An 86937-nucleotide genomic window follows, 5' to 3' on the forward strand; every position below is an offset into this window, starting at 1 on the left:
GTACCGGGGTCAGCTCCGGTGGTTCGACAAGCTCCCCGACGTCCAGCCCGGTCGTGACCGCGTCCGCCCCCGGCAGCGTCGCCGCGCCCTCGGCCCACACGGCCAGCACCGCGTCGACGATGCCCTGGTATCCGGTGCAGCGGCAGACGTTGCCGCTCAGCCGGTCCCGCACGGCCTCCTCGTCCAGGCTCTCGTTCCGGCCGGCGACCAGGAGCTCGGTCGCGGCCGTCACGAACCCGGGCGTGCAGAAGCCACACTGCAACCCGTGTTCGTCGCGCAACGCCTCCTGCAGCCGGGACAGCCCCGCCGGCGGGGACAGCCCTTCGACCGTCCACACCGAACTGCCGCCGGCCTGTGCGGCCAACGTGGTGCACGAGCGGGCGGTACGCCCGTCGATGAGCACCGTGCACGACCCGCAGACCCCCTGCTCGCACCCGAGGTGTGTGCCGGTGAGCCCGAGCCGGTCCCGCAACAGGTCGGCCAGCGTGGTCCTCGGGTCCACCCGCAGCTTCGCTGGATGACCGTTGACCCGCAACGAGAACTCGACCGGCTCAGCCATCGGCCCCGGCACCTCCCCGCGCGCGGGCCGAGCGGACGGCCCGCTCGATCGCCGTACGGCGCAGCCGCCCGTACTCCCCGTCCTCGGGCGCCAGCAGCTCGGCCAGCGTCTCGGCGGTGGTCCCGGTGCCGTCCGGCGGCCGGATGCTCGCCACCCGGTAGCCGCCACCGGCCCCGAAGGTGACCGCCACGGCGGGTTCCGCACCGCCGTCCGGAAGCCGGACCGCGGCGCCGGCGACCGCGAAGTCACCGGCCCGGCGGACGATCTCGTAGAAACCGGTCCGGCCACCGCGCGGCGCGGCGACGCGCAGCCAGGTGATCATCTCGTCCGGCTCGAGCACCGTCTCATATGGACCGAGCACGAACTCCCGCGCCCGGACCTCGCGGGTGCCGGCGGCACGGGACTCCACCAGTACCGTGGCGTCCAGCAGCATGGCCACGGCCATCAGCTCGCCGCTCGGGTCGGCGTGTGCCAGGCTGCCGGCCAACGTGCCGGGATGCCGGATCGCCGGGTGTCCGATGTGGCCGGCCGCCTCCGCCAGTACCGGCACGGTCCGGGCCAGCAGCGGGTGCTCGGCCAGGACGTGGTGGCGCACCAGCGCGCCGATGTACAGCTCGCCGTCGACCACGCCGAGCCGGTTGAGCTCGGCCAGCCGCCCGATGTCCACCAGCTGGCTCGGCCGGGCGATCCGCAGGTTCAGCATCGGCACCAGGCTCTGCCCGCCGGCCAGCAGGCGTGCGTCCTCGCCGGCGTCCGCGAGCCGTTCCAGCGCCTCTGCCTTGGTGCTCACCCGGAGATACGTCAGCCCGGCGGGCTTCACGGTGCCCTCCGCAGCACGGTGGGATCCAGTGGTGTGCCGTCCAGGTGGGTTCGGCCGCCCGTCGCGTCGTCCGCGGCGCTGGCGATGGCCGCGTAGCCGGGGATGATGCCGCTCTCCCCCACCCCGCGCACGCCCAGCGGGTTCATCGTGCTGGGCACCTCGACGTGCGCCAGCCGGATGCGCGGCACGTCCGTGGTGGCCGGCAGCAGGTAGTCCATCAGCGTCGTGGTGAGCGGCTGGCCGGTCGGGTCGAACTCGAACCGCTCGAACAGCGCCCCACCTATCGCCTGCGCGACACCGCCCATGACCTGTCCCTCCACAATGGACGGATGCAGGGACCGGCCGCCCTCGTCGACCCCGACGTAGCGCAGCACCCGGGCGAACCCGGTCGCGTCGTCCACCGCGACCACCGCGGCGTGCGCCCCGGCGGTCCAGGTCACCGTGTCCGGCCGCCAGGTGTGTACCCGTTCCAGCACCGGGGCGTCGCCGGCCTCCTCCTGCCGCTCCCCGGCCAGCGCCAGTGCCAGCTCCTCCCAGGTGACCTTGGTGTCGGTCTCCGGATGGAAGAACCCGAACTCGTCCAGCCGCACGTCGCCCCCTCGCCAGTGCGCGCCGCGGCGCCGACCCAGCGCCTGCTTCGCGTCCGCCACCAGCTCCCCGGCCGCCGCGGCTACCGCGGGTCCGGCGTTGGCCGCGGACCGGCTGGCGTAGGTGCCGATCCCGTCCTCGGTGACGCCGGTGTCCGCGCGAGTCACCCGCACCGCCTCCAGCGGCACCCGCAGCTCGTCCGCGGCCACCTGCGCCAGGGTGGTCTCGTGCCCCTGCCCGGCCGACGCCGCGCCGGAGGACACCTCGAACCGGCCGGACGCCAGCAGCACCACCCGGCCCACCTCGTAGGGCCCGAGGCCGGTGCCCTCGGCGAACATCGCGTAGCCGGTGCCCAGCCGCTCGCCGTCGCGGAGTTCCTTGCGGGACACCGAGTCCAGGTCGATCCGCTCCACCTCGGCCACGCACCGGTCGAGCAACGCCAGGTAGTCCCCGCCGTCGTAGACGATCGGCTGCCCGTCGTGGTAGAGCGCCCCGACCTCGTACGGCAGCTCGGCGGCGGTGATCAGGTTGCGCCGCCGGATCTCCACCCGGCTCAGCCCGAGCACCGACGCGGCCCGGTCCAGCAGCCGCTCCATGGCGAAGCACGCCTCGGGCCGGCCGGCGCCGCGGTACTGCGTGGTCGGGGTCTTGTTGGTCAGCACCGCCCGCCCGGTGACGTCGAACGCCGGGATCCGGTACGGCCCGAGGCCGTGGATGGCGCTGTTCGCGGTCACCCCGCCCAGCCAGAAGTTGTGCGCGCCGAGGTCGACCACGAAGTCGTCGGCATAGCCCAGGATCCGGCCGTCGTGGTCGAGCACCAGCCGGTTGGTGTGCCGTCGGTCCCGGGAGTGCGCGGTGGCCACCAGGTGCTCGGCCCGGTCCTCCACCCAGGCGACCCGGCGACGCAGGTAGCGGGCCAGCACGCAGCCGACCAGCTCCTCGCCGTAGATGTTGGCCTTGGTGCCGAACCCGCCGCCGACGTCGGGCACGCTGACCCGCAGGTCCGAGCGCGGCCACCCGGCGGCCCGGCACAGCGCGGTGCGCACCAGGTGCGGGATCTGGCTGGAGGTCACCAGGTGCACGGTCGCGGTATCCAGGTCGAAGTCGGCGATCACGCCGCGGGTCTCCAGCGGCACACCGGAGTGCCGGCCCATCCGGTACGACCCCTCGACCACGACCGGACCGTCGGGCACCGTGCCCTTGGCGAACCGCAGGGAAGCCGCCACGTTGCCCGCGCAGTCCGGTCGTACCGGCGGCGCGCCGTCGGCGAGCGCGTCCGCCGCCGTGAACGCCCCGGGCAGGTCGCGGTACTCGACCTCGACCCGCTCGGCGGCGTCCTCGGCCAGGTACCGGTCGGTGGCCACCACCACCGCCACCGGTTCGCCGACGTAGCGGACCCGGTCGACGGCGATCGCGTCGACCCGCAGCGGCGCGGTCCGGAACCCGGTCGCCTCGACGAACCGCGGGTTGGGCAGGTAGATCGGCTCCAGTGGCCCGGCCATCCGGGCGAACGTCGCGCCGTCCAGCACCGAGACCACGCCGGGCGAGGCGAGCGCCCCCGTCAGGTCGATGTCCACAATGGACGCGGAGGCTCGGGTGCTGCGCACGAAGGCGAACTGCAGCGCGTCGCCGACCAGGTCGGCCAGGAAGCTGCCCTCGCCGCGCAGCAGGCGTGGATCCTCCCGGCGGGCGACGCTGGTCCCGACGGTGGGGGTCACGGCGCCCACCCGTGGTCCGGAGAGTCCGGGGACCATTCGGCGCAGGCGAACCGCTCACCGGCCGCGCACGCGTCGAGGTAGCCGGCGGCCTCGGCGCAGTCGATCACGTTGGCGTAGCGCATGTCCAGGTCGAACAGCGACACCGCGTGCGGCACCGGGGTGCGGTCGAACACCGCCTCGTGTGGGACGAGCGCGGTGAGCCCGGCGCCGAACGCGTCCAGCACGGTGGCCCGCACGCAGCCGCCGGTGGCGCATCCGGTCACGATCACCGTGTCCACCTCGTGCCGGCGCAGCTCGTCGAGCAACGGGGTGCCGGACAGCGCGCTCGCCGACGCCTTGGTGACCACCAGCTCGCCGTCCCGCGGCGCGAGGTCGGCGTGGATGCCACTGACCCAGGCCGGCGCCGCGACCAGCTCCGGTGCCCGCCGGTTCTTCTGCGACCACGGGCCCCGGTCGTCGGTCATCTTCGAGTAGCAGACCGGTATGCCGACGCCGCGAGCGTGCTCGATCAGTGCCCGGATGCGTGGCAGCGCGTCCCGCGCCGCGTCGCCGCAGGCGTTGGGGAACCGGTCGAGCACGCCGGGCAGGCTGGTGTCGCCGGTGCCGTCCCCGGTGAACTCGTAGGTCACGTCGACGACGAGCAGGGCGGGCCGACGGCCCGGCTCGGCCCGACGGCCGTAGCCGGCGGCGGTGTGCAACCGCCACTCGGCCGGACCGATCACGTCGGCCCACGGTGCCCGCCGAGTCGAAGTGGTCATGGTGTCTCCAGGGTGGGTAGGGCGGCCGGTGGCGGGGTGTAGCGGCCGGGCAGCGCGGCCACGGCTCCGCCGCTCACGACGGCTCCGACGCCGACGATCTCGCCGGCCTCCAGCGCGCTCGCCACGGTCGGGTGCGACGACCCGCGCACCGGGCCGACGAGCAGCAGGTCGGCCGGCTGCCCCGCGGCCAACGCACCGCCGGGAATCCCGTGTGCCCTGGCGACGTTCTCGGTGCCGCAGCGCAGCGCGGTCGCCGCGTCGACCTGGCCGAGGCCGGCGATGGCCGCGACCACCTGCAGGGGTCCGCGTGGCATCGTGCCGTTGCCGCCCGGGGTGTCGGTGCCGACCGTGATCCGGTGCAGCTCGTCCCGCTCGCGCAGCAGCCCGACCAGGTCGCGCAGCACCCGCAGGCTCCCGCCGAGGATCAGCTCGAGGTGGCAGCCGGTCCGCTCCACGATCGTGGCCAGCGCCTGGTCATCCATCGGGATCGGGCCGCCGTTGGCGTGCGCCAGTACCCGCGGCGCCACCGCGCTGACCAACTCGGCGTCCGCCTCCAGGCTGTGGCCCTGGTAGGAGGTTCCGCCCGCGTGCATCTTGGTCACCAGGCCGAACTCGTCGGCCCACTTGGTGTAGGCGGCGACCTCGGCCTCCCACCGGCGTCCGGCGAACGGGTAGTAGATGTACTTGACGCACTTCCCGCCGGCCTGCGCCACCTGCCGGAAGTGCTCCCGGTCCAGCTCGGGCACGGCCAGCAGGGTGCCTGCGTACACCCGCGGCGGGGTGGCGATGTTGCCGAACGCCCACGCCGAGTTGGCGGCCAGCCGGGCGGCGGCCTCCGGGGTGAGGACGCTCGAGCTGAACCCGGGGAAGGTCAGCTCGCCGGCCGAGACCATGGCGGTGACCCCCGCGTTCAGGTAGGTGTCGGTCCAGCCGTGACCGGGCGGCACCACCGACACCGAGCCGGCCACCGGGTGCACGTGCCCGTCGATCAGCCCGGGAACGGCGAGCAGGCCGGCGGCGTCGAGCACGGCCACCGGCTCGCCGTCCCGCTCGAGCGAGCGCAGCGCCGGGCCGACCCCGGCCCCGATCGCCAGCACCCGGCCGTGCGCGCAGAGCAGCTCGCGGTCCGTGCGCCAGCCCCAGGCGGGTTCGGCGGCCAGCAGCCCGCCGAGGTTGCGCACGTGCAGCGCCGGGCTCACTAGTCCGCCTCCCCGCGATTCACAGTTGTGGTCAGGTTGGGCAGGAAAAGTTCTGTGTGGTCACGTACTTGTGGCTGAGTTGCGTCACGTTCCCCTGAGGTGCGGCTGACGGCCCCCTCACTTGAGGTTGACAGAAGGTGTCTCACGGGCTCACTCCCCCAGGTAGGCGACCGCGTCGAGCTCGACCTGCCCGATGCCGAGCGCGCCGGCCTGGATCGTCGTCCTGGCGGGGTACGGGCTGTCGAAGAACTCCTCGAACGCCTGGTTCATCCCGGCGTAGTCGCCGAAGTCGGTCAGGTAGACGTTCAGCTTCACCACCGAGGTTCGGTCGACCTCGCGGGTGGCGAGCACCGCCTCCATGTTCTCCAGGCACTGCCGGGTGGCCGCCACGATGTCGCCGTCGACGATCTCGCCGCCCGGCGCGCGGGCGACCATGCCGGACACGTGCAGCCAGCCGCCGGCGACCACGCCGTGCGACAGCGGCACCTTCGGCGCGGCCATGGTGTCGGCGTTGAACTTGTCCAAGGTCATCTCCTGCTGCCTTTCTGGAATCACGTTGGGGGAACTCAGTTCTCGAGCTGGGCGCGGACCGCGCGCACCAGGTCCGCGGTGCTGAGCACGCGGCGGTGCTCCTCGGCGGTCTCCTTCAGCGACTCGACCAGGCGCCCCACGTCGAGCTCGGTGGCGTCGACGCCCAGCGCCGCCAGCAGGTGCTCCACGGCGTGCCGGCCGGAGGTCTTGCCGAGCACCACGTTGGAGCCGCGGCCGACCTGCTCCGCCTCTACCGGCTGGGCGGCCAGCGGCGACTTGATGTAGCCGCTGATCGAGATGCCGGACACGTGCCGGAACGAGTTCCGGCCGATGATCGCGCGGTTGCTCTGCAGGTGCAGCCGCATCAGCTCGGCCGCCCGGATGAAGCTGTCGCCGAGCCGGTCGACGGCCAGCCCGGTCTTCACCCCGAGCAGCACCTCCAGCGCCGCGGCCACCTCCTCGGTCGCCGTGTTGCCCGCCCGCTCGCCGACCCCGGCGATGCTGGACGACACGGCCTCGGCGCCGGCCTCGACGGCGGCGAGCGCGTTCGCGGTGGCCAGGCCGAAGTCGTCGTGGAAGTGCACCTCGATCGGCAGCCCGAACTCGTCGGCGCACCACCGGACCAGGTCGCCGACCGTCTTCGGGGTGCCGACGCCGACGGTGTCGACGATCCGGACGCCGTCGATGAGCCCCTGCCGGTTCAGCTCGCCGTACACCGCCCGCAGGTCCTCCCGGTCGGTGCGCAAGGTGTCGTAGGCACTGGCGAATGTGACCAGGCCGCGGTCCTTGGCCGCGGTGTGCGCCTTGACCGCGGCGTCGATCATCTGGTCGACCGACCAGCCGAACTTCGTGCTCAGCTGGTGCGGGCTGACCGGGCTGGAGACCACCACCCCCCACAGGCCACAGTCGGCTGCCATGGCGATGTCGTCGGTCCTGGCCCGGCAGACGCCGAGGGTTTCCGGGATGACCCCGCTCTCCACCACCGCGGCGATCGCCTCGCGCTCACCGGAGGACACCGCGGGGGTGCCGATCTCGGCCCGGCGAACCCCCACGTCTCGCAGGATCTTCGCGATGGCCACCTTCTCCGGGGCGCCGAGCACGACCCCCGGCTGCTGCTCTCCCTCGCGCAACGTGCAATCGCTGATCAACACGGTTCCTCGGTCCCTTCCGCTGCCCTGGCTCGGCCTGGCCGCACGCTCACCGCACGAGCCAGGACTCGTTGAGCAGCTTGTTCAGCCGGGCCACCTGCTCGTGGACGTCCCGCCCCATCACGACCAGTCCCAGCTCGTCCACCGGCAGTCGGGCCGCGGCGTTCAGGCCGGCGAGCACCTGGTCCTCGGTACCGGCGATGGCGAAGTCGCGCAGCACCTCGACCGGCAGCTCCTCGCCGTGCTGGCTCTCGTGCGACATGTGGTGGGAGAAGTCGTAGCCCGCGCGGATCCGCTCCCGGACCGCGTCCACCTCCGGGCTGGTGTCGAACGCCAGCGGGTGGCGCAGGATCGAGGCCACCCACGGCCGCACGTCGGCCCAGGCCTGCTCCTCCTCGCCGATGGCGCACGCCACCCACAGCACGGAGTGCGACGCGGCCGGGTCCCTGCTCGCGGCGCGGCGGCCGACCGCGACCCGCTCCAACACCTGGTCCACCGCGCTGGGCACGATGCCCGGCACGATGATCGCGCCGTCGCCCAGCTCGCCGGCCAGTTCCAGGGTCCTCGGCCCGCTGCCGCTGAGCAGGATCTCCACCGGCCGGGGCGGCCGGTCCCAGGACACCTCCGGACCGTCCGGCCCGGTGTCGGCCACCGACCTGGTGAGCAGCGTCCGCATGCCGTGCACCGCCGAGCGCAGCTCGGCCAGCCGGGCCACCCGGCCGTTGAGCACGCGCAGCGCGCTGTCGCCGACCCCGATCCCGAGCCGGACCCGGCCCGGGGAGTACTCGTCGAGCGTCTGCACGGTGGACGCCGTGATGGTCCAGTGCCGGTTCACCGGGTTGGTGACCGCCGGCCCGTAGCGCAGCGTCTCGGTGGCCGCCAGGCACAGCGCGATGCTCACCCAGCACTCCCGCCAGATCAGCGGGCTGTCGCCGATCCACAGCGTGTCGACGATGCCGCCGTCCAGCTGCCGGGCGAGGTCGACCGTCGCCCTGGTGTCGTTGGTCGGGTAGTAGCCGACACTGACCAGGGGGCGGACCGGACCGCCGGCGACGCGCTCGTCCCGTTGCACCACGATGAACTCCTACCTCCAGGTCGGGTTGGTCTCGCCTACCGCCAGCGGCGTGCCATGCGCCGTTCCAGCGCCCACAAGCTGGTGGTGCCGACCAGCGACGTGACGATGAGCAGGAGCACGGCTGCCCCCATCAGCTCGTACTGGGCCAGCGTGTACTTGGCGATGATGATCTGGCCGAGGCCGCCCTTGGAGCCGATGATCTCGGCGAACACCACGCCGACCAGGCTCAGGCTGAACGCGAGCCGCAGGCCGACCGCGAGCGAGGGCAGGGCGGCCGGAATGTCGAGTTTGAGCAGTCGCTGGTACCACGGCATGGCCAGGGAACGGGCCACCCGCCCGTAGATGGCCGGCACCGTGGCCAGCGCGCCGCCGAAGTTGATGATCACGGGGAACACGCCGAAGATGAACCCCATCGTCACCTGGGAGGTCGAGCCGAGCCCGAACACCAGCATCAGCACCGGGTAGATGGCGATCTTGGGAATCCCGTTCAGCGCCAGGATGGGCGGCTCCAGGATGCGCCGGGCGAACCTGGACAGCCCGATCAGGGCGCCGAGGAGCACGCCGGCGAGGGTGGCGAGCACGAACGCGACCAGACCGTCCACCGCGGTCTTGCCGACCGCGTCGGTGAACTCCGCCGAGGAGAAGTTGTCGATCAGGGCGCGCACCGTCCCAGCCGGCTCGGGCACCACGAACAGCACCAGGGACAGCACGTACCAGACGACGCCGGCGACCACGAGGACGACCAGCGGGCCGATCGGAAACCGGCGCCGGTCGCGCCCGGCACGTCGGGCGCGCGGCGCGGTGGTCGTGGCGGTGCCGTCCGGACCGGCCTCGCTTGGCGTGGCCGCCGTCGCGGCCGAACGGTTGGTGCTCATTCGTGATGCCTCAGCCACACCGCGCTCACCGCGAGCAGCACGGTCACGACCACAAAGGACAGTGCGAGGGTGGCGGCGAGGAACAGATACATGCTCGGCACGTTGAACGTCTCGTACTGGTACCGGACGGCGTAGCCGAGCCCTTCGCTGCTGACCATGAACTCCATCCCGATCGTGCCGACGAGGCTGTAGACGGCCCCCACCCGGGCCCCGGTGAAGACCTCCGGGAGCGCGGCCGGCAGCTCGATCCGGCGGAACCGCAGCATCGTGGGCAGCTGCAGCGCCCGGCCGACCATCTTGTGGATCTCCTTCTGCTCACGGAATCCGATCCAGGTGTTGAGCGCCACCGGAACGCAGCACATCACGGTGGAGATCGCGATGATCGGCCAGGAGTTGATGCCCAGCAGCACCAGCAGGAAGGGGTAGAAGACCACCAGCGGCACCGCGTAGAAGGCCAGTAGGTACGGCTCCAGCGCGCGGCCGAGCACCGGCACCCGCCAGAACAGCACGCCGAGCCCGAAGCCGAGCAGGAAGCCGGCCACCAGGCTGGCAACCACCCGTGCCGAGGTGATCGCCAGGTGGTCCAGGAAGGTCGCCGGCGCCGGGTCGACCAGCTGTGTCTGCGCACCGATGATCTCCCCCAGCGGTGGGAAGATCCTGGTGTCCACGAGCTCGGTCTCGGTGACCAGCCACCAACCCGCGACGATGACGACCGTGAGCACCAGGAACGTGATCACCTGCGACCAGAGCGTGCGGACCAGCTCGCGCTGCATGACCCGACCTCCCTACCGCGATCCCAGGAGATGCTCGCGTTCGTCGAAGGCGCGTTGCGACTCCTTCCGCATCACCGTCCAGATCCGCGCGTTGAGGCGTTGGTACTCCTCGGTGCTCACCAGTTCGGGCCCGCGCGGGTAGTCGAACGGGACGGGCAGCCGCTCGCTGATCGTCGCCGGCCGGTAGGACATCACCCAGACCTCCTGGCTGAGCAGCACGGCCTCCTGGATGTCGTGGGTGACGAACAGGACGGTCTTGCTGGTGCTCTGCCACATCCGCAGCAGCTCGACGCCGATCATCAGCCGGGTCTGCGGGTCGAGGGCACCGAACGGCTCGTCCATCAGCAGCACCGACGGATCCAGCGCCAGGGTCCGCGCGATGGCCACTCGCTGGCGCATCCCGCCGGACAGCTCCCTCGGGTAGGCGTGCTCGAAACCGGTCAGCCCGACCAGGTCGATCATCTCCTTGGCCCGGCTGAGCTGCTTGGCCTTGGGCAGGCCCTCGACCTCCAGGCCCAGCCGGACGTTGTCGACCACGGTGCGCCACGGCAGCGTCGAGTCCTCCTGGAACACCACGCCGATCGACCGGCGCGGGCCGCGGACCAGCTCGCCGTCCACGGACGCCGTGCCGGTCGACGGCTTGACCAGGCCGGCGACGATGTTGAGCAGCGTCGACTTGCCGCAGCCGGACGGGCCCACGATGGACACGAACCGGCCCTGACCGACCGAGGCGTCGATCGTCTCCAACGCGTGCGTGCTTCCCCCGCCACGCAGGTCGAAGGTCTTCGACACCCCGTCGATCAGCAGGTGCGCATCCGCGGAACTGGGGTTCCCCACTGCGGCGCCTCCGTTCGGTGGGACGGTGCGGTCGGGTCGGCGGTCGGGTGGACGATCGGCCACGTCGAGATCACAGGTCCGCCGTCGCGTCCTCGGGCAGGTACTGCTGGTCGAAGATCGCCGACCAGTCGATCGGCTCGGAGACCTGGCCGGACAGGTTCATCAGCTCCGAGACGGTGTCCAGCGCCTCCGGCACCGTCTTGTAGGAGTAGAGCTCCGCGGCCGGGATGGCGGCGTCGGCGATGCTCTTCTCGATGATCGCCGCGTCGATGTCCATGATCTCGCCGAGTTCGGGCGCCACCGCCGCGGGGTTGCTGGCGATCTCGTCGAACACCGTCGACATCGCGCGGAAGAACGCCCGCACGGCGTCCGGGTTCTCATCCGCCCACTCCTGGCTCACCACGACCATGTCGGCCGGGAACCAGGGCAGCACCTCCGGCGCGTCGATGACCACCTTGGCGTTCTCGCTCTGCACCTTCTCGGTGACGAACGGCTCCATGGCCCATCCGGCGACGACCTGGCCACTCTTGCTGGCCGCCCAGTTCTCGCCCATCCCGCCGGCCGGCACGACCTCGCCGAACTTGACGCCCTGCTTCTCCTCGATCCCCGCCAGCAGCAGGTTCACCGTGGCACCCGGCACCGAGCCACCGACCTTCTTGCCGCTGAGCTCGGACACCTCGTTCGGGCCGATCCAGTAGAAGCCGTTCCTGGGTGCCCACAGGCTGACGATCTTCACCCGCGGGTCGCTCTGCGCCGCGAGTACCGACGCGGCCGGCGAGCCGATGGCGATCTCCGCGTCACCGGTACTCAGCGCGCGGAGGGTGTTGCCGCCGCCGGACGCGGACGCGAACTCGACGTCGAGCCCTTCGGCCTCGAACTCGCCGCGGTCGGCGGCGACCTTCAGCGCGGCCATGAACGGCAGCGTGTCGATGAGCGTGGCGGTCAGGCGGACCTTCGTCAGACCGCCCTCCGTGCCACCGCCGGCGTCGTCCTCCGAACCGCACGCCGCGACGCCCAGCAGGAGCGAGAACGCCGCAACCAGTGCGCCCACCCGTACCCAGCGGCGCATGCCGTTGATCCGTCGCATACATCCTCCTCACTGTATTTCGGGTAATGTATACGAGATCCATTCGGTGTCAACAGATGCCCCGGATCCGTGACGTGTCCTGGCGGATCGCGGCCGGCTCGCCGTGCTCAGACAGTGCTCGACCAGCTGCGGCGCGCTACCAGCACGGCGGCCGACCTCACGCTGACCTCAGGTTGACGTCATTGTGTGCCGGATCTACCCAGGTCGGCGAGAGGTCTGTGCGGAGACGATGTCGATCACCGCGGCAGATTGACGATGTTGCTGAACGGGGTCAGCCGTTACGATACCGTGAACAATGTATACATAATTCATTCCTCGACGTGCTCGCGACCGGCTCACGGCCATGCCACCGCAGGGTGAGATCATCGACAACGACCCGCCACCCGACCGGTGGCCGGCAGACAGGGGGAAGCGACCGTGGTGTTCAAACGACCGCCGACGGCACAGGAAGCGGTTCTGCAGGAGTTACGCCGGTCGATCCTGGAAGGCGAGCTCAAGCCCGGCACCCAGATCGTGCAGGACGCCTTCGCGGAGCGACTCGGGCTCAGCCGCGTTCCGGTGCGTGAGGCGCTGAAGATCCTCGAGGGCGAGGGGCAGGTCCGCTACTCGCCGCATCGCGGCTACTTCGTGACCGAGCTGGACCTCAACGAGCTGCTGGAGATCTACCGGATCCGCGAGCTGCTGGAGACCGAGGTGGTGTGTGCGGCCGCCCCCCGGCTGACCGACGAGGACGTCGACCGCCTCACCGCCGCCATCGACGACATGGCGGCGGCCAACGAGGTGGCCAACATCGTCGCGCTCACCAATGCCAACCGTCAGTTCCACTTCTCCCTGTTCGAGGCGTCGGGCCTGCACCGCTTCGTGCGGATGATCCGGCAGCTGTGGGACTCCTCCGACCCCTACCGGTCGCTGTACTTCGCCGACCCGACACACCGCGTGGTGGTCGACGTCGAGCACCGCGGGATCCGTGACGCCGCACAGGAGCGCGACGCGCCGACCCTGGTACGCCTGCTCAACGAGCACCGCGGTCACGCCGTCGAGGGCCTGAAACAAGTCCTGAACCGGTAGTGGATCAGGTTCGGGAGATCGTGGGGCTGGTCGGCGACGCCCCGAGGCCATAGGCAGCTACCTCCACGGATCCGCCGTGCTCGGCGGCCTCCGGCCGGCCAGCGACGTGGACGTCCTCGTCGTCTCCCGGCGGCGCATGGTGGATCGGGAGCGACGGGCACTCCTCGACGGACTGCTCACGATCTCCGGCTTCGCGAACGGGGCCCGCCCGGTCGAGCTCACCGTCGTCGTCCAGTCCGACGTCCGCCCGTGGCGGTACCCGCCGACCGCCGACTTCCGGTATGGCGAATGGCTGCGCGACGAGCTCGAGACCGGTGGAGCCCCGCGGCCGGAACCGATGCCGGATCTGGCCCTGCTGATCACGCTGGTGCTGGCGGGCGGCCATACACTCGCCGGCCCGCCACCGGAGCGGGTCCTCGACCCCGTCCCACACGCGGACGTGCTACGGGCGAGCGTCGCGGGAATTCCAGACCTGCTCGACGACCTGGACGGCGACACCCGCAACGTCGTGCTGACCCTCGCCCGCGTCTGGACCACCCTCGCCACCGGCGAGATCAGACCGAAGGACGCCGCCGCCGACTGGGCCCTCGCCCGGCTCCCGCCGGAGCACCGCCCCGTCCTCACACATGCCAAGGAGCTGTATCTCGCCTACCGGTACTCCGAGGAGAGCTGGACCGACGAGCTGAGGGCACGGGTACGCCCGCAGGTGGACCACGTGCTCGCCGAGATCGACCGGCCGCCACGCCGCTGAGCAACCGATCGTCCTTTGTGGACATCAGCGCTCGGCTACATGATCCGGTGCGGGGCTTCGCTGAGAATCGACACGTACGGCCGCTGGTGGTCGAGGGTGGGTTGGGCGTAGGGATCGTCCTCCGGGGAGAAGTACCCCACGATCTTGTCGGCGCCCAGTTCGACGGCGATACCGGCGCCCGCCGCGGTCAGGAGCTTGACCTGTGGCGGACCGGGCACCTTGAGCCCCCACTGGATCGCCTTGGTCGTGGCGATGGGTTTCGCCACGTCGACCGTGGTCTGTGCCCACGACTGGTCGCCCTTGATCGCGGCGTGGATCTCGCTGGTGATCGTCAGTGCCCTTTCGATGTGCGGCACCGATCGGGCGAGCCGGCTGCTGTTGGTGAGGACGTCCTCGTGCATACGCAGGTTGGCTTCCACGATGTCCCGTTGGGCCGACACGAGCTCGCCGCCGTACTTGGAATACCAGTCGTCGACGCTGATCTCGCCGTCCTCCGGCACTATCGCGCGCAGGAGTTCGGCATGTGCCTCGTCCTCCCGCTTGCGTGCCTCGGCGACGATCTCGCCGCACGCGTTGAACGAGTCCACCTTCTGGTTGTACTCGTCGACCGCGTCGTTGAAGGCGTCGATCTCGGCGCGGGACGCGTCGTACGAGTCGGACGCGTCCTGCCCCGACATCGTGCCCGACATCGCCGCGGGCGAGTCACCCGGAGACTCCGGCGGCAGGATGAACGGACCGTCCACCTCCAGGCCATCCTGCGTAGCCTTGTCCCGCGCCTCCTGCATGAGCTCGTTCACCGCGTCCAACTCGCCCGCGAAGTCTCGCAACGCGTTCGCGTACGTCTCACACGTGTAGGCCAGGTCCTCACACGCGTTGTGCGGGGGACGCAGCTCGTCGGCGAAACGGTCACTCGCCGGCCCGGTCCAGCTCTCCGCATCCGCGTACAACGCGTCTCTGCTGTAGTCGGCCGCATACGTGGCGTTGTTGGTATAGGTGTCCAACCAGTCCGCCGTCCACTGGCAGGACTGCGAGTCACCACTCACCCTGGTGTCGAGCACCGGGCCGGCGGGCACCGGGCCATCGGACACCGGTGCACCACCACCCGGCACGTCATGGTCGTACATGTCCGTTCACTCCTCCGTCGGACTGCCGCGCTCGGGTCAGTACGGACCCATCTTTTGCCCGGACGGCCTGCCTTGGTCGGTGAAGACCGGTGGAGGCGGCGGCTTGGACTCCAGCAGGTCGGCGTAGTGCTCGGGCGCCGGCGCAAGCCCCTCCAGCCGGACGCGGCCCGCGTTGGTGTTCTCGATCTCGTCGTACGTGCCGCGCGCGGCGTCGACACTGGCCGAGATGTCCGTGAATGCCTGGCGGATGGCGCCACCGGCCACCAACACCCGCTGCAACGCGGCCCCCACCACCTCTGAGGACATGCCGGCATCCGGCGTGGCAAGCGAGTCGTCACGCACCGAGCCGCCCAGGTGCAGTGCCGCCTGGTTCACCTGCCATGCGATGTGTCGCAACCGGTCCGGCTGGTAGCTGTACCCGTCTGCCGGGTCAGAGCCTCGAGAGTCCACCGGCTCCTCCATGAGGTCCTCCTGCTCGTTCGTCTCGGGTCACCGGAAACGGTTGTCGCGGGTCCAGTCCACCCGCGGTGTCTGATGCCGCAGTTCCTCGGCCAGTTCCAGGTCCCACGCGACGCTGCCGGCTCCGGCGTCGTCGGCGACCTGCGCGATGTCCTCGAGCAGGATCTCCACCGCGGCCTGATGCGGCCCGCAGCCCGCCCGCAGCGCCTCGATCGAGGAATACACCAGCAGCACCCGTCCGCCCGAGGAATCGGTCCGCAGCTCGACCTCGACCCGCCGGTCGCGGGGGTTCGCCGACCGGGCGGGCACCCACACCGTGTCCGGCGCGTCCGCGACCCGCTCCCGTCGCGGCAGCGGTTCCCACTCCCGCGGGTCCACATCCGGATACCTCGCTCCGTCCGGATGCCACACATCCAACGCGACCAGCAACGGCACCTCCGCCGTGGCGTCCACGTCGATCAGGTCCGCCATCGTGAGCCGAACCCACGGTTGACCCGCGCCGCACGACTCGACCAGGTTCTGGATGCTGCTGTACACCCACAGCACCGCCTCGCCACGTGGTGTCTGGCTCCATTCCAGCCCACCTCGCGGTAGCGACAGCCCGTACAACCGCTCGATGCCACTGTGCGCCAGCCGGTCGACCTGATGCAACGCGGCGCGGCTCAACGACCGCAACCGCCCGGTCTCCTCCATGACACTGTCCCGCATCGCGTCCTACAGGTACTTCAGGCAGGTCGACTTGTAGCGGTGGGTTTGGCCCGAACACTCCGTGACATAAACCCAGCCGTCGGAGCACCTCTTGTTGCGGTACTCGGGATCGACACGGTCCTTTCGCCACACCCAGGCGTTCTTGCCCAGGCATCGCCTCGCGCGCGTGTAGTCGATGAACCGGCATCCCGCGCTGGTGGAGTCCCGGCGGTGATATCCGGTGCTGCCGCAGTATCCAATGCTGACATGCTGTCCTGCCCCGTTCGCGTTGCAGTTCTTCGCCCAGGACGGGTATTGGGGATAGGCGTCGCACGATCGCCAGGTCGGCGGTGCGGCGGCGGCCTTTCTTCCGGTCGGCAGCAGGTCGAGTGAGGCGATCCCGACGACCATGCCGGCGCCGAGCATGCTCCGGAGCACCCCGCGCCGGGAGAAGTGCGTTCGCTTGATGGTCTTCCTGACGCCGCTGCGAGCCGGGTCGGGTGGCGGAGTGGTCGCGTCGGGAATGCTCCGTGGGTCGAGTGCCATGTCTCCTCCTCGTGGTTATCGCTCGGTCCACGACAGGGTGGTGAGTCGATCGAGGAATTCCAGGCGCGGGCCCTCGGTCGATTTCTGCTTACCCTCGCCGCTGAGCACCGTCACGGTGGTGGTGTTGGCGAGAATGAACACCGGCAGGTCATCGTCGATCTGCCGCCAGATCTCCCCGGCGGAAGCCTTGGCGCCGGCCCAGGTCGGCACGAGCTCGAACGCCGCCGCCGCGTTCTTGACATCGAGGTAGCCGACACCGGGAACGCGTTTGATCACTTCGATGGTCTCCACCTCCTCGACGTCCGGTGTCTGGCTTTCGACGACCAGCCCCGCCGCCGAGTCGGTGAACGTGATCCCGTCGAAGTAGCGCAGCGCGTGCGCCGTCGGCGTCCGCGGATCGGACAACCAGATCGCCGCTTCGTGGAACGGGCCCCGCCACAGTGCCAACGCCTGCTGGTCGCCGCGCGCGAGAAGAAGCTGCCCGCCCCGGCTGTCCAGCCGGTCGGTCACGGTGCCGTGCAGCACCTCGGCGATGACGTAGTCGTAGTTGCCGGCGAACTCGATGTCGAAGCCCCGCACCTGATGGCCCGTCGGTAGCAGGCGGGCCGGATCGCGTGCGGTGAGCCGGACCTGCGCCGACCACGGGTCGTCAAGGTCGTAGCCGTCCGCGGCGAGCGTGATGAGGCCGCCGTCCGGGGTTTGGAACCTGGATGTCGTGCCGTACATGGACCTCTCCCTCTGCTGACGGTCTCAAAAGGAATGAATGGTGAGGACGCCCAGCGTGACTCCGGCGGCCGCCGTCAGGCCGAGTCGTACCGTCCGGTCGAACGTGACGAGCTGCGCGTCCCAGCCGTCGTGATCGCGGTGCGCGTGGCGCGACAACGTCATCCAGGCGCGGCCCGCACCGAAGCCCAGTCCCGCCAGCAGACCCTCCGGCAACCCGGCGATCAGCATCAGCGCGATGGCGAGTGTGTGGGGCAGGCCGCTGGTCATGAACGTCCGCAGGCCGGTGCCCATCTCGAATCCGAACTGCAGGGCACCGAACCGCGCGCCCTCCTCGACCACCGACAGCGGTACCTGCCGGGCGTTCTGCGGCAGCCGCAGGCGGAGCAGGCCGAGCTCGTTCGACGCCACCAGTGCGAAGGCCACGGCCACCAACACCGCCGGCGCGACGCCGGGCAGGATCGGCCGCAGGAGAAGCGATCCGAGCGTCACCGCACACAGCGCGCTGGTCAGCCCGCCGGCGAGCAGGCCGCCGGAGAACCACCACCGTGCACCACTTCGCCAGACCGACGAAGTCAGCATCGCTGAGTTGTAGCTTCAAACGGAACCGGAGATCGCGTAGCCGGCCGACACCGCCGTGACGACCCACGCGACGAGCACCGGCGGCGTCGAGGTCAGCGCGAGACAGCCGACGAGCAGGGCCGCACCGCCCAGGACGGCCACCGGCGTCAGCGGATGCGTGAGGGTGCGCCGGGTTCTCGACACGGGATCCACCCACATCGTTCGCCCGCCTACCGGCTCGCCGTGCCGGTCGTGACCAGGTTCGTGACCAGCGCGCGGACGGCGGCCTCGGACCCGGCCGGCTCGGTGGCCTCGACTTCCCCGTCCGGTCCGACCACGACGATCGCGGGCCGCCATCCGGGGTCGAGGTGGTGGTAGGCGCCGGAGTCGACCACGTATCGAACCCCATCGAGATCATCCCCCAGGTCGTTGGCCGCATAGCTCAGCACGACGAAGTCGACGTCCGCACTGTCGATGTCCGCGCTGTCGACGTCCGCACTGCCGGCCCGCGCGAGGTCGGCGAAGACCGGAGCGACCTCGGCACACGTCGGGCAGTGGCCATCGACGAGCAGCACGACCGACCGGACCTTCGCGCCCGTTGGCCGGACCGACACCGGCCCGCCGGGCGGCGGAGCCGACGACGCGTGTCCGGCGGGCGCCCGGCGCCGCAACGCCGCCCGCACATCGCGAAGTTGATGGAGAAGCCCGGCCATGGCGAACGCCAGGACTATCAGCACGATCCACGCCAGGACCACGGCGGCCGTCAGTGCGTCCATCCCGCCCCCTCGGTGTCGACGGTTCTCAAGGCGCCGGGAACCACGTAGGCCAGCGCGGCGATCGCGACCGCGCCGGACGCGAGCAATGGCAGCGGCACCGCGGCGTGCGCTCCGGGCGAGCTGGTCACCGCCGCCGCGACACCGGCGCCGGCGGCGAGAATCCCGGTCCGCATCACGGACGGCAGCGAGGCCGGACCGTCATCGCCGAAACACCCGCAGGGCACCGCCGGGCGGCGGCGGTACAGCACCACGGCGTAGGCGAGCATGGCGACGTAGAGCCCGCCCTCGACGGCGAAGACGATGCCCGGCCCGCCGTTCGGGGCGAGGCCGGCGACCACCACGGCCAGACCGACGACCAACTCCGCGGCTACCAGCAGGTGCGCCACCGGTCGCTGCCAGCGATGGGGCAGCAGCGCCTGGCTGGCCAGGATCGCCCGCAGCGGGTCGAAGCGCCGAGCATGGCCGACGCCCGCCGCCACCAACACGAGCCCACCGCCCGTCGCGATAGCCAGCGCGACCGCCGTCACCATCAACACGTGCGTACCCCCGAACGCGGCCTTCATCTCAGCTCATGAGATGGCGGCTACCGTAAGCTCATCTGAACGGTACGTCAACCGGTGCGATCGACCCGAGCCGCCGTGACGGTTGCCGCGCCACTCCGAGGGGCGTCGCGACGGTTTCCGCTCAGGCGGACTCGGGTTCGGCGAGCACGATGCCGCACTGCTCGCAGGTCACGCCTGAACCCAAGCTCGGCTCGGTGATCACGAGCGTGACGGTGCCGGCGGCGATGTAGGAGATGCGCATCTCCAGCTCGGTGTAGGGCAGCTCGGGATCGGGCACGTACTCGGACAGGTCGACCTCGGTACGGGCGCGCTCGGTGCCGGTCGCGGCGTCGTAGACCACCAGCGTGCGGTGGGTGTCCCGGTCCGCGTCCCGGCGCACCGCGTAGACCAGCTCGTCGACGACCACCGGCGAGCCGGTCGGCCACCACGTGCCGTCGGTCGGTACGCGCCACGCCAGGCGCTCGTCGGTCGTGCTCCAGCCCGCGTAGGCCAGCTCGCCGTCCTCGGTGGCGTCCGGGTTCGCCGACACCAGGACCTCGCCGTTGCCCGAGCGGTAGGTGCCCTGGTCGACTGACGAGCTGGCGATCGAGACGACCTCACCGGTCTGTGCCGAGTAGACCGTCGCGTCGCCGAGCAGCACCGCGACGGCGAACCGGTCCTCGCCCGCGGGGATCACCCGCGTGCCCTTCTCCACGCCGATCCACCGGTCCGTACCGTCCGGGCCCAGCAGCTGCGCGCCGAAGCCACCCTCCCGGCACAGCAGGCCCAGGACGAGCACGTCGCCGGCGGCCAGTGCCTCACCCCGCGTGGTGCAGCCCTGCCGCAGCGGCGCCGACCAGGCCTCGTCACCATCCTCGGCGTGGTAGGCGGTCACTCCGGAGTCCGTCAGCACCGCCACCGTGGTGCCGACCGTGACCAGCTCCGCGTACTCGTCGCCGCCCGTGTCGGCGTGCCAGCGCGCCTCCGCCGCCCGCGGGTCGAACCGGACCAGGAGCCCGTCGTCCCAGCGCACGTACACCGCGCCGCCGGCCGCCGCGACGCGGCGGGCCTCGCGCCCGTCCCGCCGGTAGGCCCAGAACTCCGCGCCGCTGCGTAGGTCGTAGGCGGTGATCCCGTCGCCGCGCTCGATGCGCAGCCCGTCCAGGATCACGGGGCTTCCCGCGCGGCTGACCACTGTGGACGGATCGGCCGGCGGCGAGTCACCCACCGCCGGTGGATAGTCCCCGGCCGGTCCGGCGACCTCCTCGTCGTAACGGTCCACTCCGAACACGACGTATCCGCCCACCGCCGCGCCGACCACCGCCACGGCGGCCAGTATCAGCAGCCGCCTCCGCGTCCACCGTCCCATGCCCCCCCTACCCCGCTCACCTGGGTGATCAGCATGCCACAAACCCGGGAACGTCACTCGAGGGTCCGATCGAGCCAGGCGTCGTCGTGGGACGGCACGACCACGTCGGCGACCCGGGCCAGCCGGGCGAGGCTTTCGTAGTACTCGTCGAGGTTGGTGTGGATGCCGGGTGGGATCCAGTCCTCACACGTGGGGCCACGCCAGGAGGAGCCGTAGGTGACCGTGTCGGAGGCGAAGGCGTAGGTCGTCGTGTCCGTGCGGACGATCGTCGCCTGGGTGCCGGGTGTGTGTCCGGGGGTCAGCAGCAGCTCGCAGTCGCGGGAGATCCGGTAGTCGCCGTCGATGATCCGGATGTTGGGGATGTCCCGGGCGTAGGAGGGCAGCAACCGCTTGAGCACGCCGACGTCGAACAGCCGCTGGTGCACGGGGTACGGCGCCGCGGCGTAGGCCAGCTCGGCGCGCTGGAGGTAGATCTCGGCGTTCGGGAACAGGTCCTGGTCCAGCCCGAGGCAGTGGTCCCAGTGCAGGTGGGTCTGCACGACGACGTCGACGTCGTCCGGCGCCACGCCGTGCTTCTCCAGCCCCCGCAACGGGTTCTGCTCCGGGCTCTGCACCAGCTCGCGGCCGTGTCGCTCGCGGACCATCTCCGGCGTTCCGGGCCCCGTGTCGATGACGATCGTCGTGTCGTCACCCTTGACCAGCCACATGATCACCTGTGCGTGGATCTTCTCGCCGAACCCGGTGAAGTACTGCTGGCCGGATCGCTCGACCTCGGTGATGTGCCCGCAGTCGATCGGGATCAGTTGAGTCGCCATACGTCCCTCCTCAGACGTGTGCCAATGGTGAGCGGACACCGATCCGGACCGCGCGGTCGTGTCCGTCCTTGATCGCCTGCGGGAGGCCGCGCGGTGCCAGGCAGTCACCGGCGAGCCGCACCAGGGTGCCGCCGCCACCGTCGGGTGAAAGGCCCGCGGGCACGGCCGAACGGCGTGGCCCGGTGATCAGGACCTGCTCGACACCGTCCAACGGGAACACCCGCCGAAGCGGTCCGCTGTGGACCTCGAGGCTCTCGCCGGTCGCCTCCAGCCGGCTACCGGTGTAGGCCGGCGCATCGGCCCGTGCCAGGGCTCGGTGCACGGCGTCCGCGCTCGGCCGGTCGAGCCCGGCGCCCACGCGGTCGGCGGCGGTGACCACGGTCAGGTCTGCGCCGCTGTCGACGAGGTAGCCGATGAGGGTCGCGGCCACGTAGTCGACCATCTCGGACTCGACCAGCACGATTCGCTTGCCTCGCAACGGTTGCGCCAGCAGCGCCGACCAGTCGTCGCGGAACGCCAAGGGGTGTGGCCACGGTTCGCCGTGCCGCTCGTGCCGGTCGGGCCACGGTGAGCGCAGCGACGCCGCCCCGGTGGCGACGACAACGGCGTCCACCGAGCCAAGCTCGGTGACGTCGTGCACCGCCGTACCGAGGCGTACGTCGACCCCCAGTCGGTCCAACCGCGTGCGGTAGTGATCGAGCAGCCGCGCCGAGCCGATCTTGTTCGGGAACGCGCCCGCGGTCGCGAACATGCCACCCAGCCGGTCCGACTTCTCGTACAGGACAACGGAATGGCCTCGTTCGGCGGCCACGCACGCGGCCTCCAATCCGGCCGGGCCGGCACCGACGACGGCGACCCGCGACGGATCCGCCGGGGGGCGCTCGACCGACTCAAGACCGGTGGCGGGGTTGACCGCGCAGCGGATCTCGGCACTGAGATGCACCCGCCGCAGGCAGTAGTTCACCGCGATGCACGGCCGGATCGTCTCCTCCTCCCCCGCGGCGACCTTGTTGGGCAACTCGGGGTCGGCGATCAGCGCGCGCAGCATCCCGACCAGGTCGGCGTGCCCATCGGCGAGCACGCGCTCCGCGGCGGCGGGGGTGTGCAGGCGGCCGACGGCCAGGACCGGGACCGGGACGTGCGGTTTGATCGCACCGGCGTACCGCGCGTACTCGCCGAAGTCGGCCGCCGCGTTGGGCACCAGCCCGGCATAGGACTCGTGAGTGCCGTTGGACACCGACAGGTAGTCCACCTCGCCGGAGGACGTGAGTGCGGCACAGATCCGCACCATGTCGGACACCCCCAGCCCGCGTGGCAGGCGTTCGTCGGCGCTGACCCGCAGGCCGACCGGCACGTCGGGGCCGACCGCGGAGCGGACCGCCTCTATCACCTCGCGGGCGAACCGCATCCGGTTCACCAGGGATCCGCCGTGGCGGTCGGTGCGGTGGTTGGTCAGCGGCGAGAGGAACTGCTCGATCAGGTACCCGTGACCGCCATGGATCTCCACGCCGTCGAAGCCCGCCGCGACGAAGTTGGCGGCACCCTGGGCGAACGCGGTGACCAACTCGTCGACCTCGCCGAGGGTCATCGCGTGTGCGACCTCCTCCGAGCCGAGACCGCGCAGCTCCGACGGTGCCCACAGTGGACGTTCGGAGTAGACGCCGTTGGTAGCCTCGGCGCCACAGTGGTACACCTGGCCGAAGATGGCCGCACCCTGCTCGTGCACGGCCTGCGCGGCCGCGCGGTAGAGCTCGATCGACTCGCCCGAGTAGGGGGTCGTCATGTCGCCGTGCGGAAAGCTGGTCGGGTGCACCGGGCTCGCCTCGGTGATCATGAGCGCGGTGCCACCGGCCGCCCGCGCCGCGAGGTACGCGATCTCCCGGGGACCGGGTGAACGCGGCATGTCCAGGCCCTTGCGATGCGCCGTCATCACCATGCGGTTGCGGACCTCCAGGCCCCGCAGCCGCACCGGGCTCAGCAGTCGAGGGTACGAGTTCTCCGGCATCCGCTACCTCTCCTACCTCGGTTGTTACACCGTGAACAGAACGATTGCACTGCCAGAACAGCGAGTCAAGTGATCGTGTCGAGCACGGCCCTCGCGTACCCCCACGGGAGCGCGACCATCGACTGTGGACCGGAACCACCGGCGACCACGAGGTGGATCCGCTCCGCGCTCGGGGTGACCGGGATGGTGTCCCATCCGGACCACTCGGGCGGCCACTGTGGTTTCGCGTTGCGGCCGAGCAGGTCCGTCCGCCGGTTGCGGGCGAGTGACCACAGGCGCCGCTGACCGTCCACACGGGACCATCCGGCCCTGCGCAGGATCTCGGCGTGCTCGGGGTTGAGCAGTACGACGAGATCGCTCGGCAGGTAGGCGTTGTTGCTCGCCGGCGTCGCGCTGACGGCGGCGATCGAGGACAGCAGGGCATCCGGGGTGGCCGACATGTGGTCGAGCACGTTGCGTGGCGCCTCGCACTTGTGCACGAGCACGACCGACGCGTCCCGATCGCCGGTCGCCGTGACGTTGAGGGGCGGCAGGGGCCCGTCCGCGCGGTCGGCGAGGCAGTAGGAGAGCTGGGCGGACGAGCCGAACGCGGTCAGCGCGCCGAGGCCGGTCACGGCGCGGCTCACGTTCCGCAGTGCGAGGTTGACCGCTCGGCCCACCGCGAGGTTGGCACGCGCGCCCGGGCCGAGGCAGCCCCTGCCCGACTCCAGGCCGGCGGCACGGGCCAGAGGTCCGCTGAACACGAGCAGGTGACCGCTCGGATGCGAGGTGATCGCGCCGAGCGACAGGTTGTACGCCGGTGCCGCCATCGCCTCCAGCGCGGCGATGACGAGCCGGGTGGCCGCCGGGGTGGCACCGGCCATCTCGGCGGCGACCACCGCGTCGCGCGCGGTGAGCGCGATCCGGCTCGGCTCGAGCGCGGGGATGAGCACGTCGTCCCCGTCCCGGTCGAGCCGGTCGAGAACGCATGCCACCGCGGCGGGACGGGCGCCGCGAAGGGGAAGCCCGTCGCCGCACCGGCTCGCCGCGGCGAACCCGTCCACGTCGTCGTGCCGGATCTCCGTGTCCCGCCACAGCGTCCGGGTCGCGGGATAGGCGTCGGCGAACTCGGCGACGAGCGTGGCGGGATCGGCGGTGAGCCCGCGCAGCACGGCCGGCAGGTGCGCGGTCATCGCGTCGGCGAGCACGGCCGGGGCGTCGAGCCGGCTTACCGGCAGGGGCACGACCGGCATGCCGGGGCACCTCGCCGCGGCGAGGCTCGCCATCAGGTCCGCGGCCTGGGTGATGCCGATCGACACGGTCGGGATGCCGGCCCGCTCGGCCGCGGCCGCGAGCGCGATGGTCGGCTGCGTGACGCCGACGTCGCACAGCAGGAGCACGGCGTCGGACACGCCTTGCCGGCGCCAGTGGTCGACGATGTCGCAGGGGTCGCCGGCGGTGGGCTCGAGCAGGTCGACGGTGTCGGTCACGATCTCGACCTCGTCGCGCGGCGCCGCGAGGCCGCCGGTCAGCGGGGCGCGCAGCGCGGTCCAGTGGGTGTACGGCGGGGACAGCTTTCCGTTGTCGAAGACCAGAACTCTCCGCCGGCCGTTCGCGCGCCGGGCCGCCGGTCGAGGTAGGGACGGCTTCGCCGGCCGCGGGTCGATCCAGCCAACCCGATCGCCGGTCACAGTACGGCGATGGGGTTGACCGGCGACCCGGTTCCGCCGACCACGACCAGGGGTGCGACGGTCAGCATGAACTCGTGCCGGCCGGCCGCGCGGCAGGCGTCGGCGAGCGGCTCGAGCAGTGCGTTGTCGACCAGCGCGACGCCGTAGGAGTGGATGGCGGCGTGCACCGACCACGGGATGTCGTAGCCGTTGGGCCCGTAGTCGAGCATGTCCCACACCAGCATCGCGACGTCCCAGTCTCGCAGCGCCCGCAGGCACGAGGCGTGCAGCCCCGGCCGCTGCTCGGTGCCGGTGGCCGGGCGGCCCATGTCCGCGGGTGCGCGCGAGCCCCATGGCGAGTGCTCGCGCTCCCACCGGTCACGGCCGCAGTAGACGACCAGGGCGTCGCCGGGCTCCACCGCGCAACCCTGCTTCTCGACGATCTCGACGAGCTCGTCGCCGCCGACCGGCTCCTCATAGGACACGTACTCGGCGCCGCGATGGCCGGGCACGTCGACCAGGACGCCCTTCGTCACGATGCCGTCGCGCCAGTGCTCGATCCCACCCCAGCGCACGCCGCTCATCTCGATCATCTCGTCCGGGTCGCGCCCGTTCCACATGCCGTCGGGGCCCCACGTGTGGCACAGGGCGTCGAGGTGGGTCATGCCGGCGCCGTGGACGGTGGCGAACAGGACGTCCGCCGCGACACCGGCACCGGCGTGCCGGCCCCTGGGCCGCCGCTCCATGAAGTGGCCGACCGGCCGGACGTTGTTCGGTGCCGGGGTCACCGGCAGCGGGCGGCTCAGCGAGATCCGCTCGCCCGACGTGACCAGCGCCGCGGCCTGGCGGACCTTGTCCGGCACCACCAGGTTGACCGCGCCGACCTGGTCGTCCGGCCCCCACCGGCCCCAGTTCCGGCGCTCGTCGATCTGCCGCATGATCTCCTCGCGGGAGGGTGTGCGCACGCCAATCTCCTTCACGGACGCGGTCAGGGCAGGTAGTCGTTGGAGACCAGGTCCTCGAACCGGGGCGGGTCGGGCAGGCTGTCGGTCTCGTTCAGCACGGGAACCAGCGAGCTGATGTTCTTCTCGCGCACCTCCGGCGTGGCCGGCAACGTGGCGAGCTCCTCGGCCCAGGCGCCGTCGAACACCGGATCGGTGAGGTCCGGCAGCTCCTCGCGGACGAGGGGCTTCGCCTCGTCGGGCCGTTCGCTGATCAGCTCCAGCGCCCGCGACACCGCGCGGACGAACTTGCGTGCCGTCTCGGCGTTCTCCTCGAGCCAGGAGCTGGAGACGACGATCGAGGTCCAGGAGACGTCCGCCAGCTCCGGGGCCTTGGCCAAGGACAGACCCGGCACGGCGAACCCGTCCGCGACGGCCTTCTGGGCGACCGACGGTCCGAAGCACAGCGCGTCCGCGCTGCCGCTGCGCACCGCGGCGAGCAGCGCGCCCTGGTCGTTGAACGGCAGGATCTGCGGCCCGCTGGGGTCGACGCCGCGCGACTTGAGGAAGTACGTCAGCATGCTCGTGGTCGTGGAGCCCGCGATCGACGACGCGATGCGCGCGTCCGCGAGCGCCTCGATCTTGTCCTCGTCCGAGGAGGACTCGGTGATTCCCTTGGCACGCGCGAAATCGGAGCCGAACACGATCGACGTCGAGGCGCCGACGCTCAGGTTGCCGATGATCTTGACCGGCCGGCCCTGGCCGGCGGCCGTGACGGCGCCGGACGTACCCGGCAGGCCGATGTCGATGTTGCCGCCGAACACGCCGTTCAGGATCGTCGGCGCGCCGCCGATGGTCTGCAGGTCGATCTCCAGGCCCTCGTCGGCGAAGAAGCCCTTCCCCTGCGCGACGTAGATCGACGAGTAGGTGAAGTTGGTCGACCCCTGCGCGACGACCAGGCGGACGGGGCCGTCGCCGGCGGCCGGTTCGGCATCGCCGCAGGCGGTCAGGCACGCGACGAGCGTGCCAAGGCACAGCAGTGCTGTCTTACGGAGCATCGGTGATCCTCGGTTCTCGGCGGTGTGGCGCTATCGGCCGCGCTTCTTCCAGCGCAGGAGGTAGTGTTCGAGCAGCACGACGAGACCGTTGAGCGCGAGCGCGACGCACATCATCACGACGATCGACGCGAACACCCCCGCGGTGTCGAACTGGCCGGACGCTCGGATGAGCAGGTACCCCAACCCTCTGTTGGAGGAGATCATCTCCGCGGTGACGGCACCCACCAGTGCGTAGGGCACCGAGATCCGCAGTCCGGCGAACACCCAGGTGAGTGCCGAGGGCAGGATCACCTTGAGGTGCAGGTGCCGGCGGCGGGCACCGAGCACGCGGATCGTGTCGAGCAGGTCGGAATCGACGTCCTTGGCGCCGGAGTAGGTGTTGTAGAAGACGAGGAAGAACACCAGCATCGCGACGAACGCGACCTTCGAGCCGAGCCCGAGCCCGAACCACAGCATGAACAGCGGCACGAGCGCGAGGCGGGGAACCGCGTAGAGCGCGCTGATGAACGGGCTGAGCAGGTTTCCCAGGTAGGTCATCGTGCCGACGACGAAACCGACGGTCCCGCCGAGGATCGCGCCGATCAGGAAGCCCAGGAGCGTCTCCTGGAGGGTGACGCCGATGTTGGGCAGCAGGACGCCCTGGTCGATCCAGTTCAGCAGCGCCCGCCACATCTGCGAGGGCTTGCTGACGTAGTACTCGTCAAGCAGGGTCCACGGTTCGGTCCTCGGGTTGCCGACGAGGAACTGCCAGAAGCACAGGATCGCCAGGAGCATCGCGGCCCGACCGGCGTGCAGCTTGATCTTGTCGTTGCGCCGCCGCCGTTTCAGGCCCGCGATCCACGCGGGATCGACCATGGTGTCCTTTGTGGCCGACCGGGTCGAAGGGGACGCCTCGCGGTGCTCGGTCATGCTCATTCGACCTGTCCCTCCGGTACGGACTCACCCGACTCGACCGGCGCGGGCTCGATCAGCGCGGCCAGCCGGTCCATGATCTCGACGGTCTCGGGTGAGGTTCGTGCCTTTGTCAGCTCACGCGGGCGATCCAGGGTGATCTGCTCGACGTGCTTGACATGCCCCGGATTCGTGCCGAACACGACGACCCGGTCGGCGAGCAGGATCGCCTCCTCGATGTCGTGCGTGACGAACAGGACGGTCTTGTGGTCGCGTTCCCACAACGCGAGCAGCTGTGCCTGCAGCGAGACGCGCAGTTGGGCGTCGAGCGCGCCGAACGGCTCGTCCATCAGCAGCGTGTTCGGGTTGTAGACGAGGCTTCGGGCGAGCGCCACCCGCTTGCGCATGCCGCCGGAGAGCTCCGCCGGGTACCGGTCCTCGAACCCGGCGAGCCCGACCCGCTCCAGCACGTCGCGCACCATCGCACGCTGGGTCGACCGGCTGTGCGAGCCGCTGATCTCCAGCGGGATGCGCACGTTCGCGGTGACCGTCCGCCACGGCAGCAGGTTGTCCTTCTGGGTCATGTAGCCGACGTCGGTGTTCACCGAGGTGACCGGCACTCCCCGATAGCGCACCTCGCCACTCGTCGGCTCCATGAGGCCCGCCACCATGTTGAGCAGGGTCGACTTGCCGCATCCGCTCGGTCCGATGATCGACACGAAGCTGCCCGGCTCGACGCTCAGGTCCACGCCGTCGACCGCGGTGAACGCCTTCAGCTCCGGGGTGACGAACACCTTGCCGATGCCGTCGAACACGATGTCGGCGCCGTGATCCGTGGATCCGCCGGCCCGGTTCGAGTGCTGCGTGAGGCTCATCGTGGCTCCGACTCCCTGACGAGCTCGGGACTGTAGACGTCGTCGAAGGTCAGGTTCGCCGGCTTGTCCAAACTGGACTCCCACAGCGCGGCGGTCCGCTCGAACGGCTCCTGTTCGGGGACCATCCCACCGGTCAGCGCGGCAGCGGTCGCGCCGTAGGACACGTCGAACAACTCGTCGCCGAGGTCCGGGAAGGACTTGCGCACCGCCGCCTTCGCCGCCTCCGGGTCGTTCTCCAGCAGGTCGTAGGCACGCCACACCGCGCGCAGGAAGCGCAGGAGCGGCTCCCGGTTGGCGTCCAGGGCCAGCCGCGACGTGAGCAGGTCGATGTAGTAGGTGTCCGAGACCGACGGTACGTCACCGCGTGGGTAGCTGACCCACAGGCTCCCCTCGCCGTCCACGACCGGAACCCTCGTCGTCGGCAGGGAGAACGCGAACCCGTCGATCTGCCCCTCGCGCATCGCGGGCACGAGCGCGTTCGGCTCGGAGATGGCCACCAGGCGCACGTCGCTCGCGGCGAGCCCGAACTCGCGGAGGGTGGCCTCCAGCTGTACGCGGGCGAAGGAGCCCTCGGGCTGGGCGCCGATCGTGAGGCCGCGCAACGCTCGTACCCGGTCCTCGACCGGCGATTCGGGAGTGATTCCCTTGGCGCGCAACCGATCCACGGCCGCCTTGCCCAGAGTGAGCTCCAGCAGCGACTTCTTGACGATCGTGGCGATGCTGGTCACGTCGCGCTCCTGCGCGACCACGCCGTACACCCCGGTGCTGCCCGTCGCGGCGACCTGCCCTTGCCCGGTGACGACCGCCTGGGCGGTCTGGGCCGACGTACCGGCGTTGGGGACACGGTTGAAGTCGACGCCCTCCTCCTCGAAGTAACCCATGTTGATCGCGATGTAGATCGGGACGTAGGCAAGGGAGTCGGTGGACTGGACATAGTCGATCGAGATCCTGCCGTCCTCGCCCTCGGCGGCGATCTCCTTCGGCGCCGCGCACCCGCCGAGTGCTGCCAGCACCAGCAGCGCACTCGCGGCGGCCGTCAGGCGACGACGTCTCATAGGTCCTCCTGGGCCGAACAGCGACTGGAGCATCGGGCACGAATTGAACTGTGGATACACAGTGGCATTCGAATCTTCGAGTGTCAAGGTTCACTGTGGACGGTATGTCGATGCGTAAGTAGCTGCAGAACAACGGGAATCGATCGCGGCACGATCGGATGTCGCGCCCGACATGATTGAACTGTGAGTGAAGTCGATCAGCAGTCGCGGCCGGCGTGCTCGCCCTCCCAGATCGCGTTGAAGACGCGGCGTGGGGCGACGCAGTCGCCCGCGGCGAGGATTCGCCGGTCGCCGCCGGCGGTGAGCGTGCGCAGCAACAAGTCGCTGGCGCGGTGTCCCGTCGACAGCACAACCGTGTCCACCGGCTCCACGGCGGACAGCTCGTCGGTGTGGATGTCCCGCAACGTCACCACGTCGCCGTCGATCGCGGCGATCTCCACGTTCGGCCTGAACGTCACTCCGGCCCGCCGCAGCCGGGTGTACACACTGGACTGGTCGCGGGTCTCGGTGAGGTCCGGGCCGATCGCCGACAGGCGGGTCACCACCTGAACCTGGTGTCCGTGGGACACGAGGTACTCGGCCGCGACCAGGGGTGCACGCCCACCGGTGTCGTCGAAGACCAGGACGCTGCGCAGCACGGGCGCCCCGCGCAGCACATCCACGACGGCGTGCACGTTCTCCTGGTCGGCGCCCTTGACGACCGGATGACTCGGCGTCCACGCGTACGGGTGCAGCGAGCTCCAACCGGTCCTGATCGGCTCCGATCCCGTCGCCACGACGACGCTGTCGTACCCGCGCAGCGACTCCTCGGTGGCCTCGACGCCGAGCCGGAGCACGGCACCGGCCTTGGCGGCCTGGTCGACCAGCCAGTCGACGATGCCCACGTACTCACGCACCCCGTGCACCTCGCGCAGCAACGCGACCTGTCCCCCGGGCTCGGCCTCCCGCTCGAAGACGGTGACCTCGTGACCTCGTTGTGCCGCGGTCACGGCCGCCCGCAGGCCCGCGGGCCCCGCGCCGACCACGGCCACTCGCCTCGGCGTGGCGACCGGCACGACGGTGCCGGCGCCGAGCTCACGCTCACGCCCGACCGCCGGGTTGTGGATGCAGGCGAGCTTGGTCCGCATGACCGAGGCGAGGCACCAGTTCGCGCCGACGCACGGCCTGATGTCCTCGCCGCGGCCGGCGGCCGCCTTGTTGGCCCACTCCGGATCGGCGATGAGCTGGCGCGCCATGCACACCATGTCGGCGGTTCCCGAGGTCAAGATGTGCTCGCCCATCTCCGGTGTGAGGATCCGGCCGACGGCGCCGACCGGCAGCTCCGGCACGGCCCGCTTGATCTCGGCGGTGGCGGCGAGCTGGTAACCCGGTGCGGTCGGGGTGGCCGCGTACATCTTCATCCGGTTCAGGTAGGTGCCCTGGGTGACGGAGAGGTAGTCCAGCTGGCCGGTGTCGGCGAAGGCCCGGGCGATCGTGACCCACTCCGCGGTGCCGAGACCGTGCTCGAGGCCCTCGTCACCGCTGATCCGCATCCCCACGACGAAGTCGGCCGGCACCACCTCCTTGATGCCGTCCATGATCCGGCGGACGATGCGGGTCCGGTTCTCGAACGAGCCGCCGTATTCGTCGTCGCGGTGGTTGGTCGCCGGGGACAGGAACTGGCCGAGCAGGTACCCGTGGGTCACGCCGTGGATCTCGACGCCGTCCAGGCCGCCGGCGACCGCGTGCTCGGCGGAGAGCACGTAGTGCTCGACCATCTCGTCGATCTCGGCGACGGTCATGGCGTGCGGCATCTCGCGGTTGAGCGCGCACGGCACCGCGGACGGCGCCCACACCGGGCGGCGGCTGATCAGCCCGTGCGTCTGCCGGCCGCGGTGCCAGAGCTGCGCGAACACCAGGGTGTCGTACTCGTGCAGCGCGTCGGCCAGACGCCGGTAGTTCGGCACGATCGCGGGGTCGTAGGCGACCACCCGCGCGCCGTCGTAGGGCTGGGTCGTGGGGTGGACCGCGAGCGCCTCGGTGGTGATGACGCCGACGCCGCCCTTCGCCCGCTCCCGGTAGTAGTCGATGTGTCGTTCGGAGAAGTTGTCGTTCTCCACCAGATGTGTGCTGTGACCGGTCATCCAGACCCGGTTCCGCGCCGTCCTGCTGCCAATCCGCTGCGGACTGAACAACGTGGGGTACGGGGAGGCGCCATCAGCCATGATCGCGTCGTCCTTTCGCCGGCGTGTACACCAGCGCGTCTACACTGACAGTGGACAGACTGACCTACGCGTGGCCACGCAGTCAATAGTCCGATGTGGGCGGATGTACTCCGAATCATTGGCAGAGAGGCATTTTTTCGCCACCGGAGTCTTGACGGTTCGGAGACGGACAGTATTCTTGCACTGAGAGTACAACGAACCGAGGAGGTCGACCCTGGACGCGAACGAGCTCGGCGAGGTGATCAGGAAGCGCCGGCAAGCGCAGAAGATGACCCTGGCGCAGCTGGCCGAGCGGGCGAACGTCTCGGTGAGCTACGTGAGCCAGGTCGAGCGCGGCGTGGCCAACCCGACCCTGTCGAGCCTCAAGGCCCTGTCCGAGGCGCTCGGCTTCACCATCGGCTCGCTGCTCGACGGCGGCTCCGCCGAACACGAGGACGACGCCGACGGGGTCGCCGTCCTGCGGGGTGGCAACCGGCGCCGGGTGGTGTACCCGGGCTCGGGCATCGCCAACGAGCTCCTCTCGCCCGATCTCCAACGGCAGATGGAGATCATCTGGGTCGAGGCACCGCCCGGCCGGGGCAGCGGCGGACATCCGCACCAGCACGAGGGGGAGGAGTGCGGCGTGGTCATCTCCGGCCGCATGCGGTTCTGGGTGGCCGAGCGCGAATGGGTCCTGGAGCCACGCGACGCCATCTACTTCCCCAGCAAGCTGCCGCACCGTTGGGAGAGCATCGGCGACGGCGACCTCGTCGCCATCTGGATCATCACGCCGCCGACGTTCTGAGCGTGCCGCACGGCGGGCCGATCACCGCGAAAGCAGGTTTCTCGATGTCGATCAACGGTGCGGACCTGGTGCGCCTGCTGGCCGCCCCGAGTTGCGTCGCCGTGGTGGGCGCGTCAGATGACTCCCGAAAGCCCGCGGCGCGCCCCATCTCCTACCTCAGGCGTCATGGCTTTCGCGGCCGGGTCGTCCCGGTCAGCTCCCGGCGGGCCGAGGTCGGTGGCGTCCCCGCGGTCCGCAGCCTCACGGAGCTGCCCCACGGTTCGGTGGACGTCGCGATGATCGTGCTGCCCGCCTCGCTCGTGCCGGCCGCCCTCGAGGACGCGGCCGCGGCCGGCGTCGCCGCCGCCGTCGTCATCAGCAGCGGGTTCGAAGTCCATACGGGAGACAACCGCCGCCGGCTCGACGAGGCCGTCGACCCGGCCCGCACGCGGGTCATCGGCCCGAACTGCGTCGGCACGCTCGCCGTGCGCACCGCCGCCTACCTCACCTTCTCCAGCGTCCTGCTGGACGCGGCGCCACAGCCCGGCCGGGTCGGCCTGGTCACCCAGAGCGGAGCGCTCGGCAACAGCCTGCTGCAGACCCTGATGCACCGCCACGTCGGCATCAGCCAGTGGATCAGTACCGGCAACGAGGCGGACGTCGGCGCGCTGGAGCTGGTGACCGGACTGCTCGGCCAGCCCGACATCGACGCGGTCGGGCTCTTCCTGGAGGGCATCACCGACCGGCGCTGGTTGCCCGCGCTGGAGAACGCGTTGCGGGACACGGGCAAGCAGCTGTTCGTGCTGAAGGCGGCCAACAGCACCGCCGGGCGGCAGGCCGCGGCCGGGCACACCGGACGGGTGGTCGGATCCGCACAGGTGGCCCGGGCCATCCTCGCCGAGATCGGCGCCTACGAGGTACCCGACCTCGGCGCCCTCGCGGACGCGTTGGCGGTCAACGACATTCGCCGCCAGCTGCCCCTGTACACCACTCCGCGGGTCTGCGTCGTGTCCGTGTCGGGCGCCGCGGCGGTCATCGCCGCGGACCGGATCAACCAGCATCCCCAGCTCCAACTGGCCACAGTGGACTCGTCGGACACGGGCCTGCTCGCCGGCCGGCTCGATCCGCGGCTGGCGCCGACGAACCCCGTCGACGTGCCGTTCCTCGACGAGACCGGCGTGTTCGTCGACACCATCGACTCCTACGCCGTGCCGGAGATCAGCGACCTCGTGGTCGCCATCGAGTCCGGCCTCGCACACGACCGTGCGATCCTCGCGAGCCGGCTCGCCGACGGTGATGCCAAGGTGCCGGTCGTGCTGACCTCACTGTCCGAGGCTGACCCCGTCGGTGAGCCGGCGGCCGCCACGCTGGCCGCGGCCGGCGTGGCCTACCTGCCGACCGTCGAGCGTGCCGTCGACGCGCTGTCGCTGCGGCCCGGCGCGGTCCCCGCCACGTCCGTGGAACCGGACGGGCACGCGCACGGCCTGGAATGGGTCGCGGCCCGCATGCCGGCGGACTTCCCGCTCGCGAGCTGGCGGCTCGTCGCCGACGAGCACGCGGCCCGGCTGGCCGGGGACGACCTCGGCTTCCCGCTCGTGATGAAGGCCGCTGGCCGCACGATCGAGCACCGCAGCGAGCTCGGCGCGGTTCGCGTCGTTCGGGATTCCGCAGCGCTGGGTGAGGCTTTCGCCGCGATCCGGGCCGTGTGCGACGCCCACGGCGACGCCGTCGTGGCCCAGCGGTGGGCGCCTGGCGGGTTCGAGCTCATGGTGTCCGCCATCCGCGACCCGGAGTTCGGGCCGGTCGCCCTGGTCCGGCCCGGCGGTGTGCTCGCCGAGCACCTCGTCGGCCAGGCCGCGCTGTGGGGTGGGTGGGATGCGCGACGCCGGCTCGCCGTGCTGCGCCACTCCACCATCGGCGAGCTCCTCGACGGCTACCGCGGCGGACCCGTGTACGACGTCGAGGCACTGAACGAGCTCGTCTCCACCGCACTGCACGCGGTCGACACCGAGCTGTCCTTTCTCGAGATCAACCCCACGATCGTCGGCGAGTCGGGCGTCGTCGTCGTGGACGCGTTGGCCCGCCCCTGACCCCGGCCCCGGCACAGAACAAGGACGCGATCGCATGACAGCACTCGACTACGCACCGGACATCACCGACGAGAACTTCGCCGAGGTGTACGCGCTGGACGGCCGGCCCCTCCGCATCGAGCCGTACAACACCGAGGCGTCGATCGATGTGCTCCGCCACTACGCCCACGGGATCGGCGACGACAACCCGTTGTTCTCCGATCCCGACCACGGGGCACGGAGTCCGTTCGGGACGAACATCGCGCCCCCGACGTTCCTCTACTCGGTCTTCGACGGGGCGATCGGCGCCGGCCTGCCCGGCGTTCAACCGATCTACGCCGGTACCGAGTGGACGTTCTACCGAAGCGTCCGGCGCGGCGAGGCGATCGTCCCGGTCGGACACTTCGGCCCGGCGCGGCGCCTGTCCGGTTCCCGGGCACGGGACATGGTCATCCAGACCGCGGACACCAGCTACCTGGTGGACGGCGTGCCGGTCGCCCGGGCCCTCGCCAGCACGTTCCGCGTACCTCGCAGGGGAGCAAAGGACGGCCTCGCCTACGAGCCTCGGGCCGAGTACCGCTACACCGCCGAGGAGATCGAGCGGATCCGCTTCGACGCGTGCCACGAGTTCCGCCGCGGTGCCACTCCGCTGGACTTCGCTTCGCTGCGCGTCGGAGCCGAGGTGCCCGCGGTGGTCAAGGGCCCCATCGACCAGATCACGATGACCGCCTACTACGCCGGCTGCATCGGCTCGCCCGGGTACAAGGCGTGCGAACTGGCGTGGAAGTACCGCGACTTCGCCGAGAACGAGCCACTCCGGCTGCCGAGCAACTACGACCCGAGCTACTTCGCCGAGACGGTCCTGCCCAGCCTCGGCCACCAGAACCCCTCCGTGGCCAAGGAGATCGGGATGCCGGGCGCCTACGACAACGGTCCTCAGCGGTGCGGCTGGTTCGCCCACGCGGTGACGAACTGGATGGGTGACTCCGCCCTGTTGCACACGCTGTCGGTCCGGCTGCGCCGGCCGGACATCTTCGGCGACACCCTGTGGATCGGGGGAACGGTGCGAGGGCTGCGCAAGGCAGGCGACTACGGCTTGGTCGACCTCGACCTGACCGCGGTCAACCAGCTCGACGACGGGGTGGCCACCGGGACGGCCACGGTCGTCGTCCGACTCGACGCGAGCCCGGAGCCGATCGCCCTGGAACCGGGCACGGTGCTCTGAGCGCCATGTGGCCTCGCATGATCACGGTCGAGTCCACCGGTCGGCCGACGGGCCCGGCGCTCACCTACCGGCGCCTCGACGGCGACCCGCGGTTCGACTACCTGACCCTCGACCCGAGCGAGGCGCGGCAGGCCGGCGATGACGCGGTGGTCCGGCGCTTCCGGCGATGCCGTGTCGTGGGTTCCCCGGCGCCGTCACCCGCTGGCCTGCTGCACGTCCTGCTGCCGGTCCCACCGGGCGCGGAGGACGAGTGGAACACCTGGTACGACACCGTCCACCTACCGGGCGTGGTCGCGATCGCCGACGGGGTGCGAGCCGGCCACCGCTTCCGCCCGGCCGACCCCGACCAGCCGTACCTCGTCATCTACGAGTTCGCCACGCTCGAGGCACTGGAGGCATGGCAGCGAGGGACCACGGTCCGGGCGAAGAAGGACGAGTACTTCCAACAGTGGGGAGTGCGCAACAACCGCCGCGCCTTCGCGCTCGTCAGCTGACGATCTGGGGATGCGGGCGTCGGTCCATGCGCGGTCGAGGATCTCGTCCACCGTTTGCTCCGGGGTCTGGTGGGACGTGTCGAGCCAGAGCCAGAGCCAGAGGCGGGGCGTGTCGTTCCGCAGGCCGTCGTCGAGCCGGCCGAGGGTCCAGTCGCCGTAGTGGTTCCTCGCTCGCGCGGCCTCCCGGGCGGCGACCGCCTCGGCCCGTGGGCCAGCACCACGACCAGCAGCGGGCGCCGGCGGATCAACCGGACCAGCTCGGTGAGGTTGCCCGCCGCCTGGATTCCGGTGATCAGGACGATGGCTTACCGCGGTGCTGAGGTCATCGGCGTGTCCCGGTCAACCGGCGGCCGGGCGCGACGCCGGGTCGTCGAGGTCCGGGTGCGGGAGCACGGCGTCGGCGGCCTGGGTCGGGGTGGTGTCCGGGTAGAGCACGCGCAGCAGGAGAATCGCCGCCGCGCCGCCGACCAGCTGGGCGAGGACGAAGGCCGGCGCCGAGGACGGGGCGATGCCGGCGAAGGTGTCGCTGAACATCCGGCCGATGGTGATCGCGGGGTTGGCGAAGCTGGTCGACGAGGTGAACCAGTAGGCGGCGCCGATGTAGGCGCCGACCGCGGCCGGGGCCCGCTCGACGCGACCGGTGCGCACGAGCGCGAAGATCACCAGGACCAGCCCGAGGGTCGCCACGACCTCGGCCAGCCCGTGTGCCACGCTCGCCCGCTGGGTGGTGCTGATGCTGACCGGATCGAGCTCGAACATCACGTTGGCCAGGACCGCGCCCGCGGCGCACCCCGCGATCTGGGCCGGCACGTAGGCCAGCACCTCTCGCCACGACATCCCGCCCAGCGCGGCGTCCACCAGCGACACCACCGGGTTGAAGTGCCCGCCGCTGACCGGGCCGAACACGAGGATGAGCGCGAAGAGGCCGACGGCGGTCGCCGCGGCGTTCTCCAGGAGTTGCAGGCCGACGTCGTCGGGCGAGAGACGTTGCGCGGCGATACCGGAGCCGATCACCAGCGCCGCCAGCAGCAGGCTGCCCAGGAACTCGGCGAACACCTTGCGGCTCGTTCCGCGCATGCGTGCTCCTTTGTGGACGAGCCGTGCGAAGGTCTGATGGGCACCGTGCTGGTCGCGGTCGGGGCTAGTCTCGGGGCTAGTCACAGTCGGGGCGGGGCGCGGTGTCGTCCCGGAACGGGCCGCCGGGCTGGAGCAGTTCGGACATGAGGTCCAGGGGCTCGGGCCGGACGCGGTACCAGCTCCAGGTTCCGCGCCGCTCGCGGGCGAGCAGGCCCGCCTGGACGAGGATCTTCAGGTGGTGCGACAGCGACGACTGGGGCATGTCGAACTCGTCGGCGAGGTCGCAGAAGCAGGCCTCGCCGGTCGGAGCCTGCCGAACCAGCGCGAGCAGCCTCACCCGGATGGGGTCGGACAGAGCCTTGAACAGGGGCGCCGCGCCGGTGATGTCGTCCGGGCGTAGCGAGCTGTCCTCGCTGGGCGGCGTGGCCAGCGCTACCACCCCGTTCCCACGCTCGTGTCCGACTGCTCCCCCGATCATGATGGCATGATGCTCAGCCAGTATGAACGTCCGGTGAACGCTCGCTCGGCGTGGCTTGAGCGGGCACGGTACGGGTCGGGTCGCCGGCGGGACCAGTGGCTGTGTCGGCGGCTGGGGGCACGGTGAACTGGTAGCCGAGACCTCGCACCACCTTGACCCACTTCGGGTTGTGCTCCTCGTCGCCGAGGCGCTTGCGCAGCCGCATGATGTGCACGGTGAGGCTGTTGCTCCGCACGCCCAGCTTGTCGCCCCAGACCGCGCGGTTGAGCTCCGCGCGGGTCAGCACCGCACCCAGCCGCTCGGCGAAGTAGCGGAGCAGGACGAACTCCTGTGGCGGGAGCGCCACGACGCGTCCGTCCAGCCAGAACTGCGGCACGGCGCCGTCGACTCGCAGCCGGCCGAGGTCGATCACCATGGGCCGCAGCTCGACCGCGTCGGGTCGCGGCGCGAACGACCGGAGCAGCCCGAGCAACTCGCGCGCCTGGTACGGGCGCCGCACGACCGCGGTGGCGCCGAGCTCGGCCGCTTGGGCGGCGAGGTCACCGGCCCCGGCTCCGGCGCCGACGATGATCGGCAGCTCGTGGTCGAGCTCGCGGATGATGGCGAGGAAGTCCGCCGCGCCGAGCCTGCCCGACGCGGGGCCGAGCAGCACGACGTCCGGGCACGTGCGGCCGACCTGCAGCAGCGCGACGGCCGGGTCCGTGCACTGCCGTACCTCGACCGGTTGCCCGACGAACGCGTCGGTGAGCTCCCGGGCGATGTCGCTGTCGTGCTCGACAAGCAGTACCGCGAGCCGGTCGGGAACCCGCGTGCTGGCCGAGACACAGGCCCGGTGTCGCGTGTGGAACTGGGTGTTGTCCGACTCCCAGCCTTCGGTGACCGACCCCGACATGGCGGGCTCAGCCGAACCGGCCGGTGATGTAGGCCTCGGTCCGCCGGTCGGAGGGGTTGGCGAAGATGTGCTCGGTGGTGTCGAACTCGACGAGCTGGCCGGTGCGGTTGCCCCGCTCGTCGGCCTCGGCGGTGAAGAACGCGGTCCGCTGGGAGATCCGGGCGGCCTGCTGCATGTTGTGGGTGACGATGATGATCGTGAACCTGGTCGCCAGGTCGTTCATCAGGTCCTCGATCTTGGCCGTGGCGATCGGGTCGAGCGCGGAGCACGGCTCGTCCATGAGGATCACCTCCGGCGAGGTGGCGATGGCGCGGGCGATGCACAGCCGCTGCTGCTGGCCGCCGGACAGGCCGTAGGCGTTCTGCCTGAGCTTGTCCTTGACCTCGTCCCACAGCGCGGCGGCGCGCAGTGCCTGCTCCACGGCGTCGTCCATGCTGCCGCGGCTCTTGCCGGCCGGCATGCCGGTTACGCGGGGGCCGTAGGCGACGTTGTCGTAGATGGACTTGGGGAACGGGTTGGGCTTCTGGAACACCATGCCGATGCGGCGGCGCAGCTCGATCACGTCGACGGCGGGGTGGTGGATGTCCGTGCCGTGGTAGGCGATGCGGCCGTGCACCGTGGCAGTCGGGATGAGGTCGTTCATCCGGTTCAGGCAACGCAGCACGGTGGACTTGCCGCAGCCGGACGGGCCGATCAGCGCGGTGATCTCCTTGCTGCCGAAGGCGAGGTTCACGCCGCTGACGGCGAGGAAGACGCCGTAGCTGACGCCGAGGTCGTTCACGGTGATCACGCCGTCCGGCTCGGTGCTGGGGACCGCGGGTGCCCGGTGATGCGCGATCTCCACGAGCAGCTGCTCACCCTGTCCGTCCACTTCGGACTTCGGGTTGTCTTCGGTCACGCGTGTGTGCTCCGCTCGGGTCATCGGGTATGTCCTCTCCAACTCACCAGCGTCGCTGGAATCTGTTGCGCAGCCAGATGGCGAGCCCGTTCATGACGAGCAGGATTATGATCAGCAGCAGAATGGCGGCGTAGGCGAGGTCGCGGAACGCGTCGCGGTCCTGCGGCACGAGGTTGTAGATCTGCACCGGCAGCACGGTGTACCGGGAGAACACGCCGTCGGGGTTGAACGTCACGAAGGTGGTGGCGCCGACCAGGATCAGGGGCGCGGCCTCGCCGATCGCGCGGGACAGCGCCAGGATCGAGCCGGTCGCGATGCCGGGTACGGCGCTTGGTAGCACCTGCCGCCAGGTGGTCTGCCACTCGGTCGCGCCTAGCGCGAGCGAGCCGTCCCGGATCTCACGCGGGACCGCGCGCAGCGCCTCGCGGGTGGCGATGATGATGACCGGGAGGATCAGCAGGGCGAGCGCGATCGCGCCGGCGAGCACGACCGAGCCCATCGACACCGGGCCGCGCACGATGAACCCGAGGGTGAGGATGCCGTAGATGACGGCCGGGACGGCGGCCAGGTTCTGGATGTTGAGCTCGATCGCGCGGTTCCACCAGCGCCGCGGATTGGCGTACTCCTCGAGGTAGATCGCCGCGGCGACGCCGAGCGGCAGCGCGATCAGCGCGGTGAACCCGACCACCCACAGCGTGCCGAACAGGGCGGACTGCACGCCGGCGGTCTCCGGGTTGATCTTCGATGGTTGCGCGCCGAGGAGGTTCCCGTCCAGCCGGGCCAGCCCGCGCTGGATGATGACGGCGAGAACGAAGAACAGGAAGGCGCACGCGATCGCCAGGCATGCCCACAGCACGGCGGCGAACACCGCCGAGGTCACGTCGACCCGCCGGCGGGAGGACAGCGCCGGCGGTGTGGCCGGCGGGGATTCCTGGACGGTCATCAGTAGGCCTGCCGATACCTGCGGACCAGCCGGATGCTGATCAGGTTGATCACGAGCGTCATCGCGAACAGCAACCCGCCGACGGCGAACAGCGAGTAGTAGACGGGGCTGCCCTGCGGGGCGTCGCCGCTGGCGATCTGGGCGATGAACCCGGTCATGGTCTGGGCGCCCTCGCGCGGGTCGAAGGTGAGCGTCGCGCGGTTTCCGGCCGCCACGGCCATGATCATCGTCTCGCCGACCGCGCGGGAGATGCCGAGCACGATCGCCGCGACGATCCCGGACAGCGCGGCCGGGAACACCACCCGCAGCGTGGTCTTCATCCGGTTGGCGCCCAGCGCGTAGGAGCCCTGCCGCAGCGACAGCGGGACCGCCGACATGGCGTCCTCGGACAGCGACGCGACAGTCGGAACGATCATGAATCCCATGACCAGCCCGGCGGAGAGCATGTTGTACAGGCCGGGGATGTCCAGCAGTGGCTTGAGGATCGGGGTGACGATGGTCAGTGCCAGGAAGCCGTACACGACGGTCGGGATCCCGGCCAGCACCTCGAGGATCGGCTTCATGAACCGCCGCACCCGACTGCCGGCGTACTCCGAGAGGTAGACCGCGGCCCCGAGCCCCAGTGGCACCGCGACGACGAGCGCGATCAGCGTGGTCATCAGCGTGCCGACCACGAGCGGCAGCACGCCCCATTCCTTGTCGTCCCAGACGAACTTACCGCCGAACGCGGCCGTCCACTCGGTACCGGTGAGGAACTCCAGCACGTCGACGTGGGTGAAGAACGTCAGCATGGGCACCAGGAGCGACACCACGATCCCGACCGTGACCGCGATCGACAGGAACGCCGCCCCGATGAGGAACGCCCTGATGATCCGCTCGCCGACGCGGGAGCCGCGCCGGGACAGGTCCACGCCGTCCCACAGGGCCGGGTGGCCCCCCGCGCTCGGAGGGCCACCCGTCGTGATCTGGCCAGGGCTCACTGACCGGCCTTGGACTTCAGGTCCTCCAGCGCGGCCTGGGCCTTGGACCTCTGGTCGTCGGTCATCGGCACGAACTTGACCGCCTCGACGATCTCGTCGTTGTTCTCCAGGTAGAACTCGGCGAACCTCTCGACCTGCGTCTTGGCCAACCCGGCGTCGGAGAGGTAGATGAACAGCGGCCGGGCGAGCGGCGTGTAGCTGCCGTCCTGCGCGGCCTCCACGGACGGCGCCACGCAGCCGGACCCGCCGTCGATCTCGACCGCCCGGAGCTTGTCGGCGTTCTCCTCGAAGTAGGAGAAGCCGAAGTAGCCGAGCGCGCCCTTCGCGTTGGCCACGCCCTGCACGATGACGTTGTCGTCCTCGGACGGCTCGTAGTCGGTGCGGCTCGCGCCCTCCTCACCGTTGATCTCGTCGGTGAAGTAGTCGAACGTGCCCGAGTCCGAGCCCGGCCCGTACAGGCTCAGCTCCTCGTCCGGGAACGACGGGTCGATCTCCTTCCAGCTCTTCACCTTGGAGTCGGGAGCCCACATCTTCTTCAACTGCTCCACGGTCAGGCAGTCGACCCAGTCGTTCTCCTTGTTCACCACCACGGTCAGCGCGTCGTTGGCCACCTGGAGCTCGCTGAACTCGACACCGGCGTCCTGGCACTGCTTCGTCTCCTCGTCCTTGATCGGACGTGAGGCGTCGGAGATGTCCGTCTCGCCCGCGCAGAACTTCTCGAACCCGCCGCCGGTACCGGACGTGCCGACGGTGACGTTCACCTCGGGGTTCTCCCCCATGAACAACTCGGCCGCGGCGGACGACAACGGCTCCACGGTGCTCGAACCGTCGATCACGACCGGCCCCGACAGCGCCTCGCCGCCGCCCCCGCCGGCGTTCTCGCCGCCCCCGTCCGATCCACCGCAGGCGGCCAAGGTCATTCCCGCTGCGACGACTACGACCACGGCACGCGCCCGCGACAGTTGACGGATGGTCACTTGGGTTGCCTCCTGCATTGGTCCCCGATCGATGTCGGGACATCCGGCTACCCCTCGATCGAGAGGCAGCTGAATCCAATAATTTCGTTCTAAACGCCAAGTGAACGACGAGTGAAGCCGCGACCTCGGATCGAAGAATCTCGGACCAGACCGGTCAGAGCGGTAGAACGGAGCGTGCCAGCAGGGCACGCGCCGCCTCGAGCCGTTCCGGCACCAGCGCGTACCAGGCCCAGGTTCCGCGCTGCTCGCGACGCACCAGCCCGCTCGCGACGAGCGCCGCCAGATGGTGGCTCGCGGTCGACAGCGCGAGCCCGGCCGCGTCGACGAGCTCGCACACGCAGGCCTCGCCCGACGGCCGCGCCTGGATCACCGCGAGCAGCCGCAGGCGGATCGGGCTGCCCAGCGCCGCGTACACGGCGGCGATTCCATCCGCGTCCACATCGGACAACCCGCTGCCACGGGGCGAGCTCCACGGCTTGCAGTCACCCACGACGTCGACGACGTCGGGTTCGCACCCGGCCAGGGTCTGCACGGCCTCAGGGTATGACATGGATTGACCAAAGTCGATGCAGCGTTGACACCGGGGATCCGACCTGGTTCGCTCTATATCGATGGATGTCGATCCACGCTCGACCAAGCACCAGGGGCACCATGACCAGCGCACCCCACCTACCGCGACGTCACGTCGCCGACCAACTCGACCGCATCGCCGACGAGCTGAGTGACACCTTCCACGGCGTGTTCGCGCCCGACACGGTGACCCGGTTCGTCTACGAGACCTACGCGCTGCTCGACGAGCACGCGACGATCAAGACGCACCTGGTCACCCTGACCGGGCGGTTCGCCAAGCAGCGGCTCACCGACCACGGCCACGTCCAGGGCCTGGCCCGGGTCACCGTTCCCCAGGTGCTGTTCATCTGCGTGCACAACGTCGGCCGGTCCCAGCTGGCCGCCGCGCTGCTGGACCATCACGCCGGCGGCAAGGTCACCGTGCGCTCCGCGGGATCCCGGCCACAGGGCGGGATCCCGGAGCCGATCACGGCCGCGCTCGCGGAGCTGGACGTCCGCCTCACCGAGGCCTACCCCAAGCCGCTGACCGACGAGGTCGTCCGCGCCGCCGACGTGGTCGTCACCATGGGATGCGGCGACGCCTGCCCGGTCTACCCCGGCAAGCGCTATCTCGACTGGCAGGTCGCCGACCCGCTGGGCAGGCCGGTCGAGCAGATCCGCCCCATCCGCGACGACCTCGACCGGCGCGTGCGCGCCCTGCTCACCGAGCTCCTCGACCGCTGACCCTGGTCTCGCCGGTCACCTCCCGTTCACGGAAATCGGGCATCATCGAACCGAGAGCCGCGCCGAGCCGAGGAGTACACGGTGGCCGACATCCCCGAGGTCCTGTTCGTCTGCGTCCACAACGCCGGGCGCTCACAGCTGGCCGCCGCCCTGCTGCAGCACTACTCGCTCGGCCGGATCGCCGTCCGCTCCGCCGGCTCGGAGCCCGCCGAGAAGGTCAACCCGGCGGCCGCCGGGGCGGCCGCCGAATGGGGCCTGGACATCACCGCCGAGATCCCCACCAAGCTGTCCACAGAGGACGTCGAGACCGCCGACGTGGTGATCACGATGGGCTGCGGCGACACCTGCCCGATCTTCCCCGGCAAGCGCTACCTCGACTGGGACCTCGACGACCCGGCCGGCAAGGGCGTGCGCGCCGTACGCCCCATCCGCGACGAGATCGACCGCCGGGTCCGCGGCCTTCTCGCCGAGCTCCTGGACACCTGAGCCCTTTCCTGCCCGGTGGCTACCGGCCGGTGCGGGTCCGGCTGCGACGCACCGCCACCGCGGCGAGGGCGGCGACGGCGCCCGCGGCGGCGCCGCCCATCGCCCAGGCCGACCACGTGTCGTCGTCCGGACCGTGCACGGCACCTGGCCGCCGGTCATCGACCGGAGCCGGAGTCCTCGAGCCCTCGCCGAACGTGCCACGCTCGCGCGCCTCTGCCGACGGGTACTGGTATCGCGGCACGCCGTGGGGTTCGCCGGTGACCGACACCTCCAGCGTCACCGGCGTTCGAACCAGTCTCGCCCCATCACGCCTCCTCCGCGCTCGCACGAGCGGCCACCGAGACGACAGTCGGCGACAACGCTGACCGAACGCTGAATCGGCGGCGCGTGCGCCCGCCGGTGGGCCCGCTGGTAGAAGTAGCCCGTGCGCGATTTCCTCACGGGTGTTCGGCTGTTCGGGCAGGGGCTCGGAATTCTGCTCCGGTCACCGCGGCTACTGCTCATCGGTGCGCTCCCCGCGGTGCTGACCACGCTGCTGCTGCTCAGCGGGATGATCGCGCTCGCCTATCACATCGACGAGCTGGCGGCGTCGATCTCGCCGTTCGCCGACGACTGGGCGCAGGGCTGGCGGACCGCGCTCCGGCTCGCGGTAGGAGTGGCCCTGTTCGCCGCGGCGCTGGTCATCGGTCTGCTCACGTTCTCGGCGCTGACCCTGGCCATCGGTGGCCCGTTCTACGAGCTCATCGCCGAGCAGGTGGAAGACCGCCTCGGCAATGCGGCCGGCGCGGTGGAGCTGCCGTGGTGGAAGCTGCTCGGAATGGGCCTGCGCGACGGTGTGGTGCTGGTGCTGCGATCGCTGGTGTTCACGATCCCGCTGCTCGTCGCGGGTTTCATTCCGGTCGTCGGGCAGACCGTGGTGCCGGTGGCCCTGGCGTTGGTGACCGCCTGGTTCCTCGCGCTGGAACTCGTCGCCGTGTCGTTCTACCGGCGTGGCATGAACCTGACACAACGACGGGAGGTGCTGCGCACCCGGCGCGGCCTCGCGCTCGGCCTGGGCCTGCCCGCGTCCCTGCTGTGCGCGGTCCCGCTCGCCGCCATAGTCGTCATGCCGGTCGCCTTCGTCGGCGGCGTGCTCGTCGCCCACGAAACCCTCGACACCGACACCGACACCGATCCGGCCACCTAGTGCCCGCTGCCGGCTCCACAGTGGATACCCGGTCCCCTCACCACGGCCGGCCCGCCAGAGGACTGGGCGGCGTGGCGCTGACGTCCGTGGAACGGCTCGCGAGCGGGCGGCCGGCGCCGGGCGGTGTGGAGCTGTCCCGGGCGGGTCTCCATCGAGGCGCACGGCGCGCACGGCCCGGCCGGTACGCCGGGCGGATCGAGCGCGCGCTCGCCCGGCGACCGGGGGTCGCGTGGGCGCGGGTGAACGCGCCGACCTCCCGCGTGGTGGTGGCGGTCGAGCACCCGGAGCCCCGCGAGGACACGCTGGTGGCGGCCGTGGCCCGGGCACGAGCGGGCGTGGTGCGAGCGCGAGGCCGGCTTGATCGGCGGGCCGGACGACGCCGGGGCCGGACCGGCCGTGGCCGAGCGGCCGAAGTCGCGCCAGAGACCGAGCCCGACCGCTACGCCCGCCGCTCCCTCGCGGTCGGCGCCGCGGTGAGCGCCGCCGCCATGCCGTTCGCCGGGCCGCGCCGCGCACTCGGCGCCGGGCTCGCCGCACTGCCCAAGGCCCCGGAGACCGGAGGGCGCGCGCCGCGCTCGCGTCGGCGCGGGCAAGGGATGGCGGCGGATCGACGCCGTGCCGTTCGAGCCGTCCCGCGGCTACCACGCGACGGTCGGGTGGTCGGGCAAGCTGGCGTACCTGAGCGTGAAGCGCGCGCCGGAGGTCGTCGTGCCCCGCTGCACGCGCCATCGCGCCGGCGGGTCGGCGCACCCCGGCGACGCCACCGCACGCACCCGACTGGAGCAGCGGATGGCCGACCTCGCGGGGTCCGGACACCGCGTGCTTGCGGTCGCCCAGCGATGAGTGTCTACAGTGGAGGGTATGCCCGGCGGTCACCGAGGAGGTGGTGGACGACCTGTGCCTGCTGGGTTTCGTGTCCCTGGCGGATCCGGTGCGAGACAGTGCCCCGCCGGCCGCCGCGAAGCTGCGGGACGCGGGCGTGCAGACCGTGATGATCACCGGCGACCACCCCGCGGCCGCGAGGGCGGTAGCCGGCCAGGTCAACGGCGACGTGGCCGGGTTCACGGTCCTCACCGGCGGTGAGATCGCCGAGCTGTCCGACGAGGAGCTCGCCGAGACGCTGCCGGACGTGGACGTGATCGCCCGGTGCCCGGCGCAGAAGGTGCGGATCATCCAGGTGTACCAACGGATCGGCAAGGTGGTGGCGATGACCGGGGACAGCGCGAACGACGCGCCGGCCATCCGCCTCGCGGACGTCGGCATCGCGCTCGGCAGGCGCGGCACGCCGGCCGCGCGGGCGGCCGCGACCTGGTGGTCACCGACGATCGGCTGGAGACGATCATCGGCGCGCTGGTCGAGGGCCGGGCGATGTGGGCGTCGGTGCGCGAGGCACTCGGCATCCTGCTGGGCGGCAACTTCGGCGAGATCGCGTTCACCGTGCTCGGCTCCGCGCTGACGGGCCGCTCGCCGCTCAACGCCCGGCAGCTGCTGCTGGTGAACCTGCCGACCGACCTGGCGTCGGCACTGGCGATCGCCCTGAGCCATCCAAGCCGTCGGCCGGTCGAGGTGCTGCTGCGGGAAAGCCCGGGGGTGTCGCTGGGCACGGCGCTGAACCGGGGACATCACTTAGCGGGCGGTCACCACGACGCTCGGCGCCTCGGCGGCGTGGACCTTCGCCCGGCTCGGCGGCCCTGCTGGCGGCGGTGATCCAGGTGCCGGGACTGAGCCGGCTCTTCGGCTGCACACCGCTGGGACCGGTCGGCTGGGGCATCGCGCTCGGCGCCGCGAGCACTGCCACCCTGCTGGGCCTGGCGGTCGGCTGACGCCCGCTCACGCGGGCCACTCGGCGCGGGCTGCGGGCGGTCCACATCGAGCATGCGCAGCCGCGCCACCACGGCACGCGCGGGGTGAGTCAGTGGATGCGGCGGCCCCGGACGAACGTGGCCCGGACTGGTGTCACGCCCGCCATGGCGGCGGCGATCACGACGTGGAGCGGACCGTCGAGCAGTGTCAGGTCGGCCGGTGCCTCAGGCGAGATGCGGCGTAGTGGTCCACCGGGATCGGCGGGGTCGGACAACAACGTGGCGAACGCCGCCGCGGCGGGGATGGTCTCGGCGGTGCCGAGCGTGGTGCCGTCGGGCAGGCGCCGGGTGGCCGCAGCCTGGACGCCGTGCCACGGATTGGCGTCACCGTAGGGTGCGTCGCTGCTGACCACGACGGTGACACCGACGCGGCGCAGGCCCGCGTGGCGCCACAGCGCGGACCGCTCCCCGGGCTCGGTGTCACGGAGGTAGGCGAGGCCGTGCCGGACCGCGAGGCTGGGCTGGGTCACGACAGTTAACCCCAGCTCGGCGAGTACGCGGGCGGCGTCGTCGTCGCACACGGCAGCGTGCTCGATCCGGTCGCCGCGGCGCGTTCCGGCCTGCTCGAACGCGGCGAGGGCGAGGGCCAATGCGACAGCGGAGACGGCGTGCACGGCGGCGGGCCGGCCCTGTTCGTGCGCGTCGGCGATGCGGCTGGTGAGGTCGCCGAGCCGCGGTGGTTCGTGATCGGTCACGACGATCTTGCGTGGCATCGAGCCGCCGGCGGGCCCCATGGAGTGTACGTGCTGCGGCAGTGCCGCACGCAGCCGGACCAGGGCTCCCGCGTCGAGGTCGGGGCCGGCGTCGGTGAGGTGCGTGAGGCCGTAGCCGGCCAGTCGCGCGCCCAGTGTGCCCAGCGCGGCGGGCTCGACCGTGCTGCCAACCAGGCGACGCAGCCGCGCGTCGGAGCGCCAGACCCGGCCGGTGCGCCGCTCGTCCGCGCGCAGCCCGTCGCCGAGCAGCTCGACGGCAGCCGAGTTCAGGGTCCACAGTGCACCGCCGCGATGCTGCAGGCGGACTGGCCGATCGGGCCAGCGGCGGTCAAGAGTGTGGCGGTCGAGGTCGGGCTCGCCGGAGCCGATCACGCGCAGCCAGCCTGATCCCGGGGTCTCGGGTGCGGTCGCGATCTCGCCACCCGCCAGGTCCAGCGACGCGGCGGCCGCGGCAGTGGCCAAGATGTGAAGGTGATGGTCGGCCAGGCCGGGCACGAGCGCCCCGCCGCGACCGTCGAGGACGGCCTCGCCCGGGAGTGGCGGCAGGTCCGTGCCGATCTCGGCCACCGCGCCGACCGAGAGCCGGCAGTCTGTGCGTCGCCCGTCGATCTCGACGTCACGCAGCAGCCATCCCGCACCGTCACTCAACGGTGTCCACCAGACCCCATTCGAGTGCGGTCCGCACGGTGATCCGCTCGCCGGTGATCGCCAGCCACAGTGCCCGGCGCCGGCCGATGCGGCGCGGGATGCTGACCGTGCCACCGGCCCCTGGGATGAGCCCCATGCCGATCTCCGGCAGTGCGAACAGCGCGTCGGGTCGGGCGACGACGCGCGCGGCGAAGGCGGGCAGCTCGATGCCGGCGCCGACGCACGCGCCGTGCACGACCGCGGTGAGCCGGTCACGCAGACGGTCCAGCTGCGCGGCCGGGCTCGCCAGGACGCGGATCAGGTGCGCGGTCGCGGGATCGGGCGCACTGCCGAACTCGTCGAGGTCACCCCCGGCACAGAACGCCGGCCCCGCTCCGGTCAGCTCGATCGCGAGTCCCGGCAGTGCGAGAGCCAGGCCCAGCGCGTCAACGAGACCCTGGCGCAGTGCGACGTCCACGGCGTTGCGTCGCTCGGGCCGGGTGAGCCGGATCGTCAACCGGTCGTCATGCCGCTCGACCCGGACACGGGCCGCTGGGTCACCGGGTTCGGCGAGGCGGGACTCACCCCGGCGGCCGAGCCAGGTACGGAACTCCGGGCCGGCGAGCAACGTGGAGTACACGGACGACTCCAGCAGCAGGCCGGTCGTGGTGTCGCGGGTCGCCGAGCCGCGAAGCAACCAGGCGAGGCTGAGCGAGGCACGCGGTGCCGCCGCCACAGCGGCCCGTACCCGTTCGACCGCCGCGTCGAGATCCTCAACGGCCACACAGCGCCGGTCCATCGAGCCCACGGCGAGGACCACGTCCGCCGCATCGGCCAGCTCCGACCGCACAGTGTCGGGACAGACCAGTACTACCACCGCCGACGCCGACCGCAGCCGCCGCGCGGCGGCAGACACCACCTCGTCCGGCGCGTCATGGGCCGAGCTCGCATCGACCATGACGACCGGGTGGCGCACGGAACCGTCGTCATCCACACCGGGAGCGAGCTCGGCCCGCGCCGGTGCGGCCGGCAGGCCGGCGAGTTCGGCGACATCCCACACGCGTCACACACTAGAACCGCAGCTGGCAGGCTTGGCACATGGTTCCAGGACCGCTCGGTGGGCTCGTGGTACGGGCCGCATCGTGGCCCGCGGCCGAGGAGGCGGCAGCACTTCTCGCCGCGCTCGGCGCCCGGACCCTCCACACGACCGGCCTGGCCTTGGCCGCCGGCGGGGTGGAGATCCGGCGCGAACCGACCGACGTGGCCACCGACTGGGCCGACAGCGGCGCCATGACACTGACCGGTCCGCCCGACGGCTCGCCGCTCGCCTGTACCGGACACCCCGCGACCGTGGCCCGCGCCGCCGGCATGGCCGTCGAACTCCTCACCACACTCGCCGGCACACCGGTCTGCCTCGACGGCGCCCCGCTGCTCGGCGCGCGCGCGGCGATCACGGGCGGCACCCGCCATGGGCAGGTATCGGTGGGCGGCGCCGCTCGGCTGCTCCCGACCGCCGACGGCTGGTGGGCACTGAACCTCTCCCGCCCCACCGACCTCGACCTTGTCCCCGCCCTGCTCGAAACGGGCCTCGCCGACGAACCGTGGCCTGCCATCACCGCCTGGAGCACGCGGCGCACCGCACGCGAAGCAACCGAACGCGCCGCCCTCCTCGGTCTCGCCGCCGCTCGCCCCGGCGAGACCGGGACCGTCACCACGCCATGGCACATCACCACCCATCCCACGAGCAGCCCGGCGGCCGGCACCCGGACCCGACCGCGCGTAGTCAACCTCGGCGCCCTCTGGGCCGCCCCACTCGCCGCGAACCTCCTCGCCCGCGGTGGCGCCGAGGTCCTCGACGTCGAGCACATCCACCGCCCGGACGGATCCCGCCACACCACTCCCGACTTCTACGCCACCCTCCACAACGGACACGAACTCATCACCCTCGACTTCGCCGACCCCGCCGGCCGCCACCGCCTCACCCAGCTCGTTCGCTCGGCCGACATCGTGATCGAGGCCAGCCGGCCGCGCGCCCTGCGCGGCCTCGGCCTGGACGCCGGCACCGTCCTCGCGGACGGCCGCCGCCGGACGTGGCTGCGCATCACCGGCCACGGCCAGCGCAACGAACACCGCATCGCCTTCGGCGACGACGCCGCCGTCGCCGGCGGCCTCCTCGGCTGGGATGGCCCCGACCCCCACTTCGCGGGCGACGCCATCGCCGACCCGCTCACCGGACTACTCGCGGCCGTAGCCGCGATCGCCGTCCACCACCGTGCTCCCCATAGCACGATCATCGACCTCGCTCTCGCCGAGGTGGCCGCATGGTGTGCGCCCACACGATCGAGGAAACCGGGCACCGGCCCGGCGACCAAGTCTTGATTGGACACACGCCGTAAGCAGCCGGGCGCCGCAAGGTAAACCCGGTTCGCCGACGACGGCACGGCATCGGCCGACCGGGTGTCGAACGGTTGACAGCGGCAGCGCTCGCGCCACACACTGTGCGAGCGCTCGCTCAGTGAAGACGGCGTGATTCATCGAGGAGGCTGTCGTGCTCTCACCTCACCTGTCGCCTAGCTCCCGTACCGGATTCGGGCCGCGCACCGCGCGCCGCCTGGCCGTCCTCCTCGTCCCGGTCGCGCTGGCGATCACCGCGTGCGGCGGGAACTCGGGGGGCTCAGGCGGCGCCGGCGGCGACACCCTGACGATCACCTACGTCGACTTCGGACCCAGTCCGGACCGGCTCGGCGCCGTGGCTCCCGAACGATTCATGGACCTGGTCGAGGAACGCTCGGATGGAAAAATCAAATTCGAGCGAACCTACGGCGGCACGCTGGTTCCCGAGAAGGACCAGTTGCAGGGGCTCAAGAGTGGCGTGTACCAGATGGGCTACTACATCCCGACCCGTTCCGCCGCCACGCTTCCCGTCTCCACGATCCTCGACCTGCCGTTCCTGTTGCCGAACGCGTCCGACGTGTTCAGTGTGGGCACGGAGTTCATCACGACCGAGCCCAGCATCCAGCAGGAATGGGAAAGCCTGGACGCGACGCCGTTCTTCGTCCAGGCGAACCCACCCGTGCAGTTGCTCCTGCGCGAGAAGCCGTCCCGCCTGAGTGACCTCGGGGGACTGACGCTGCGTTCGCCGGGCGCCTCCTACGACCCGGTCGTCACGGCGCTCGGCGCCACCCCGGTCAACCTCTCGGTCGCGGACATTCCGACGGCGCTGTCGCGCGGCACGATCGACGGGACCATCTACGCCATCTACTCCGCGACGGAGGCAGGGCTCGCCGAGTCCGCGAAGTCGGCGATCGACATCGACCTCGGCGGCGTCAACGGCGTGATCTACTTCGCGAAGTCGACATACGACTCGCTGTCGAGCGAGCAGCGGGATCTGTTCGAGCAGGCGCGTACCGACGCGTTGGAGTACTCGGCCTCGCGGCTGGAGCAGGGGATCGAGGAAGCGGTCGCGACCTACGAGGGTGCCGGCGGTGAGCTCCTTCCCGACCTGGGAGAGGAGTTCGCCCACAGCATCGCCCCGGACGTTCAGCAGCAGATCAGCCAGGAGTGGCTGGCGGCGCTCCCGAGCGGCGTGGACGGGAAGGCGTTGATCGACAAGCTCAAGTCCCTCACGAGGGCGTCCTGAGTCTCGGGTGACTGGGAACGAGTGCTCGCGTGAGGTGGCCATGAACGGCTATGTGCATCGACCGGCCCGCATGATCTCGACGTTCCTGGAGGGCGCGGCGATCTGTTGCCTGGTGTTCCTGTTCGCCTGGGTGCTGGCGGCGGTGATCGCGCGGGAGCTCCTCGACTACGGGTTACCGCACCGCTTGGAGGTGCCCGCCGAGCTGATGGTCGCCATCGCCTACCTCGGCCTCGGCTCCGTCACCGCTCGCAACGAGCACCTCGCGATCGACTGGATCTACCGGATCGTGACCGGTCGCGCCGCACAGGTCCTGCGTTCCCTCATCGGGCTCCTCTGTGCCGCCACCACCGGCGTGTGGACCTACGCCGCCGCGCAGAACACGGTGACGACCTACGAGAGCGAGCAGGGCCCGGCCTACGGTGATCCGCTCCCGACCTGGCCGGCGCACATCGCGTTCACCGTGGGGCTCGCCGCGGCGACGATCTGGCTGCTCATCCACGTGGTCGACGCCATCCGCGGTGAGCAGCTCACCACCGGCGAGACGCGGTCCGGTGTCATCTCCGCGGCCTCGACGCTGTCCGACGACGCCGCACGTCCGGAAAGGAAACCGGAGTGACCTTCCCGATCGTGATGCTGGCGGTCCTGTTCGTCCTGCTGCTGATGTCCGTGCCGGTCGGGATCGCCTGTGCGCTGGTCGGTTTCGTCTCGCTGGCGGTGACCGCGGGAGACCTGCAGGCGATCTTCGCCCTGGGCAGCGCGCCGTACACCGTCCTGGCGTCGAGCGAGCTCGCGGTGCTGCCCGTCTTCATCCTGATGGGATATTTCATAACGCACAGCGGCGCTGTCACGGCGTTCTTCGATGTCGCCAAGCGGCGGCTGCGGAGGGTGCCCGGAGTGATCGGCCTCAGCACGCTCGGCGCGGGCGGGATCTTCGCCGGCGCAAGCGGCACGTCCGTGGCCGACGTCCTCGTGCTCACCCCGGCCGCGCTGCCCGAGCTGCGCCGGACTGGTTACCGCGACAGCCTCGCCAGCGGCCTGATCGCCAACGTGGGCTGCCTCGCGGCGCTGATTCCGCCGAGTTTTCCGTTCGTCATCTACGGTCTGTCCACCGAGACCCGGCTCGACCAGCTGCTGCTGTCCGGGCTCGGTCCGGCGGCCCTGATGTTCGTCGGTTTCGCCCTGATCGTTCTGCTCAACGGTCCGGAACGGGTCCGGCGACGGCCTCCACCTCCGGTCGCTCCCGTCGCGGCGACCGAGCAGTTCGAGGGAGTCGGTGCCGCACGAGCCGTCCGCGACACCGTGTTCTCCGACGTTCGCAGGATCGCTCCCCTGGCCGTCATGGTGCTGGCCTTTCCGGTCGGCCTGTACTCCGGCCTCGTGACGGTCGAGGAGACCGCGACGGTGATCGCGGCCGTCGCGTTGCTGTACATGGTGCTGATGGCCCGGGAGTCGCGAGTGCGCAAGGCCGCCTCGTCGTTCACCGCCGCCGTCCGCACGTTCTCGACAGTCGCCATCGTGATCGCCGGCACGGCCATGCTGTCCACGTTCATGACGAGCGTGCGCCTGCCGCAGGAACTCGCGCAGTCCATCGCCGACTCGGGCTGGAACCGGTACCTCGTGCTCGCCGCGATCCTCGTGCTGTACCTGGTGCTCGGCACCGTGGTCGACGCGCTCGCGATCCTGCTGATCACGTTGCCGCTGACCTTTCCGACGGTGCTCGCATTGGGGTTCGATCCGATCTGGTTCGGCGCGATCTGCGTACTGATGATCGAGATCGCGGTCGTGATGCCGCCGCACGGGATGAACCTGATGGCGCTCAAGGCACGAGCTCCCGATGTGGCCTGGCGCGACCTGTACCTCGGCGTGTGGAAGTTCGTCGCCGTCGACGTCGTCGTGATCGTGCTGATCATCATGTTCCCACAGATCGTGCTGTTCATACCGCAACAGTTCGCCGGCTGAAGCGTCGCGAGTGGAGTCACATGGGAATGGAGTTCCTCCTCGAACTGCCGTCGACATGCTGCGGCAACCGAGTCGCGATAGGTCCGTCGACAGACGGGATCACCTTCGACCGGCTGGCACGGCGCGCGGCCACGGCAGCCGCGGCGTTCGGCGGGTTCGGCGCGAAGCACGTCGCGTACGTGGGCCGCAACGGTCCCGAGTTCTCGGTCGCCGTACTGGCAGCGCTGACGGCCGGGATCCCGATCGTGCCGCTGAACTACCGGCTGCCGCCCGCCGACCTCGCCGCGCTGATCGACCGGCTCGACACCCCGCTCGTGCTGGCGGACGCCGACGTCCTGGAGCGGCTGCCAGTACGCGGACACCACCTGTGCACGATCGCGGACTGGTGGTCGGTGACGAACCCGGATGGACCGGCGGAGCGCACCGAGGCCGTGGCGCGTGCCGACGATCCGGCCGTCATGCTCTTCACCAGCGGCACGACCTCGACCCCCAAGTGCGTCGTGCTCCGGCAGGACCATCTCGCGTCTTACGTTCTGCGAGCCGTCGACCCCGTGTCCGCCGGAGCTGACGAATGCGCGCTGGTCAGCCTTCCCCCGTACCACATCGCGGGAGTGATGGCGGTGCTGACCAACACGTGTGCGGCGCGGCGGGTGGTCCACCTGAGCACGTTCGACCCGCAGGCATGGCTGGACACGGTTCGCGATCAGGGAGTCACGACCGCCATGGTGGTGCCGACGATGCTCGCCCGGCTCGTCGACTGTCTCAACGGGACAGACGCCGGCGTGCCGACGCTACGGACCCTGTCCTACGGTGGCGCACGACTTCCAGCATCCGTGCTCGAACGCGCATTGACCTCGTTCCCGACGACCGGACTCGTCAACGCGTACGGGTTGACCGAGACGAGCTCGACGATCGCGGCGCTCGGGCCGGAGGATCACCGGACCGCGTTCGCCAGCGAGGACCCCGACGTGCGCGCCCGCCTGACGAGCGTGGGAAGGCCGTTGCCCGGGGTGGAGGTCGCGGTCCGCTCCGCCGCGGGCGCGTCCGTGCCCGCCGGGGATGTCGGCGACCTGTGGGTGCGGGGTCGGCAGGTGTCGGGGGAGTACACCGGTTCGGGCAGCACGCTCGACGCCGACGGCTGGTTCCGCACGCGCGACCTGGCCCGAATCGACGCCGAGGGTTTCCTGTTCATCGAGGGCAGGGCGGACGACACGATCATCCGGGGCGGCGAGAACGTGGCGCCAGCCGAGGTCGAGGACGCGCTGCTGCACCACCCCGACATCCGTGAGGCGGCAGTGGTCGGCGTGCCGGACGAGGAGTGGGGCGAGCGCATCGCGGCGGCAGTCGTGCTCGTGCCGGAAGCGGACACGTCCGTGGCCGCGATCACCGCGTGGGCACAGCAGCGCCTGCGCTCGTCCCGGACGCCTGACCAGATCGTGTTCTGGCCGAGCCTGCCATACAACGCCGTCGGGAAGCTGCTGCGCCGGCAGGTCGCGCAAGCCCTCACCGCAGGAGGAACGGCGGCTGACAAGGACCCGACAAGGAGTGCGACGTGACAAGCCAGGTGATACTGAGAACAGGAGCCCGTCTGCGCAGCCAGGTCTGCTCGACCGAGGTCATCGTCGTCAGGCCGCCCAGCCGCACGGGCTCGACACTGACCTGTGGCGGCACGCCACTCGTGAACATCGACGCGCCGCCGCCTCCGGCCGATGCTGCACCGGCATCCGGTTTCGCCGCAGGGAATGCGCTCGGCAAGCGCTACACGAGTCCGACGGACGAGGCACTCGAGATCCTCGTGACGAAGGCCGGCAGCGGGACCCTCGCCGACGGGGACACACCGCTCGTGGTGAAGCCGAGCAAGGCGCTGCCCTCCAGTGACTGAACAACGGTCAGGCGGTACGCGCCCCCACGGCGTTGAGGGCGATCTTCGCGTACTGCCGCGCCATGTCCTCCGGCGAGCTCGGCCCGTGGGGGTCGAACCAGGTCGTGATGGCCTGGCACATGCCGAGCAGCGCCCGGGCGGTGTCCACGGAGTCAACTGGGTGGAACACGCCCTCGGCGGTCCCCTTGTCGATGATCTCCACCAGGAGCACCTCGAGCCGCTTGCGCATGGCCACGTAGTGCTTGCGGTTCTCGGGCTCGAGGTAGCGCATCTCCCGGTCCAGTGCCATCGCCCCGACCTCGCGGGTCAGGTGCAGCACAATGGCCTCCACGAGGTGGGCCATACGCTTCTCCGGCCGGTCGCCCGCGTCGTCGAGCGCGCGCTCGACGCGGGCGAGCACGGCGACCATGTTGAGCTCGAGCACCGCCACGAGCATCGCCTGCTTGTTCTTGTAGTGGTAGTACAGCGCCGGCACGGTGACCCCGGCGCGGGCGGCGATGTCCCTGACCGATGCGCCGTGGTAGCCCTTTTCGTGGAAGACCTGGCGCGCCCCGGCGAGGATCGGCGCGTGCTCGGTCGGCTGGACCTCCCGCCAGCTCCCGGCAGCTTTGACTCCTTGCTTCGAGGTCACCAGTGTCGTCCCCTTGGATCGTGGCTGAGCGGGCGATCGCTCATCCTCTCCCACTATACGGGTTCATTTCCCCGCAGTCTTCACCGATACCCGCTGCCATCCATGGAAAGAGGGAAGAAAGTAATGACCGCGGCCGATCGCACGAAGAGCGTCTTTCAAACCGACAACCGGAAAATGCGTCCGCAGCAGTCGTCCTCATGGGACGACCTCGGCTGGTCGCCCGGCCAGGGCGGCGCACGAGTAAGCAAGGTGACCGTTGGGCACCAGGGCGATGTGAACGCACCGGTGATCGTCATGGTTGAGTTCCCGCCGCACGCCGTCGTCCCCCCGCACTCACATCCCTCCGACTACGTGGAGGTGATCCTCTCGGGATCGCAGCAGGTGACCGGCAAATGGCACCACGCGGGCGACGTCCGGATCGTCAAGGCGGGGACCGGCTACGGCCCTCTGATCGCGGGTCCGGAGGGCGCCGTCGTGGCGATCGTCTTCAGCAGCGGCGACATGGCGCCGACCTGGCTGTCCAAGGACTCCACCGGCGCCGAGACCGAGTGACTAACCGATGGGCGCCAGCCCGATATCCTCGGCATACCAGCTCGCGAGCACGTCGCCGTTGATCGGCACCTCGATCAGGTAGGGCGTGCGACGGTGGACGGCATCCGCTACCAGGCGGCCGATCTCGTCGAGGTCGGCCGCTCGGCCGGCCGACAAGCCGAGCGCCCGGGCCAGCCCGGTGAACGAGGGGTTGTCGAACTCGGCTATGCCGCTCGGCAGACCGGCGTGGCGCAGGGCGTGGACCTCGGCCCCGTAGGCGTTGTCGTTGAGTACCACGACGATCAGGGGCAGCCGGTACCGGGCCGCGGTGTCGAGATCGCCCAGACTCATCATCAGCCCGCCGTCGCCCACGATGGCGACGGTGCACCGGCCGGGCGCCGCGATCGACGCGCCCACGGCCGTGCCCACGGCCATTCCGATGGCCCCGAAGCCCAACGTGAACAGGAAGTCGGTCGGCGCCGAGGCGCGCAGGTACATCGCCGGGAAACCGCAGAAGTGGCCACCGTCCACGACGACCGTCCGTTGCACGGGAAGTGCCTCGTCGAGATGGCACATGACCACACGCGGGTCCAGCCCATCGCCCTCGACTGCGTCGAAACGAGGCGTGCCGCGCAAGGTCGTCAACTCGCCAACGACCTCGGGGTTACGGAACCCGTCGACCGGCTCGACCGGCTCGCCCGGCAACGCGTCGAGCAGCGCCCGAACGGTGCGGGATGCGCTGCCGTGCACCGGCACCCGGCGGCCCGGGAAGCCGTTGCCGAGAACCTCACGGGCGTGATCGCAGTGGATGACGGTCGCGTCGGGAATCAGCGACGCGTCATCGCCGACGCACCGACGGTCGAGGCTTGTCCCTACGGCGACCACGCAGTCGGCCCGACGGAGCAGCCGACGGACACCCGGTGTCGCCAGGCTGCCCGCGATACCGAGGTCGAATGGGCTGCCGTCGAAGAGCCCCTTCGCGGGCAGGGTGGTGGCCAGCAAAGCTCCCACCCGATCGGCGAGCCGCTCCATCGGCTCGCGGGCCGAGTCCACCACGGCGCCTCGGCCGGCGAGGACGACGGGGCACGTGCTGCGCCCGAGCAGGTCCGCCGCACCAGCGACGTCCCCGTCGTCCGGCGGGATCGCGGCGGCGGTGGCGCCCGCGGGCCTGGGCCACCCGAGTGGAAAGGCGCTCCGTTGCTGCGATGTCGGCACCTGCACCACGACGGGCCGCCTCGTGCTCGCGGCCTCCGCGGCCGCAAGGGTGACCGCGTGGCCCCAGTTGCGCTCGCCGTCCAGGTCGGCGAAGCCCACACCGGTCGCGTCAGCGAGCGTCGCCTGGTCGAACCACTGGCTGGACGTCCTCGGCACGGTGCCGGTGAACACCAGGAGCGGGCTGTGGTGGCGAGCGGCGGTGGCGAGCGCCGTCACCCCGTTGGTCAGCCCCGGGCCCTGGGTGACCACCACCGCCGCCATGCCGCCGCCACGCCTGGCGTATCCGTCCGCCATGTTGATCGCGGCCGCCTCGTGCCGGGCGGCGACGTACGAGCAGCCGGTGCGCCCGGCGAAGTCAGCGGCGATCTCCAGCGACCCGTTCCCGGCGACGCCGAACATCGTTCTGATCCCCGCCCGCTCGACACCGGCAGCGACCACCTGGTACCCGAACGCGGTCTCCACGCCACACCTCCCCGCCGGGCCGGCATCCCGCCGACACCCGCCACGACCAGCCAACACGTCGCCCAGCGGTCGATCACAGCCTTGACACCGTCGCGGCCTGGAGGGCAAACTGAGCGAGCGTTCGCTCTTGCGAGCATACGCCCGGGCTGCCCGGTGGTACAGCCCGTTCCGTGAAGGGAAATCGTGCTATGACAGCGCCGAGAATCCAGATCTGCAGCCCCATCGGACATCCGCGAGATGCGCCGCCGGAGACTGTGGTCGCGCGAGAACCGGAACGGAAACGGGCCCCGGGCCTGGACGGTTCCGTGGTCGCCTTCCGAGTGCAGTGGGAGAGCTTCGACACCTTCATGGAGCGGGTCGGGTCGAACCTGCGCGACCGGTTCGGCGTCGTCGACGTGAACTGGTGGAAGCTGCCGAAGCTGCCGGACTGGTCGCGGGCGAGCCAGCTCGCCGTGTTCGACCGGCAGCTGACCGACCTCGCGGCGCGCAGCGACTGGGCGATCGTCGGCCTCGCGGCTTGAGGCTCCTGTACGTCATGGAGTGTCCATGACGCCGTCAACTCCCTGCGCCACGGCCTGCCCACGGTGACAGTCGTGACCGAGCACTTCAAGAGCCTCGCCGAGATGGCGGCGAAGGCGAAGGGGGTCGAGCTGCCGATGGTCGTCGTCCCGCACCCGTTCGAGACGCTGCGTCCGAAGGTGCTCGCGGCCCTCGCGGACGAGAAGGTCGACGAGATCGTCGGCCTGATCGAACAACAACTCTAGGACCGTTCGAGACGTTGCGGGAGGAGGGGTCGTGTCGGAGACCACGCGAGCCGAAAGCGGTGAATACGTATCGGACATTCTCGAGTGGACGTTGCCGGACGAGTTCACCGACGACGTGAGCGCGGCGGCGTTCGAACGGTCGGTGGACGAGGGATGGGGCGACGGCCTGCCCGTCATCGCGCCCACGCGCCAGCGGGTCCGCCGGATGCTCGATGCGGCCGACCTCTCGGCCGAGGATGTCGTGGCCGTCCTGCCGCCGAGGAACGGCGTCGCGACCGCCGAGAAGATCGCGGCCAACGCGGTCATGGCGGGGTGCCGGCCGCAGGACATGCCGGCTGTGGTCGCCGCGGTGGAGGCCGTCGCGATCCCGGAGTACGAGCTATACGGGACGAACACGACGACGAACCCGTGTGCACCGCTGCTGATCGTGAACGGCCCGGCACGAGCGCGTCTCGGTCTGAACACCTCCTGGGGCATGTTCGGCCCATGCTTTCGTCCCAACGCGACGATCGGGCGGGCACTCAACCTGACGCTGATCAACATCGCCGGTCGGGTGCCCGGCGAGATCAGCAAGGGTACCTACAAGATGCCGGGCGCCTTCACGCTGTGCGCTGCGGAGTGGGAGGAGGAGAGTCCCTGGGAGCCGCTGCACGTGTCCCGAGGCTTCGCCGCGACCGACTGCGTCGCCACCACGCTGTCGGTCGCCGGTACGACGAACATCGTCGACAGCGACAGCCATACGGGCATGGACCTGGCGTACACCCTCGCGCACACGATGAGCATCTACGGAACCAACTCCTGGATCTTCTACGGGCAAGGTGAGTCGGCCCTCATGCTGTCGCCTCCCCACGCGCATCTGCTGGCGGAGTCATTCGACACCAGGCGTGAGCTCCAGGAGTTCTTCCATGAGACCTGCCGCATACCGCTCCAGCACTTCCCGGAGTTCCGCATCGAACGCATGCGACGCCGCGGCCTCCACGTCATCGACGAGCGAGGCGTATGGATCAGCAACAGGCCGGACCAGTTCATGGTCTTCGTCGCCGGTGGCCCCGGCGGTTATCACTCCTGCTTCCTGCCCGGGTTCGGCGACTCGTACGCGACCAGCAGGCCGTTCTAGCATGGGCATGACCACGGAGATCATCGGCGCCGCCGAGCGCACACCCAGCCGGTCCGCGGAGGGCGTCACGGTCCCGGAGCTCCTCGTAGAGATCGCGGGCGCCGCGGTGGACGACGCCGAGATCGCACTCCGGGATGTCGACGGCCTGCTGATCGCACCGCGGGTCATCGGCTCCCCGCTGACGATGCCGGCGACCGTCGGCGAGTACCTGGGCAGCACACCGTCCTATCTGGACATCGTGGATCTCGGCGGGGCGACCGCGGTCGGGATGATCGCGCGTGCGTCGGCTGCGATCGCGACAGGGTTGTGCCGGCGGGTGCTGTGCGTGCTCGCGGACACCCTCGATCCCAAGTCCTTCTACCAGCGTCCCGTGCGCTGGGAGGGCGTTCCGGCGGCGGAGTTCGAGCGCCCGTTCGGCCCGATGGGCACCACAGCCGGCTACGGCCTGATCGCGCAACGGCATGCGTTCGAGTTCGGCACGACGGACGAGCAGCGGGTGAAGATCGCCGTCGACGAGCGGGCCAACGCCGCGATGAACCCCGCCGCCCTGTACCACGGCACGCCGCTCTCGACGGAGGACGTACTGGCCTCCGACCTGATCGCGGATCCGTTGCACCGCCACGAGATCGTGACGCCGTGCACCGGCGCGGCGGCCTTCGTCGTGGCCGGCGACGGAGCGGGCGGGGCACGACGCGTGTCCGTGGCCGGGTATGGCGAGCTGACCACCCATGTGTCTCCGGCGCAGGCCGGCGACCTCATGACCTCGGGTCTGGCCGGCGCCGCGCGGCGGGCGTTCGACGACGCCCGGGTCGCGCCACCGGATGTCGACGTGGCATTGCTGTATGACTGCTACACGATCGCGGTCCTCATCGCGCTGGAGGACGCCGGCTTCTGCGCCAAGGGGCGAGGTGGCCCGTTCGTGGCCGAGCACGACCTGACATTCCGGGGCGACTTTCCGCTCAACCCGCACGGCGGGCAGCTCTCCTTCGGACAACCCGGGCTGGCCGGCGGGGCGGGGCACGTCGTCGAGGCAATGCGGCAGCTGACCGACACGGCCGGCGACCGCCAGGTTGACGGTTGTGAGCTCGCGTTCGTGTCCGGTAACGGAGGAATCATGGGTGAGCAGGCGTGTACGGTCCTGAAGAGAGTCTGAGCGGCGGAGATGTCCCAGCCCCCGCCCCGCCCGGTGTCAGCGCCCGGACCGATCAGCGAACCGTTCTGGCGGGCGGCCGCGAAGGGCGTCCTCGCGATCCAGCGCTGCTCGTCCTGCCGCACGGCGATCCTCTATCCGCGAGCGCGCTGCCCGCGGTGTGGATCGCGGAGCCTGGCGTGGGAGCCGGCTCACGGACTGGCCACTTTGTACAGCTTCTCCGTGGTGCGCCGCGCGGTGCACCCGGCCTTCCGCGCGCGCCTGCCCTACGTGTACGCGCTGGTCGAGCTGTACGAGGGCCCGCGGCTCGTCACCAACGTCGTCGACTGCGACATCTCGGCGTTGCGCATCGGGATGGAGCTCGAGGTGGTGTTCGAGATGTCGGGTGACATCGCCGTTCCGTTGTTCCGCCCGGCGCGGGGAGATCGGAGGATCGAATGAACCAACCACATGGCACCGACATCGATGTCCGCAAGAACGGGTTCTGAGGGAGTCATGACAGCACACAGCGAGAACAAGCAGGCCACACTTCCTCGATTCCGGAAGCAGACCTACGAGATCGGGAGCCAGGCCCCGGACTTCGACGAGGCGGCGCTCGAAGTCACCCGCGCTCTCATCGGTCTGGACTTCCGCGCCGCCCGGGCGACGCTGGACATCTCCGAGGACGTGTGCCGGGACTACTGCAACTACATGGGCAGCCGCAATCCGCTCTTCCTGAGCCAGGATTACGGTCGCACATCACGCTGGGGCGGCATGCTCGCGCCGCCGACGATGGTCGGCGTCGCGATCACCGCACCCGGTCTGCGCGGCGTGCAGTGGATCGCGGGAAGCCGGGGCTGGGAGTGGTACCGCCCGATCCGCCCCGGGGACCGCATCGTGCAACGCGGCAAATACACCGGCTGGGAGGTCAAGCGAGGCAGGCACGCGAACACGTTCGCCATCCAATACGGCCAGCTGGAGTGTCACAACGAGCAGCGCGAGCTCGTGGCGCGCGGCTTCGTCTCCTACATCAGGACCGCCCGTGCCGGGTCCCGCAACGCGATGAGGTTCGAGCCGCGGCGCAAGACGTGGACTCCCGAGGAGGTCCAAGAGTTCGTCGAGGCTCGCCGCCGCGAGACCATCCGCGGCGCTGAGATCCGCTACTGGGAGGACGTGTCGGTCGGAGACCGCATCGGTCCGGTCGTCTATGGCCCGCTTCGGCTGACCGACATCGCGCTGACCGGGGCGTTCAACGACAGCGGCGCGCTGCACGGTGAAGGACTCGCGCACCTCGGCGCCCACTACTACCAACTGGAGAACCGCCGCCGGCACCCCGCCGACTCGTTCCTGAACGAGGAGACCGGAGTGCACGACCATCCGCACCGCGGTCACTGGGAACCGCACATGGCCACGCAGGTGGGCATGCCCGGCATGTACGACGTCGGCAACCAGCGGGCCACCTGGTTCTGCCGGCTCGTCACTGACTGGATGGGCGACGACGCGTTCGTCGAGCAGCTGAACGCGCGGCTGGTGCGACCGAACGTGGTGTCGGACGTGAACTGGGTGGAAGGCGTCGTGGAGGCCAAGGAGCAGGGCGAGCACGGCCCGGTCGTGCGATGCCGTCTCGTCGCCAGGAACCAGCTCGACGAGACGACCATGGACGGGGTCGCACGTGTCCGACTGCTCTCGAAGGAGATGTGAATGACCGCCACGACATCCGCCACCCGACTGGCGAAGCAGACCGACACCGCCTCGGCGCACGGCGGCTTTAGGCAGAGCCGACGCATCCACAATCGACAGTTCACACGCAACTCGCGGCGGTGGTTGCGCTCCATCGGCGAGCGAAACCCACTGTTCCTCAACGAGGGGTACGCCGCTACCTCGACGGTCGGCACACTGGTCGCACATCCACTGTGGCTGTTCTCGGCGGCGGACACCATCGTCACACGTGGCCACCCGGAGCTGCACGCGATGCTCGCCGCTGTGGACTGGCGGTTCGATCGCTGGGTCCGGGTGGGCGACCGGGTGAGTCCGATGAGCCGGATGACCGAGCAGCGTGAGACGACGAGCTCGTTCGCCGGCAGCGTGATCCTGCAGACCGGTGAGACCATGTTCCTCGGCTCGGATGGGCGCAGCCTCGCCACAGCCCGGACCACGACCGCCCGCTTCTCCCGCGAGGAGGCCGTCGCCCGCGGCAAGTACACGAAGGACCGCGAGCCGTACAGATACTCCCAGGAGGACCTGTTCCGCATCGAGGACGGCTACGACCACGAGACCGTGCGCGGCGCCCGAGCCCGCTGGTGGGAGGACGTCGAGATCGGCGACGCGCTCGACCCGGTCGTCAAGGGACCGCTGACGTCCGAGGACATGCTCGAGTTCATCGGGGCGACCCGACCGGCGCCGGCGTACGGGCGGTTCGACGACCAGCTCGAACACGAACCCGGCGCGGGCTTTCTGGACGACTGCGGGATCCGGGAGGCGTGGACCGCGTCGCTCATCGACGCGTCCGTCGCGGCCCGCATTGGCCTACCCGGTCCCCATGACGCTGGCATGGACCGGATCTCCTGGCTCGGCAGCCTACTCACGAACTGGATGGGTGATGACGGCTTCCTCAGCCGGTTCGCCGTCAGGCTCATCCGGCCCGTCCATCTCATGGACGCCGTGTGGTGCACCGGCGAGGTGCGGGACAAGCACAACTCCCGCGGCTCGAAGTACGTCGTGTGCTCGGTACGTGCACACAACCAGCGAGGCGAGCTGACCGCGGAGGGCACCGCGGAAGTGGAGCTGCCGGGACGGGACGGCTTCCACCCGCTGCGGAGCGGGCGGTGAGCGGCATGGCCGACGGGCGCACGAACGGCGCCGGCCGCCCGCGGCTCCCCCTCGCGGGCCTGCGCTGCATCGACTACGGGGTCTGGCACGCGGGACCGGCGGTGACCGCGATGCTCGCCGACATGGGTGCCGACGTAGTGAAGATCGAGAACCGGCACGGCGACCCGACGCGCCGGTTCTCCCGCTACCACGGATACTCGGTCCGTCTGCCCCGCGGCGACTGCGTCCACATGCAACTGTCCAATCGGGGCAAGCGGTCCCTCTCGCTCGACGTGTCGACCGAGCGGGGCCGGGCCATCGCGACGAAGCTCATCGCGGACGCCGACGTGTTCGTCACCAACCTGCGCGAGGAGCACCTGCGGCGCGTGCGGCTGGAGTGGGCCGACCTCGAGGCGATCAACCCCCGGCTGGTGTACACCCACGTCACCGGCTTCGGTCCGGAGGGACCCGCCAGCGCACGGCGGGCGTTCGACACGCTCGCGGTCGCACAGTCGGGACTGCTCTCGGTGTTCAACCCCGACGAGCCGGAGCCGTTCCTGTTTGGCCTCGGGGACCAGATGGCGGCGGTCACCGGCGTGATGGGAGTGCTCGCCGCTCTGCACGAACGTACGACGACCGGTCGCGGCCAGCTCGTGGAGACCTCGCTGTACGGGGCGCTGCTCCACCTGGTCGCGATGCCGCTGCACATCCAGCTGGCCATTGGTGAGGCGATCCGTCCACCCGCACGGGACGAGGTGTTCAACCCGCTGACCACGTGGTTCCGTTGCCGGGACGGCAAATGGGTCATGCTCTCGGAGAACATGCCGGACCAGAAGTGGCCGCTGTTCTGCGTCTGTGTCGGGCGGGAGGACTGGATCACGGACCCGCGGTACGAGAACCTCCGAGCGAGGGGAAGGCACGCGCGCGAGCTGATTCACGAGATCGACACGATCCTGGCGACGCGCGACTCGGACGAGTGGGTACGCGTCTTCGCGGACGCCGATCTCGCGGTCGCGGTCATCAGCACGCTCACGGACGTGGCGACCGACGAGCAGGCCACGGTGAACGGCTATATCGCAGCGCAGGAGTATCCCGACGCTCCGTTCACCCGGCGAGGTGCGGGCTTCCCGGTCGCTTTCGGCGGGCACGCGCGCACGGAGTTCGCCAGGGGTCCGATGCTCGGTGAGCACTCGGTGGAGATCCTCCACTCACTCGGCTACACGAACGACGACATCCGGGACCTCGTGGACGACGGCGTGGTCGGTGCCGGTGACACAGCCGAGGCCGACCAGGTGACCGGCAGCGCCGAGCGCTCACCGTAGGGAGGGCAAATGACCGTCTCGATCGAACGGCTGGACGGCGGAATCGCGGTCATCACCATCGAGCGCGAGCGTTCCGGCAATTCCATCGACGGGCACACCGGTCACGGGTTGAACACCGCCTTGAGCGAGCTCGAGGCCGAGGTGTCGATCCGTGGCGCGGTGATCACCGGCGCCGGCGACCGGTACTTCTGCACGGGGATGGATCTCAAGGAGTTCGGTCGTGGGAACACGCGCGGCATCGTGTCGTCGAAGAACGGGTTCGCCGGGATCGCGCGGCGGAAGACACGGCTCCTGCTCGCCGCCGCGGTGAACGGGCTGGCGCTCGGTGGCGGCTTCGAGATCGTCCTGGCGTGCGATCTGGCGGTCGCCTCCGAGCAGGCTCGGTTCTCGCTGCCGGAGGTGAAGAGAGGGTTGATCGCTGCCGGTGGCGGCCTGGTGCGGCTGCCCCGGACGCTCCCGCCGAAGATCGTGACGGAGCTCGCCCTGACCGGAAACGAGATCGGTGCCGAGCGCGCACTGTCGCTCGGGCTCGTGAACTCGGTCGTCGCTCCCGGTGAGGAGGTGCCGGCGGCGATCACCCTGTTGCGAGCCGTGTTGGCGAACGCGCCCGCGGCCGTCGCCGCCTCCCGGGATCTCATCCGCCAGACCCCCTACCTCGACGAGGAGGAGGCCTGGCTGGAGTGCCGCCGCCAGCTCAAGGAGGTGCTGGCGGCCGGGGAGGCGCGGGAGGGCGCCGACGGCTTCACCCGAGGTGTCGCACCCACGTGGCCGGCCGCGGTGGACGGGGCGGAGGCCTAGGTCGTCGCACGACCGGCCGGTGAACCTGGTACGACACACTCTCCGGGAGAAGCCGAACCGGTGAGCGAGGGGGCCGCATGTGGGAGGACCGGCGGATCGGGAGCCAGGCTCCGCTGTGGCGGCTGGGCTCGCCCGTCCTCGTACTGCGGGTCGGGTGGCCGGTCCTGCTCCTGGCCGTCGCCTCGGTCGCGGTCGTGGTGTTCGGCCTCGCGGATCCGGGCTCCGGGTTCGTCATCGCGGCCTGGGTCTTCGGGTGCCTCGGCGGGGCGATGCTCATCGGGGCGGCGATCGGGTACGTGATCCTTCGGCGGACCTCCGCGAAGGTCGGGGACTACGCCGCCGCCGAAGGTCTCGACTTCACCGTCCGGAACCGGCGCCTCACCGGCGGCTGGCGGATCGCGCCGGACTGCGACGGAGGGCTGTCGCGCGACGTCATCACCGGCACGGTGCACGGCCGGGGGCTCGTGTCGTTCCTCCACCAGTCCTATGTAGACGCTGGTCGCGGTCGGGCGTTGCTGGGCGGCCGCGCCCCGGGGCGTGTCGTGGGCGTTCGGGTCACCGTCCTGGACGTCGGCCGCCCGCTGCCCACCGTGGAGCTGACGCCGCGACGGCTGCCGCGGGTGGAGAACCGGACGCTGCCCGCGGACGACCCGGTCGCCATCGGCATGCCGGAGATCGAGGCCGACTACCACGTGGCGACCGACGACCCGGCGTTCGCCGCCGAGCTGCTCTCGTCGGCGGTCGTCGCCGCGCTCCGGTCCGCCCCGCAATTGACCGTGCGCACGTCGGGCACGCGGGTGGTCGTGCTCGCCTCGCCCCTGACGACCGTGCACGGGATCGCGGCCGGTGTGCGCCTGCTCGACGTCCTCAGCGCGCGGGTGGACGAGCTGGCCGACACCCCAGCGACCCCGGCCACCCCGCCACCGCGGAGCACGGCCTACGTCCCGCCCTCGGTACGGCGCTGGCGGCTGGCACCGTTCGGTGACCTCCTCGTCGAGGCCGGCATGGCGGACGTGCGGCGCGGGCTGGTCCGGGACCGGCCCTTCCTGACATTCGTCCGCGAGCGCGTCATCGGTGGCGACGAGGAGCGGCAGGTCCAGCGCGAGCAGGTGATCGCGGTCGCGCTGCCGGCCCGGCTGCCGCGCCTGGAGGTCTGGCCCGAGAACACGCTGCGCCAGATCGCCCCGAGCATGGCCGTACGCGAGGACATCGACATCGAGAGCGACGACTTCAACCGCCGATTCCAGGTCGCCGCGCACGACCGCAAGTACGCCGTCGACGTGCTCAACCCGCGCGCGGTCGAGGCCCTGCTCGCCGTCGCGGACTTCGAGTGGCGCATCGACGGCAGCGACCTGGTCGGGATCTGGGACGCCACCACCGCCGACCCCGACGCGGTCCACACCCGCCTGCACGCGCTGACCACCGTGGCCGAGCTCATCCCGGCACACGTCGTCGCCGACCATGGCTGGGCCGCGGAGCCGGCCGACGTGGACACGGCGACCGAGGGCGTGGACCATGCGTTGCCTCCGCTGCGCGCCGTGCACGTCGTGCTCGCGACGGTGGTCGGGCTCGTGGTCGCCGGCGCCGGCGTGCCCATCGCTCTCGCCGTCTCCGACGACGACCGGCCCGGTGCCTGGGCCGGCGGGGTCGTCGTGGTCGTCGTGATCACCGTCGTCGCGGTGGTCCTCACCATCGTCTTCGCCCGCGTGGCCGACAGCGTCCGGCTGAACAAGGCAACCAGCAGCCGCGAGCCCACCCGTGACGGCTCAGCGCCGTCGCGGTGACCTCCCCGCGGGGCTCTCCGCGCGCACGAACGTCGTGATCGCGCCGACCCCGGCACGTTCGGAGCCGGCTCGGAAGGCGTCGTCGACGGAGCCCGCGGGCCACGTGCTGCGCGTCGAGCGCCGGCCGAGGCGATACTGGCCGCGTGACGACCACGTCCGACTACGACAGCGACCCGGACCGGTTCCGGACCGGCACGAGGGTCACGGCCGCGCATCTGCGGCCGGGCGTGAGCCTGTACGAGAAGATCGCCGGGCTGCTCACCGAGCGTGGCGTGCGGCGGGTGCTCGACCTCGGCTGCGGCGAGGGCGCGCTCGGTGCCGCCGTCGGCACGGTGTTCGGCTCGGTGTTCGGCTCAAGGTTCGGCACCGACGCCCCGCTGGTGGTCGGCCTGGACACGTCGTCGACGATGCTCTCGGCCGTGGCCCCGCCCGTGACGCGGGCCGACGCCACGGCGATTCCCTTTCGCGACAACGTGTTCGACGCGGTCGTCGCGGTCAACGTGCTCGACCACCTGCCCGATCCACTGCCCGCGGTCCGGGCCGCGCACCGGGTGCTGCGTCCCGGCGGCGTGCTGGTCGCCGGCGCGATCAGCCGCCGCGACTCGCCGGAGCTGGCGCCGGTGTGGCGGCCGGAGCCGACGCCCTTCGATGCCGAGGACGCACCCGACATCGTGGCTTCGGTCTTCGGCGAGGCCGATGTGGACGGTTGGGATGCCCCGCTGATGACCCTGCCGGACACCACGGCGATCACCGACTACCTCATCGCCCGGTTCGTGCCGGCGGAGCGGGCGGCCGTGGCCGCACGCGGGCTGCCGGCGCCGCTCGTGGTCACCAAGCGCGGGACGCTGGTGATCGGCCACAAGGCCTGACACGGTGTCAGGTCAAACATGCCGAGCCGAAAACATATCAAGCTGATTTGATGTATTCTGCGTGCGTGGCTGACAACCCGACGCCCGTCGACCTGGCACCGCCGGCGTTCCTCCAGCTGGCGGGGAACGCGGTGCGCTGGCTGTTGCTCACCGAGCTCGCCCGCGGCGACCTGCGGGTCGGCGAGCTGACCGCGAAGGTGGGCCAGCCGCAGAACGCGGTCTCCTACCACCTCGGACGCCTGCGTGCCGGCGGGCTCGTGTCCATGCGGCGCAGCTCGGCCGATCAGCGGGACACCTACTACCACGCCGAGCTGACCCGCTGCGGTGAGCTCCTGGCCGCGACCGGGGTCGCGCTGCACCCCGGTCTGGCCACCAGCCCGACTCCCCCGGGCGGTCGCCGTCGCGGCGCCCGGATCCGGGTGTTGTTCCTCTGCACCGGGAACAGCGCCCGCTCCCAGATCGCCGAGGCGCTCCTCACGCACGGCGCCGGCGACCGGGTCGAGGTCGACAGCGCCGGCAGCCACCCCAAGGACCTGCACCCGAACGCGGTCCGGGTGATGCGGGAGTACGGCATCGACATCAGCGGCCGGCGCGCCAAGCACCTCGACGAGTACGCCGGACGCCGCTTCGACCAGGTGATCACCCTCTGCGACAAGGTTCGCGAGGTCTGCCCGGAGTTTCCGGGCGGTCCGGAGGCGATCCACTGGAGCATCCCCGATCCCGCCGCCGACCCGGCCGGCTGCGCCGCGTTCCGGCGGGTCGCCGCCGACCTTCACACCCGCATCGGGCTCCTCACGCACCGCATCACCACATCCACGACGAAGGGATGACCTGTCATGACACCTGGACGGCACCAACCCACGGTGACTACAAGCGTTGATTCCGGGGAGGCGCGGCAGGCATGACCAAGCCCGACGACAGCACGGTCAGCGTCCGCTACATCGTCGACGACGTCCAGGCCGCCATCGACTTCTACACCACCCACCTCGGCTTCACCCTGCGCACCGCGCACCTGCCCGCGTTCGCGGACGTCACCCGCGGCCCGTTGCGGTTGCTGCTGTCCGGATCGGACAGTTCCGGCGCCCGCGCCACACCGGCCGACGCCGCCACCGCCGGCCGCAACCGCATCCACCTCACCGTCGACGATCTCGATGCCGAGATCGACCGCCTGCGCGACGCCGGACTGTCCTTTCGCAGCGACGTCGTCTCGGGCCCCGGCGGACGCCAGATCCTGCTCGCCGACCCCGCCGGCAACCTGGTGGAGCTGTTCACCCCCGCGACCTCCGGCTGACCTCGCCGGCCGAGCATCCGAAAAGGACGGTCAGGACTCGTCGGGCGGCGTGGGGGTGGTCGGTCGGGTAGAGCGTGTCCGCCTCGTGCGCGGGGACGGACTCGGCCGCGGCGACCGAGAGCCCGTCGACGCACACGGGCGTGGTGGTGTCGCCCGGCGGCGCACCGCGCCCACGTGGATCGTGCGACCCGTACGCCCGTAGAAGCGCGTCGATCGCGCGGACCCGCCGGGTGCGCACGACCCGGAGCATGCCCGCCTCGACGAGCACGTTGACGTTGTGCGCGACCGTGCTCCTGGGTCGCTTCACCGCGGCGGCCGGCTCGGCCACGTTGGCGGCACGCTCGAGCACGAGCTCCAGCAGCGTCCACCGCTGCGAGTCGATTGGTCTAAAGTTCCGGATCGTTCGGCACAGGCTTTCGGAGAGGACGTCGCATGGCCGAGATTCTGTTCTTCCACCATCTGCAGGGTCTGACACCGGGCTTTCTCGCCCTCGCGGACGCCATCCGGCGGGCCGGGCACACCGTGCACACGCCGGACCTGTTCGACGGCAGGACATTCGACAGCATCGACGAGGGCATGGCCTACACCAAGAGCCTCGACGTCGACGTGACCGAGCAGGGTGTCCGGGTGGCCGACGAGCTGCCGGCCGAGATCGTCTACGCCGGGGTCTCGTTCGGCGTGATGGCCGCGCAGCAGCTGGCCCAGACCCGGCCCGGAGCGCGTGGCGCGCTGTTGCTCGAGGGCGCGGCGCCGCCGGACTACTTCGCACCCTCCTGGCCGGCGGAGGTCCCGGTCCAGTTCCACGCCATGGACGACGACCCGTTCTTCGTGGGCGAGGGTGACGTGGAGTTCGCGCGAGCCATTGTGGTGCAAGCGAAACAGGGCGAGCTGTTCCTCTACCCCGGCAAGGCGCACCTCTTCGTGGACAGCGGGCTGCCCTCCTACGACGCCGACGCCGCCGAGCTCGTGCGCCGGCGCAGCCTGGACTTCCTCGCCGCGCTCTGACCTCGGGCGGCCGGGGTCAGGCGGTCTCGGTCGGGGTGTGGCGGGCGACCGCCCGGCGAGCGATCGCCCAGCGGTGGGTCTCGGATGGACCGTCGTAGATGCGGAACGGCCGGGCCTCCCGCAGGAACCGCGCCAGGAGCACGTCGTGGGAGATGCCGACGGCACCGCACATCTGGACCGCCCGGTCGACGACCCGCCAGACCGCCTCGGCGACGAACGTCTTCGCGATGGAGGTGAGCCGGGTGGCCGAGCGGCCCTGGTCCAGCTCCCAGCAGGCACGCAGGATCAGCGCGCGGGACGCCTCGATGTCGATCTCGTTGTCGGCGATCATCTGCTGCACCATGCCGAGGTCGGCGAGCCGGGTGCCGAACAGCTCCCGCCGCACGGTATGACCCACGGCGATGTCCTGGGCCCGCCGGGCGATGCCGAGCCAGCGCATGCAGTGGGTCATCCTGGCCGGGCCGAGGCGCACCTGGGCGTAGGCGAAGCCCTCGTCCACCGCGCCCAGCACCGCGTCGTCGGAGACCACGCAGCCCTCGAACCGCACCTCGCAGTGCCCGCCGATCATGCTCTCGTCGAGCGTCTCGACGTGCCGGACCAGGCGCATGCCGGGATTGTCCGCGTCCACCAGGAACATCGTCGCGCCGCCGCGGTCGCCCGCCACGCCGGACGTGCGGGCCATGCAGATCGCGAACCCCGCGCCGTCCGCGCCGGTGATGAACCACTTGTGCCCGTCGATGCGCCAACCGCCCGGGACCCGCACCGCCGTGGTGGCCAGGGCCGACGGGTCCGAGCCCGCGCCGGGAGCCGGCTCGGTCATCGCGAAGCAGGAGCGGATGCTCCCACCGGCGAGCGGCGCGAGGTAGCGCTGCTTCTGCGCCTCCGTCGCCACCTCCGCCAGCAGGTGCACGTTGCCCTCGTCCGGGGCGGCGATGTTCAGCGCCAGCGGTCCGAACAGCGAGTACCCGGCGGCCTCGAACACCGGTGCCCGATCACACATCCCCAGCCCGTGCCCGCCGTAGGCACGCGGTGCGTGCGGCGCGAAGATCCCGGCGTCCCGTGCCGCCCGCTGGAGCTCGAGGCGCGCCTGCTCCCCCGCCGCGGAGATCACCCCGCCGTGGCGTTCCTCCAGCGGCACCACCGTGTCGCGGACGAACTCCTCGCTCCGCCGGACGAGGTCCTCGACGTCCTCGCCGTGCCGCAGGTCGATCGCCATGACCCCTCCTCAGCCTCGTAGCTAATACGCGTTAGCCACGACGAGGCTAACTCAGCGACCCGAATGGCGGCAGTAGACTCCACGCGCGGCTATCGTTGGATAGCCCACAGCGAGGAGGGACATGGCCGGCGAGGCTGGCACCACGACGCGGTACGCCGCGATCCGCGACGCCGCCCTGCGACTGTTCGCCCGCGACGGGTACGCGGCCACCACCATGGCCGACATCGGTGCCGCCGTGGGAATCCGCGGACCCAGCCTGTACAAGCATGTCGTGTCGAAACAGGACCTGCTGGCCCAGATCATGCTCGACACCATGGCCGCGCTGCGCGAGTCGCACCAGGCCGCGGTGCGCGGCAACACCGACCCCGCCGTACGGTTGCGCCGCGCGGTCGAGGCACACGTGCGCTACCACGCCCGGCACCGCCTGGAGGCGTTCGTCGGTAACCGCGAGATCCGCAGCCTGGACGAGCCACACCGCGAGGCCGTCCTGGCCAGCCGCGCCGACTACGAGCAACGATTCCGCACCCTGGTGCGAAACGGCGTCCGCGCCGGCCGGTTCGACGTGACGTCGGTCCGCCTCGCCTCCTACGCCATCCTCGACCTCGGCATGGGCGTCGCCGCCTGGTACCGCGAGGACGGCGAGCTCTCCGAGGACGAGATCGTCTGGCACTACGGCGATCTGGCCCTGCGCATCGTCGGCGCCACGTCCACGGACGGCTAGCGTCCCGTCCTGGCGCGCTCGCGCAGCACGTACTTCTGGATCTTGCCGGTCGCCGTCTTCGGGAGCTCGGTGAACTCGACGCGGCGGGGCGCCTTGAAGCGCGCCAGCCGGGCACGCACGTGCTCGACGAGCTCCTCGGCCGTGACCTCCGCGCCCGGTCGCAGGGTCACGTACGCCGCGGGCACCTCGCCCCACCTCTCATCGGGCACGCCGACGACCGCCGCCTCCAGGACCGCCGGGTGGGCCGCGATCGCCTGCTCGACCTCCACCGAGGCGATGTTCTCACCACCGGAGATGATCACGTCCTTGCTGCGGTCTCGCAGCTCCACGTATCCGTCCGGGTGGCGCACGGCCAGGTCCCCGGTACGGAACCAGCCGTCGGGCGCCGCCGCGCGGGTGGCCTCGGGATCCTTGTAGTAGCCCAGCATCAGGGTGTTCCCGCGCAGGGCGATCTCCCCGACCGTGGTGGCGTCGGACGGCACCTCGGCACCCGCGGCGTCGAGCACCCGCAGGCCGTCGACCGTGTAGGTGCGCACACCCTGCCGCGCCTTGAGGCCGGCCTGGTCCGGCGCCGGCAGCGTGTTCCACTCCGGCCGCCAGTCGCACACGATCGACGGGCCGAAGGTCTCGGTCAGGCCGTACAAGTGGGTCACGTCGATATCGAGCGCGGCCATCTTCTCCAGGATCGCCGGCGTCGGCGGCGCCCCACCGGTCGCGATGCGCAGCCGGCGACCCACCGGGCGCCGCACCGGTGCGGCCTGCTCGGCATGGGCGATCATGGTCAGCACGGTCGGCGCGCCGTTGAGGTGGGTCACGCCCTCCTCCGCGATCAGCCGCCAGACCTCGGCCGGGTCGACCTTGCGCAGGCACACGTGCCGCGCGCCGGCCGCGGTGACCGCCCACGGGTAGCCCCAGCCGTTGCAGTGGAACATCGGCAGCGTCCACAGGAACACCGACGACACGTCCAACCCGGCGTGCCCCACCTGGGACAGCGCCTGCAGGTACGCGCCCCGGTGGTGATACATCACGCCCTTCGGCCGGCCCGTGGTCCCGCTCGTGTAGTTGATCGCCAGCAGCGCGCGCTCGTCCGGCGGCCGGCTCGCGAGCGGCGGTGCGGACGCGATCAGCCCGGCGTACTCGTCCCGCCCGCCGTCGTGCCCGCCGTCGTGATCGCCGTCGTGATCGCCGCCGTCGTGATCGCCGGCCCGCACCAACCGCAACCCCGGCAGCGCGGCGGCGATCTCCCGCGCCACGGGCTCGAACTCCGCCTCGTACAGCAGCACCGCCGCCTCGCTGTGGCCGACGATGTAGGTCAGCTCGGCCGGCGCGAGGCGGATGTTCAACGCCACCAGCGCGACCCCGGCCCACGGCACCGCGAAGTGCGCCTCCAGCATCACATGGCTGTTCGTGGCCAGCACCGCCACCGGCCGCCCGCCGGCCAACCGGGCCAGCCCGCCGGCAAGCCGCATGCACCGCTCACGCAGCTCGCCGTAGGTCAACCGCAGCGCGCCGTCCACCACGGCGACCCGATCCCGATGCGCCTCCGCCGCCCGCTCCAGGTGCGCGGTGGGCGTGAGCGGCTCGTAACCCATGTCGACCGTCGTCTCGCCCATCAGTACCTCCCATTGGCTAATGGACGTTAGCCGACACTCTAGTGCGGTGGCCAGCCCGCGCACCGGCGCACCATCCGAGATCCACGGCGCCTCGCCGCGTGGACCGACCCGGTGACGGACGTCGACGAGCGGATGCCGCGCCTGTCGCGGGAGTTCCACACCCTGCTCGTCGAGCTCGCCGGCAACCGCATCCCGCACATCTTCGACACGATGACGTACCACATCCTGGCCGTGGCCGAACGGTCCTGTGTAGACGCCCAGGCCGACGAGGGCCATCGTCGCCGAGCCTACGAGGTGGCGGTGAGGTCCCACGCCCGCGTGGTGGACCTGATCGAGGACGGCGAGTTGTCCCCACCGGCACCGGTCCGGTCGGGGACACTGTCCCGCCATGGACGGTTCGGAGTCGACCCGGCGGGAGCTGCAACGGCTCGCCGGCGAGGTGCGCTGGTTGACCGAGCACGCGAGGGCGGCGGACCCGGCGCCCCGGGACCTGGTCGCCAGGTGCACGATCTTCGCGGCGACGCTCGCCGTGCTGCTCGCGTACTGCCTGCCGTGGGGGCGGGTGGGCGAGGACGGCAGCTACAGCCCCGCCGACGCGCTGCGGCTGAGCGGGTGGCAGCTGGTGGACTACTGGGTGGACGACGTCGAGTCCGGGCTGGGCACGTTCATCGCCAGGTACGTGGTGATCACCGTCGTCCTGGCCGCGATCGCGGGCCTGTGCCTGCTCGTGCCGATGCCGAGGGTGGTCGGGCTGGCGCTGTCCGTGCTGCTGTGGCTGCTCACCGTCGGCCTCGCGGCCACGATCATGACCGACACCGAGCGGCTGGAGTTCGCCTTCGAGCTGACCGCGTGGGTGGCGGTGATCGTCACGGGCGCACTGGCATCGTCGTGGACGTGGTGGACGGCCATCACCGAAGCCGGCTGGTGGTCGCCCACGAAGGACTAGATCGAGCCTCAGTCGCGCCCGCGCCATTCGGCGGCGAGCCCCCGGGCACGCTGGGCGGTCGCGTCGCGCAGTGCCCGCACCTCGGGGAGATCACCGGCCTTGCCCTCGGCGATGGCGGCCCAGCTGGTCCGGCCTTCGCGTACCGCGGTGGCGAGAGCCGCGAGCTCGGCGGGTGCGTCCGGGGCCGCCGCGGCCGCTCGTAGGGTCTCGGCGCTCAGTGCGCGCTCGGTCGGCCGGATGGAACCGACGAACTCGCGGAACTCCGGCTCCGCCGCGGGCAGCTGAGTCTTGGTGGCGGTCAGCGCCAGCCGCAGCACGGCCCGCTTGCCCGAGCCCGCGCGGTCCACCATCGCCAGGTACACCTGCGACTGCACGAGCCTGCGCCTGGCTCCGGCCAGATCCGTCACCAGGAACAGCATCTGGGCCAGGCCCGGCACGTACTCGGTGCCGAAGTCGGCGAGCCTGGTGACCGTGACGTCGGCGCCGTCCGCGCGCAGCCGCTCGACGGAGTCCTCGGCCAGCTGCTCCAGGGACACGTCGTCGGTGCGGTACTCACCGGCGAGGGTGATGTTCGCGGTCAGGCCCTCGTCGGAACCGGGCCGTACGGCGACGAACGCGACGTCCGGCGCACCCGCGCCGGCCGGGTCCACGGCCTTCCAGCCGGCTGGGAGCGTGAACTCGATCGGAAAGGGCAACTCAGGCATATCGACCGCCCGTGGCCCAGTGGAAGAGGCTTTCCTTGAAGCCCTCCGCCTGCTCCTCGCCGTAGTCCTTGACCGACTCGGCGATCCCGGCCACGTCGACCTCGAACTCATAGCCGAAGCCGCCACCGACCCCCAGCACGGCGACCATCTTGCCGCCGATCTTCAGCTTGCCGTCCTCGAAACCCGCCTCGCCGTCGAACTCCGCCCCGAGCCCCACGGCGGCCTCGCCCTCGACCGCGGCGCGGGTGCCCGCGACCTCGACCCCGCCCTCGGCGTTCACGGAGACGCCCGCCTGGAACTCGGCGTTCACCTCGGCACCGGTCGGGCCGACCGACGCCTGCGCCGACGCCTCGGCGCCGGCCTCCAGCTCGCCGCTGGCGTCCACCTCGACCGGGCCGATGGTCGCCGAGCCGTCGGCGGTGACCGAGAGGCCGACCCGGCCGCCCGCCTCGACATCGAGCCCCTCGCTGCTGAGCGTCAGCGACGCGTCGGCCTCGACACCCAGCTTGACCTCGGTCGACCCCTGCAGGGTGAGATCGCCGAGTTGGGTCTCGCCCTCATTGGTGTGCTCGAACAGGTTGGCCTCGACACCGAGCTCCCATTCCGCGAGGTTGACCTGAGCATGCGGGCCGCCCGGCTCGTCCTCGTCGTAGTCGCCGAGCTCGCGGCGGTACAACTCCTCGGGGTCGGCTCCGGGCTTGTCGTAGCCGACCGTGGTGTCGCCCAGCCCGTCCAGGTGCGCGTCGGCCGCGACGGCCGACTTGAGCAGCCAGCCCGGCGCCTGCTCGCCGCCGCCGCTGTTCTCGACGAGCCGCGTGCGCAGCGTCGACGCGGCCTCGTCGAGCCGCTTGCGCGCGTCGGTAAGCACCTGCTGGGCCTGCTCGCGCAGCGGCAGACCAGGGTCGTAGAAGGGGCGGCTGAGCTCCGGGGCGTCCTCGCGGAGGTCACGGGTGGCCAGCGTCCACGCCTCGTGGGCCTGGGCCGTCTTCCACTCGCCCTTGGCCCACAGCTCGATGGCCTCCCCCGCCTCACGCTGCGCGGCCCGCAGCTCGCCCGCGTAGTTCCGCAGGTCGTTCGCCCCGGCCGAGAAGGAGTCGCTCGCCCGGTACCAGTTCGCCGCCTCCGGCCCGAACGCGTCCCAGAACGCGTTGGCGGCCGAGCCCGACCAACTCGGGACGCGGACGTCGACCAGACCGTCCGCGACGTTCGCCAGTGCGTCGCCCTCGCGACCCAGCGCGTCGGCGTCACCATCCACAGTGGATGGTTCGCCGGGGATCAGTGCCTTGGGATCGGTGGTCGACCCGAGCTGGCTCGTCATCGGTCCAACTGCTCCCGCACCTTGTTCATCCGCGCGCGGTTGACCGTCTCGTGGTACTCGTAGGTGTCGGCAGAGGCCCGCAGCGCCTTGCTCCCGGACTCGGCACGGGCACCGAGCACCGTGACGGCGATCTGCCACGTCGCGCAGAACCGCTCGGCCGCCCCGTGTGCCGTCGGATGGCCGTACGCGCTCGCGCCCGCCGGGCGTACCTCCATCCGCCGCGCCGGTGCGACGACGTCGGCGATGGCGCCCGCGGCCGCCCTGAGCTCGTCTGTGTCGACTGTCTGTCCGCCACTCATGGCACCTCCGACGGGCCGCCGCGCGCCAGCGATGGTTCCGCCGCGAGCCGGTCCGGACCACTCCCGGCGGTACGACCACGTGCGCAGGCTGGCACGGGAGCAGGCTAGTGCGTCAGGCGCCGACCCGCCGGGTGGTCACCCGGTTCCGGAGCGTGGTGCCTCCGGGCCCGCGGACGGCCGGGGCGGGGGCACGGCCAGCACGAACGGCAGGCGCAGTGGCGAGGCGAGCAGCCCCACGAGGTGCTCGGCCAGCGCGTGCGGGCTCATCTCGCCGCGGGAGACGAACCCGCGCTCCCGCCACTGGCTGAACCTGGCCTTCAGCGTCGCCCGGTCGATGCCCTGCAGGACGTCGGTGGTCGTCGAGCTGATGGCCACGGTGCTGAAGCCGACGGTGGGGTGCTCGTCCTGCAGGCCGCGCGCGAGGGTCTCCAGGCCGGACTTCACGGCGGCGTAGGCGACCAGGCCGGGCCACGGACCGATGACCGCCGCCGACGAGATGAACACGACCTTCCCCCGCACGTCGGTCAGGTGGGGGATCGCCGCCGTCGTCACCAGCGCCGGGCCGATCAGGTTGGTGGCCGCGAGGTCGTGCCACTGGGCGGCGGTGGTGTCGACGACGTCGCACAGGTACGTCATGCCCACCGCCAGCACCAGGTGGTCCAACCCGCCGAACCGGTCCACGGTGCGCGCCACGACCTCGGCGCACTGGTCGGCCTCCCGTACGTCGCAGGTGAGGGCCAGCGCGTCCGGGCCCGCCTCCGCCGCCGCCTCCTCGAGGAGCTCCGTGCGGCGGCCGGCGAACGCCACCCGCGCACCGGCCTTCGCCGCCGCGATGCCGGTCGCCCTGCCGATTCCGGACGACCCGCCGACCACCAGCACCCGGCTGTCACCGAGATCCCCACCGAGATCCCCGCCGCGTTCCCCGTTCATCACATCTCCATCCCGCCGTCGCAGACCAGTACCTGGCCGGTGATGTAGTCGGCTTCGGGCCGGCACAGCAGGTACACCGCACCCGCGGCCTCCGCCACCGACGCCGCCCGCCCGAACGCGGTCCTCGCGAGCATCGCGTCGAGCACGTCCGGCGCGACGTTCGAGGCGTCGCTCAGCCGTGTGTCGACGATCCCGAACGCCACGGCGTTCACGTTGACGCGGTAGCGGCCCCACTCCCGGGCCAGCGCCTTCGTCAGCCCGATGAGCCCGGCCTTCGCCGCCGAGTAGCTCGTCTCGCCGGCCACCCCGTGCAGTGCCGCGACGGACGAGACGTTGACGACCTTGCGGTGCACCGGCCGGCCCGCCGACCGCTCCGCCCTGGCGGCCTTCGCGATCAGCGGCTGTGCGGCGCGCAGCAGCCGGAACGGCGCGGCGAGGTGCACCTCGACGATGTCGTCCCAGTCGCGGTCGGTCAGCTTCTGGATCACCGCGTCCCGGGTGAACCCCGCGTTGTTGACCACGATGTCCAGCCCGCCGAAGGCGTCGGCGGCCGTGGCGACGAAGCGGTCCGCGAACCCGCGTCCGGTGATGTCGCCCGGGCAGCCGACAGCCGCGGCGCCCGCCTCCGCGATCTCGCGCACCGCCTCGTCGAGGACGTCGGCGTCGAGGTCGTTGAGGACCACCGCGGCGCCCGCGCCGGCGAGCGTGCGGGCGACCTCCCGCCCGATCCCGCGTCCCGCGCCGGACACGAGGGCGACCCTGCCCTCGAGCACCGGCGGCCGCGTTCCACGACCGGGCACGGCTAGCGGAGGTAGAGGATCACGTTGCGCGCCACGCACACCGGGTCGGCCGACCCGTCACGCTCCACCGTGGCCTCGAAGCTCGTCCGCACCCCGTCGTCGGTGGGCTTGGCCTCCGCGACGGCGATCGCGGCACGCACACGGGAGCCGACCGGCACGGGCTGGATGAAGCGGACGCGGTCGAAGCCGTAGTTGAGCCCCATCCGCAGCCCCTCCACCGCCACCACCTCGCTGATCATGGTCGGGATCAGGGCCAGCGTGAGCATGCCGTGGACGATCGTGCCGCCGTAGGGCCCCTCCGCCGCGCGGGCGGCGTCGACGTGGATCCACTGGTGGTCGTCGACGAGGTCGGCGAACGTATCCACAGTGGACTGGTTCAGCGGATGCCAGGACGAGTGGCCGAGCGTGGTCCCGACGGCGTCGACGAGGTCGTCCACCGACGAGAACGCGGCCACCGGCGCGTCACTCACGGCGGGCACCCACCACGGCCACGACGAGCACGCACGGCTCGTCGGACCTGTTGCGCCACGCGTGCCTGGTTCCGTTCTGCACCAGCACGTCGCCCGCCTTCAGATGCACCTCGGCGCCGTCGTCCAGCTCGACGTGGACCTCGCCGGAGAGCACGAAGTCGACGTCTACCGTGTCGGAGGTGTGCATGCCCGGGTTGTCGGGCTCCATCACGTCGAGCAGCCCGGGGATCTCCCGCCGCACCTGGCTCGTCGCCGCCGCCGCGTCGAAGTCCTCCGGCAGCGTCGCACTCGCCGGCCCGAGCGTGAAGAAGCAGAAGCGGAACCCGCCCGGCGGCGGGAAGTACGTACGCGCGTCCGGCGACTCCCCGGTGGTGGGCAGCGCCGGCGTGACGTCCGAACCCCACACCGGCGCGTAGGCCGAACCCGGCATCAGCGGTATGTCGAACACGGCGCCCTCGCCGTCACTGAAGACGACGGACTTCCCGTCGCGCTCACCGGTGACGACGATCCGTGGATTGGTCATGCCAACCTCCTCGTGGGTCGGAAAATCCGGTGTCACGGCCTCCGGACGACGACGGACGTGTCCTGGCCGCCGAACCCGAACGCGTTGACCTGTACGACATCCACGTCGAGCGCGGCGGGTTCGCCCACCACGACGTCGAACTCCACCGCCGGGTCCACGTCCTTGGTGCCCGCGACGTTCGGGAACGAGCCGTGCCGCATGGCGTGGCCCGCCGCCACGATGCCCATCGCGCCCGACGAGGCACCCGTGTGGCCGGTGTGGCCCTTGATCGAGGTGACCGGCAACGGCGTCGCCCGGCCCTCGTACACGCCGTTGATCGCCTTGATCTCGGCCGCGTCGCCCTTCGGGGTCGCGGTGGCGTGCGCGATGAGCGCGCTGACCTCGCCCGGAGCCACGCCGGCGTCGTCGAGGGCCAGCCGCATCGCGCGTGCCTCCCACTCGCCGTCCGGGCTCGGCGACGAGGGATGGTGGCCGTCGGCGAGGGTGGCGAACCCCGCCACCTCGACCAGGACCCGGGCGCCGCGCGCGTGCGCGTGCTCGGCGGACTCCAGCACCAGCGCCGCCGATCCGTCGCCGGTGACGATGCCGGAGCGGTGCACGTCGAACGGCAGGCTCGCGCGGGCCGGGTCACGTTCGCCGGTGGTCATCCCGTAGCTGGCCTGCCCGATGTACATCGCCGGCACGAAGTCGCCGTCCGCCTCGCCGCTGGCCAGCGGGAACCCGCCCTCGGTGCCGCCCACGAGCGCGACGTCGACCTGGCCCGACCGGATCAGCGTGCGGGCCAGCCCGACCGCGTCCAGCGAGGAGGCGCACGCCGTGCAGACGGTCAGCTGCGGCCCGTGCAGCCCCCACCGCATGGCGATCTGCGCGGCCGCCATGTTCGGGAAGATCTGGATCATCGTCTTGCGCTCGACCGTGCCCGGCCCACCGGTCTCGTACTGGTGCTGTGCCTTGAGCAGCGCCCGGGCGCCACCGATGCTCGTGCCGTGCACGACGGCGGTGCGCAGGGGATCGAGGGTCTCCAGCCCCGCGTCGGCCACCGCCTCCACCGTGGCCGCCAGCGCGAACTGGGCGAACAGGTCGGTGCCGGCTTCCACCTTCTCGTCCATCCAGTCCCGCGGCTCGAAGTCGTGCACCACCGCCCACCAGGCGAACGGGTTGTCGTCCCGGGTCGTCACCCACGGCGCCTCGCCGATCGCGATCGTGTTCGACCACAGGCCGTCGATCAGCGGAGCTGCCCCGACGCCGAGCGGGGACACCACGCCCTGTCCGGTGACCACCACGTCCACGCCGCTCATCGGGGTGCCACCGGTTGCTCGCGGAGCAGGAACTTCTGCACCTTGCCCATCGAGTTGCGGGGCAACGCGTCGACGAACTCGAAGCACTTGGGGATCTTGTAGGCGGCGAGCCGCTCCCGGCAGTGCGCGCGCAGCACGTCCTCGTCCACCTCGTCGGCCCCCTCGCCACGCACGACGACGGCGGTCACCGCCTCGCCCCAGCGCTCGTCCGGTCGCCCGACGACCGCCGCCTCGCGAATCCCGGGGTGCGCGGTGATCGCGCGCTCCACCTCGCCCGACGCCACGTTCTCGCCGCCGGTCACGATGATGTCCTTCTTGCGGTCGACGACGAGCAGCCGTCCGTCCGGGGTGAACCGGCCGATGTCGCCGGAGAGCAGGTACTGCCCGTCCGCCGAGGTCTCCAGCGGGCTCTTCGGGTTCACGTACCCGCGGAACGGCGACACGTTGCACACCCCGATCTCGCCGGTCTCCCCCGGCTCGCACCGGCTGCCGTCGTCGGCGAACAGGGCGACGTCGGCGCCGACCATGGGCCGGCCGACGCACTGCGGGACGACCGCGCCGCGCTGCTTGGTGTCGTGGGTGACCCAGCCGCCCTCGCTCCAGCCGTACCCCTCGGTGATCGCCGCGTTGGGGAAGGCGTCGAACGCGGCGTCGAGCTGGACGGGGTCGACCGCGGCGCCGGAGGAGAGCAGGCGGCGCAGGGCCGTCATCGGGCCCAGGCCCGACTCGTGCCAGGTGCGCAGGATCTGGGTGAGCATGGAGGGAACCAGGAACACGAACGAGCAGCGCCGGGCGAGCTCGTCCCACGCGACCGCGGCGTCGAACGAGGTGAGGACCCGGTTCGTCGCCCCCAGCGCCAGCGCGAGGATCGACAGCCCGCCGTAGGAGTTGTGGAACATCGGGCCCGCGGTCAGCAGCGTGCTGTCCGGGGTGAGTCCGAAGTGGATGGCCCAGCGCAGGTACTGGACGTACATGCCCTCGCCGTCGTACACCGCACCCTTGGGGAAGCCCGTCGTGCCGGACGTGTAGCCGATGATGAACGGGTCCGCCGGGTCGCTCGGGTCGAAGCTCTCCCACGGCGCCGCGCCCGTGCCGAGGTCGGCCGTGGAGACCATGACCGGCTGGCGGGCCGGCGCGAGCGCGGCGGTCAGCTCGGTGAACTCGGGGCCGTGGAGCAGCAGCCCGGCCGAGGAGTCGTCCAGGATGTAGTCGACCTCGTTCGCGGTCAGCACGTTGTTGACCGGGAGCGCCGGCACGCCCGCGAGCTGGCAGGCGAGGAACGCCAGCACCGCGTCCGCGCCGTTGCGTTGCAGGATCGCGACCGGTGAGCCGTCGCCGTGCTCCCTCATGGCGGTGGCGAGTTCCAGTGTGCGCTGGAGCGCGCCGGCGTAGGTCAGCTCCGGACCGTTCACCACCTGTATCGCGGGCCGCTCGGGGAACGACGCCGCGTTGAACCGCAGCTGCTCCACCAGAGTGTGCGCCAACATCGCTTTCACACCTGCCTTCCTGGTCCTCACGCCGCCGTCCGGGCCGCGAGGAACGCGATGATCTCGGGACGTAGGGCGCCGGCCGGGACCACGCGGTCCACCGACCCCACCCGCCGCGCACGCTCGATGTCGTGCACCGTGTCGAACTCGTGGGCGAGCGCGTTGCGCGCCTCGCCGCGCACCGTCTCGGCGACCGAGCCGCGCTCGGCGAGGTCGGCACCGGTGACGCGCGGGTCGGCGGCCACCCGCCGCTCGACGTCCCGCGCGAACACCACGGCCGCGGCCGCCGAGCCGCCGATCACCGATGCGCGGGCGCCTGCCACGGCGATCACCTCGAGCTCGTCGTTGAGCCGCTTGGAGAACACGACGAAGGCGCCGCCGTGGTACCGGGACACGACGCAGAAGAGCATCGGGCCGGCGAAGTTCACCACCGCCCGGCCGATCTCGGCGCCGTACTCCAGCTGGAGCTCGCGCAGCGACTCCGGCGAGCCGTCGAAGCCCGCGAGGTTCGCGAGGATCACCACGGGGCGCCGGCCGGACGCCGCGTTGAGGGCCCGGGCGACCTTCTTCGCCGAGCGCGGGAACAGCGTCGCCGCGCTCCACGACTGCGGGCCGTCCGCGGGCGGGATCCCCTCCCGGTGCAGCGGGCGGGACTCGATGCCGACGAGGGTGGTCGCGATCCCGCCGACGTGTGCCTCCCAGACGATCGCCGGCTCGGCCCCGGCCATGGCGCCCCAGCGCTCGAGCGGCTCCCGGTCGGCGTCGGTGACGGCACGCATCAGCGTGCGCATGTCGAAGGGCCGCTTGCGTTCGGGGTTGTGCACCGGCGAGAAGATGTCGCCCACCGTGGTGAGGTCGCAGCCCGGCACGGCCGGGTGCGGGCTCGCGCAGACGTCCCGGTCGGCGGGGTCCGTCGTCGGGAGCCGCCGGGGGAACCGGTCGCCCGGCGCGACATAGCTGCGCTCGTAGTAGTCGAACAGCAGCTGGCAGGCGCCCTCGACGGTCGGCGCCCACAGCTGCGCCTGGCCGTTCGGCCCCATGATCCGGTCGAAGCCGCCGATGCCGATGTTGTCGTCGGCGGACACGCTGCCGGCGAAGTCGAGCGCCTCCTTGCCGGTGAGCACCATCGAGCTGGCCGGCGTCATGATCAGCACGCCCCTCGTGTGCATCAGCATCGTGGCCTCGGCGTTGAAGTACGGCTGCGCGCCGACGTTGACCCCGGCGACGACGACGTTGATCTCGCCGCCGCGCTGGGTGAACCGCACGATCCGCCGCAACGCGTACGCCACCCAGTCGAGGTTCTCCGTGCCGCTGTCCATCGCGATGCGCGCGCCCGCCGACACGCTGAACCACTCGACCGGGACCCCGAGCCGCTCGGCCAGGTCGAGCGCGGCCTCGATGCGCCGGCACTCCGGCTCGGCGAGCGCCCCGAGCCCGCGGGCGGGGTCGCTGAGGAGCACGACCCTCGCCATGCCCTCGGGATGCGCGGGCGTGGTGTTCTCGATGACGCCGACGACGACGCCCGCGGTGTTGCCACCCGCCGCGCGGTGGACCTCGACGAGCGAGCCGTCCGGGGCGAGGTCGTGCTCGCGGAAGTGTCCGGGCGGGAAGTCCGAGGAGGACGCGTCCCGCGAGGTCATCAGGTCGACGATCTCGTACGGGTCCCGCAGGCCGCGGCGGTGCAGGCGCAGCAGCCGCTGCTGGCGCGGGGAGCGGGTGCGCAGCGGGCGCGGCGACAGGGCGGTCTCCCCGAGGCGCATGCCCGCCTCGCTCGGCGCGGAGAGGTGCACGACGCGGTCGCGCGGCCCGCCGACGCCCGGCACCCGCGCGCGGAGCACGACGGTTGCGATGCCGAGGTCGCGCGCGGCCGGGGCGAGCCGGCGTGCCATGCCCCGCAGCCCGTCCAGCCGGACCGTCCACAGTGGCCGTACGTAGACCACGACGCGGTTGAGCAGCGGCCGCTCGCGCAGCGGCACGGCCGCCCGCTGGTCGCGGATCATGGCGAACGCCTCGAGCAGGGTCTCGGCCAGCTCGGCGGGCGCCGGTGCCGCGGCGTCGGCCAGCTCGGCGATGCCGGCCAGGACGACGAGCCGGTGGTCGTCCGGGTTGTCCCGTCCGGTCACCTCCAGCAGGTGCACGTCGCCGTTCGACGTCCGGTGCTCGACGTGGAAGTCGCGCAGGCGCCACAGCTCGATGCGCTCCGCGGTCTCCGGGTGCAGTGCCGAGCGGACCGGCTCGCCCGCCGCGACCGTGACGAACCCGCCGGGAGCACCGGCCGTGATCCGGGTCAGCCCGGGATGCGCGGCCGCGATGGCCGCCAGCCGGTCCGCGCCGTGCGTGCCACCGACGATCTCGAGCCGGCCGCGGCCGTCGAG

91 protein-coding genes and 1 pseudogene are annotated in these 86937 nt (G+C 71.2%); 35 read left to right on the top strand and 57 right to left on the bottom strand.

Features of this window, described 5'->3' with window-relative positions:
* The 12 genes from ACRDTB_RS07025 to ACRDTB_RS07080 form a co-directional block, all read right to left on the bottom strand.
* The coding region (locus ACRDTB_RS07025; protein ID WP_431429154.1) for a (2Fe-2S)-binding protein at positions 1–559 on the bottom strand (559 nt) is incomplete at its 3' end.
* Complete coding sequence (locus tag ACRDTB_RS07030) at positions 552–1349, bottom strand: FAD binding domain-containing protein (protein ID WP_431429156.1); 798 nt, start codon at positions 1347–1349, stop codon at positions 552–554. The genes ACRDTB_RS07025 and ACRDTB_RS07030, both read right to left, overlap by 8 nt.
* A 26-nt stretch (positions 1350–1375) precedes the next feature.
* Entirely contained in the window at positions 1376–3685 is a 2310-nt protein-coding gene (locus tag ACRDTB_RS07035; protein WP_431429157.1) for a xanthine dehydrogenase family protein molybdopterin-binding subunit, read from the bottom strand.
* The gene (locus tag ACRDTB_RS07040; protein ID WP_431429158.1) at positions 3682–4443 is read right to left on the bottom strand and encodes a cysteine hydrolase family protein; all 762 of its coding nucleotides are present in this window, start codon (positions 4441–4443) and stop codon (positions 3682–3684) included. The genes ACRDTB_RS07035 and ACRDTB_RS07040 overlap by 4 nt, the downstream gene beginning before the upstream one ends.
* Positions 4440–5642, bottom strand: a complete 1203-nt coding sequence (locus ACRDTB_RS07045) for an amidohydrolase family protein (protein ID WP_431429159.1) — start codon at positions 5640–5642, stop codon at positions 4440–4442. The genes ACRDTB_RS07040 and ACRDTB_RS07045 overlap by 4 nt, the downstream gene beginning before the upstream one ends.
* A gap of 150 nt (positions 5643–5792) precedes the next feature.
* Positions 5793–6173 carry a RidA family protein gene (locus ACRDTB_RS07050; RefSeq protein ID WP_431429160.1) on the bottom strand — a complete coding sequence of 127 codons (381 nt, stop codon included), beginning with the start codon at positions 6171–6173 and terminating at the stop codon, positions 5793–5795.
* Between the two features lie 35 nt (positions 6174–6208).
* Positions 6209–7324, bottom strand: a complete 1116-nt coding sequence (locus ACRDTB_RS07055; RefSeq protein WP_431429161.1) for a LeuA family protein — start codon at positions 7322–7324, stop codon at positions 6209–6211.
* Positions 7325–7370: 46 nt separating this feature from the next.
* Positions 7371–8396 carry an LLM class flavin-dependent oxidoreductase gene (locus tag ACRDTB_RS07060; protein WP_431429162.1) on the bottom strand — a complete coding sequence of 342 codons (1026 nt, stop codon included), beginning with the start codon at positions 8394–8396 and terminating at the stop codon, positions 7371–7373.
* A 35-nt stretch (positions 8397–8431) separates the two neighbouring features.
* Complete coding sequence (locus ACRDTB_RS07065; RefSeq protein WP_431429163.1) at positions 8432–9271, bottom strand: ABC transporter permease; 840 nt, start codon at positions 9269–9271, stop codon at positions 8432–8434.
* Positions 9268–10044, bottom strand: coding sequence for an ABC transporter permease (locus tag ACRDTB_RS07070; RefSeq protein ID WP_431429164.1), 777 nt, complete (start codon positions 10042–10044; stop codon positions 9268–9270). The genes ACRDTB_RS07065 and ACRDTB_RS07070 overlap by 4 nt, the downstream gene beginning before the upstream one ends.
* Positions 10045–10056: 12 nt before the next feature.
* On the bottom strand, positions 10057–10881 hold the full coding sequence (locus tag ACRDTB_RS07075) for an ABC transporter ATP-binding protein (RefSeq protein ID WP_431429165.1): 825 nt from the start codon (positions 10879–10881) through the stop codon (positions 10057–10059).
* A gap of 70 nt (positions 10882–10951) precedes the next feature.
* Positions 10952–11968, bottom strand: coding sequence for an ABC transporter substrate-binding protein (locus tag ACRDTB_RS07080; protein WP_431429166.1), 1017 nt, complete (start codon positions 11966–11968; stop codon positions 10952–10954).
* 417 nt (positions 11969–12385) lie between these two features.
* On the opposite strand from ACRDTB_RS07080, the gene ACRDTB_RS07085 reads away from it, so the two are divergent.
* Together ACRDTB_RS07085 and ACRDTB_RS07090 are read left to right on the top strand one after the other, a co-directional pair.
* The gene (locus tag ACRDTB_RS07085; RefSeq protein ID WP_431429167.1) at positions 12386–13036 is read left to right on the top strand and encodes a GntR family transcriptional regulator; all 651 of its coding nucleotides are present in this window, start codon (positions 12386–12388) and stop codon (positions 13034–13036) included.
* Between the two features lie 49 nt (positions 13037–13085).
* A complete protein-coding gene (locus tag ACRDTB_RS07090; protein ID WP_431429253.1) occupies positions 13086–13787 on the top strand; it encodes an aminoglycoside adenylyltransferase family protein in 702 nt (233 codons plus the stop codon).
* Positions 13788–13822: 35 nt separating this feature from the next.
* On the opposite strand, the gene ACRDTB_RS07095 is transcribed toward ACRDTB_RS07090, so the two are convergent.
* The 19 genes from ACRDTB_RS07095 to ACRDTB_RS07185 form a co-directional block, all read right to left on the bottom strand.
* Entirely contained in the window at positions 13823–14911 is a 1089-nt protein-coding gene (locus ACRDTB_RS07095) for a hypothetical protein (RefSeq protein ID WP_431429168.1), read from the bottom strand.
* Between the two features lie 36 nt (positions 14912–14947).
* A complete protein-coding gene (locus tag ACRDTB_RS07100) occupies positions 14948–15361 on the bottom strand; it encodes a hypothetical protein (RefSeq protein ID WP_431429169.1) in 414 nt (137 codons plus the stop codon).
* A gap of 39 nt (positions 15362–15400) precedes the next feature.
* On the bottom strand, positions 15401–16078 hold the full coding sequence (locus tag ACRDTB_RS07105; RefSeq protein ID WP_431429170.1) for an SAV_915 family protein: 678 nt from the start codon (positions 16076–16078) through the stop codon (positions 15401–15403).
* Positions 16079–16084: 6 nt separating this feature from the next.
* Complete coding sequence (locus ACRDTB_RS07110; protein ID WP_431429171.1) at positions 16085–16603, bottom strand: hypothetical protein; 519 nt, start codon at positions 16601–16603, stop codon at positions 16085–16087.
* 15 nt (positions 16604–16618) lie between these two features.
* Positions 16619–17329, bottom strand: a complete 711-nt coding sequence (locus ACRDTB_RS07115; protein WP_431429172.1) for a hypothetical protein — start codon at positions 17327–17329, stop codon at positions 16619–16621.
* 24 nt (positions 17330–17353) lie between these two features.
* A complete protein-coding gene (locus tag ACRDTB_RS07120) occupies positions 17354–17908 on the bottom strand; it encodes a hypothetical protein (RefSeq protein WP_431429173.1) in 555 nt (184 codons plus the stop codon).
* Positions 17909–17923: 15 nt separating this feature from the next.
* Positions 17924–18091 carry a hypothetical protein gene (locus ACRDTB_RS07125; RefSeq protein ID WP_431429174.1) on the bottom strand — a complete coding sequence of 56 codons (168 nt, stop codon included), beginning with the start codon at positions 18089–18091 and terminating at the stop codon, positions 17924–17926.
* A 26-nt stretch (positions 18092–18117) separates the two neighbouring features.
* Positions 18118–18663, bottom strand: coding sequence for a hypothetical protein (locus ACRDTB_RS07130; RefSeq protein ID WP_431429175.1), 546 nt, complete (start codon positions 18661–18663; stop codon positions 18118–18120).
* The gene (locus ACRDTB_RS07135) at positions 18651–19226 is read right to left on the bottom strand and encodes a MauE/DoxX family redox-associated membrane protein (protein WP_431429176.1); all 576 of its coding nucleotides are present in this window, start codon (positions 19224–19226) and stop codon (positions 18651–18653) included. Before ACRDTB_RS07135 ends, ACRDTB_RS07130 begins: the two co-directional genes overlap by 13 nt.
* A gap of 121 nt (positions 19227–19347) precedes the next feature.
* On the bottom strand, positions 19348–20574 hold the full coding sequence (locus ACRDTB_RS07140) for a PQQ-binding-like beta-propeller repeat protein (protein WP_431429177.1): 1227 nt from the start codon (positions 20572–20574) through the stop codon (positions 19348–19350).
* 53 nt (positions 20575–20627) lie between these two features.
* Positions 20628–21389, bottom strand: a complete 762-nt coding sequence (locus ACRDTB_RS07145; RefSeq protein WP_431429178.1) for an N-acyl homoserine lactonase family protein — start codon at positions 21387–21389, stop codon at positions 20628–20630.
* 10 nt (positions 21390–21399) lie between these two features.
* Positions 21400–23394, bottom strand: coding sequence for an FAD-dependent oxidoreductase (locus ACRDTB_RS07150; protein WP_431429179.1), 1995 nt, complete (start codon positions 23392–23394; stop codon positions 21400–21402).
* A gap of 65 nt (positions 23395–23459) precedes the next feature.
* Positions 23460–25064, bottom strand: coding sequence for a hypothetical protein (locus ACRDTB_RS07155; RefSeq protein ID WP_431429180.1), 1605 nt, complete (start codon positions 25062–25064; stop codon positions 23460–23462).
* On the bottom strand, positions 25061–26008 hold the full coding sequence (locus ACRDTB_RS07160; RefSeq protein WP_431429181.1) for a cyclase family protein: 948 nt from the start codon (positions 26006–26008) through the stop codon (positions 25061–25063). Before ACRDTB_RS07160 ends, ACRDTB_RS07155 begins: the two co-directional genes overlap by 4 nt.
* A gap of 23 nt (positions 26009–26031) precedes the next feature.
* Positions 26032–27042 (bottom strand): ABC transporter substrate-binding protein, encoded by a 1011-nt coding sequence (locus ACRDTB_RS07165; protein ID WP_431429182.1) that lies wholly within the window; start codon positions 27040–27042, stop codon positions 26032–26034.
* A gap of 30 nt (positions 27043–27072) precedes the next feature.
* The gene (locus ACRDTB_RS07170) at positions 27073–27957 is read right to left on the bottom strand and encodes an ABC transporter permease (RefSeq protein ID WP_431429183.1); all 885 of its coding nucleotides are present in this window, start codon (positions 27955–27957) and stop codon (positions 27073–27075) included.
* Entirely contained in the window at positions 27954–28808 is an 855-nt protein-coding gene (locus ACRDTB_RS07175; protein WP_431429184.1) for an ABC transporter ATP-binding protein, read from the bottom strand. The genes ACRDTB_RS07170 and ACRDTB_RS07175 overlap by 4 nt, the downstream gene beginning before the upstream one ends.
* Positions 28805–29863 carry an ABC transporter substrate-binding protein gene (locus ACRDTB_RS07180; protein ID WP_431429185.1) on the bottom strand — a complete coding sequence of 353 codons (1059 nt, stop codon included), beginning with the start codon at positions 29861–29863 and terminating at the stop codon, positions 28805–28807. Before ACRDTB_RS07180 ends, ACRDTB_RS07175 begins: the two co-directional genes overlap by 4 nt.
* A gap of 197 nt (positions 29864–30060) precedes the next feature.
* Positions 30061–32067 carry an FAD-dependent oxidoreductase gene (locus ACRDTB_RS07185; protein WP_431429186.1) on the bottom strand — a complete coding sequence of 669 codons (2007 nt, stop codon included), beginning with the start codon at positions 32065–32067 and terminating at the stop codon, positions 30061–30063.
* A gap of 238 nt (positions 32068–32305) precedes the next feature.
* Here ACRDTB_RS07185 and ACRDTB_RS07190 point away from each other — a divergent pair, with 238 nt between their 5' ends.
* From ACRDTB_RS07190 to ACRDTB_RS07205, 4 genes are read left to right on the top strand one after another with little or no spacing between them, the layout of a single operon-like run.
* Positions 32306–32851, top strand: coding sequence for a helix-turn-helix domain-containing protein (locus ACRDTB_RS07190; protein ID WP_431429187.1), 546 nt, complete (start codon positions 32306–32308; stop codon positions 32849–32851).
* Between the two features lie 44 nt (positions 32852–32895).
* Entirely contained in the window at positions 32896–34920 is a 2025-nt protein-coding gene (locus ACRDTB_RS07195; protein WP_431429188.1) for an acetate--CoA ligase family protein, read from the top strand.
* Positions 34921–34954: 34 nt separating this feature from the next.
* Complete coding sequence (locus ACRDTB_RS07200) at positions 34955–36124, top strand: FAS1-like dehydratase domain-containing protein (protein ID WP_431429189.1); 1170 nt, start codon at positions 34955–34957, stop codon at positions 36122–36124.
* Between the two features lie 17 nt (positions 36125–36141).
* The gene (locus ACRDTB_RS07205) at positions 36142–36618 is read left to right on the top strand and encodes a hypothetical protein (protein ID WP_431429190.1); all 477 of its coding nucleotides are present in this window, start codon (positions 36142–36144) and stop codon (positions 36616–36618) included.
* Between the two features lie 339 nt (positions 36619–36957).
* Here the strand turns inward: ACRDTB_RS07205 and ACRDTB_RS07210 are convergent, their stop codons facing one another.
* The 8 genes from ACRDTB_RS07210 to ACRDTB_RS07245 form a co-directional block, all read right to left on the bottom strand.
* On the bottom strand, positions 36958–37695 hold the full coding sequence (locus ACRDTB_RS07210) for an MIP/aquaporin family protein (protein WP_431429191.1): 738 nt from the start codon (positions 37693–37695) through the stop codon (positions 36958–36960).
* 76 nt (positions 37696–37771) lie between these two features.
* Positions 37772–38173 (bottom strand): ArsR/SmtB family transcription factor, encoded by a 402-nt coding sequence (locus ACRDTB_RS07215; RefSeq protein ID WP_431429192.1) that lies wholly within the window; start codon positions 38171–38173, stop codon positions 37772–37774.
* A gap of 13 nt (positions 38174–38186) precedes the next feature.
* Positions 38187–39065, bottom strand: a complete 879-nt coding sequence (locus ACRDTB_RS07220) for a response regulator transcription factor (RefSeq protein WP_431429193.1) — start codon at positions 39063–39065, stop codon at positions 38187–38189.
* 7 nt (positions 39066–39072) lie between these two features.
* Positions 39073–39855 carry a phosphate ABC transporter ATP-binding protein PstB gene (gene pstB, locus ACRDTB_RS07225; protein WP_431429254.1) on the bottom strand — a complete coding sequence of 261 codons (783 nt, stop codon included), beginning with the start codon at positions 39853–39855 and terminating at the stop codon, positions 39073–39075.
* A 151-nt stretch (positions 39856–40006) separates the two neighbouring features.
* A complete protein-coding gene (gene pstA / locus ACRDTB_RS07230) occupies positions 40007–40906 on the bottom strand; it encodes a phosphate ABC transporter permease PstA (RefSeq protein ID WP_431429194.1) in 900 nt (299 codons plus the stop codon).
* A complete protein-coding gene (gene pstC / locus ACRDTB_RS07235) occupies positions 40906–41886 on the bottom strand; it encodes a phosphate ABC transporter permease subunit PstC (protein WP_431429195.1) in 981 nt (326 codons plus the stop codon). Before pstC ends, pstA begins: the two co-directional genes overlap by 1 nt.
* Positions 41883–42863 (bottom strand): PstS family phosphate ABC transporter substrate-binding protein, encoded by a 981-nt coding sequence (locus ACRDTB_RS07240; protein WP_431429196.1) that lies wholly within the window; start codon positions 42861–42863, stop codon positions 41883–41885. The genes pstC and ACRDTB_RS07240 overlap by 4 nt, the downstream gene beginning before the upstream one ends.
* A 154-nt stretch (positions 42864–43017) precedes the next feature.
* A complete protein-coding gene (locus ACRDTB_RS07245; protein ID WP_431429197.1) occupies positions 43018–43413 on the bottom strand; it encodes an ArsR/SmtB family transcription factor in 396 nt (131 codons plus the stop codon).
* Positions 43414–43514: 101 nt separating this feature from the next.
* Between ACRDTB_RS07245 and ACRDTB_RS07250 the strand changes: the two genes are divergently transcribed.
* Positions 43515–44156 carry a three-helix bundle dimerization domain-containing protein gene (locus tag ACRDTB_RS07250; RefSeq protein WP_431429198.1) on the top strand — a complete coding sequence of 214 codons (642 nt, stop codon included), beginning with the start codon at positions 43515–43517 and terminating at the stop codon, positions 44154–44156.
* Positions 44157–44237: 81 nt separating this feature from the next.
* Positions 44238–44642: a low molecular weight phosphatase family protein gene (locus ACRDTB_RS07255; protein WP_431429199.1), complete on the top strand. Its 405-nt coding sequence runs from the start codon at positions 44238–44240 to the stop codon at positions 44640–44642.
* A gap of 19 nt (positions 44643–44661) precedes the next feature.
* Here the strand turns inward: ACRDTB_RS07255 and ACRDTB_RS07260 are convergent, their stop codons facing one another.
* Positions 44662–44922 carry a hypothetical protein gene (locus ACRDTB_RS07260; RefSeq protein ID WP_431429200.1) on the bottom strand — a complete coding sequence of 87 codons (261 nt, stop codon included), beginning with the start codon at positions 44920–44922 and terminating at the stop codon, positions 44662–44664.
* 144 nt (positions 44923–45066) lie between these two features.
* On the opposite strand from ACRDTB_RS07260, the gene ACRDTB_RS07265 reads away from it, so the two are divergent.
* From ACRDTB_RS07265 to ACRDTB_RS07280, 4 genes are all read left to right on the top strand, one after another.
* Positions 45067–45828, top strand: coding sequence for an EI24 domain-containing protein (locus ACRDTB_RS07265; RefSeq protein WP_431429201.1), 762 nt, complete (start codon positions 45067–45069; stop codon positions 45826–45828).
* Positions 45829–46443: 615 nt separating this feature from the next.
* Entirely contained in the window at positions 46444–46671 is a 228-nt protein-coding gene (locus tag ACRDTB_RS07270) for a hypothetical protein (protein WP_431429203.1), read from the top strand.
* Between the two features lie 43 nt (positions 46672–46714).
* On the top strand, positions 46715–47284 hold the full coding sequence (locus ACRDTB_RS07275) for an HAD family hydrolase (protein WP_431429204.1): 570 nt from the start codon (positions 46715–46717) through the stop codon (positions 47282–47284).
* Entirely contained in the window at positions 47209–47535 is a 327-nt protein-coding gene (locus ACRDTB_RS07280; RefSeq protein ID WP_431429205.1) for a hypothetical protein, read from the top strand. The genes ACRDTB_RS07275 and ACRDTB_RS07280 overlap by 76 nt, the downstream gene beginning before the upstream one ends.
* Before the next feature lie 205 nt (positions 47536–47740).
* Here ACRDTB_RS07280 and ACRDTB_RS07285 read toward each other — a convergent pair whose 3' ends face one another.
* Both ACRDTB_RS07285 and ACRDTB_RS07290 read right to left on the bottom strand, forming a co-directional pair.
* On the bottom strand, positions 47741–49051 hold the full coding sequence (locus ACRDTB_RS07285; RefSeq protein ID WP_431429206.1) for an amidohydrolase family protein: 1311 nt from the start codon (positions 49049–49051) through the stop codon (positions 47741–47743).
* Complete coding sequence (locus ACRDTB_RS07290) at positions 49044–50090, bottom strand: enoyl-CoA hydratase/isomerase family protein (protein WP_431429207.1); 1047 nt, start codon at positions 50088–50090, stop codon at positions 49044–49046. The genes ACRDTB_RS07285 and ACRDTB_RS07290 overlap by 8 nt, the downstream gene beginning before the upstream one ends.
* Before the next feature lie 38 nt (positions 50091–50128).
* On the opposite strand from ACRDTB_RS07290, the gene ACRDTB_RS07295 reads away from it, so the two are divergent.
* The 6 genes from ACRDTB_RS07295 (at position 50129) to ACRDTB_RS07320 (ending at position 56511) form a co-directional block, all read left to right on the top strand.
* A complete protein-coding gene (locus ACRDTB_RS07295) occupies positions 50129–51409 on the top strand; it encodes a CoA transferase (RefSeq protein ID WP_431429209.1) in 1281 nt (426 codons plus the stop codon).
* A 169-nt stretch (positions 51410–51578) separates the two neighbouring features.
* Complete coding sequence (gene dctP / locus ACRDTB_RS07300) at positions 51579–52670, top strand: TRAP transporter substrate-binding protein DctP (RefSeq protein WP_431429210.1); 1092 nt, start codon at positions 51579–51581, stop codon at positions 52668–52670.
* A 40-nt stretch (positions 52671–52710) separates the two neighbouring features.
* The gene (locus ACRDTB_RS07305; RefSeq protein ID WP_431429211.1) at positions 52711–53286 is read left to right on the top strand and encodes a TRAP transporter small permease; all 576 of its coding nucleotides are present in this window, start codon (positions 52711–52713) and stop codon (positions 53284–53286) included.
* Positions 53283–54629, top strand: a complete 1347-nt coding sequence (locus ACRDTB_RS07310) for a TRAP transporter large permease (protein WP_431429212.1) — start codon at positions 53283–53285, stop codon at positions 54627–54629. Before ACRDTB_RS07305 ends, ACRDTB_RS07310 begins: the two co-directional genes overlap by 4 nt.
* 20 nt (positions 54630–54649) lie before the next feature.
* The gene (locus tag ACRDTB_RS07315) at positions 54650–56185 is read left to right on the top strand and encodes a class I adenylate-forming enzyme family protein (RefSeq protein WP_431429214.1); all 1536 of its coding nucleotides are present in this window, start codon (positions 54650–54652) and stop codon (positions 56183–56185) included.
* Positions 56182–56511 carry a hypothetical protein gene (locus ACRDTB_RS07320; protein ID WP_431429215.1) on the top strand — a complete coding sequence of 110 codons (330 nt, stop codon included), beginning with the start codon at positions 56182–56184 and terminating at the stop codon, positions 56509–56511. The genes ACRDTB_RS07315 and ACRDTB_RS07320 overlap by 4 nt, the downstream gene beginning before the upstream one ends.
* 7 nt (positions 56512–56518) lie before the next feature.
* Here ACRDTB_RS07320 and ACRDTB_RS07325 read toward each other — a convergent pair whose 3' ends face one another.
* Positions 56519–57142, bottom strand: a complete 624-nt coding sequence (locus ACRDTB_RS07325) for a TetR/AcrR family transcriptional regulator (RefSeq protein WP_431429216.1) — start codon at positions 57140–57142, stop codon at positions 56519–56521.
* A gap of 123 nt (positions 57143–57265) precedes the next feature.
* Between ACRDTB_RS07325 and ACRDTB_RS07330 the strand changes: the two genes are divergently transcribed.
* Positions 57266–57694: a hypothetical protein gene (locus ACRDTB_RS07330; protein WP_431429217.1), complete on the top strand. Its 429-nt coding sequence runs from the start codon at positions 57266–57268 to the stop codon at positions 57692–57694.
* Here the strand turns inward: ACRDTB_RS07330 and ACRDTB_RS07335 are convergent, their stop codons facing one another.
* Positions 57695–59350, bottom strand: coding sequence for a thiamine pyrophosphate-binding protein (locus ACRDTB_RS07335; RefSeq protein WP_431429218.1), 1656 nt, complete (start codon positions 59348–59350; stop codon positions 57695–57697). It abuts the gene before it with no gap.
* A gap of 305 nt (positions 59351–59655) precedes the next feature.
* On the opposite strand from ACRDTB_RS07335, the gene ACRDTB_RS07340 reads away from it, so the two are divergent.
* The 13 genes and pseudogenes from ACRDTB_RS07340 (at position 59656) to ACRDTB_RS07400 (ending at position 71232) form a co-directional block, all read left to right on the top strand.
* Complete coding sequence (locus ACRDTB_RS07340; protein ID WP_431429220.1) at positions 59656–59871, top strand: hypothetical protein; 216 nt, start codon at positions 59656–59658, stop codon at positions 59869–59871.
* 12 nt (positions 59872–59883) lie between these two features.
* Positions 59884–60114: pseudogene (locus tag ACRDTB_RS07345) on the top strand (UGSC family (seleno)protein); the annotation flags it as partial.
* 31 nt (positions 60115–60145) lie between these two features.
* Entirely contained in the window at positions 60146–61231 is a 1086-nt protein-coding gene (locus ACRDTB_RS07350; protein WP_431429221.1) for a hypothetical protein, read from the top strand.
* Positions 61232–61238: 7 nt separating this feature from the next.
* Positions 61239–62384, top strand: coding sequence for a thiolase family protein (locus tag ACRDTB_RS07355; protein WP_431429222.1), 1146 nt, complete (start codon positions 61239–61241; stop codon positions 62382–62384).
* 9 nt (positions 62385–62393) lie between these two features.
* The gene (locus tag ACRDTB_RS07360) at positions 62394–62822 is read left to right on the top strand and encodes a Zn-ribbon domain-containing OB-fold protein (protein WP_431429223.1); all 429 of its coding nucleotides are present in this window, start codon (positions 62394–62396) and stop codon (positions 62820–62822) included.
* A gap of 54 nt (positions 62823–62876) precedes the next feature.
* The gene (locus tag ACRDTB_RS07365) at positions 62877–64061 is read left to right on the top strand and encodes an FAS1-like dehydratase domain-containing protein (RefSeq protein ID WP_431429224.1); all 1185 of its coding nucleotides are present in this window, start codon (positions 62877–62879) and stop codon (positions 64059–64061) included.
* A complete protein-coding gene (locus ACRDTB_RS07370; RefSeq protein WP_431429226.1) occupies positions 64062–65189 on the top strand; it encodes an FAS1-like dehydratase domain-containing protein in 1128 nt (375 codons plus the stop codon). It abuts the gene before it with no gap.
* A 5-nt stretch (positions 65190–65194) separates the two neighbouring features.
* Positions 65195–66490: a CaiB/BaiF CoA transferase family protein gene (locus ACRDTB_RS07375; protein WP_431429255.1), complete on the top strand. Its 1296-nt coding sequence runs from the start codon at positions 65195–65197 to the stop codon at positions 66488–66490.
* A 9-nt stretch (positions 66491–66499) separates the two neighbouring features.
* Positions 66500–67288, top strand: a complete 789-nt coding sequence (locus ACRDTB_RS07380) for an enoyl-CoA hydratase-related protein (protein ID WP_431429227.1) — start codon at positions 66500–66502, stop codon at positions 67286–67288.
* 77 nt (positions 67289–67365) lie between these two features.
* Entirely contained in the window at positions 67366–69072 is a 1707-nt protein-coding gene (locus ACRDTB_RS07385) for a hypothetical protein (RefSeq protein ID WP_431429228.1), read from the top strand.
* 143 nt (positions 69073–69215) lie between these two features.
* Positions 69216–69941, top strand: coding sequence for a class I SAM-dependent methyltransferase (locus ACRDTB_RS07390; RefSeq protein ID WP_431429229.1), 726 nt, complete (start codon positions 69216–69218; stop codon positions 69939–69941).
* Between the two features lie 65 nt (positions 69942–70006).
* Positions 70007–70771 carry an ArsR family transcriptional regulator gene (locus tag ACRDTB_RS07395; protein WP_431429230.1) on the top strand — a complete coding sequence of 255 codons (765 nt, stop codon included), beginning with the start codon at positions 70007–70009 and terminating at the stop codon, positions 70769–70771.
* 71 nt (positions 70772–70842) lie between these two features.
* On the top strand, positions 70843–71232 hold the full coding sequence (locus tag ACRDTB_RS07400) for a VOC family protein (protein ID WP_431429231.1): 390 nt from the start codon (positions 70843–70845) through the stop codon (positions 71230–71232).
* Here the strand turns inward: ACRDTB_RS07400 and ACRDTB_RS07405 are convergent.
* Positions 71210–71581 carry a hypothetical protein gene (locus ACRDTB_RS07405; protein WP_431429232.1) on the bottom strand — a complete coding sequence of 124 codons (372 nt, stop codon included), beginning with the start codon at positions 71579–71581 and terminating at the stop codon, positions 71210–71212. The two genes, ACRDTB_RS07400 and ACRDTB_RS07405, sit on opposite strands and share 23 nt — an antisense overlap.
* Positions 71582–71664: 83 nt before the next feature.
* Here ACRDTB_RS07405 and ACRDTB_RS07410 point away from each other — a divergent pair, with 83 nt between their 5' ends.
* Complete coding sequence (locus ACRDTB_RS07410) at positions 71665–72237, top strand: dienelactone hydrolase family protein (RefSeq protein WP_431429234.1); 573 nt, start codon at positions 71665–71667, stop codon at positions 72235–72237.
* Positions 72238–72253: 16 nt separating this feature from the next.
* Here ACRDTB_RS07410 and ACRDTB_RS07415 read toward each other — a convergent pair whose 3' ends face one another.
* The gene (locus ACRDTB_RS07415; protein ID WP_431429235.1) at positions 72254–73453 is read right to left on the bottom strand and encodes an acyl-CoA dehydrogenase family protein; all 1200 of its coding nucleotides are present in this window, start codon (positions 73451–73453) and stop codon (positions 72254–72256) included.
* A 121-nt stretch (positions 73454–73574) separates the two neighbouring features.
* Between ACRDTB_RS07415 and ACRDTB_RS07420 the strand changes: the two genes are divergently transcribed.
* Complete coding sequence (locus ACRDTB_RS07420) at positions 73575–74174, top strand: TetR/AcrR family transcriptional regulator (RefSeq protein ID WP_431429236.1); 600 nt, start codon at positions 73575–73577, stop codon at positions 74172–74174.
* Here ACRDTB_RS07420 and ACRDTB_RS07425 read toward each other — a convergent pair.
* Positions 74171–75787 (bottom strand): acyl--CoA ligase family protein, encoded by a 1617-nt coding sequence (locus ACRDTB_RS07425; RefSeq protein WP_431429237.1) that lies wholly within the window; start codon positions 75785–75787, stop codon positions 74171–74173. The genes ACRDTB_RS07420 and ACRDTB_RS07425 overlap by 4 nt on opposite strands.
* Positions 75788–76175: 388 nt before the next feature.
* On the opposite strand from ACRDTB_RS07425, the gene ACRDTB_RS07430 reads away from it, so the two are divergent.
* A complete protein-coding gene (locus ACRDTB_RS07430; protein WP_431429238.1) occupies positions 76176–76733 on the top strand; it encodes a hypothetical protein in 558 nt (185 codons plus the stop codon).
* Between the two features lie 8 nt (positions 76734–76741).
* On the opposite strand, the gene ACRDTB_RS07435 is transcribed toward ACRDTB_RS07430, so the two are convergent.
* The 10 genes from ACRDTB_RS07435 to ACRDTB_RS07480 all read right to left on the bottom strand — a co-directional run.
* Positions 76742–77437: a hypothetical protein gene (locus ACRDTB_RS07435; protein ID WP_431429239.1), complete on the bottom strand. Its 696-nt coding sequence runs from the start codon at positions 77435–77437 to the stop codon at positions 76742–76744.
* Positions 77430–78755, bottom strand: a complete 1326-nt coding sequence (locus ACRDTB_RS07440; protein WP_431429240.1) for a putative T7SS-secreted protein — start codon at positions 78753–78755, stop codon at positions 77430–77432. The genes ACRDTB_RS07435 and ACRDTB_RS07440 overlap by 8 nt, the downstream gene beginning before the upstream one ends.
* On the bottom strand, positions 78752–79054 hold the full coding sequence (locus tag ACRDTB_RS07445; RefSeq protein ID WP_431429241.1) for a hypothetical protein: 303 nt from the start codon (positions 79052–79054) through the stop codon (positions 78752–78754). The genes ACRDTB_RS07440 and ACRDTB_RS07445 overlap by 4 nt, the downstream gene beginning before the upstream one ends.
* 135 nt (positions 79055–79189) lie before the next feature.
* Entirely contained in the window at positions 79190–79984 is a 795-nt protein-coding gene (locus ACRDTB_RS07450; protein ID WP_431429243.1) for an SDR family oxidoreductase, read from the bottom strand.
* Positions 79984–80784, bottom strand: coding sequence for an SDR family NAD(P)-dependent oxidoreductase (locus tag ACRDTB_RS07455; protein ID WP_431429244.1), 801 nt, complete (start codon positions 80782–80784; stop codon positions 79984–79986). Before ACRDTB_RS07455 ends, ACRDTB_RS07450 begins: the two co-directional genes overlap by 1 nt.
* Positions 80785–80786: 2 nt before the next feature.
* Positions 80787–81254: a MaoC family dehydratase gene (locus tag ACRDTB_RS07460; RefSeq protein WP_431429246.1), complete on the bottom strand. Its 468-nt coding sequence runs from the start codon at positions 81252–81254 to the stop codon at positions 80787–80789.
* On the bottom strand, positions 81247–81777 hold the full coding sequence (locus tag ACRDTB_RS07465) for a cupin domain-containing protein (protein ID WP_431429248.1): 531 nt from the start codon (positions 81775–81777) through the stop codon (positions 81247–81249). The genes ACRDTB_RS07460 and ACRDTB_RS07465 overlap by 8 nt, the downstream gene beginning before the upstream one ends.
* A 32-nt stretch (positions 81778–81809) precedes the next feature.
* Complete coding sequence (locus ACRDTB_RS07470; protein WP_431429249.1) at positions 81810–83075, bottom strand: beta-ketoacyl-[acyl-carrier-protein] synthase family protein; 1266 nt, start codon at positions 83073–83075, stop codon at positions 81810–81812.
* Positions 83072–84562 (bottom strand): class I adenylate-forming enzyme family protein, encoded by a 1491-nt coding sequence (locus ACRDTB_RS07475; protein ID WP_431429250.1) that lies wholly within the window; start codon positions 84560–84562, stop codon positions 83072–83074. The genes ACRDTB_RS07470 and ACRDTB_RS07475 overlap by 4 nt, the downstream gene beginning before the upstream one ends.
* Positions 84563–84588: 26 nt before the next feature.
* Positions 84589–86937 (bottom strand): carboxyl transferase domain-containing protein (locus ACRDTB_RS07480; protein WP_431429251.1); only part of this gene is annotated, 2349 nt, incomplete at its 5' end.

This window comes from Actinophytocola sp., from assembly GCF_050699935.1.
Lineage (GTDB): Bacteria > Actinomycetota > Actinomycetes > Mycobacteriales > Pseudonocardiaceae > Actinophytocola.

Excerpts from the sequence above, each read along its gene's own strand:
- ACRDTB_RS07040 (WP_431429158.1), bottom strand. The coding sequence starts at position 4,443 with ATGACCACTTCGACTCGGCGGGCACCGTGGGCCGACGTGATCGGTCCG.
- ACRDTB_RS07050 (WP_431429160.1), bottom strand. The coding sequence starts at position 6,173 with ATGACCTTGGACAAGTTCAACGCCGACACCATGGCCGCGCCGAAGGTG.
- ACRDTB_RS07065 (WP_431429163.1), bottom strand. The coding sequence starts at position 9,271 with ATGAGCACCAACCGTTCGGCCGCGACGGCGGCCACGCCAAGCGAGGCC.
- ACRDTB_RS07070 (WP_431429164.1), bottom strand. The coding sequence starts at position 10,044 with ATGCAGCGCGAGCTGGTCCGCACGCTCTGGTCGCAGGTGATCACGTTC.
- ACRDTB_RS07080 (WP_431429166.1), bottom strand. The coding sequence starts at position 11,968 with ATGCGACGGATCAACGGCATGCGCCGCTGGGTACGGGTGGGCGCACTG.
- ACRDTB_RS07095 (WP_431429168.1), bottom strand. The coding sequence starts at position 14,911 with ATGTACGACCATGACGTGCCGGGTGGTGGTGCACCGGTGTCCGATGGC.
- ACRDTB_RS07105 (WP_431429170.1), bottom strand. The coding sequence starts at position 16,078 with ATGCGGGACAGTGTCATGGAGGAGACCGGGCGGTTGCGGTCGTTGAGC.
- ACRDTB_RS07110 (WP_431429171.1), bottom strand. The coding sequence starts at position 16,603 with ATGGCACTCGACCCACGGAGCATTCCCGACGCGACCACTCCGCCACCC.
- ACRDTB_RS07115 (WP_431429172.1), bottom strand. The coding sequence starts at position 17,329 with ATGTACGGCACGACATCCAGGTTCCAAACCCCGGACGGCGGCCTCATC.
- ACRDTB_RS07120 (WP_431429173.1), bottom strand. The coding sequence starts at position 17,908 with ATGCTGACTTCGTCGGTCTGGCGAAGTGGTGCACGGTGGTGGTTCTCC.
- ACRDTB_RS07130 (WP_431429175.1), bottom strand. The coding sequence starts at position 18,663 with ATGGACGCACTGACGGCCGCCGTGGTCCTGGCGTGGATCGTGCTGATA.
- ACRDTB_RS07135 (WP_431429176.1), bottom strand. The coding sequence starts at position 19,226 with ATGAAGGCCGCGTTCGGGGGTACGCACGTGTTGATGGTGACGGCGGTC.
- ACRDTB_RS07140 (WP_431429177.1), bottom strand. The coding sequence starts at position 20,574 with ATGGGACGGTGGACGCGGAGGCGGCTGCTGATACTGGCCGCCGTGGCG.
- ACRDTB_RS07145 (WP_431429178.1), bottom strand. The coding sequence starts at position 21,389 with ATGGCGACTCAACTGATCCCGATCGACTGCGGGCACATCACCGAGGTC.
- ACRDTB_RS07150 (WP_431429179.1), bottom strand. The coding sequence starts at position 23,394 with ATGCCGGAGAACTCGTACCCTCGACTGCTGAGCCCGGTGCGGCTGCGG.
- ACRDTB_RS07165 (WP_431429182.1), bottom strand. The coding sequence starts at position 27,042 with ATGCTCCGTAAGACAGCACTGCTGTGCCTTGGCACGCTCGTCGCGTGC.
- ACRDTB_RS07170 (WP_431429183.1), bottom strand. The coding sequence starts at position 27,957 with ATGAGCATGACCGAGCACCGCGAGGCGTCCCCTTCGACCCGGTCGGCC.
- ACRDTB_RS07175 (WP_431429184.1), bottom strand. The coding sequence starts at position 28,808 with ATGAGCCTCACGCAGCACTCGAACCGGGCCGGCGGATCCACGGATCAC.
- ACRDTB_RS07180 (WP_431429185.1), bottom strand. The coding sequence starts at position 29,863 with ATGAGACGTCGTCGCCTGACGGCCGCCGCGAGTGCGCTGCTGGTGCTG.
- ACRDTB_RS07185 (WP_431429186.1), bottom strand. The coding sequence starts at position 32,067 with ATGGCTGATGGCGCCTCCCCGTACCCCACGTTGTTCAGTCCGCAGCGG.
- ACRDTB_RS07195 (WP_431429188.1), top strand. The coding sequence starts at position 32,896 with ATGTCGATCAACGGTGCGGACCTGGTGCGCCTGCTGGCCGCCCCGAGT.
- ACRDTB_RS07200 (WP_431429189.1), top strand. The coding sequence starts at position 34,955 with ATGACAGCACTCGACTACGCACCGGACATCACCGACGAGAACTTCGCC.
- ACRDTB_RS07205 (WP_431429190.1), top strand. The coding sequence starts at position 36,142 with ATGATCACGGTCGAGTCCACCGGTCGGCCGACGGGCCCGGCGCTCACC.
- ACRDTB_RS07210 (WP_431429191.1), bottom strand. The coding sequence starts at position 37,695 with ATGCGCGGAACGAGCCGCAAGGTGTTCGCCGAGTTCCTGGGCAGCCTG.
- ACRDTB_RS07215 (WP_431429192.1), bottom strand. The coding sequence starts at position 38,173 with ATGATCGGGGGAGCAGTCGGACACGAGCGTGGGAACGGGGTGGTAGCG.
- ACRDTB_RS07220 (WP_431429193.1), bottom strand. The coding sequence starts at position 39,065 with ATGTCGGGGTCGGTCACCGAAGGCTGGGAGTCGGACAACACCCAGTTC.
- pstA (WP_431429194.1), bottom strand. The coding sequence starts at position 40,906 with ATGACCGTCCAGGAATCCCCGCCGGCCACACCGCCGGCGCTGTCCTCC.
- ACRDTB_RS07245 (WP_431429197.1), bottom strand. The coding sequence starts at position 43,413 with ATGTCATACCCTGAGGCCGTGCAGACCCTGGCCGGGTGCGAACCCGAC.
- ACRDTB_RS07250 (WP_431429198.1), top strand. The coding sequence starts at position 43,515 with ATGACCAGCGCACCCCACCTACCGCGACGTCACGTCGCCGACCAACTC.
- ACRDTB_RS07295 (WP_431429209.1), top strand. The coding sequence starts at position 50,129 with ATGGTTCCAGGACCGCTCGGTGGGCTCGTGGTACGGGCCGCATCGTGG.
- ACRDTB_RS07305 (WP_431429211.1), top strand. The coding sequence starts at position 52,711 with ATGAACGGCTATGTGCATCGACCGGCCCGCATGATCTCGACGTTCCTG.
- ACRDTB_RS07315 (WP_431429214.1), top strand. The coding sequence starts at position 54,650 with ATGGGAATGGAGTTCCTCCTCGAACTGCCGTCGACATGCTGCGGCAAC.
- ACRDTB_RS07330 (WP_431429217.1), top strand. The coding sequence starts at position 57,266 with ATGACCGCGGCCGATCGCACGAAGAGCGTCTTTCAAACCGACAACCGG.
- ACRDTB_RS07355 (WP_431429222.1), top strand. The coding sequence starts at position 61,239 with ATGACCACGGAGATCATCGGCGCCGCCGAGCGCACACCCAGCCGGTCC.
- ACRDTB_RS07360 (WP_431429223.1), top strand. The coding sequence starts at position 62,394 with ATGTCCCAGCCCCCGCCCCGCCCGGTGTCAGCGCCCGGACCGATCAGC.
- ACRDTB_RS07365 (WP_431429224.1), top strand. The coding sequence starts at position 62,877 with ATGACAGCACACAGCGAGAACAAGCAGGCCACACTTCCTCGATTCCGG.
- ACRDTB_RS07370 (WP_431429226.1), top strand. The coding sequence starts at position 64,062 with ATGACCGCCACGACATCCGCCACCCGACTGGCGAAGCAGACCGACACC.
- ACRDTB_RS07375 (WP_431429255.1), top strand. The coding sequence starts at position 65,195 with ATGGCCGACGGGCGCACGAACGGCGCCGGCCGCCCGCGGCTCCCCCTC.
- ACRDTB_RS07380 (WP_431429227.1), top strand. The coding sequence starts at position 66,500 with ATGACCGTCTCGATCGAACGGCTGGACGGCGGAATCGCGGTCATCACC.
- ACRDTB_RS07385 (WP_431429228.1), top strand. The coding sequence starts at position 67,366 with ATGTGGGAGGACCGGCGGATCGGGAGCCAGGCTCCGCTGTGGCGGCTG.
- ACRDTB_RS07400 (WP_431429231.1), top strand. The coding sequence starts at position 70,843 with ATGACCAAGCCCGACGACAGCACGGTCAGCGTCCGCTACATCGTCGAC.
- ACRDTB_RS07410 (WP_431429234.1), top strand. The coding sequence starts at position 71,665 with ATGGCCGAGATTCTGTTCTTCCACCATCTGCAGGGTCTGACACCGGGC.
- ACRDTB_RS07415 (WP_431429235.1), bottom strand. The coding sequence starts at position 73,453 with ATGGCGATCGACCTGCGGCACGGCGAGGACGTCGAGGACCTCGTCCGG.
- ACRDTB_RS07420 (WP_431429236.1), top strand. The coding sequence starts at position 73,575 with ATGGCCGGCGAGGCTGGCACCACGACGCGGTACGCCGCGATCCGCGAC.
- ACRDTB_RS07425 (WP_431429237.1), bottom strand. The coding sequence starts at position 75,787 with ATGGGCGAGACGACGGTCGACATGGGTTACGAGCCGCTCACGCCCACC.
- ACRDTB_RS07430 (WP_431429238.1), top strand. The coding sequence starts at position 76,176 with ATGGACGGTTCGGAGTCGACCCGGCGGGAGCTGCAACGGCTCGCCGGC.
- ACRDTB_RS07435 (WP_431429239.1), bottom strand. The coding sequence starts at position 77,437 with ATGCCTGAGTTGCCCTTTCCGATCGAGTTCACGCTCCCAGCCGGCTGG.
- ACRDTB_RS07440 (WP_431429240.1), bottom strand. The coding sequence starts at position 78,755 with ATGACGAGCCAGCTCGGGTCGACCACCGATCCCAAGGCACTGATCCCC.
- ACRDTB_RS07445 (WP_431429241.1), bottom strand. The coding sequence starts at position 79,054 with ATGAGTGGCGGACAGACAGTCGACACAGACGAGCTCAGGGCGGCCGCG.
- ACRDTB_RS07450 (WP_431429243.1), bottom strand. The coding sequence starts at position 79,984 with ATGAACGGGGAACGCGGCGGGGATCTCGGTGGGGATCTCGGTGACAGC.
- ACRDTB_RS07465 (WP_431429248.1), bottom strand. The coding sequence starts at position 81,777 with ATGACCAATCCACGGATCGTCGTCACCGGTGAGCGCGACGGGAAGTCC.
- ACRDTB_RS07470 (WP_431429249.1), bottom strand. The coding sequence starts at position 83,075 with ATGAGCGGCGTGGACGTGGTGGTCACCGGACAGGGCGTGGTGTCCCCG.
- ACRDTB_RS07475 (WP_431429250.1), bottom strand. The coding sequence starts at position 84,562 with ATGTTGGCGCACACTCTGGTGGAGCAGCTGCGGTTCAACGCGGCGTCG.